At 43.8% G+C, this 115,343-nt stretch carries 89 protein-coding genes (1 of these 89 running past the window's edge); 48 read left to right on the forward strand and 41 right to left on the reverse strand.

Annotated features, from left to right (window positions below):
* Positions 1-128: 128 nt before the first annotated feature.
* The 3 genes from AAEY72_RS06005 to AAEY72_RS06015 all read right to left on the reverse strand — a co-directional run bounded on the left by AAEY72_RS06005 (position 129) and on the right by AAEY72_RS06015 (position 3,327).
* Complete coding sequence (locus AAEY72_RS06005) at positions 129-875, reverse strand: hypothetical protein (protein WP_352309839.1); 747 nt, start codon at positions 873-875, stop codon at positions 129-131.
* A gap of 599 nt (positions 876-1,474) precedes the next feature.
* Positions 1,475-2,230 carry a hypothetical protein gene (locus AAEY72_RS06010; RefSeq protein WP_352309840.1) on the reverse strand — a complete coding sequence of 252 codons (756 nt, stop codon included), beginning with the start codon at positions 2,228-2,230 and terminating at the stop codon, positions 1,475-1,477.
* 146 nt (positions 2,231-2,376) lie between these two features.
* Complete coding sequence (locus AAEY72_RS06015) at positions 2,377-3,327, reverse strand: dienelactone hydrolase family protein (protein WP_352309842.1); 951 nt, start codon at positions 3,325-3,327, stop codon at positions 2,377-2,379.
* A gap of 596 nt (positions 3,328-3,923) precedes the next feature.
* On the opposite strand from AAEY72_RS06015, the gene AAEY72_RS06020 reads away from it, so the two are divergent.
* The 9 genes from AAEY72_RS06020 to mmsB all read left to right on the forward strand — a co-directional run bounded on the left by AAEY72_RS06020 (position 3,924) and on the right by mmsB (position 17,487).
* Positions 3,924-5,078 (forward strand): MFS transporter, encoded by a 1,155-nt coding sequence (locus AAEY72_RS06020; protein WP_338103948.1) that lies wholly within the window; start codon positions 3,924-3,926, stop codon positions 5,076-5,078.
* Between the two features lie 199 nt (positions 5,079-5,277).
* The gene (locus AAEY72_RS06025) at positions 5,278-6,948 is read left to right on the forward strand and encodes a fatty acid--CoA ligase (RefSeq protein WP_352309843.1); all 1,671 of its coding nucleotides are present in this window, start codon (positions 5,278-5,280) and stop codon (positions 6,946-6,948) included.
* Between the two features lie 246 nt (positions 6,949-7,194).
* Positions 7,195-9,240 carry a propionate--CoA ligase gene (locus AAEY72_RS06030; RefSeq protein WP_352309844.1) on the forward strand — a complete coding sequence of 682 codons (2,046 nt, stop codon included), beginning with the start codon at positions 7,195-7,197 and terminating at the stop codon, positions 9,238-9,240.
* A gap of 161 nt (positions 9,241-9,401) precedes the next feature.
* On the forward strand, positions 9,402-10,790 hold the full coding sequence (locus AAEY72_RS06035; protein WP_210540665.1) for a GntP family permease: 1,389 nt from the start codon (positions 9,402-9,404) through the stop codon (positions 10,788-10,790).
* A gap of 625 nt (positions 10,791-11,415) precedes the next feature.
* Positions 11,416-12,900 carry a CoA-acylating methylmalonate-semialdehyde dehydrogenase gene (locus AAEY72_RS06040; RefSeq protein ID WP_189584786.1) on the forward strand — a complete coding sequence of 495 codons (1,485 nt, stop codon included), beginning with the start codon at positions 11,416-11,418 and terminating at the stop codon, positions 12,898-12,900.
* Between the two features lie 176 nt (positions 12,901-13,076).
* A complete protein-coding gene (locus AAEY72_RS06045) occupies positions 13,077-14,237 on the forward strand; it encodes an acyl-CoA dehydrogenase family protein (RefSeq protein ID WP_010201119.1) in 1,161 nt (386 codons plus the stop codon).
* Positions 14,238-14,342: 105 nt separating this feature from the next.
* A complete protein-coding gene (locus AAEY72_RS06050) occupies positions 14,343-15,125 on the forward strand; it encodes an enoyl-CoA hydratase (protein ID WP_352309845.1) in 783 nt (260 codons plus the stop codon).
* 57 nt (positions 15,126-15,182) lie between these two features.
* Positions 15,183-16,415 carry an enoyl-CoA hydratase/isomerase family protein gene (locus AAEY72_RS06055; RefSeq protein WP_352309846.1) on the forward strand — a complete coding sequence of 411 codons (1,233 nt, stop codon included), beginning with the start codon at positions 15,183-15,185 and terminating at the stop codon, positions 16,413-16,415.
* 136 nt (positions 16,416-16,551) lie between these two features.
* Complete coding sequence (mmsB, locus tag AAEY72_RS06060) at positions 16,552-17,487, forward strand: 3-hydroxyisobutyrate dehydrogenase (RefSeq protein WP_352309847.1); 936 nt, start codon at positions 16,552-16,554, stop codon at positions 17,485-17,487.
* A gap of 88 nt (positions 17,488-17,575) precedes the next feature.
* On the opposite strand, the gene AAEY72_RS06065 is transcribed toward mmsB, so the two are convergent.
* Complete coding sequence (locus AAEY72_RS06065; protein ID WP_240215939.1) at positions 17,576-18,334, reverse strand: IclR family transcriptional regulator; 759 nt, start codon at positions 18,332-18,334, stop codon at positions 17,576-17,578.
* A gap of 617 nt (positions 18,335-18,951) precedes the next feature.
* Between AAEY72_RS06065 and AAEY72_RS06070 the strand changes: the two genes are divergently transcribed.
* Positions 18,952-19,824 carry a hypothetical protein gene (locus AAEY72_RS06070; RefSeq protein ID WP_352309848.1) on the forward strand — a complete coding sequence of 291 codons (873 nt, stop codon included), beginning with the start codon at positions 18,952-18,954 and terminating at the stop codon, positions 19,822-19,824.
* A gap of 120 nt (positions 19,825-19,944) precedes the next feature.
* Here AAEY72_RS06070 and AAEY72_RS06075 read toward each other — a convergent pair whose 3' ends face one another.
* From AAEY72_RS06075 to AAEY72_RS06085, 3 genes are all read right to left on the reverse strand, one after another.
* Positions 19,945-20,739 (reverse strand): 4'-phosphopantetheinyl transferase family protein, encoded by a 795-nt coding sequence (locus tag AAEY72_RS06075; protein ID WP_352309849.1) that lies wholly within the window; start codon positions 20,737-20,739, stop codon positions 19,945-19,947.
* Positions 20,740-20,911: 172 nt separating this feature from the next.
* Positions 20,912-21,430, reverse strand: a complete 519-nt coding sequence (pal, locus tag AAEY72_RS06080; protein ID WP_194619911.1) for a peptidoglycan-associated lipoprotein Pal — start codon at positions 21,428-21,430, stop codon at positions 20,912-20,914.
* Positions 21,431-21,600: 170 nt separating this feature from the next.
* Entirely contained in the window at positions 21,601-22,230 is a 630-nt protein-coding gene (locus tag AAEY72_RS06085) for a DUF6231 family protein (protein WP_352309851.1), read from the reverse strand.
* Between the two features lie 481 nt (positions 22,231-22,711).
* On the opposite strand from AAEY72_RS06085, the gene pepN reads away from it, so the two are divergent.
* Entirely contained in the window at positions 22,712-25,312 is a 2,601-nt protein-coding gene (gene pepN, locus AAEY72_RS06090; RefSeq protein ID WP_352309990.1) for an aminopeptidase N, read from the forward strand.
* Between the two features lie 174 nt (positions 25,313-25,486).
* On the opposite strand, the gene AAEY72_RS06095 is transcribed toward pepN, so the two are convergent.
* Entirely contained in the window at positions 25,487-26,569 is a 1,083-nt protein-coding gene (locus AAEY72_RS06095; RefSeq protein WP_010201135.1) for a 3-deoxy-7-phosphoheptulonate synthase, read from the reverse strand.
* A 687-nt stretch (positions 26,570-27,256) separates the two neighbouring features.
* On the opposite strand from AAEY72_RS06095, the gene lpxB reads away from it, so the two are divergent.
* From lpxB to AAEY72_RS06110, 3 genes are all read left to right on the forward strand, one after another.
* Positions 27,257-28,576 (forward strand): lipid-A-disaccharide synthase, encoded by a 1,320-nt coding sequence (gene lpxB / locus AAEY72_RS06100; RefSeq protein ID WP_352309853.1) that lies wholly within the window; start codon positions 27,257-27,259, stop codon positions 28,574-28,576.
* A gap of 223 nt (positions 28,577-28,799) precedes the next feature.
* The gene (gene rnhB / locus AAEY72_RS06105) at positions 28,800-29,660 is read left to right on the forward strand and encodes a ribonuclease HII (RefSeq protein WP_352309854.1); all 861 of its coding nucleotides are present in this window, start codon (positions 28,800-28,802) and stop codon (positions 29,658-29,660) included.
* A 227-nt stretch (positions 29,661-29,887) separates the two neighbouring features.
* Positions 29,888-31,132, forward strand: coding sequence for a CAP domain-containing protein (locus AAEY72_RS06110; RefSeq protein WP_352309855.1), 1,245 nt, complete (start codon positions 29,888-29,890; stop codon positions 31,130-31,132).
* Positions 31,133-31,250: 118 nt separating this feature from the next.
* Here AAEY72_RS06110 and AAEY72_RS06115 read toward each other — a convergent pair whose 3' ends face one another.
* Positions 31,251-31,916, reverse strand: a complete 666-nt coding sequence (locus AAEY72_RS06115) for a DUF924 family protein (protein WP_352309856.1) — start codon at positions 31,914-31,916, stop codon at positions 31,251-31,253.
* A gap of 159 nt (positions 31,917-32,075) precedes the next feature.
* Between AAEY72_RS06115 and AAEY72_RS06120 the strand changes: the two genes are divergently transcribed.
* Both AAEY72_RS06120 and AAEY72_RS06125 read left to right on the forward strand, forming a co-directional pair.
* Entirely contained in the window at positions 32,076-33,314 is a 1,239-nt protein-coding gene (locus tag AAEY72_RS06120; protein WP_352309857.1) for a carboxynorspermidine decarboxylase, read from the forward strand.
* Between the two features lie 235 nt (positions 33,315-33,549).
* The gene (locus AAEY72_RS06125; RefSeq protein WP_352309858.1) at positions 33,550-34,824 is read left to right on the forward strand and encodes a saccharopine dehydrogenase family protein; all 1,275 of its coding nucleotides are present in this window, start codon (positions 33,550-33,552) and stop codon (positions 34,822-34,824) included.
* A 381-nt stretch (positions 34,825-35,205) separates the two neighbouring features.
* On the opposite strand, the gene rpoD is transcribed toward AAEY72_RS06125, so the two are convergent.
* Positions 35,206-37,125: an RNA polymerase sigma factor RpoD gene (gene rpoD, locus AAEY72_RS06130; protein ID WP_352309859.1), complete on the reverse strand. Its 1,920-nt coding sequence runs from the start codon at positions 37,123-37,125 to the stop codon at positions 35,206-35,208.
* Positions 37,126-37,599: 474 nt separating this feature from the next.
* Complete coding sequence (locus AAEY72_RS06135; RefSeq protein ID WP_352309860.1) at positions 37,600-39,789, reverse strand: DNA primase; 2,190 nt, start codon at positions 39,787-39,789, stop codon at positions 37,600-37,602.
* A gap of 423 nt (positions 39,790-40,212) precedes the next feature.
* Between AAEY72_RS06135 and AAEY72_RS06140 the strand changes: the two genes are divergently transcribed.
* On the forward strand, positions 40,213-41,841 hold the full coding sequence (locus AAEY72_RS06140) for an alkaline phosphatase (protein ID WP_352309861.1): 1,629 nt from the start codon (positions 40,213-40,215) through the stop codon (positions 41,839-41,841).
* A gap of 508 nt (positions 41,842-42,349) precedes the next feature.
* Here the strand turns inward: AAEY72_RS06140 and AAEY72_RS06145 are convergent.
* A complete protein-coding gene (locus tag AAEY72_RS06145) occupies positions 42,350-43,564 on the reverse strand; it encodes an outer membrane protein assembly factor BamD (protein ID WP_210540650.1) in 1,215 nt (404 codons plus the stop codon).
* A 1,048-nt stretch (positions 43,565-44,612) separates the two neighbouring features.
* Between AAEY72_RS06145 and AAEY72_RS06150 the strand changes: the two genes are divergently transcribed.
* The 6 genes from AAEY72_RS06150 (at position 44,613) to AAEY72_RS06175 (ending at position 52,432) form a co-directional block, all read left to right on the forward strand.
* On the forward strand, positions 44,613-45,692 hold the full coding sequence (locus AAEY72_RS06150) for an RluA family pseudouridine synthase (protein ID WP_026037330.1): 1,080 nt from the start codon (positions 44,613-44,615) through the stop codon (positions 45,690-45,692).
* 102 nt (positions 45,693-45,794) lie between these two features.
* On the forward strand, positions 45,795-46,787 hold the full coding sequence (locus tag AAEY72_RS06155) for a purine nucleoside phosphorylase YfiH/LACC1 family protein (protein ID WP_352309863.1): 993 nt from the start codon (positions 45,795-45,797) through the stop codon (positions 46,785-46,787).
* Between the two features lie 83 nt (positions 46,788-46,870).
* Complete coding sequence (locus AAEY72_RS06160) at positions 46,871-47,488, forward strand: flavodoxin family protein (RefSeq protein WP_352309865.1); 618 nt, start codon at positions 46,871-46,873, stop codon at positions 47,486-47,488.
* A gap of 959 nt (positions 47,489-48,447) precedes the next feature.
* Positions 48,448-49,902, forward strand: coding sequence for a c-type cytochrome (locus AAEY72_RS06165; RefSeq protein WP_352309866.1), 1,455 nt, complete (start codon positions 48,448-48,450; stop codon positions 49,900-49,902).
* A gap of 206 nt (positions 49,903-50,108) precedes the next feature.
* Positions 50,109-51,710 (forward strand): flavin monoamine oxidase family protein, encoded by a 1,602-nt coding sequence (locus AAEY72_RS06170; RefSeq protein ID WP_352309867.1) that lies wholly within the window; start codon positions 50,109-50,111, stop codon positions 51,708-51,710.
* Positions 51,711-51,799: 89 nt separating this feature from the next.
* Complete coding sequence (locus AAEY72_RS06175; RefSeq protein ID WP_352309991.1) at positions 51,800-52,432, forward strand: c-type cytochrome; 633 nt, start codon at positions 51,800-51,802, stop codon at positions 52,430-52,432.
* Positions 52,433-52,594: 162 nt separating this feature from the next.
* Here AAEY72_RS06175 and AAEY72_RS06180 read toward each other — a convergent pair whose 3' ends face one another.
* The 4 genes from AAEY72_RS06180 to tolQ all read right to left on the reverse strand — a co-directional run bounded on the left by AAEY72_RS06180 (position 52,595) and on the right by tolQ (position 56,312).
* Positions 52,595-53,887, reverse strand: coding sequence for a beta-propeller domain-containing protein (locus tag AAEY72_RS06180; RefSeq protein ID WP_352309868.1), 1,293 nt, complete (start codon positions 53,885-53,887; stop codon positions 52,595-52,597).
* 137 nt (positions 53,888-54,024) lie between these two features.
* Positions 54,025-55,053: a TonB C-terminal domain-containing protein gene (locus AAEY72_RS06185; protein ID WP_352309869.1), complete on the reverse strand. Its 1,029-nt coding sequence runs from the start codon at positions 55,051-55,053 to the stop codon at positions 54,025-54,027.
* A 75-nt stretch (positions 55,054-55,128) separates the two neighbouring features.
* Entirely contained in the window at positions 55,129-55,587 is a 459-nt protein-coding gene (gene tolR / locus AAEY72_RS06190) for a protein TolR (RefSeq protein WP_194619882.1), read from the reverse strand.
* A complete protein-coding gene (gene tolQ / locus AAEY72_RS06195) occupies positions 55,584-56,312 on the reverse strand; it encodes a protein TolQ (protein ID WP_189584860.1) in 729 nt (242 codons plus the stop codon). The genes tolR and tolQ overlap by 4 nt, the downstream gene beginning before the upstream one ends.
* Before the next feature lie 610 nt (positions 56,313-56,922).
* On the opposite strand from tolQ, the gene AAEY72_RS06200 reads away from it, so the two are divergent.
* From AAEY72_RS06200 to AAEY72_RS06210, 3 genes are all read left to right on the forward strand, one after another.
* Entirely contained in the window at positions 56,923-58,218 is a 1,296-nt protein-coding gene (locus AAEY72_RS06200) for an NCS2 family permease (RefSeq protein ID WP_010201193.1), read from the forward strand.
* A gap of 742 nt (positions 58,219-58,960) precedes the next feature.
* Positions 58,961-62,236: a bifunctional proline dehydrogenase/L-glutamate gamma-semialdehyde dehydrogenase PutA gene (gene putA, locus AAEY72_RS06205; RefSeq protein WP_352309992.1), complete on the forward strand. Its 3,276-nt coding sequence runs from the start codon at positions 58,961-58,963 to the stop codon at positions 62,234-62,236.
* Between the two features lie 11 nt (positions 62,237-62,247).
* The gene (locus tag AAEY72_RS06210) at positions 62,248-62,937 is read left to right on the forward strand and encodes a 1-pyrroline-5-carboxylate dehydrogenase (protein ID WP_201588386.1); all 690 of its coding nucleotides are present in this window, start codon (positions 62,248-62,250) and stop codon (positions 62,935-62,937) included.
* Positions 62,938-63,079: 142 nt separating this feature from the next.
* On the opposite strand, the gene AAEY72_RS06215 is transcribed toward AAEY72_RS06210, so the two are convergent.
* A complete protein-coding gene (locus tag AAEY72_RS06215; RefSeq protein WP_352309871.1) occupies positions 63,080-64,252 on the reverse strand; it encodes a JmjC domain-containing protein in 1,173 nt (390 codons plus the stop codon).
* Between the two features lie 152 nt (positions 64,253-64,404).
* On the opposite strand from AAEY72_RS06215, the gene AAEY72_RS06220 reads away from it, so the two are divergent.
* Complete coding sequence (locus AAEY72_RS06220) at positions 64,405-64,590, forward strand: NF038104 family lipoprotein (protein WP_010201200.1); 186 nt, start codon at positions 64,405-64,407, stop codon at positions 64,588-64,590.
* Positions 64,591-64,615: 25 nt separating this feature from the next.
* On the opposite strand, the gene AAEY72_RS06225 is transcribed toward AAEY72_RS06220, so the two are convergent.
* From AAEY72_RS06225 to mnmA, 3 genes are all read right to left on the reverse strand, one after another.
* Entirely contained in the window at positions 64,616-65,344 is a 729-nt protein-coding gene (locus AAEY72_RS06225; RefSeq protein ID WP_352309872.1) for a DUF2238 domain-containing protein, read from the reverse strand.
* Positions 65,295-66,686: an adenylosuccinate lyase gene (purB, locus tag AAEY72_RS06230; RefSeq protein ID WP_352309873.1), complete on the reverse strand. Its 1,392-nt coding sequence runs from the start codon at positions 66,684-66,686 to the stop codon at positions 65,295-65,297. Before purB ends, AAEY72_RS06225 begins: the two co-directional genes overlap by 50 nt.
* A 68-nt stretch (positions 66,687-66,754) precedes the next feature.
* Positions 66,755-67,972 carry a tRNA 2-thiouridine(34) synthase MnmA gene (gene mnmA, locus AAEY72_RS06235; protein WP_502945356.1) on the reverse strand — a complete coding sequence of 406 codons (1,218 nt, stop codon included), beginning with the start codon at positions 67,970-67,972 and terminating at the stop codon, positions 66,755-66,757.
* A 278-nt stretch (positions 67,973-68,250) separates the two neighbouring features.
* On the opposite strand from mnmA, the gene ispF reads away from it, so the two are divergent.
* The 6 genes from ispF (at position 68,251) to AAEY72_RS06265 (ending at position 74,500) form a co-directional block, all read left to right on the forward strand.
* The gene (gene ispF, locus AAEY72_RS06240) at positions 68,251-68,742 is read left to right on the forward strand and encodes a 2-C-methyl-D-erythritol 2,4-cyclodiphosphate synthase (protein WP_352309874.1); all 492 of its coding nucleotides are present in this window, start codon (positions 68,251-68,253) and stop codon (positions 68,740-68,742) included.
* A 168-nt stretch (positions 68,743-68,910) separates the two neighbouring features.
* Entirely contained in the window at positions 68,911-69,261 is a 351-nt protein-coding gene (gene grxD, locus AAEY72_RS06245; RefSeq protein ID WP_010201219.1) for a Grx4 family monothiol glutaredoxin, read from the forward strand.
* A 201-nt stretch (positions 69,262-69,462) separates the two neighbouring features.
* Complete coding sequence (locus AAEY72_RS06250; RefSeq protein ID WP_352309876.1) at positions 69,463-70,050, forward strand: hypothetical protein; 588 nt, start codon at positions 69,463-69,465, stop codon at positions 70,048-70,050.
* Positions 70,051-70,322: 272 nt separating this feature from the next.
* Positions 70,323-72,218 (forward strand): tRNA uridine-5-carboxymethylaminomethyl(34) synthesis enzyme MnmG, encoded by a 1,896-nt coding sequence (mnmG, locus tag AAEY72_RS06255; protein ID WP_352309878.1) that lies wholly within the window; start codon positions 70,323-70,325, stop codon positions 72,216-72,218.
* A 223-nt stretch (positions 72,219-72,441) separates the two neighbouring features.
* The gene (locus AAEY72_RS06260; protein ID WP_352309879.1) at positions 72,442-73,401 is read left to right on the forward strand and encodes an AEC family transporter; all 960 of its coding nucleotides are present in this window, start codon (positions 72,442-72,444) and stop codon (positions 73,399-73,401) included.
* Positions 73,402-73,468: 67 nt separating this feature from the next.
* Entirely contained in the window at positions 73,469-74,500 is a 1,032-nt protein-coding gene (locus AAEY72_RS06265) for an ornithine cyclodeaminase family protein (RefSeq protein WP_352309880.1), read from the forward strand.
* 99 nt (positions 74,501-74,599) lie between these two features.
* Here AAEY72_RS06265 and AAEY72_RS06270 read toward each other — a convergent pair whose 3' ends face one another.
* From AAEY72_RS06270 to katG, 4 genes are all read right to left on the reverse strand, one after another.
* Positions 74,600-74,746 (reverse strand): hypothetical protein, encoded by a 147-nt coding sequence (locus tag AAEY72_RS06270; RefSeq protein ID WP_189584903.1) that lies wholly within the window; start codon positions 74,744-74,746, stop codon positions 74,600-74,602.
* Positions 74,747-74,776: 30 nt separating this feature from the next.
* A complete protein-coding gene (locus AAEY72_RS06275) occupies positions 74,777-75,796 on the reverse strand; it encodes an LLM class flavin-dependent oxidoreductase (protein WP_189584906.1) in 1,020 nt (339 codons plus the stop codon).
* 246 nt (positions 75,797-76,042) lie between these two features.
* Entirely contained in the window at positions 76,043-76,969 is a 927-nt protein-coding gene (locus AAEY72_RS06280; protein WP_352309882.1) for a LysR substrate-binding domain-containing protein, read from the reverse strand.
* A gap of 369 nt (positions 76,970-77,338) precedes the next feature.
* The gene (gene katG, locus AAEY72_RS06285; RefSeq protein ID WP_352309994.1) at positions 77,339-79,522 is read right to left on the reverse strand and encodes a catalase/peroxidase HPI; all 2,184 of its coding nucleotides are present in this window, start codon (positions 79,520-79,522) and stop codon (positions 77,339-77,341) included.
* Positions 79,523-80,296: 774 nt separating this feature from the next.
* Between katG and AAEY72_RS06290 the strand changes: the two genes are divergently transcribed.
* The 5 genes from AAEY72_RS06290 (at position 80,297) to AAEY72_RS06310 (ending at position 86,748) form a co-directional block, all read left to right on the forward strand.
* Positions 80,297-82,213: an AmpG family muropeptide MFS transporter gene (locus AAEY72_RS06290; protein ID WP_352309884.1), complete on the forward strand. Its 1,917-nt coding sequence runs from the start codon at positions 80,297-80,299 to the stop codon at positions 82,211-82,213.
* A 50-nt stretch (positions 82,214-82,263) separates the two neighbouring features.
* The gene (gene prmC, locus AAEY72_RS06295; protein ID WP_352309885.1) at positions 82,264-83,136 is read left to right on the forward strand and encodes a peptide chain release factor N(5)-glutamine methyltransferase; all 873 of its coding nucleotides are present in this window, start codon (positions 82,264-82,266) and stop codon (positions 83,134-83,136) included.
* Positions 83,137-83,178: 42 nt separating this feature from the next.
* Entirely contained in the window at positions 83,179-83,973 is a 795-nt protein-coding gene (locus tag AAEY72_RS06300; RefSeq protein ID WP_502945355.1) for a HesA/MoeB/ThiF family protein, read from the forward strand.
* 71 nt (positions 83,974-84,044) lie between these two features.
* Entirely contained in the window at positions 84,045-85,397 is a 1,353-nt protein-coding gene (locus AAEY72_RS06305) for an ABC1 kinase family protein (protein WP_352309886.1), read from the forward strand.
* A 94-nt stretch (positions 85,398-85,491) separates the two neighbouring features.
* On the forward strand, positions 85,492-86,748 hold the full coding sequence (locus AAEY72_RS06310) for a YbfB/YjiJ family MFS transporter (protein WP_352309887.1): 1,257 nt from the start codon (positions 85,492-85,494) through the stop codon (positions 86,746-86,748).
* 5 nt (positions 86,749-86,753) lie between these two features.
* Here the strand turns inward: AAEY72_RS06310 and AAEY72_RS06315 are convergent, their stop codons facing one another.
* Positions 86,754-87,242, reverse strand: a complete 489-nt coding sequence (locus tag AAEY72_RS06315; RefSeq protein ID WP_189584927.1) for an Lrp/AsnC family transcriptional regulator — start codon at positions 87,240-87,242, stop codon at positions 86,754-86,756.
* Positions 87,243-87,459: 217 nt separating this feature from the next.
* On the opposite strand from AAEY72_RS06315, the gene leuA reads away from it, so the two are divergent.
* Positions 87,460-89,244 carry a 2-isopropylmalate synthase gene (leuA, locus tag AAEY72_RS06320; RefSeq protein ID WP_352309888.1) on the forward strand — a complete coding sequence of 595 codons (1,785 nt, stop codon included), beginning with the start codon at positions 87,460-87,462 and terminating at the stop codon, positions 89,242-89,244.
* Between the two features lie 266 nt (positions 89,245-89,510).
* Positions 89,511-90,131 (forward strand): hypothetical protein, encoded by a 621-nt coding sequence (locus AAEY72_RS06325; protein WP_352309889.1) that lies wholly within the window; start codon positions 89,511-89,513, stop codon positions 90,129-90,131.
* A 178-nt stretch (positions 90,132-90,309) separates the two neighbouring features.
* Here the strand turns inward: AAEY72_RS06325 and accC are convergent, their stop codons facing one another.
* From accC to AAEY72_RS06350, 5 genes are all read right to left on the reverse strand, one after another.
* Entirely contained in the window at positions 90,310-91,671 is a 1,362-nt protein-coding gene (accC, locus tag AAEY72_RS06330) for an acetyl-CoA carboxylase biotin carboxylase subunit (RefSeq protein ID WP_010201258.1), read from the reverse strand.
* Positions 91,672-91,810: 139 nt separating this feature from the next.
* Positions 91,811-92,239: an acetyl-CoA carboxylase biotin carboxyl carrier protein gene (gene accB / locus AAEY72_RS06335; protein ID WP_194619844.1), complete on the reverse strand. Its 429-nt coding sequence runs from the start codon at positions 92,237-92,239 to the stop codon at positions 91,811-91,813.
* A 356-nt stretch (positions 92,240-92,595) separates the two neighbouring features.
* Positions 92,596-93,963 (reverse strand): MATE family efflux transporter, encoded by a 1,368-nt coding sequence (locus AAEY72_RS06340; protein WP_352309890.1) that lies wholly within the window; start codon positions 93,961-93,963, stop codon positions 92,596-92,598.
* A 484-nt stretch (positions 93,964-94,447) separates the two neighbouring features.
* On the reverse strand, positions 94,448-95,488 hold the full coding sequence (locus tag AAEY72_RS06345; protein WP_352309891.1) for a hypothetical protein: 1,041 nt from the start codon (positions 95,486-95,488) through the stop codon (positions 94,448-94,450).
* A 156-nt stretch (positions 95,489-95,644) separates the two neighbouring features.
* Positions 95,645-96,142: an EVE domain-containing protein gene (locus tag AAEY72_RS06350; protein ID WP_352309892.1), complete on the reverse strand. Its 498-nt coding sequence runs from the start codon at positions 96,140-96,142 to the stop codon at positions 95,645-95,647.
* 383 nt (positions 96,143-96,525) lie between these two features.
* Between AAEY72_RS06350 and hemW the strand changes: the two genes are divergently transcribed.
* The gene (gene hemW, locus AAEY72_RS06355; RefSeq protein WP_352309893.1) at positions 96,526-97,752 is read left to right on the forward strand and encodes a radical SAM family heme chaperone HemW; all 1,227 of its coding nucleotides are present in this window, start codon (positions 96,526-96,528) and stop codon (positions 97,750-97,752) included.
* 128 nt (positions 97,753-97,880) lie between these two features.
* On the opposite strand, the gene AAEY72_RS06360 is transcribed toward hemW, so the two are convergent.
* A complete protein-coding gene (locus AAEY72_RS06360) occupies positions 97,881-98,021 on the reverse strand; it encodes an entericidin A/B family lipoprotein (protein WP_189584958.1) in 141 nt (46 codons plus the stop codon).
* A 362-nt stretch (positions 98,022-98,383) separates the two neighbouring features.
* Between AAEY72_RS06360 and AAEY72_RS06365 the strand changes: the two genes are divergently transcribed.
* Complete coding sequence (locus AAEY72_RS06365; RefSeq protein WP_352309894.1) at positions 98,384-98,953, forward strand: tRNA (cytidine(34)-2'-O)-methyltransferase; 570 nt, start codon at positions 98,384-98,386, stop codon at positions 98,951-98,953.
* A 75-nt stretch (positions 98,954-99,028) separates the two neighbouring features.
* On the opposite strand, the gene AAEY72_RS06370 is transcribed toward AAEY72_RS06365, so the two are convergent.
* The 4 genes from AAEY72_RS06370 to tusD all read right to left on the reverse strand — a co-directional run bounded on the left by AAEY72_RS06370 (position 99,029) and on the right by tusD (position 100,609).
* Entirely contained in the window at positions 99,029-99,376 is a 348-nt protein-coding gene (locus AAEY72_RS06370) for a TusE/DsrC/DsvC family sulfur relay protein (RefSeq protein ID WP_201588405.1), read from the reverse strand.
* Entirely contained in the window at positions 99,373-99,702 is a 330-nt protein-coding gene (locus AAEY72_RS06375; protein WP_189584967.1) for a hypothetical protein, read from the reverse strand. The genes AAEY72_RS06370 and AAEY72_RS06375 overlap by 4 nt, the downstream gene beginning before the upstream one ends.
* 54 nt (positions 99,703-99,756) lie before the next feature.
* Positions 99,757-100,080, reverse strand: coding sequence for a hypothetical protein (locus tag AAEY72_RS06380; RefSeq protein WP_352309896.1), 324 nt, complete (start codon positions 100,078-100,080; stop codon positions 99,757-99,759).
* Positions 100,081-100,147: 67 nt separating this feature from the next.
* The gene (gene tusD / locus AAEY72_RS06385) at positions 100,148-100,609 is read right to left on the reverse strand and encodes a sulfurtransferase complex subunit TusD (RefSeq protein ID WP_352309897.1); all 462 of its coding nucleotides are present in this window, start codon (positions 100,607-100,609) and stop codon (positions 100,148-100,150) included.
* Between the two features lie 580 nt (positions 100,610-101,189).
* Here tusD and glnE point away from each other — a divergent pair.
* The 5 genes from glnE (at position 101,190) to AAEY72_RS06410 (ending at position 108,645) form a co-directional block, all read left to right on the forward strand.
* Complete coding sequence (glnE, locus tag AAEY72_RS06390) at positions 101,190-104,057, forward strand: bifunctional [glutamate--ammonia ligase]-adenylyl-L-tyrosine phosphorylase/[glutamate--ammonia-ligase] adenylyltransferase (protein WP_352309898.1); 2,868 nt, start codon at positions 101,190-101,192, stop codon at positions 104,055-104,057.
* A 559-nt stretch (positions 104,058-104,616) separates the two neighbouring features.
* The gene (locus AAEY72_RS06395; RefSeq protein WP_352309899.1) at positions 104,617-105,546 is read left to right on the forward strand and encodes a branched-chain amino acid transaminase; all 930 of its coding nucleotides are present in this window, start codon (positions 104,617-104,619) and stop codon (positions 105,544-105,546) included.
* Between the two features lie 106 nt (positions 105,547-105,652).
* Positions 105,653-106,489, forward strand: a complete 837-nt coding sequence (locus tag AAEY72_RS06400) for a glycosyl transferase (RefSeq protein ID WP_352309900.1) — start codon at positions 105,653-105,655, stop codon at positions 106,487-106,489.
* 124 nt (positions 106,490-106,613) lie between these two features.
* On the forward strand, positions 106,614-107,480 hold the full coding sequence (locus AAEY72_RS06405) for a glycosyltransferase (RefSeq protein WP_352309901.1): 867 nt from the start codon (positions 106,614-106,616) through the stop codon (positions 107,478-107,480).
* A 64-nt stretch (positions 107,481-107,544) separates the two neighbouring features.
* The gene (locus AAEY72_RS06410) at positions 107,545-108,645 is read left to right on the forward strand and encodes a glycosyltransferase (protein ID WP_352309902.1); all 1,101 of its coding nucleotides are present in this window, start codon (positions 107,545-107,547) and stop codon (positions 108,643-108,645) included.
* Here AAEY72_RS06410 and AAEY72_RS06415 read toward each other — a convergent pair.
* The 4 genes from AAEY72_RS06415 to AAEY72_RS06430 all read right to left on the reverse strand — a co-directional run bounded on the left by AAEY72_RS06415 (position 108,642) and on the right by AAEY72_RS06430 (position 112,715).
* Positions 108,642-109,409 (reverse strand): hypothetical protein, encoded by a 768-nt coding sequence (locus AAEY72_RS06415; RefSeq protein WP_352309903.1) that lies wholly within the window; start codon positions 109,407-109,409, stop codon positions 108,642-108,644. The genes AAEY72_RS06410 and AAEY72_RS06415 overlap by 4 nt on opposite strands.
* A gap of 80 nt (positions 109,410-109,489) precedes the next feature.
* Positions 109,490-110,503, reverse strand: a complete 1,014-nt coding sequence (locus AAEY72_RS06420; RefSeq protein ID WP_352309904.1) for an NAD-dependent epimerase — start codon at positions 110,501-110,503, stop codon at positions 109,490-109,492.
* On the reverse strand, positions 110,503-111,669 hold the full coding sequence (locus tag AAEY72_RS06425) for a nucleotide sugar dehydrogenase (protein ID WP_352309906.1): 1,167 nt from the start codon (positions 111,667-111,669) through the stop codon (positions 110,503-110,505). The genes AAEY72_RS06420 and AAEY72_RS06425 overlap by 1 nt, the downstream gene beginning before the upstream one ends.
* A 44-nt stretch (positions 111,670-111,713) precedes the next feature.
* Entirely contained in the window at positions 111,714-112,715 is a 1,002-nt protein-coding gene (locus AAEY72_RS06430; RefSeq protein WP_352309908.1) for a stealth family protein, read from the reverse strand.
* Between the two features lie 334 nt (positions 112,716-113,049).
* Between AAEY72_RS06430 and AAEY72_RS06435 the strand changes: the two genes are divergently transcribed.
* On the forward strand, positions 113,050-114,162 hold the full coding sequence (locus AAEY72_RS06435) for a glycosyltransferase (RefSeq protein ID WP_352309909.1): 1,113 nt from the start codon (positions 113,050-113,052) through the stop codon (positions 114,160-114,162).
* A 3-nt stretch (positions 114,163-114,165) separates the two neighbouring features.
* Here AAEY72_RS06435 and AAEY72_RS06440 read toward each other — a convergent pair whose 3' ends face one another.
* Both AAEY72_RS06440 and AAEY72_RS06445 read right to left on the reverse strand, forming a co-directional pair.
* Positions 114,166-115,023: a WaaZ-like lipopolysaccharide core biosynthesis protein gene (locus tag AAEY72_RS06440; RefSeq protein ID WP_194619808.1), complete on the reverse strand. Its 858-nt coding sequence runs from the start codon at positions 115,021-115,023 to the stop codon at positions 114,166-114,168.
* Between the two features lie 119 nt (positions 115,024-115,142).
* On the reverse strand, positions 115,143-115,343 hold the final stretch of the coding sequence (locus tag AAEY72_RS06445; protein WP_194620402.1) for a glycosyltransferase. The gene runs 546 nt beyond the window's last position; only the last 201 of its 747 coding nucleotides appear in the window; its start codon lies beyond the right edge, outside the window — the gene reads right to left on this strand; its stop codon occupies positions 115,143-115,145.

The following is a 115,343-nucleotide window of genomic DNA, read 5'->3' on the forward strand; positions in this document are numbered from 1 at the left end:
ACCCTTAGTTTAAAGTCGATGTCATACTTCATAAAATAACCCCCATAAGTTGTGTCCAACTTATGGGGGTCAGTTCAAAATGGCAGCCCTTTTTTTTACAAAATACGTCGGTCAAAATATAGTACAAGCTATGATTTTTCTAGCTTTGGACGTGCTTTATCAATGGCTTTTAGCAGTGCTTTTTCAAACTCACCTTCTTTAAATCGAACCAGATAAGAATGCGCCGCGCAGAAATTGCGAACGTCGCGCCATTCGTGTGCCAAGTTGGTCGCCCAATCGCAATATTGTGCACCAGAATTTGGCTCGTTTGTGAGGGCTTTTTTGGTAGTAGGGTGCAATATCAGCTCAGGTAACACTGCCTCTAGTAATTTCATTGGGGGACTCATAAAAGTGTCATCAACGTGTAAGCTCTGGCTGGCAGGGTGATAAGCCAATAAAGAACCTGCATGGATCATCTCGTTAGGCGAGATATAGTGGACACCTTCAGATAACGAAAATTTTAATTCAGGGTAGCGCTGTGCCACCGCTTCGCTCTCAACCAAATCCTCTGCCCATTTGATCTCTGGCATTTTTTTATGATGACGGCTGCTGCCATACATAGTGGCTTGCGGAAAGTCTTTTGCCATTTGTGCACAGCTCACCGTGTGGAAAGGATGAACGTTAAGTACCGCTTCAACATCTTGACCATTATTGGTTAGTGCCATGACTTCATCTCGAACGTCACCCGTTAAGGCGTAACTGTCCAAAAATATAAAGCGTCCCGATGCCAGCTTGACCAGCGAGCACTGAGTGCCGATATTTAGCACGCCACCAATACGGAATGTTCCGCGTATGTTCCAAAATCCTGAGCCTAAATCTATAATTTTGTCTGTCATAAATATTGTTCCTTAATTGATCAATGATGAGGTGTAGCAATTTAATAGGGTAGTTATGGGTGACTATAAAAATAGTAAATCACTAGGGTCTGTTGAACATTCAAATGTGGTATTGGCAGTGGCTATTTTTTAGACAATACGCAGTGCAATTTTTGACGCCTAGTCATTCTAGGCTAGACAATTTCGCCATGTATTGGCAAAAAATAGCCCTGCCCTGAAAGGCTGATGCTAAAATCACCCCAAACGTTGTTGTAAACCTAGCTAAGGTCTCGACATTATCGTCGGTTTACGCCTAGTTTGATGCGATTTTAGCATCAGCAGTCCTAATATTTGAATGTTCAACAGACCCTAAATATAAGCAATTAAATATAAGTCACTAAGTTTAAGCCACTAAATATAAGCAACTATAAATACCAAGATATGGATAATGACGTATGACAGGCATAAAGTCTGTTATAAAAAGGATGTCAAAGACGGCAATATCCCATCGACATCATGAGTTCAATACAAATTGTGATGAACCACCCATATTTTTTCAGCGTTTTTTGATGTTGATAGCTTTTTTACGCTTGTGATTTATTATTGTTTCTTGGATTTGTTTAAGTCATGCAAGCTTTTTCAAGCTCAGGACGGGCGCTGTCAATAGTAGCCAATAGCGCCGCCTCAAATTCACCTTCTTCAAACACTACCAAACCTGAATGCGCACTACAAAAATTGCGCACGTCACACCAGTCATGCGCCAAGTTGATGGCCCAATCACAATAATCTTTGCCAGCATTTGGCTCATCTTTGAGTGCTTTTATGGTCGTAGCATGTAAGTTTATACCTGCTTGTACCGCATTAAATCGCTTCGAAGGTGGCGTCTCGATGGTATCGTCGACATATAGACTTTGGCTGGCAGGATGAAATACCAAGAGCGAGCTTGAGTGCACAGAGTCATCAGGGGCAATATAGTGAATGCCTTTTGGCAGTGAAAATTCAAGCTCAGGATAACGCTCGGCGACCGCTGCACTTTCAACGTAATCTGCGCTCCAATTCACTTCTGGCACTTCCTTATGGTGACGTGCACTGCCATAAAATAGAGCATGTGGAAAGTCTTTTGCTACTCGCGCACAGTGCACCGTATGAAAAGGATGCACATTGAGTACCGCTTCTATGTCCTGCCCATTATTGGTCAGCGCCATCACTTGCGCGCGGACCTCCCCAGTGAGCGTATAACTGTCCAGCAGCACAAACTTTCCAGAGGATAATTTTACCAATGCTGATTGATTGCCTATATCGATCATGCCTTGTCTCACGAACGAGCCGCGAATATTCCAAAAACCTGCACCCAAATCATGTATCTGGTCTTTCATTGTAGACAGTCTCCTTTAAGTCATAGCCAATTTAAAAGTCATCGCTAAATTTAAATTTTCTTAAGTCATATTAAGTTTTCTCAAGTCATAATAGTACGCAAATAAAGGAGTAATTAAAGCAAATGTCACCATTCCTATACACCGCTTTACGAACAGTCTTTATAATCATAAGCAGAGATACGTGGGCTTTTGCTGTAGTTTTCGTTGGCACATAAAAATTTATCGAAGCGTGTGTCATTATTGATATAGCGCTGCATCCACGCGATACCAGGCTTACTCAGCAGTATCTCGTTAAAGCGGTAGGTTGGACAAAAATGACTGCCATTGTCCACCTCAATTTTCATCTTGGGGCCGGTGGCATTATGATAAAAAACATTGGTATATTTCTCATTGGTGGCAATACGGTCACGCTCGCAGGCGATGACTAAAGTTGGTGTCTTTACCTCGCCATAGCTTTTGTCATGATAGGGTGCGAGTGGAATGATGGCTCGTACTGTGCTGCGCTCCTTTGCTAGCTTAAGCGCACCGCCACCGCCCATAGACCAGCCGATAGCGCCCAATCGCTTAGGATCTATCTTATTGCCAACGGTATCATCAGCGATTATGTGGTCTAGTGCGGCATTCAATTGAGTAGCTCTACTATCTGGATCGTCGTAGATAGAGTTGGTATCGATAGTGATAACGACGAATCCCCAAGAAGCCAAACGCGGTCCCCACCATTTGATAGCAGCCTCGTAAGACACGTAACCCGGAACCACAGCGATAGCACCTAACAAGCCGCAACCGATAGCATCGGTTGGGTAGTGAATCGTGCCACCACCGAAGCCTTTTGCTGATTGGCGCGCAACGTGTTTGGTACTGACAGAGAAGGGGCCGTTATCACGAGTATCAGAAAGCGCCGCTGCTGTGATCGCGCTGTTAGCAATACAGTCTGATGGCACTGTTGGTAATGTTGGTAATGTTGGCACTGATGGTAATGCTTCGTTTGCTGAAATAGTCGTGGTTTCTGATAAACTGACTTCAGCCAAAGTTGGCACAGAAAAAATCAGTGCGCCCATGGCGATAGTGGCTTTTTTAAGCCAAGCATTTTTTATCATGATAAATATTCTTTTAAGTGAAAGTCGTGTACTTGTGCTGAGCGGCTTATTTGTATTGTTTTATCTTATACTTAAGGCAAAACAATAGTAGACATTAATCTTGTCATTGTCAAAGCTGTGCGCTGTCTGCACGGTATCGAATGCGACTAGGTAGCAGTGCAAATTTAGAGGTAAAGCGAGGCTGCTTTAAAGAAGTGAATTTCTATAGGTGGTGTGGGCATCATAGACATAAAATCGTCGGTATCTATTGGTTAAATAACAAAGCTAATGTAGTGCCAATAACACATCTAGAACCGAGTATATGGCTTGATGTGATAACATAAACCGCTTGTCTTTACGATATGAATGTATCATTTAAAGAGACTGTCTTACCTTCTGGATTTACTTACCTTCTGGATTTATTGTGCAACTAGATTTATTGTGCAGCGTGTTTATAACATAGCTCTGTCACCCGTCTCTCATCCAAGCCAATAACAGGTGTGTATCACTGTCGTGGCATAACCAATAAAGTCAGCCTTCTTGTGAATCATTCTAACGACCAGACCCAAAATACCGTCCCACAGCCTTCTGTCTCACCAAATCATTCAACGTCATGGGTGTTAAAGCTCACCTTTGGCTTGATTGGCATGTTCGCTTTTTTACAAGTGTATTCTATTCAAGCGGTGCTACCCGTCCTAATGGTAGATTTTGCGGCGACTGAAGTGCAAGCCGGTATGATCGTTGGGGCAACCGTGTTAGCAATCGCCATCATGTCACCGTTTTTGGGCATGCTCTCTGATGCGGTCGGGCGTAAGTCATTTATCGTTGGTGCTTTGCTATTTTTAGCGATACCGACGGCGCTCATTGCGCAAAGCCCTAGCATTGGTTGGATGGGTATATGGCGCTTCATACAAGGACTCTCTGTGCCCGGTATTACCGTGGTGACCATTGCCTATATCGGAGAAGAGTTTGAGGGACGGGCTGTCACTGAGTTGATGTCATTTTATGTCTCAGGTTCGGTGTTTGGCGGCTTTATGGGGCGGTTTTTGCTCGGGCATTTACACGAGCTTATCGGCTGGCGTGCCGGCTATTATGTGATGGCAGCGATGACGCTGATAGGTGCGCTCTGGGTCGGTAAGATGCTACCCTCATCGCGTCACTTTGAGGCCAATCCGAACTTTCGCTCAGCGATACAGACGCTGGGTGAGCATTTGACCAATCGTTACGTTGTGACCGCCTGTTTGCTTGGTGCTTGTGTATTATTCTCATTAGTTGGCTGTTTTACCTTTATTAATTTGCACCTAACAGGCACGCCATATGAGCTCGGTACGGGTGCGCTGGCCAATATTTTTGCGGTGTACTTAATTGGGGTAGTCATTACGCCATTGTCCTCTACATTGCTACGTCGATTCGGTTCAGCACGAACCGTTCGGGTGGCCGTTATTGTGTCGATATTTGGGATGTTATTGACGCTGGTGACGCCACTTTGGGGTATTGTCGTAGGGCTCGCGATTATGTCCTCTGGCGTGTTTGTCACTCAGGCGGCAACGATTAGCTATATCGCGGTCAATGTCAAAAAAGGTCGCTCACTGGCTTCTGGTTTATACTATATGGGCTATTATGCAGGTGGCACTCTAGGGGCATGGCTGTGCGGGATAGCGTACGCGCGCGGTCAATGGTCACTTACCGTATGGTTGCTATTATTCGTGCAAGTATTGGCATTATCGGTCGCCAGTTTTGGCATGATAAAAACCAAACCCCGAACCACTTAACCTATATACAGCCCGTCAAATATGACATAAAAATCACAGCTACTATCCTAATACTTACGTAAGCAGCCTTTACATGGTTGAGGTTTTTTCTTACTATCATTACAAGGTTTGTCGAGCATATTTTTTATTAAAATAATAATTTCAGTTCGCCTCAAACCCTTTAATAACCATTAAAATTATCAACAAGGACGTCAGATTTATGTCAAATATCTATCACAGTGCGCCAGCTGCTTATGAGTTCCCATTACTGATTAAGCAATTGTTAAACCGTGCCAAAACCGTCTCACAAGATCAAGAAATCGTTTATGCGGATAAAAAGCGCTTCACTTATAAAGATCTGTTTAATCGTATCAATCGCTTGGCCAATGTTTTAGCCGACCTGAATCTTGATACTGGTGATGTGGTTGCCGTCATGGATTGGGATAGCCATCGCTATTTAGAATCCTACTTTGCGGTGCCGATGTCGCAGTATATTTTGCAGACCGTCAATATCCGTCTATCACCAGAAAAAGTGCTGTACACCATTAATCATGCAAAACCAAAAGTGTTGATGCTTAACTCTGAGTTTGCCGCACTGGTAAAGGATTATCAGTTTGAAAACTCCAGTATCGAGCATATTATTTGGCTAGATGATAACGGCATGACGGTAGAAGGCGTTTTTGGTGATAACCAAAGTCGCGTAACGGGTGAGTATGAGGCATTGCTAGAAGCCGCTGATGATACTTTTGAGTTTCCAGATTTTGATGAAAACACGATTGCGACGACTTTTTATACCTCAGGCACCACAGGCGATCCAAAAGGCGTGTTCTTTAGTCATCGTCAGTTGGTACTACATAGTATGGCAGAAGCCGCCACACTGGGTATGTTGCCGAACAAACAAGGCGTGAGTAACGGCGATGTTTATATGCCGATGACGCCGATGTTTCATGTGCATGCATGGGGTTTCCCGTTTACCGCGACCATGGTTGGTCTAAAGCAAGTCTATCCGGGACGTTATGCGCCTGATACTTTGCTCGATTTAATTATCAACGAAAAAGTCAGCATCACCCATTGTGTGCCGACGATTCTGCAAATGGTACTCAAGGAAGCGCAAGATCGAGGTGCCAGTTTTAATGGTCTAAAAATGATCATTGGTGGTTCAAGATTGACCGAAGGGTTGGCAAAGTCTGCATTGGCGCAAGATATCGAAGTCTATACGGGCTACGGTATGTCGGAAACAGCGCCGCTCATTAGCCTGACAGAATTTAGCCTCAACGAGCCAGAAATGACGGAAGAAGAAGACATCGCTCGCCGTTGTATGACTGGTAAGCCCGTGGTCATGGTGGACGCCCAGATATGGAGTACAAGTAATGAGTCAGTTGGCATGGGTGAAGAAAATACGGGCGAGCTGGTACTGCGCGCACCGTGGTTGACCCAAAGCTATCTAAAAAATGATGACGCTGGCAAAGAGCTGTGGGAAAACGGCTATATGCATACTCAGGATATTGCCTATGTACGCCCTGATGGCTACATTAGAATCACGGACCGTCTAAAAGATGTGATTAAATCAGGTGGCGAGTGGATTTCATCATTAGAGATTGAGACGATTTTGTCGCTACATCCATCAGTGGCTGATGTGTCGGTCATTGGCGTTCGTGATAAGCAGTGGGGCGAGCGTCCATTGGCATTAGTGGTGCTCAAGCCTAACGCTCAAGAGACCAAAGTCGAAGATATCAAAGCCATTGCTGAGAAAGCGGTAGAGCGCGGTATCATCCCTAAGTATGGTGTGCCCAGTCAGTTTAAGTTCGTTGATGAATTGCCCAAAACTTCTGTAGGCAAGCATGATAAAAAAGTCATGCGTGAGATGTATGCCGATCAGACCGAAGTATAACTTTACGTGTCTTATTATCTAAAGTCGTTAGCTGTTAAAGTATTTAAATGTTCATTATGATCGAACAGATTAAACGCTTAACAGTTGACCTTTATTGTTAGCTCTGCTACATTTTAAACCGATACATTATGTATCGGTTTTTTCAGTTCTGGCACGGATGACCAGTACCTCATTACGATATTGTTTATCACAACTATATTCAAAACTATATTGCATCATATCTTGTTTACGCTAAGGACAGCTATTATGAGCGACCCAATCAACAACCAAGTGGCAACCGAACTTTCTGAAAACGGCCAAACTCCAGCCACTCAGATCCCGAGCTTTGCTGATATTTACCACAGCTCTATCAACGATCGCGAGCAATTCTGGGCAGAGCAAGCGAAACGTATCTACTGGCATAAAGAGCCAGAACAAATCCTTGATGACAGTAATTTGCCGTTTGCTAAATGGTTCGTCGGCGGTGAGACCAATCTCTGCTATAACTGCGTCGATCGCCATCTGCCTGATCGTGCTGAGCAAGATGCTTTTATTTGGCTGTCCTCAGAGATCAATCAAGAGCTGATAGAAACCTTTCCCACCGTGGCTGATGCTTTTAGCGATTTGGGCAATAACGTTGAGTTCTATACAGACTATACCAAGCGTCGCCTAACCTATAATGACTTGTATAAAGAGGTCAACTATTTCGCAGATGTGCTGCAACGTCATGGTGTTGGAGAGGGCGATCGAGTCATTATTTATATGCCGATGATTTTGGAAGCTGCTTATGCCATGTTGGCTTGTGCGCGTATCGGTGCCATTCATTCAGTGGTATTTGGTGGGTTTGCCGCGCACAATTTAGCCATTCGTATGGATGATGCCGAGGCAAAAATGGTCATCACGGTCGATGCTGGTCTGCGCGGTGGTAAAGTTATTAATTACAAAAACCTTGTCAATCAAGGGGTAGAGCAAGCGACAGCCAAGCCTGAGCATGTATTGGTCGTTGATCGTGGTATTTTACCTTTTGCAGCGCAAGCGATAGATATCGATTATGCGACTGAGCGCCGCATCAGCTGCGAGGCCAATGCCATCGTTGAGCCAGTATGGTTAGAGTCCAACACCCCATCGTATCTACTTTATACCTCTGGTACGACCGGTACGCCAAAAGGGGTGCAGCGTGACACGGGCGGTCATGCCGTGGCGTTAACGACCTCGATGGATTATATTTATGATGGTAAAGCCGGTGAGACTTTTTGGGCGATATCCGATATTGGCTGGGCAGTGGGGCACTCTTATACTATTTATGCGCCATTGCTGGCAGGTATGACCAGCGTTATGTACGAAGGTCTACCGCACCGTCCCAATCCGGGCATCTGGTGGCGTATCGTTGAGGCCAACAAGGTGAATATTCTTTTCACCGCGCCTACAGGTGTGCGTATGCTCAAAAAGCAAGATGAAACTTGGATGACACGCTATGATGTCTCTAGTCTTAAATCTTTCTTTTTAGCCGGTGAGCCGCTTGATCAGTCCACAGCAGATTGGTTAAAGAAACATCTGGGTGTGCCTATTTTAGATCATTACTGGCAGACTGAGTCCGGCTGGCCCATCCTAAGCAATACCCCAAAATTTGATGATAAACCGCACAAGCAAGGCTCACCTGGTTATCCGATGTATGGCTATGATGCGCATGTGATCAATGAAAAAACAGGCGAGCGTTGTGCTGCGGGCGAAAAAGGCTTGCTGGCAATTACTGCGCCACTACCACCTGGTTGCCTGACAACCGTATGGCGTAACGATGAGCGCTTTATTAGCAGCTACTTTAGTTTAGCTGATGGCAATGAGTACTCTACATCAGACTATGCCGTAACTGATGAGGATGGTTGCTTTTATATCCTCGGCCGTACCGATGATGTCATCAATGTCGCTGGTCATCGGATTGGTACTCAAGAGATTGAGGAGGCGATTAGCACCCATCCTGAGATGGCTGAGTGTGCTGTTGTGGGCATTCATGATGAGCTCAAAGGCGAGTTACCCATCGCGTTTTGTGTGCTAAGAGACCACACCCAAGTGGCCACAACCGAAAACCGCTTTCGCCTTGAGCAACAAATCATTGGCGCAGTCGTCAAGTCGCTGGGTGGTATTGCGCGTCCAGCAGCGGTTTATTTTCCGCAATCAGTACCAAAGACGCGTTCTGGTAAAATACTACGCCGCGCCATACGTGCGCTGGCCGAAAACAAGCCCACAGGAGATATGTCAACACTCGACAATCCAGCAGCGATTGATGCGATTAAGCAGTCTATGAAAGATTATTAGAAAATAATCAGCCTAGGTTTTATTGGTTAGAGTGTGTTTGATCTTCAAAAATAGTCTCTGTCGGAGCTATGGTCGAATATCTGGCACACTTTAAGAAAATACCCAATTTTACCCAGTGCATTTCTACGACTTATTCGTTTGCGTTAAAGGAAGTTGCTGTTATGGATATTTTTGCCATTGTATTGTCTTTGGTATTGTTAATGTATTTTGCTTATCGAGGAGTGAGTGTTTTAATACTAGCCCCTGTTCTTGCCATTCTAGCTGTTGTTCTAAGCGGCGTTGGCAGTCAAAGCATGGGAATGTATACCCAGATATTTATGGAGGGGATGGGCAGCTTTGCGGTTAAGTATTTTCCCTTATTCTTACTCGGGGCTATTTTTGGCAAGCTGATGCAAGACTCAGGCTATGCTTATGCCATTGCCAAAACTTTAGTGACAAGATTAGGAGACAAGCATGCCATGCTATCGGTGGTATTGGCTTGCGCTATTCTTACTTATGGCGGGGTATCCGCTTTTGTGGTTACTTTTGCCATATACCCGATTGCCGCTGCTTTGTTCAGACACGTCAATATTCCCAAAAGACTGATACCGGGTGCAATTTGTATTGGTGCCTTAACACTGACCATGACCGCATTACCGGGTACCCCTTCAATTCATAACGCTATTCCCATGCCTTACTTTGAGACAGATGCATTTGCAGCGCCTGGATTAGGCATTATTGCCGCAATAATTATGCTGGGTGGCGGTATGTTATGGATGAGTCGCCAACTTCGTATTGCCCGTGTGAATAATGAAGGGTATGGCAATCATACCTTAAATGAACAAGACAGCCCTTCGAACAACGATATACCCAATTTCTGGCTAGCACTACTGCCCATTGTCATCGTCATATCAGGCAATTATGTCTTTTCAAAAATCATAATACCTTTGTGGAGCAACAGCTACTTAGCTGATGAAAAATTTGGAGGGGTAGAACTAAGCTCGGTCATTGGTATTTGGTCCATAATTTTATCGTTGGTTTTGGCTTGTATTTTTGTTATGGCATTTAATTTTAGAAGAATGGACAGTGTAAAAGAAAGTTTAAACAAAGGCGCTATGGGATCTTTACTGCCGATTTTTAATACGGCATCAGAGGTGGGCTATGGGTCTGTTATTGCGACGCTTGCAGGCTTTGCCATTATCAAACAGTACCTTATGGGGTTTGCGCCAGGCAATCCATTGATATCTGAAGCGATCATGATTAATGTTTTAGCGGGTATCACAGGATCAGCGTCTGGTGGGTTGGGTATTGCCCTAGAGATTATGGGCGCAAGTTATATGCAATTGGCAGAGCAGTATAATATTGACCCTGAACTGATGCATCGTATCGCTTCTTTAGCGGCAGGTGGGCTGGACTCATTACCACATAACGGGGCTATCATAACCATGCTCGCTATTTGTGGGCTCACCCATAGAGAGTCCTATAGAGATATCTTTGTGACGGCTGTCTTAGTCCCGTTGATAGCACTAATCACAGTGATTACCTTAGGAACAATGTTTGGGTCGTTTTAATCCTTTGTAGAATGATAGTTTGTTACCTAGAAACAAGGTAAACGCTTTAATTTATATATAAAATTTGTTTATATTGCTACTTATGTTGTTTTTTACTCATATTTCACCTTTGAGCTCATGGACTCTCATGGGCTTTTTTTGTTCCTAAATTTTACTCTTGGTGTTTCAGCTATAGTCAAAGAATTTTAGAATCGCTACAAGGCGACCGAGCGCAGCTAGTACACTGAGCGCATTTAGGACGGGTAACACCGTAGCGGTTTAACAGTGCCCTGACTATATCAATAGATAATGGCTGATATAAATTTATGATGTCTATGTTTAACGTTCAGGTTTAACGTTCAGGTCTAGCGTCCATATTTACCGTCAAAAATACCACTCGGAAGGCTAATAGGCTTTTACCAGCGCCCATACTAACAAGGATATTTTTCTTTAGAAGGAATTCCTTTACTAAAACTTCAACAAAGCCCTTGACCCTAAAATTGTTTTATTGTTATAGTCAATAACGATACGTAATAAATCATTTTATAATTAATATGATTTGTAGCAACCTATGAATTTTTACTCCTCCTCATAACTATAAAGATACCGTTACGCGGTAGTCTCGCAAACAAGATAAGGATATCTTATGCACCACGTTCAGCAGCTCATCAATGGCCAGTTTGTTGATTCTAATACCAGCGAGTGGATTGATATCACCGATCCTGCCACCCAAGAAGTCATTGCCAAAGTTCCACAGACCACAGATGATGAAATCAATCAAGCCGTTGCTGCTGCCCAAGCGGCTTTTCAGACTTGGCGCAAAACACCGATTACCACTCGTGCTCGTATCTTTTTAAGATACCAAGCGTTGATCCGTGAGCATATGGATGAACTGGCAGCAATCTTGACCGCTGAACAAGGCAAAACGATTGCAGATGCCCGTGGTGATGTATTCCGTGGCCTAGAAGTGGTTGAGCATGCCGCAGGTATTGCAAATTTACAGGTTGGCGATTTCGTTGAAAACGTGGCTTCAGATGTGGATACCTACAGTATTTGGCAGCCACTTGGCGTCTGTGCAGGCATTACACCCTTTAACTTCCCAGCGATGATTCCGCTTTGGATGTTCCCGATGGCGATTGCTACGGGCAATACTTTTATTTTAAAGCCTTCTGAGCAAGATCCAATGGTCACCATGCGTTTGGTGGAGCTGGCAGTCGAAGCGGGCGTACCCGAAGGCGTACTAAACGTGGTACATGGCGGCAAAGCGACCGTTGATGCGATTTGTGACCATCCCGATATCAAGGCGGTTTCTTTTGTTGGATCAACCAACGTTGGCAAACACGTCTACGAGCGTGCCAGCAAATCAGGCAAGCGTGCCCAGTGTATGATGGGTGCCAAAAACCATGGCGTTATCTTACCTGATGCCAATAAAGAGCAAACACTTAATCAACTAGCGGGTGCCGCCTTTGGTGCTGCTGGTCAACGTTGTATGGCGCTGTCAGTCGTGGTGTTGGTCGGTGCTGCTGGTGAGTGGATTGATGACATTAAAGCCAAAGCAGAAGGCTTAATCGTCTCAGCTGGTAAGCATGATAAAGACTTAGGCCCGCTGATTTCTCCTGCCGCCAAGGCTCGTGTTGAGCATTTGATTGGTACGGGCGTAGAAGAAGGCGCTAGTCTACTGCTTGATGGTCGCGGTATCACCGTCGAAGGCTATGAAAAAGGCAACTTCGTCGGGCCAACTATCTTTGATAATGTCACAAGCGATATGCAGATTTATAAAGAAGAAATTTTTGGTCCAGTGCTTTGCATCATGCGTGCCGCCAGCCTTGATGAAGCGATTGAGCTGCTGAATGCCAATCCACATGGTAACGGTACGGCTATCTTTACCCAGTCAGGTGCTGCAGCGCATAAATTCCAGCAAGACATTCAGGTCGGTCAAATCGGTATCAACTTGCCGATTCCTGTGCCGCTACCGATGTTCTCATTCTCAGGCTCACGTGCCAGCAAACTTGGTGATCTCGGTCCTTATGGTAAGCAAGCCGTTCAGTTCTATACTCAGACCAAGACGGTAACTGCGCGTTGGTTTGATGATGAGGCAAGCCGCGGCGTCAATACCACTATTTCAATTTAATCGTTAATCCGCTATACGTGTGGTATAGCGCCACTCATGTTTAATATGTTTTTTAATATCAAAGCATAATTTTGTGATGGTCGTTATGCCACTGCTATACTGTATAAACGATATTAAACGAATGACTCATCAAACCTGAGTCACCATATTTGCTTTGCAAGCACAAGGATGATCTTATGGATTTCTCATTGACAGACGACCAAATTGCCTTTCGCCAAACTGCCAGACAGTTTGCGCAAAAAGAGCTAAAGCCAAATGCCGCTGAGTGGGATCGCACCTCACATTTCCCAGTCGATGTTATCAAAAAATCAGGTGAGCTTGGGTTTTTGGGGCTGTATACCAATCCAGACTATGACGGTTTAGGATTACCGCGCTTAGATTCTGCTATGGTTTTTGAAGAGTTGGCATGGGGTGATACGTCTGTGGCGGCTTATATGAGTATTCATAATATGGCAGGCTGGATGATCGGTGAATATGGTAGCGATGTCCTATGCAAAAAATATTTGCCGAAGATGGTCAGCGGTGAATGGCTTGGCAGCTACTGCTTAACGGAAGCTAATGCTGGTTCTGATGCAGCCTCATTGCGTACCAAAGCTGATAAGCAAGGCGACCATTATGTGCTTAATGGGGAAAAAGCCTTTATCTCCGGTGCTGGTGAGACTGATGTCTTGGTAGTAATGGCACGGACAGGTGGCGCAGGGCCAAAAGGCATCTCAGCATTCGTTATCGATGCGCATAGCGCTGGTATTGAATATGGCAAAAATGAGCATAAGATGGGCTGGAAAGCGCAGCCAACGCGAACCATTAGCTTTAAAGACGTCAAAGTGCCAGCAGAAAACTTAATAGGCGAGGAAGGTCAAGGCTTTCGTATCGCTATGAAAGGCTTAGATGGTGGACGTATCAATATTGGTATCTGTGCAGTTGGTACGGCACAGTCAGCGCTAGAGACCGCAACCAATTATGTGCAGGAGCGTAGTCAATTTGGTAGCCAGATTGCCAGCTTGCAATCAGTACAGTTCAAGCTTGCTGACATGCTGACTCAAACCATTACTGCACGGCAAATGCTGTATTTGGCGGCTAGTAAAGTCGATAACAATGATGGACAAGCGTCTACCTACTGCGCCATGGCAAAGCGTCTCTCGACTGACCTTTGTTTTGATGTCGCCAATGAAGCACTACAGCTACACGGTGGTTATGGCTATCTAAATGAATATCCACTTGAGCGCCATGTACGAGATTTGCGTGTGCATCAGATTTTGGAAGGCACCAATGAGATTATGCGAGTGATTGTTTCGCGTCAGCTATTGCAAGATGATGCGTTGGATCAATTACGTTAACTGCATTAGTCAGCTAATCTGGCTTAGCTATGATTAGCTGCAGCTTTTGTACCTAGCGCCCAACCAATAAACCATACCAAATTCAGATAAAATAAAGGACTATTTATGACGGATTATACCAATCTCAAGTTATCGATCGACGGTCATACTGCTACTGTGACATTGAATAACCCGCCAGCCCATACATGGACAATGGATAGTCTACCTGCGCTAAAGCAGCTGGTGACTGATCTTAACGCCAATGAGGATGTTTATGCCTTAATCATTCATGGTGATGGTGAGAAGTTCTTTTCAGCGGGTGCGGATTTAAAGAATTTCTCAGATGGTGACAAGGGTCGAGCAATAAGCATGGCCATCGCTTTTGGCGACGCGTTTGAAGCATTGTCGGCTTATCGCGGTGTCAGTATTGCGGTTATCAACGGCTATGCCATGGGCGGCGGACTTGAGTGTGCGTTGGCATGCGATATCCGTATCGCAGAAGCACATGCACAGATGGCCTTACCAGAAGCTGGTGTTGGCTTATTGCCATGCGCGGGTGGCACACAGAATCTAACAGCTCTAGTAGGTGAAGGCTGGGCAAAGCGCATGATATTGTGCGGCGAGCGCGTTGATGCAGAGACAGCGTTACGTATCGGCTTGGTTGAAGAAGTCGCTGCTAAAGGGGAAGGGCTACAAGCAGCACAACAGCTTGCGCAAAAAGTCGCTAAGCAATCACCCGTTGCCGTCAGCTATTCTAAAACACTTATCCAAGCTGCTAGAAATACCCCGCCTGCGCAAAACCTTATCCATGAGCGCGAAGCTTTCGTGAAATTGTTTGACACCAATGATCAGCGCGAAGGCGTACAAGCGTTTTTAGAGAAGCGTAAACCTACGTGGCAAAATAAATAGTCTGTAGGCATGTCTTGATATTTACTTTACTCATTTTAATTTTGGTAGGTCTCTTTTATGACAGCAGCAACAGAAAACACAGAACAAGCAGCGCCTGTATTGTTTAATACTGAACCGACAGAATGTGGCCATCTTATTGGTATCATGACGTTAAATACTCCCAAATCGCTCAATGCCTTAAGTGTTGAGATGTGTCAATTGTTATCACAACAGTTAGAGCAATGGAAAAGTGATGAGCAAGTAGTGGCGATACTACTAAAAGGGGCAGGCGATAAGGCGTTTTGTGCTGGCGGAGATATCCGCAAGCTTTATGACAGTATGTCGGAAACTGCGCCAATGCCAAACCCTTATGCGACTGAGTTTTTCAGCCATGAGTATCGTCTATACCGCCAAATGCACTTTTATACTAAGCCATTAATACTATGGGGTGACGGTATTATTATGGGCGGTGGTATGGGATTGATGTCAGGTTGCAGCCATCGTCTGGTCACCGAGCGCACCCGCTTTGCGATGCCAGAAGTGACTATTGGACTGTTCCCTGATGCTTCTGGCAGTTGGTTTTTGCAACGTATGCCTGCCAAAGCAGGTTTGTTCTTGGGGCTAACGGGTGCGATGTGCAATGGCAACGACGCAATGTTGGCTAACCTTGCAGAGTATGCTGTCGCCAGTAGTGACTATGATGCCGTCATACAAAGTTTAAAACAGAGCGATTGGCAGGTTGCAGCTAGTAGTACGGATAAATGTGATAACAATAGTGCCTACAGTATCGTTAGCCGCGCACTGGCAGCACAGCCTGTTGCCGAGTTGCCTGCTAGTAAGCTAGCAACATATTGGCAACCTATCCAGCAGTTGATGAATAGCGGCGGTCTAGGCGATATTGATGCACTCCTACAAAGCGACGAGGCATTGGCAAATCTAGATGCAGATTTTGCTGATGATAGCTGGACGCAGCGAGCAGTGACCACTTATCGCCAAGGTTGCCCAGTGACCGTTGCTTTGACCTATGCGCTTTATCATAAAGTCACAGATTTATCGATAGAGCAGGTTCTATATTTAGAAACCAATGTGGCGGTACATTGTGCGGCCAATCCTGACTTTAAAGAAGGCGTACGTGCGCTATTGATTGATAAAGATCGCAATCCGCAATGGTCGCGTTCATTAGCCGACTGTCTCAGTACCGAAGGTCAGAATTACATTCATCATCACTTTGTGAACCCTTATTCTAAAGGCGAGCATCCCTTGGGTGATTGGTTGGGTGATGAGGCAGCAGGCAATCAGCTGGTGCGTTAAAGACTGGATGTGTCAATTCAATATAAATATTAAATATAAATTAAACTCAAATGAACAGCGTACAACTATATATGTAGCATTATATATAGCAATGCCTGCACGCATGATCAATACTTAACCATCAAGGAATGATGAGATGAATATAAAGGATGTAAATGCCACCGATAACGATACTACCAAGCCAAATATCGCTTTTATTGGGCTTGGTAATATGGGCGCACCGATGGCAGAAAACTTGTTAAAAGCAGGTTATACGTTATCTGTCTATGATTTGTCTGAGGACGCGACTCAGCGCTTACAGCAAGCGGGTGCAAGCGTGGCTGATAGCCCGAAAGATGCTGCAAGCAATGCGCAAGTCGTCATTAGCATGTTACCAGCTGGCAAGCACGTCCATTCTGTCTATCTTGGAGATAGTGGTCTGCTGGCGAATTTACCAAAAGGCACCTTGGTCATCGATAGCAGTACGATAGCCGCAGCTGATGCAAGGACAGTGGCAGAGGCGGCAAGTGAGCTTGGCATCGACTTCCTAGATGCGCCAGTCTCCGGTGGTACGGGCGGCGCTATTGCAGGCAGTTTGACTTTCATCGTAGGCGGCAGTGCTGATGCGTTTGCCAAAGCAGAGCCAATACTAGCCGTTATGGGAAAAAATATCTTTCATGCAGGTGACCACGGTGCCGGACAAGTCGCGAAAATCTGTAATAATATGCTGTTAGGTATTCTCATGGCAGGGACAGCAGAGGCGATCAATTTAGGTGTCAAAAACGGCTTAGATCCAAAAGTGCTGTCAGATATTATGCTACAAAGCTCAGGTCGTAACTGGACACTAGAAGTCTACAACCCTTATCCGCAAGTGATGGAAAATGTGCCATCCAGTAATGGTTATAAAGGCGGCTTTATGAGTAAGCTGATGCAAAAAGACCTGAATCTTGCGATGCAAACCGCTCAGGACACCAATGTTGAGACACCAATGGGTGCCAAGGCGACAGAGCTGTATGAAGCTCACACAGTAGAGAATGGTGATAGGGACTTTTCTAGCATCATGGGTCGTCATGATGCATCGTTGCTGTCTTAGAAATATCAAGACTTATAGATAAAAAAAGGTCTGCGCTATAATACTAGCGCAGACCTTTTTTTGAGTTTGGTTTTGATTGTCAATGTTGTTAACTTTGTAGGTCATATACTAGCGTCTGCACATCCTGCGCGGCTTTTCGCAGTCGTGGTACATGGGTCAACAGCTCGTCTAACGACACACGTATGGTTGGTGCGTGCAAATATAATGAAGCCAGATAGCGTGACTTCTTGTCCAATATAGGCACAGCCACTGCCACCATCTCAGAGATAAACTCCTCGTTGTCGATGCCGATACCAGTATCAGCGATACGATCAAGCTCGGCATTCAATGCATCAATATCGGTGATAGTGTTTTTGGTGAACTTATCTAGTGGCAAACCTTGCAATATTTTATGACGGCTAGTAGGAGACAATTGGCTCAAATATAGCTTACCTGTCGCCGTACACCACATGGGTGATTTTGCCCCTACAGGGAGGTAAATCTGCAATGGTAAGGTCGTTTGTGCACGGTTGGTATAAATCATATCCATATGATAAGGAATACCAATCCCGCAAGTTTCTTTAATTTCGTTAACCAGCTTTTGTAGGATCATCTGCCTTTCATTAAAGAATAGACGTTGTTGCCAGAGCTCAACGCTCAGATTGCGTACCCGTTTGCCAGGAATAATACCGCCACCAATATCAACGGTCAAAAAACCATCATCAACTAAGTTTTGAATCAATCGATGGATGGTCGGTTTAGGAATGTCTAACTCTTGTGACAGCTCAAGTGGAGAAAGCGGTTTTGAAGCATAGGACACCGCTTCTATGATTTCTAGTACACGGGTAATCGACGATACTTTAGGCATAAAAATGGCTCAATAGTAAGAAAAAATAAGGCGGAGAACAGAAAAACGTTCAGAACGATGAGTGAAGCATCGGCAACGCTAACGTATATACTATATGCCTATCTAATTTAGCATAATATTAGCCTCAGACAAGCACTACTCACGCTATAATTAATCACACCATAAATAAACATACGATTATCAGTTCAATCTTATTTAAAATGTTCATCACACCGCAAATAGCAAAATCAGTAATAAAAGATACGTCAACTCACAAATCACAACAAACGGTAGTAATAAGCTAACTAACTACTATTGAGTTGGTTTAGCGGCTCATTCATCATAATGACATATTTTGTAATACCATCACATGAATATTAAGCCAGCTGATATTCATGTCTGTGCTCTTTAGTTACTTTGAGAGCGTTGTGTAACAAGAACATGAAGTTTTGCGGGTTAGTGTAGTAATTATTACAATTTCTATGCAATCTTTACATAATGGCAAATAAAAAACGCGTCTATAGGGGTGACTTTTTGAGTCAAAATTGTTTTAATCTGCTCAACAAAATGGTGGTTTAAAAAAAAGCTAAATTATCATTTTTTACGGGCGAGTTATTTCACACTTTAGGAGAGTAATTATGAAACTTATTAAATTATCTGCAATCTCTGCTGCTATCTTAGCATCAACTGCGGCTTTAGCTGCTGAACCTGTTATCGTTGTTGATAGTGCTGATGCCGTCGTATACGAAGCTGAGCCTGTAGCTGTTGCTTACCAAGCTGAGCCTGCTTATGCATACAATGCTGATGCTGGCATAGTACGCAACACGACTGGTGCAGTTGTTGGTGGTACTAAAACTTTCTTTCAAACAGCTGTTAATCCAGCCGCTGTTAGTGCTGAAGTTGGTACACTAGGTTATGGCGCTAACGTTGCTTGGGCAATGAATGAAAAAACTGAACTACAAGCCGGTTGGGCAGGTGGTGATGTAGCTGACCTTTTCGGCGGTGATTTTGACGCTGACGACGTAAACTATGAAGTTGATGCAGATTTCAGCAACCCGTACCTAGGTGTTCAATACCGTCCTGTAGCTAACTGGTTCACTATGGGTGCTGGTATCATCGTTCCTGACAACGATATCGACGTAACTGCTAATGCTGATGGTGACTTCTTCGAGCTTGACGGTATTCAATACAATGCTGCTCAAACTGGTAACTTAGAAGGTAGCTTAGAGCATCGTAACAAGCTAGCACCTTATGGTACTATCGGCTTCCGTCCTAACATCGGCAACAACTGGGGTGTGTTCGGCGAAATCGGTGCAGCATATATGGGTAAAACAGATGCTAAGGTTCGTTCAACTAACCCAGATGCAGACGTAAATTACACAGATGAGCAAGGTGTTACTCAAACCATCAAAGGCAGCGAAGTTGCTAATATCGCTGAGCAAGAACTTGAAGATAAAGATTGGTTAGAGTGGTTCCCAATTGTTAAACTTGGTGCAACTTACCGTTTCTAATCTAATCACAGTCTAAGCACTGTATTTAGATTAAGCATAAAAAAAGGCGACCTTCGGGTCGTTTTTTTTCGTTTAAAATAAAGAGGAAGTATTATCTACGGAGATTGTTGCAAATATTATTTAAAAAACGATAACAGTTTGCTGAGAGGGCAAAACGACAATGCGATAGCTAGTCTTATTATCGCTGATGACAGATAAAGCAGCGTTTTCATTGACGATGTTGATCAGGTTAGGCATTAAGTAGGAATAATCCACTCCTAAGCCTTGTGCCAACTTATACTGATAAACCTTGATAAAACTTTCTTTTATTTGCCATAGCAGCTTAGTGATAGCACTACGTTCACTTGTGGGTAATGCTTGTAATGCAGCAGTCTCATGAGGATGGTAAAAACGCTGCGCCACATGCCATGCAACCTCATTGGTCTCTATATCGATCCCCACGGTATGGCGACGACTGATGGCTACTGCGATATGATTGCTTAGGGTTCTACTGTTGTTATGCTCAGAATCTTTACCGCTATCACTTCGATGACACAAATCTGTATGACTGAAACATACATAATGTTGACTCTCAATCAGTCGATAGGGGAAGCTTGATTCATCTAAGGTATCAGTGATTTTTAACTTATTGAGCAATGTTTTTAGCAGTAACCGAACGCCTTTACGCTGCCGTTGACGTTGGTTGTGAGCAACTTCTTTTACGGATAACTGGCTTTGCAAGGGATGGTAATACCAGTTAATACGAGGTATCTTATGAAAATCCGTATCTGAGATATGGGAAACTGATAAGCGTGCTGATTTACCCCATATTGCTTTAGTATCTACATACAGTGGTTCGCTCACCTGTGCGGTTGCGCACCATGTCATCGGATCGAGCTGGGTGTACTGAATATGAGTTAACGGTAAGGTTGGCATTGTTTATATTTAATAATTATTAATGGGTTAGCTATTTTTAGCATAAAAAGCTTGGAAATGAGTGATTCCATTATCTTAGCGCAATAAAAACTCAAAAGCCCAGCAATATTAATATTACTGGGCTTTTATAAAGCGAATGACGCTTTATCTATTACTATCAGTTGTACCGGTCTTAGTAAGACAATTCAGCACGACGGTTCTGTGCATAGGCGTCTTCAGTATTGCCGGCAGCAGCAGGACGCTCTTCACCATAACTGATGACACGGATATTGTTAACAGCAACACCTTGCGCAGCAAGGTAGTTACGTGCTGCTTGGGCACGACGTTCACCAAGGGCGATATTGTATTCACGGCTACCGCGCTCATCGGTATGACCAGCGATAACAACACCAGCGGCTGGGTTTGAGCTCAACAAGCCTGCGTGTTGGTTCAATACGCTGGCCGCTTGTGAGGTGATTTCACTGCTGTCAAAGCCAAAGTAAACAACCGCTTGTAGATTCTCAGCACCAGTAATAACTGCGCTTGAATTATCTACAATCACGGCACCGTTGTAGCCGACTTGACCACCCGGGATGCCTAATGGCGCAACCACGACTTCAGAAGTAGTACGTTTAGTCGCACAACCAGTGGTTATTGCAACGGCGCTTGATAGTACAGCGAGGACAGCGATCTTAGAAAAACTGATTGACATGATGAGCTCCTGAAATTTTAATAAAATTTGTTGTTCTGAACTGCTAATGATAAAAATTAGGCAATTATCATCTATCATATACTAAATGTTACTTTATGTAAGTAGTATTACTGTAAACATTTTATAAATTACATAACCGGCTTTACAGTATTCAAATAACCTTTCGACTTCTACCAGCGATGCTTGCCCCAGTTTTCAGGATTGGCCCAGTAGTCAGCGTTCAACCAGTTGGGTAATTGCTTATAATCGTACAAATTAAACTGCCACAGTGTTGGCAATGAGTCAGTTGACGAAGAGGCATGAATAGCACGGCTACCAGCGTCTTTCAAAGAAGGTTCGCTTAAAATATCAAATGGCGTAAAACCATAAGATTTTAAGTCTAGGGTGCTATCGAGTGCAATCAGTAGGTGCGCGGCATAAAGATCACGATAGCGCATAAGCAATGGGATATATTGGGGTAGCAGCTCTGCTGATAAGGTTGGTAGCCAAAAGCAAGCGAGCTCATAACGTTCAGGGAGTTGCTGCTGGGTGAGTTCTGACAACGTTGATAAATGTGTTTTTCCTTTTTTATTATCGAGATTTTTTAGGGATGTCTGTAGTGCCAAACGTTCAGCTTTATCTTGCACAACCCATAACAGCTCGGAGCTACCATCAGAGCTATCACTAGTCTGTCTAATAGCAGTTTGCTCAGGTGTTTCTGGTGTGGCTACCTGTATTGCTAACGATGGCAATAGTACATCAATGTAATCCATCAAAAGTGGTAAGGTAATGGTTGCGCGACTAGTAGGTTGCGTTGTCATAAAATAGGCCGTTTATCGATTGTTGGTGATCAGTGCCTCTATTAAATCATTTTCATTGATACTATCCAATTGATGATTGACGTTTTTGATCTTTGTTTTGGATGATAGGCGTAATAACCTGAAGGGTGGCTCTTGAAATTTGGTTGTTTAGGTCAATGTAGCTAGGGCGTGTCATTATTTAGATTGTGAGGCTTAAAATAAGGAAAATTGTAGCCAAACAAGAAAGGAATTGCCATAAATATGAACATATTGACAAGATTTCTGACGATGTTTGACAAAATTTATCTATTTTAAGACCACTAAATATATCAATGTGCTAATTGATGATAGGCCCTAAATGTCGCTATCATTCTAACAATCATAAAAATTTTGCTAATTGATTACCCGTTATAACGTAATTTATCATGCTTTTTTACCATAAATAATAATAGGAATCCCTATGTCTACTGCTGAAACCGATGCTCAAATTATCAATCCTGAAATGCCAGATGTGCCGCCGCATGCACCAAGTAAAATCAACTTAAAAGATTATAAAAAACCAAGCTTTGATGTGGAAACGGTTGATTTAGATATTAAGCTGTTCGAAGATCATGCGCAGGTAGACAGCACCCTGAAGATGGTACGTCAAACAGTAGGAGATCTCGTATTATTCGGTGAGGAGTTGGATCTGATCGCCATTACGATGAATGGTAAGCCATTGACGGTTGAGGATTATCAACAGCAAGCAGGCACGTTGACGATTGCGAATGTACCTGATGAAGTTGTTTTAGAGATTCAAGTACGGATCTGCCCGCAGACCAATACCGCCCTCGAAGGGCTTTATATGGCGGGTAGTGGCGACGACACCATGTTTGTGACTCAATGTGAGCCAGAAGGCTTTCGCAAGATTACTTTTTATCCAGATCGCCCTGATGTGCTCGCGATATTCACCACCCGTCTTGAGGCGGATAAGCGCTATCCGACACTATTGGCCAATGGTAATTTGGTTGAAGCAGGTGAGGTCGCAGATGCACCAGATCGTCATTATGCGATCTGGCACGATCCAACTAATAAACCAAGCTACCTGTTTGCCTGTGTCGTCGCTGATTTGGATGTATTGACGGATTCTTATACTACCAGCGAAGGTCGAGACGTTTTACTAGAAATATACGCTAAGTCTGCCGATATCGATAAGTGTGATGTCGGTATGCAAGCCCTAAAAGATTCTATGAAATGGGATGAGGTCAATTATGGTCGAGCCTATGATTTAGACCGCTATATGATAGTTGCCGTTAGCCAATTTAATATGGGCGCGATGGAAAACAAGGGTCTCAATATTTTTAACACTGCTTGTGTGTTGTCTAGCCCTGAGACCACGACGGACTCGCGTAGCTTTAGTGTGAAAGCTATCATCGCCCATGAGTACTTTCATAACTGGACGGGCAATCGCATCACGTGCCGTGATTGGTTCCAGCTGTGCTTGAAGGAGGGCTTTACCGTCTACCGTGATCAATCCTTTTCAGCCGATCAGCAGTCGAGTGCCGTACAGCGTATCGATGATGTCGCGACTTTGCGTGCCCATCAGTTTGCCGAGGACGCAGGGCCACTTGCACATCCTGTACGCCCTGAAAGTTTCGTCGAGATTAATAACTTTTATACGACGACCGTCTATGAAAAAGGCGCTGAAATTGTCCGTATGATTGCCAATACCTTGGGGGCTGATAACTTCCGTAAAGGCACGGATGAGTATTTCCGTCGTTACGATGGGCAAGCGGTTACCGTTGAGGACTTCTTGTCTGCGCTCAGTATTACTGATGATAAAATTGAAGACTTTATTGACTGGTATCGTCAGCCCGGTACGCCAGTGGTGTCTGGTCATCAAGATTACGATAGCGCCACGCAAACGTTAACCATTACTTTAAGTCAGCAAACCCGTCATGTTAGTGGTTTTGATGCGCCTAAACCTTTACCTATTCCCGTAGCGACCGCGCTATTTGACAAAGATTCTGGTGACATCGTTACCGAGCGTATGCTGCTGCTCGATCAAGCAACGCAAACCTTTGTCTTTGAAAATGTGGCTAGTGAGCCGGTCGTATCGCTGCTACGTGATTTCAGTGCGCCAGTCCAGCTCAATTACGATTATCAAGATGAAGATTTGGCATTTTTGCTTAAGCATGAAACCAATGGTTTTAACCGCTGGCAAGTGACACAAATGCTGGTAAATCGCATTTTACTACAGGGACGAGGCTCGAAAAGCAGTCCTGACGTCTATCTGCAAGCAGTCGCCAAGACATTACCTACATTGGCTACTGACGATGCAATGTTGGCAGCGCGTTTGCTCGATATCCCATCAGCGCAAGAGCTGGCATCTGCTATTCATACAGATTACGACCCAGAATTGGTTAAACAACAGCGCGAAGGCTTATATCAACAGCTGGCAGATGCTTTAAAAAATCAATGGGCAACACTTTATAAACAGCTGCCAATGCAGTCTTATGAAGATAGTGCCGAAGCTCGCGGTACTCGTGCCTTGCGCAATGTGGTATTAGACATGGCATTGACGGCTAACGTTGATGGTGCCAATGAATGGGCACAGCAGCAGTATGATAATGCCAGCTGTATGACAGAGCGTTTCGGCGCGTTAAAGGTGATGGTCAATCATCAATTGGCAGATGCAGATGCCTATTTGGCAGACTTTTATAATCGCTTCCAAGCAAATGACTTGGTCATCGATTTATGGTTTAGCGTGCAAGCATCAGCTGATACGGTCACTACTGAAGCTATCCAATCGCTGCTCACTCATACTGATTTTGATTGGAATACGCCCAATCGTGTGCGCTCAGTCATCAGTGCCTTTACCTCGCAGCCGACCGTCTTATGGACGGCAGAGGGTTTAGATATCTATATCGCTGTGATTAAAAAGTTGGATGATGCCAACCCGGTCTTAGCATCGCGTTTGTTGCAAGTGCTGGCACGCTGGAATACCTTGGCTGAGCCACGTCGTCAAATGGCGCATGATAAGCTGTTAGATTTACAGCAAGCCGTGTCTTCTAAACATGTGCTTGAAAGCTTAACGAGCGTACTAGGCGCAACAAGTGAGTAGGGTGGTTAGCTTAGGGCATGTCCTCAATTTATCTCATTTTTAAAGTGAGGACACGCCCTAAAAAAGCACATGATTTTATAAGTTAAAGCATAAAAAAAGCCCGTTTGACACTAATTATGTCAAACGGGCTTTTTGCTGAGTGGCTCGATAATGATTCATTATGGCCAATCGCCATTAACGGTTAGGCAATACATCTTTTACCATATCACGTAGACTGTATAACGCAGTGACTGTGCTATCCCAATCTAGGCAACCATCGGTGATAGATTTACCATACTCAAGCTGGCTCAAATCAGCAGTAAGCTTTTGGCTGCCGCCTTTTAGGTGACTCTCAATCATCATACCGATAATGGATTTGTTACCATTTTGAATTTGCTCAGCGACATTGTTAATAACCATCGGCTGCAAGTACGGGTCTTTACCTGAGTTGGCATGGCTTGAGTCAATCATAATCTTACTATTGGTCTTGCCTTTTGCCAGCTCGTTTTCCACTTGCGCAACGGCTGTCTCATCATAGTTAGGCTTGCCATTACCACCGCGAAGTACCACGTGGGCGTAAGGGTTGCCTTTAGATTTGATGATGGAGACTTTACCATCTGATGATAACCCTAAGAAGCTATGACCTTCTTTAACTGCTTGCATGGCGTTAACTGCGACTGTCATACCGCCATCCGTACCGTTTTTGAAGCCAACTGGGCATGATAAGCCAGAGCTCATTTCACGATGCGTTTGGCTTTCAGTGGTACGAGCGCCAATTGCTGACCAGCTGATCAAATCTTGCATGTACTGCGGGGTATTTGGATCCAATGCTTCAGTCGCGCAAGGTAAGCCTTTCTCATTCAAATCAAGCAGTAACTTACGAGCGGTACGCAGACCCTTTTCGATATCAAAGCTGTCATTCATGTCAGGGTCGTTGATCATACCCTTCCAGCCGACCGTGGTACGTGGTTTTTCAAAATACACGCGCATCACAACAAATATGCTGTCTTCGATCTCTTTTGCCAATATAGCTAAGCGATCGGCATATTCGTGGGCGGCTTTGATATCGTGGATAGAGCAGGGGCCAATGACCACAAACAGACGCTTGTCTTTACCGTCCAAAATATCTTGGATAGTGTTACGACCTTTTAAAACGGTTTTGTAAGCTTCTTCTGATAAAGGCAGCTCAGTTTTTAGCTCATCGGGAGTGATCAAGGGAATAAATTTTTCAATATTCACGTCGTCAATATCTGCATTATGGGTAGCTGTAGTTGTCATGATTATATATCGTCTAGCTGATTTATAGGAATAATCATTATGAGGACAAAAGTGCTGGTTGACAAGGGCAGTCGTGCAGTTAATTGACTGATAACTGGAATGTCCAAACCAAAACTTAGTTATACTTGTATACACTTAGCGTTATATTTGAATTTTCAAATGCACGTTTAGCCTTTCGTTTTTCCGTCTATTAGGGTCTATTGAACATTCAAATGTGGAACTGGCAGCGGCTATTTTTTAGACAATACGCAGTGAAATTTTTGACGCCTAGTCATTCTAGGGTAGACAATTTCGCCATGTATTGGCAAAAAATAGCCCTGCCCTGAAAGGCTGATGCTAAAATCACCGCAAACGTTGTTGTAAACCTAGCTAAGGTCTCGACATTATCGTCGGTTTACGCCTAGTTTGGTGCAATTTTAGCGATCAGCAGTCCTAATATTTGAATGTTCAATAGACCCTAATAACGTTCGGTTAGATTTTTGGAGGCCTAACGTTCAGCTTTTATGCGTGAATTTAGCTATTTGTATCATCGTCACGTATGATAGCAACATCAACGATAGAAGGTTAAAGCCATGCAGGATAATAATGTGTATCGATCAAAAGGCACTATCGCTGATTTGCTACGTTATATTTTATAATAACGGTTCATTTATTTTATTTGTATATTTCTAATATTGAGAGCTTGTCATGACAGATTCTGCTACGTCTCATCACCAGACTGACCTTATTCATCAAATAGAGACGGATTCTCAGGTACCTAATATAAATGCTGCACCGCTGGTGATAGCCATCGTTGCAGGTGAGGTATCTGGTGACAGTTTGGGTGCAGATTTTATGCAGCAGATGAACAACCTGCGTGATGATATCGTCTGGGTAGGTGTAGGTGGTACAAAAATGCAAGCGCAAGGATTGCAAAGTATTTTTCCATTAGAACGTCTAGCAGTGATGGGCTTGGTGGAAGTCATGGCCCAGCTGCCAGATTTGCTGAAAGCGCGGCGCGAGCTATTGAGCGCATTTAAGGCGGCCAATATTGACTGGTTTATCGGTATTGATGCGCCTGATTTTAATCTACGAGTCTCTAAAAAATTAAAACCAAAAGGCGTCTTCTGTGTACAGTATGTGAGCCCTTCTATTTGGGCATGGCGCGAGTCACGTATTCATAATATCAAAGCAGCGACCGACCTTGTGCTCTGCCTATTTCCGTTTGAGCTGCCAGTATATGAGCGCCATAATCATCCAGCGATATGTGTGGGTCATCCTTTATTACGCACCATTGATCAGGTATTGATAGAGACGCCCATCAATCAGAGGCGCAGTGAGTTGGTCTGGCACAACGATGGTTTGCAGCAGTTTTTTATCGAGCGGTTTGATGATGTCAGCCAGCTTATTTGTGTGATGCCAGGCTCTCGGCGCGGCGAGATAACGGCTATCTTACCTCTCATGCTGGATGGTATTCAAAAGCTCATATTGTTAGATCCAAAGCTGTGCTTTATCATTCCGACGGTCGATCAAAATCATCAATATATTGTCCAAGATGTCATTGACCAGCGCTCAGAGCAGCTGCGTGCCGCGATCGTTGTGGTCTATGATGACAGTCAACCAGCATTCAGTCAGCAGGCCATGGCTGCATCGGATATCGTGATGCTGGCGTCAGGTACGGCAACGTTAGAGGCGATGCTGCTTGAGCGTCCAATGGTGGTAGTGTATCAATTAAATCAGCTGACCTATCAGATCGCCAAGCGTCTGGTCAAAGTTCCTTATGTGGCGCTACCCAATATCTTAGCCGACACTGCCATCGTACCTGAGCTGATACAAGAGCAGGCGAGTGGCGATAATATCTGTCGTACCGTCATGCGTCTCTTGCAACCGCGTGCTTACGCAGAGCAATTGAAAGCGCTTGTCGCAACCAAACAGCTATTACAGCAGCAAAGCAATCATTACCCTGCTGATAGCGTAATTGAGCAATGGTTTGTGCGAGAAAAGACCAGCATAAATCATAAGGGATAATTGCTCATCATCTATCTTCACCACTCTAAGGCGGTGTTTTCAATTCACTCGATAGTCATCTAAATGGGCTAAAAATGGCTAAATCTTGCCAAACACCGTCAAATAACTGGTTAATATCCCGATATTATCTGCGCTATTTTTCTTGTTTGACGGCAATTTATCTCATTTTTATCACCATTTTTAAAATGAAGACACGCCCTAATCAATAAGACAGCAAAAAATCATGAGCATTCAGAACGAAGTTAAAGATCTTATTATTCCGATTGACAGAAAAATTCAACAGATTGATATAAAATCTCAGTACATTGATTTAGCTGCGCCCATCCACTTATCTGGCCAAGTCAATATTGCTAATCTGCTGACCAAATATGCAATAAATACCCAACAGCCCATAGAGCAATCAATGTTGCAAATTGGTGTTGATGAAGCAGGGCGTGGCCCACTGTTGGGTAGTGTCAATGTCGCGGCGGCAATACTGCCTGCGACCTGGGCAGGACTGATTGAGGCGCAACCATTAAAAGACACGCCTTTATCTATATTGACGGATTCTAAGCAGTTGAGCGAAAAAAAACGCGATATTCTTTATCCGTTGGTGCAACAGCATGCCATAGGTTTTATCATCGCTGACATTCCAGAAGCAGTCATCGATCAGGTCAATATTTTACAAGCAACGATGCTCGGTATGCGCTTATGTACGGAAGTGTTGTTGGAGACTATTGCCAAACATATGGCTACCTCTATGATGCAATTTGAGGTTTTGTTTGATGGTAATCGCTGCCCTGATATAGACTATGTGATGCTGGCCAAGTTAGGTATAGAAACCTCTGCAATTGACTGTCAAGCATGGGTAAAAGGAGACGCACGTCATACCAGCATTGCTGCAGCCAGTATATTGGCAAAAGTTAGCCGTGATGCTGCCATGTATATGCTTGATACTGAGTACCCAGAATATGGTATTGCCAAGCATAAAGGCTATCCGACCAAAGCGCATATAGAAGCGATTGAAAAATATGGTGTGTTGCCAGCGCATAGACGTAGCTTTGCACCAGTGCGAAAATCGATATTAATCAAGAATAGCAAGTGACTGAAATAGCCTAAGTATAAAAAAATAATAGAATCTAAAAGTAAAAACCGCTTACTGTGCTAATAAGTAGGAAATTTTTTGATAAAATAACGAGCGAAAGTTTATAAAATGTAATACAATATATCTTTGTTAAAATAAAATCCTTTTAAATCAATAACTAATATTTAATGCTGGGTTTTATTTTCGCTAGTAAGTTATATAAATATTACTATTTTATAGGATAAGAGATGACGGCTAATACTCCTCAAAAAAACCTTGCTGCAGTGCTTTTCTTGACGGTTTTTTTAACGGCCTGTGGTGGCGGTGGAGACTCTGATAGCAGTTCTACGTCCAATGATTCACCGACTGAATTACAAGAAGAAATCATTTCAGAACCAATAACTTCGATACCGGTAACGGCGACGCCTGATGATCAGGACAACGAACCAAACGATGATGTCCCCGTCAATACAAGCAACGAGCCTACTGAAAATAACGCGCAAGCAGCATTAAGTGCTAATAATCAATTTGGTCTCGCAAGAACCAGCTGTGGCTTAGGCGGTTTGTCTGCGGATACAGCGCTTGATGACATTGCTATCCGTCACGCAAACTATATCAAATATGTATTTGCTAATAGCACGCCAACCAGTTTTAATGCGCATATCGAAAATGAAATAAGCGATATTGCTAGCGTAACTGGTACCAATAACCCATTCTTTGGTGGCTTGGATTTCTCAGATCGCTTATCGAATGCAAACTATCGTAATGCACAATATGGTGCTACTGAAAATATTGCTCAGTCTGTCTATTACAGCTCAGCAGGTGATTTTTTGAGCGTAGATACGGTAGCTATCTCCATGGCCAAGTCATTATTAGCAGCACCTTATCATCTGCGTTCTTTGATGCTTCCAACTTCAAGTTTGGTAGGCACGGGGATGGTCACTTATAAGCCCAGTGATAAAAACACTACCAACAATCAAGGCTATGTTTTGGTGAGCAATGCGTCAGCGACAAAAGCATCAGCAGACAATACGTTCTCAGGAGTATTTACCTATCCATGTCAAGGTGTGACGGGAACAGTGACCGCACTATACAACGAGACACCAAATCCTGTTGAAGGTACTGGACGCAATTTGCGCACTGATCCTATTGGACAACCTGTTTATATTAGTATGCCTTCAGCTCAGAAAATTAAGGTCAGTAACATTAATTTTCGAGATACGCAGCGCAATGCAGATGTGCCAATTCAGTTAATTGATTTTGATAACGATCCGTATACCAATACCAATTACGCGCTACCAGCGAATGAAGCTTTTATCTTACCATTGACTGATGCACTAAAAAGCTGTGAAATCAAGCGCGCGGCAAATCAAAGCCAGCAATGTGGTCTTTATGGCAATACTAAGTATCAAGTGAGCTTTGATATTCTAGTCGATAATAAAACCTTACAAAATAAGTCATTTACTTTTACTACGGGTAAAGTGAATTACTAGTTAATCTGATTAACTGATATTGTAAAACAAGGGCTGAATCAGATAACTGGTTCAGCCCCTGTTATATAAAAAACCTGTAAGACTATTAAAAGGTACAAAAACCTAAAAATAATCTCTCTTAGAATGATGAGTTCGGCTGTTCTAAGAATGCTTTTTCGTCACTAGTTGTTTCTCTACCTAGCGTTTTATTACGATGCGGATAACGACCGAACTGATCGATAACGTCTTTATGACGATGTTCAAAGTCTAAAGTAGTCGCGTCATTTAGTTGCTCAAACAACGTCAAATAGCGCTCATGGATAACGGCTGATTCAGAATGCATAAACGGTATAATAGTAAATCGACGCCACTCCATCGGTAACGTGTCAAAATGCGGCTGTTGAATGGCTTCTTGTGCTAATACCACTGCCATACTGTCTTGGGCAAAAGCGCACGCTTGCCCGCGGTATAGATTGCGTGAAAACTGATCTAAGACGATAATTTCTGCCAGACGTCCTGCCAAATTAGTCATTGAGCTATTCACATCATTTTGATTTTCAGACCATCGCCAAGGCGCACATTCACCGTGTTTTGCTGCCTGCCAGATTTTGCCAAAATTATCCTGAATACGCTGATCAAAATCATCGTTTTTTGCAAACCAATGCTGCTCATTATTTTTATCAAACCAAAAATCCAACACTGCACGTGCATTAGGGTCGAGATGGGTCAAATCAATATTTCTGGATTCAAGTTTGGATAAGTTAGTTTGGCTGGCAGCGCTGGAATAATCGGTTGATAGTGACATAAGATATTCTAATTATGATGGATTTAGTCTACTATAGCGCACTTAATTAGCGATGTCACAATGCTAAAAAAGCACAGTAATAAAAAACGCTCATACTACAAACAAGCATTGTTATCACAAGCTTTACTACCGCATATACAAGCCATTAGGTTGTCTCTTATGAACTCAACAAAAAATACCAAACCAGTTTCGATACCAACTTCGATACCAACGCCTTATTATCTGCTCGATGAAGCAGCAATCGTTGCCAATATGCAGATAATTGCGCGACTTTGTGAGTTGTCTGGTGCAAAAGCGTTGTTGGCGCTCAAATGCTTTGCTACGTGGGGCGTGTTTGATGTCATGCAGCCTTACTTACATGGCACTACTTCGTCGTCACTCAATGAAGTGCGCTTGGGCTATGAGACCTTTGGCAATAATAGCGCTGATAAGAATGATGAAGGGAATGGTAAAGATAAAAAAGAAACGCATGCTTATAGCGTTGCCTATAGCGCTGATGAAATCGATGAAGTATTGAGCTATGCTGATAAGATTATCTTTAACTCTATCTCGCAGCTTAATGCGTTCAAAGGTCAAGCTGGCGCAAAAAATATTCCAGTTGGGCTACGTTTAAACCCAAAGACTAGCAACTCATCGTTTATCATCGCTGATCCTGCGCGTCCTTTTAGCCGTCTTGGTGAGCATGATAAAGATAAGATTGCAGCAGTGCTTTCTGACATCACTGGAGTCATGATTCATAACAATTGTGAAAATGACAGTTTTGAGGCCTTTAGTGACAGTTTGGCGGATATCGAAGACAGGTTTGGTGATGTTTTAGCACAGCTTGAGTGGGTCAGTTTGGGTGGTGGGATTCACTTTATCGCGCCTGATTATCCACTAGAAAAACTCGCCATGCGATTGAAAGCGTTTAGTGAAAAATACGATGTGCAAGTCTATCTAGAACCAGGTGAGGCGAGCATTCATGGTGCTGGATCATTGGTCACGACGGTCTTAGATACGATGCACAACGGAAAAAACCTAGCCGTTGTTGACGCTTCTATCGAAGCGCATATGCTGGATTTGTTGATTTACCGTGAGTCAGCACCCATTGCGGCTATTAACGAAGCGTTGATTAATATTGTACCTGCCGATATGGCTAAAACAGTGGACATTTCGGACAACACTATTATTTATGGTCGTTCTTGCTTGGCAGGTGATATCTTTGGCGAGTATGCCTTACCTAACCATTTGCAGGTAGGCGATAAGATTGCCTTTGGTAATGCGGCGGGCTATACCATGGTGAAGAAAAACTGGTTCAATGGCGTCAACATGCCAGCGATTGTTATTCGTCGTTTGGATGGCAGTATTGATGTGCAGCGTGAGTTTGATTATCAAGATTATAAGGCGAGTTTGTCTTAGTGTTCGCCGTTCGATAATGCTTGAGCACAACCAGATTGTATCTTAACCATTAATTATTGCCGAAAAGCCTGCAAAAATTGTTATAATCGCCACGGGCAAAACCAGCTATTTTTGCCCGACGGGTGCGTGGGTTTTCCTCGGTCTTCCTTTTTAATTCACGCATATCATTCACTCGTTTCTGTTTTGACTGGCCATTTCTTAGGCGATGACAGGGACACAAAGGAGGATTGTTGCATTGAATACCAACCAACAAGCTAAGCCCAACAAAAAAGATGTACTCATCATCGGAGCAGGCGGTGTCGCTCAAGTAGTCGCGCATAAATGTGCGATGCATAATGATGTGCTCGGCGAGATTCATATCGCCTCTCGTACTCAAGATAAGTGTGATGCTATTGCGCAAAGTGTCAAAGACAAAGGTAGTTTTAAACAAGCAGCTATTTTGCACACGCATCAAGTTGATGCCATGGACAGCCCAGCACTTATACAGTTGATACAAAATACTGGTGTGCAAATCATTATCAATGTCGGCTCGTCATTTATCAATATGACAGTGCTAGAAGCCTGTATTGAGACAGGTGTTGCTTATATTGATACCGCTATTCATGAAGACCCACGCAAGATTTGCGAGACACCGCCATGGTATAACAACTATGAATGGCAGCGTAAACAGCGCTGTGCGGACAACAATGTCACGGCGATTTTGGGTGCAGGATTTGATCCCGGCATGGTCAACGCTTACGCGCGTCTTGGCTATGATATGATGGATAAAGGCTCGGTGACTGATATTGACATTATTGATATCAATGCTGGCAGCCATGGTAAGTATTTCGCCACCAATTTCGACCCTGAGATTAATTTCCGCGAATTTACCGGCACGGTCTATTCTTGGCAGGACAGCAAGTGGCAATCTAATAAAATGTTTGAAGTAAAGCGTACTGATGATCTGCCCGTCGTTGGTGTGCAAAATAGCTATTTAAGTGGTCATGATGAAGTGCACTCGTTGTCTGCTAACTTGGATGTGCCCAACATCCGCTTTTGGATGGGCTTTGGTGAGCACTATATTAATGTGTTTACGGTATTACAAAGTTTAGGTCTACTCTCTGAACAGCCAGTAATGACCGCTGAAGGACAAGAAGTCATTCCGTTGAAAGTGGTCAAAGCAGTGCTACCAGATCCAAGCTCGCTTGCGCCAAATTATACGGGCAAGACTTGCATCGGTGACAAAGTCAAAGGCACTATTAATGGCGTCGATACTGAGGTGTTTATTTATAATATCTCAGATCATGAAGACGCTTATAATGAAGTTGGTAGCCAAGGTATTTCTTATACTGCAGGTGTACCACCCGTTGCTGCCGCTATGTTGATCGCAACTGGCGAATGGGATGCTGGCAAGATGGTTAATATCGAAGAGCTAGATGCTAAGCCGTTTATCAACCTACTCAATAAGATTGGTTTGCCAACACGTATCAAAGATAGCGAAGGCGATAGAGCACTAGCGTTCGATATTTAATACGTTATCTATATTCAAAAAAAGCCCGTTTAAACTCTCAGTCAGAGAGTTAGACGGGCTTTTTTGTGTGGTCTGTGTCGTTTAAATAGAGAGGTGTCTAAAATTGATATCAGCAATGAGTGATGTATCGATATGACTTTTTACTGACTATATTTAATGAACGTCTCATGATTGGGAAGATTATCATTATTGGTATGGTGATCTGCTTATTTGGTCGTTAAATCTGACCACCATTTGATTTGATGTGTTAATTGATAGCCATGCTTGATAATCATTATCACGGGGTATCTAATAGGCACAAAAAAGCTGAGACATGCTCAGCTTTTTTATTTTTCTAGATATTTAAGACCTATTGTCTAGGCTCAATGCTTTCTTGAGAATTTAATCGTTTTCAAGGAAAGAGCGCAAGTGCTCAGAGCGTGAAGGATGACGCAATTTACGTAGTGCTTTTGCCTCGATCTGACGAATACGCTCACGCGTCACATCAAACTGCTTACCAACTTCTTCCAGCGTATGATCCGTTGGCATATCGATACCGAAACGCATTTTTAGCACACGCGCTTCACGTTCAGTCAAGTTACCCAATACGTCACGGGTAGCTTCACGTAGACCAGCAGACGTCGCATCATCGACAGGACTTGAGATAGTGCCATCTTCGATGAAATCACCTAGATGTGAGTCTTCATCGTCACCGATTGGCGTCTCCATAGAGATAGGCTCTTTAGCGATTTTTAGTACTTTACGGACTTTGACTTCGTCCATCTCTAAGCGTTCGCCTAATTCCTCAGGCGTTGGCTCGCGTCCCATTTCTTGTAGTAGCTGACGTGAGACACGGTTGATTTTGTTAATGGTCTCAATCATATGCACAGGGATACGGATGGTACGCGCCTGATCTGCGATAGAGCGGGTAATCGCCTGACGAATCCACCAAGTGGCGTAGGTCGAGAACTTATAACCACGACGGTATTCAAATTTATCGACTGCTTTCATCAGACCAATATTACCTTCTTGGATAAGATCCAAGAACTGTAGACCACGGTTGGTGTATTTCTTAGCAATAGAAATAACCAGACGTAGATTGGCTTCGACCATTTCTTTCTTAGCACGGCGAGCTTTTGCTTCACCAACAGCCATACGGCGTGCCACATCTTTCATGTCGTGGATTTTCATGTCGAGCTGCTGCTCGTAATCCCGAATTTTACGCTGTAATAAAATCACGTCATCGGTGACTTTTTCTAGGGTGCCAGCAAATGCAGGCTTACCTTTGATACGCTCAATGAGCCAATCAACGTTGGTTTCATTACTAGGGAAGGTCTTGCGGAACTCGTCACGCGGCATACGACCACGGCGAATGACCAAACGCATGATTTGACGTTCTTGTTTACGCACATCGTCATACACGTCATGCATAATAGCCATGACTTGATCTGACAAGCGGTTGTTTAGCTTTAGCATCATAAAGCGCTCAGCAAGTAGAGCATACGCTGTGTCAGCCTGTACGCTACCACGGCCATAATCGAGCAAGGCTTGCTTGGCTTTGATAAATAGATTTTCGATCTCTTCTAGACGTAGGCGTACTTCTTCTGGATCGATGCCGCCAGTTTCTTCTTCCTCTTCCTCAGCGTCATCAATATCATCAGAGTCGTCGTCATCGAGATCGTCTTTAGCATTGGCTTTTGGCTTGACTGGTGGTGGGTTTTCTTTTTCTTCTTTGATGCGTTCTCTTTCTTCTTTTGCCGCCTCTTTGGCTTCTTGTGCGGCTATTTTGTCTTCTTCGGTTTCAGGATCCAAAAAGCCAGTAATGACATCAGAGAGCTTTTTGTCGCCATCTTGTACTTTTTGATATTCATCAAGGACGAATTGTACTGTACCAGGCCAATAAGACATGGCATGCTGCACGTCACGAATACCTTCTTCGATACGCTTGGCAATAACAATCTCGCCCTCACGGGTTAGCAAATCGACCGTGCCCATTTCACGCATATACATACGCACAGGGTCGGTGGTACGACCTGGATCGGTTTCAACTGCGGCTAATACGGCGGCGGCTTCGTCTGCTGCCGACTCATCATCACTCGAATCATCGTTCATCAAGATGTCATCGGCATCAGGTGCAGATTCAAAGATTTTAATACCAACGTCGGTCAGCATTTGCACAATATCTTCGATCTGATCGCTTTCGGTAATAGAGTCGGGCAGTTGGTCATTCACCTCAGCATAGGTTAAATACCCTTGCTCTTTACCCATTTGGATTAAGGTGGCCAGTTGAGATGTGGACTTAGAAACTGACTTATCGTTCATAAATACTCGCTTACTTGCATCGGACATTTTTATATTGTGACGCGCTATCGCTGGCTGGGTGCGTTGATCTTATCAATCGATTGATCAAAATATGGCGTAGAGGTTGTCAATAATATCAAAAATGAGTGGATATGAATAAAGGCTCAAAACACTACAATAACAGGGCTAAAAAACCACTAAAAAACTGTTAAAAATATATCAAAAATAATAATTGCTAAAAGTAATACTTAAAATTCGTGCTTAACGATGCATGCTTATCATCATTTCGTAAGCCATGCCATAAATAGTTAGCGACACAGTTTAACACAGACCAGTGTAATCAAGCACGAGGTAGTAAATGCTCTCTACCATTTTTTACTATCTGCTTAACGATAAAGAAACGGTCTGAGCGACTGGCCATAATCATTATTAGTGGGGTCAATCATCATACTTTTAAAGGGCTAGCATTTTATAAAACACAAATAACACCAAATATTACGACTGAACCGTGACCATCTGCGCTGATTGTTCGGCTTGCTGTGCACGTAGCCAATCATTTAATAACTGTGACTGCTTACGAACTATCGCCAGCTTAATGTGGTCAGGGTTTTTGATCAGCTCTTGCATCTTTTTTTGCAAATGTAGCTTAAGCAATTGCATGACTAAATTTTCGACCAATTCATCGAGGCTTAAAATATTTCTTGCCGTTAACGTTTTATAAAACCCACCCCAACTACGGCTGAGTGTCTCTTGAGTCATCGGCTGTACGTTAGACAATATAAAGTGCGCTGCTGCGTTAGCATCTGTTGGTAGGTGTTTTAGGCAACGCTTGATCGTACTGACAATATCCAACAGGTCGGTATCTTGCAGGTCTTCCCAAGCAAGTGGGCGAAGGGTATCGCTCGCAGCTTTCTGTTTGATATGCGCAGGCAGCTGTAAGTCACTGATACCTGCTTGTTGCCAAATCGATTCAATAGGGTCTTCGAGTAAGGCGCGCGGTTGGAATAAAAAGCACAGCTGCAACTGCTGGCTGATGGTCATGTCACCATCAAAATCTAGCAGGGCGTCTTTCGCTTCGATGTTTTGACTGCGTTTGCCACCAAGCTTTTGATAAATGTCATTATTCAGCAGGTAACGAAAGCTACTGCCTTTGGGAAGCGCCATGGTTAATGAGCGTACCTGTGACATCAGCTTGGCTTTGCCTTCTACCAAGGTCAAATCGTAACGTTCGCTTAAGTAGGCAAAAATATACTGTGACAGCGGCATAGCATTTTTGATTTGCTCCCGCATGGCGTCACCGCCCTGACTCTTGATAAAGGTGTCAGGGTCATGATTATTCGGTAAGGTCAAAAACCGTAGCTCTTTATCATCAGCCAGTACAGGCAAAGCAACTTCTAGCGTGCGCCAAGCGGCTTTTTGTCCAGCATTATCACCATCAAAACTCAGTGTGAGGGTTGGGTTGAGGGTTAATAGCCGTGATATTTGGCTCTCATTAATCGCTGTACCCATAGAAGCAATTGCGCCATAGATACCGGCTTGGTAAAGGGCAATCACATCCATATAACCTTCGACCACTAACCAGCTGTCTGCGCGCTGCTGGCGAGATTCATAATAGCCATACAGTACGTGCTGCTTATGAAAAACGGGCGAGTCGGAGGAGTTAATATATTTAGGCTTTACTTCATCATCTAATGCGCGACCGCCAAAGCCAATGGTGCGGCCTTGATTGTCTCGAATCGGAAAAATAACCCGATCACGTAGTAGATCATAATCGCGTCCGGATTCCGATTGGCGAACCAGACCTAGAGCTTTGAGTCCTTCAATGTCCTGCGGAAACTGATGCTCAAGATGCTGCCAACCAAATGGCGCATAGCCTAGACCGAAAGTCTCAAAGATGTCTTCCGTGATACCACGCGATAAAAAGTAATGTTTGGCATGCGGGTGGGTCGTCAGACTGTGCTGATAAAACTGCTGAATTTGCTCTAACAGATCGTATAGGTTGCCGTCTTTATCAGAGACACTATTATCACTAGGTAAGCCTGCACTAGCATTGGTATCGGTCAACCATGCAGGTGGAGCGCTATCATTAGCTGTATCTTGATAATCGGTGGGATAAGAATCCGTCGGGTAAGGCGCTGAATCGTAAGCGTCTAACGGTGGATAACCGTCGTAGCTGTCTTCATAGCTATTGTCATAACTGGTGTCATGGCTATTGCTGTCATTATAAGTATGCTGATCTGCATAATTTTTCTGCTGATAATCAGGCGCTATGCTTGATGGTAATTGCTCATCGGCAGTTGGCTGAAATTTAACGGTTTCAGCCGGCGCACGCGTGATAGGTTTTATAGCAGGTCGTTTCTTGGTGCGCTGATAACTGACGTTTTGCTGTTCTTCTTTTGGGACTTCAATACCGGTTTGTTTTGACAGTTCATTGACCGCTTCAATAAAGGTAAGGTTCTCATAATCACGTAAAAAACTGATGGCATTGCCGCCGACACTACAGCCAAAGCAGTGGTAGATGTTTTTTTGTGGATTGACATAAAAAGAAGGCGATTTTTCACCATGAAAAGGGCAGCAGCCCTTAAACTCACTTCCAGCACGCTTAAGCGTCGTGTGACGCCCAATAATACTGATTAAGTCAGCTTGGCTATTTAATTGTTCGAGAATATGGTTTGGAATGCTCATAAGGACGAATATTTTACCACAAGGTCTACATACAATTCATAAATGGGGACTACCGATACCTAAAATAGTTTCAGACTAGGTAAGAAACCGTTTAATTTGTCATGAAATTCGGTGCAAGATTGTAACAGAATTGTGTTAGTGTGTTCGTTTAAACGCTCTCTCACTGCAATGAGGATCCATTTTATAGGGAAGTTATTAAGAGAGCGGTATGAGTTCAATAAGCCATGGAGTGCGCGTACTTCACGAAGATTTGCGTAAAAAACCATGTCTACTGATTCTGCTGTAAGTAAAGAACAGTGAAATAATCGGCGCCGTTGGTGACCGAGATCTACCCCATGATAGGTAAACATCTGGACGATAGCTAAGGCAGCAGTAACCGCACCCAAATAGCCATAAAAACACCAACCGCAATGGGATTTGATTATGAACGTCCGTAAAGCCACAGCAGCAGGGTTGGTCACAACCTACCTCATGCTGACAGCGTGTACAACAATGCAGTCCGCGCCGCAAGCAGTACAATCCACGCCGGAAAAAGCCAAAAACGTCATTATGATCATTGGTGATGGTATGGGGCCACAACAAGTTGGTCTACTATTGGCATACGCCAAGCAAGCGCCAAATTCGGTAATCACCGACGGCACGACAGCCTTTGACCGGATCGCCGCCAACGGCCGTATGGGTATTTCCATGACCCACGCCGACAACAACCTAGTGGTCGATTCTGCCGCTTCCGCCACACAACTGGCAACCGGTCAGCTAGCTGGCGCTGAGATGGTTGGCACAGATAAAGACGGCAATAGCGCAGAAAGCATACTAGAAAAGGCCAAAAAACTAGGAAAATCTACTGGGCTGGTGTCGGATACCCGTATTACTCATGCAACCCCAGCAGGCTTTGCCGCACACCAGAGTCACCGCAGTCTGGAAAATGAAATTGCGGTTGATCTGCTGAACAATAACGTAGATGTCATGTTGTCCGGCGGTCTGCGTTACTGGATTCCTGAATCTGCTAATGACGAGCAATCATCTGTCCGCCAAGAATTGGAAGTGCTATCAGAAGGTAGCGTCGCTATTAAATCTAAGCGTAAAGACAACCGAAACTTGATCGCCGAAGCACAGCAGAAGAACTATGACCTAGCATTCAATCGCTCACAGATGGAAAAGGCCGACGGCAAGATACTCGGCTTGTTTGCTTACTCAGCGTTGCCAAACGGTATTACCGAGCACCAAACTAAGAATGACCCCGCACGCACTATACCAACGCTGAAAGAAATGTCAGAAAAAGCGATTAATTCGTTGTCCAAAAACGATAAAGGCTTTTTTCTGATGATCGAAGCTGGGCAAATCGATTGGGCAGGGCATTACAACGACACTGGCACTATGCTGCACGAAATGCTGCGGTTGAACGAAACACTTAATCACGTATTGGATTGGGCGGAAGGCCGTGACGATACTCTTGTTGTGGTAACCGCTGATCACGAAACAGGTGGCTTTGGCTTCAGCTATTCTGCTAACGACCTACCCCATGGACGTGACCTACCAGGCAATGTGTTCAAAGAGCAACAGTTTCAACCACTCTTCAACTTCGGTGACGTAGCGACCCTCGATAAACTATACGAGCAGAAGTCCTCCTATGGCGATATCTTCTATAGCCAGTTCGATGCATTAGAAGCAGACCAGCAAACACCTGCTAGCTTAGCCCGCATTGTAAACGCTGAAACTGGCTTCGATATCACCGAAGCTCAGGCCAAGCGAGTGCTCGCAACCGAAGACAATCCTTTTTACACCGAAGGCCACCCTTATCTGAGCACCAAAACTGTCCCGAAAATGAACGCTAACGGCGCCTTTTTCGCTTACCAAACTGACGACAATCGCCAGAACCTGCTGGCTCGCGAAGTGGCAGAACAGCAAAATGTGGTTTGGGCCACCGGCACCCACACCAATACACCGGTACTAGTATTTACTCAAGGCCCGGGAGACACTACCGCACCCTTTGGTAAGGTGCTGCATCACACAGAAGTAGGTCAACACGCTATTGAAGCATTAGAAGAGTAATGTACTAATAACCGCCTGAAGATCTTTTGAATACCTTACCGGCCCTCGATACTTATTGGGGGCTGGTCTACCTTTAGTATCTTTCTTATCTTCTGCGAACTAAAGATATAGACTCGCTGCGGTTCATGTTGCCCATGTCCTCGATTCCTATAATATTATGCCACTACAGCATTATTGACTTTAAGAAATAAAAAAGTCACGCGATTACATGATGAGGGTTGGAAACGTTGGGCATAAAACGAGGGGACAGGTGAAGAGTTTCTGGGCTGAGCTTGTACGTGTCGTTATCGGTGCAATGAGATGCGATCATCATGCGAGTGGAAATGCTGTGATCAATATTTTGAGTCCATTTAGGTATTTTCGTTCAGATTGAGGACACACCCTAGTATGAACTAAATAAGGCCAACATGAGCGTTGGCCTTATTTAGTTCATACTGTTTCTTGATATGTTAAAAAGAAAAAATGCTATCTTAATTAACGTAGATAAGCCATCTTAACTCTAGAGCATTTATTCATCATCCATATCGGTACTATCGACATCTGAATTTGATGGCGTAATACCAACACCTTGGTCAGATAGCGTTGTACGGCGTGTAGGGTTGATATTTTGTGGATCTACATTCGCTTCTCTAGCGGTAGAGCCAGTGCTCGATTGGCTAGTCACGCGCTCAGTGGACGCCTCAGGCAGACCCAAGCCTACATTGATGCCATTACCACGTGTAGGAGAAGTATTGGCTATCGGTGCGTTGGCAGACGTAGTGTTTTCGCTAGGCAGTCTCAATTGACTGGCATTACGAATAACTTGAGTTTTGGTCGCGCCAGTATAATTACCTTCAGAGACCGAGCTGTCTTTAATACCTGAACGGCCAAGCTTGCCAAAGGTTAGCTTGTTAAACCAAGTACGGTCACGTTTGGTGTTGAGCTTAACGCGTCCATCACTGGTCAGCCAATTTGGATAGTTGATCTGTAATAGGGTTTTGTATTCTTTTGCCAAGTCCGTTAGCCCCAGTTTTTCATGGCTATAGGCCAAAATGGCGATGGCTTCGGGTACAGATTCACTCAGTGGATAGTATTGAAACACCCATTTGGCACGGTTGACAGCGGCGACATAAGCCTCACGCTCAATATACCAACTGGCGGCACTGAGCTCACTTTCGGCAAACTGGTTGTAAATAAAGGTCATACGCTGTGCAGCATCTGGCGTATAAGGGCTATTTGGGTATTTATTAATGAGCTCTTGGAAGTTAGCAAAAGCGATACGCAGATAGGCAGTATCACGTTCAGCTTGGTTCAGTTTGAACAGTTTGAGGCCTTCAGATGAGCCTTGCATATTGGCGACACCGCGCACGTAATAGGCGTAACTTACTTGCGGGTTAGAAGGGTAGAGACCGATAAACTGATCCGCACTAGCCGCTGCCAATTCGAACTTACCGCTTTCATACTGGGCATACATCATATCGAGCAGGGCTTGCTCAGCATATTGTCCGGTAGGATAAAAGGTACGCAGATTGGTCAAGTCTTCAATCGCTTGAATATAACGAGATTTATCAATCTGAGCGATGGCATCGTTATAGTAGCCTTGCTCTGACTTTTCCGCAGTTTCGACTGCATCGACGTCTTTGTTGGTCAGGTTCTTAAAAGTTTGACAACCCACCAAGTTGACACTTATTGCAAGCAGGGTGATTGAGGACAGTTTGATAAACGTATTGCCAACAGCGTGCATACTTCTTCTCCGACACAAGGCGCATAATAGCAGCGACGCTATCATACTATATATAAGGTTAATAATAAAAACGATGCTTATCGCACCAGTTAACTGTCTATTATTGAGAGTGCTAGTGGTTAAGACGACTCGTAATTGACATGATTTTTATCAAAGGCAGTTTTTGCTATGACCTATTAAGAGGGACGTTTTTAAAAATACCGTGCCATAGCATACAGTAAAATAACGCTTACTTTATAGAATAACCACCGTTTCGTCTATTTTTTCGTCATCTATTTTGCAGTTCATTTATCTAAGCTGCTTTGAATTTTAGCAAGCCTGCAATATTTATCTTAGTGTATGACAGTTTGACCCGCGGATATATCCTAAACGTCTTTGTCTATTATGTTTCATCTATCACGTTTCAGCTTTGCAGTTTAGCATGAGCCGCCGCAACGAGCGATATCGAATGTCACTGACACCAACAAATATACAGTAAATTACAGCAATGTCATATTTTAGAGAGTTAATCGTCAATGATTTAGGTATCAAATGATATGCATAAAGTGACAGATAACAGTCAGCTTCTATAGGGCTTGAGCGCTTGGCATGCTACACTATGGCAGTATTGCCTCTGCTTTTTTGACCATGATAGATTTTAATCATCAAGGCACGGCATTGTTTTTCTTATACAGCACTATATTTTCTCATTATGTTTTCCTATTATATTCTCTTATAAAGTGCCTTACAAAAACCTGTCAGGGACTTTGCTATATATAAATATAAATCTGTTATGAATAATAATACTATGACCACCCATTTATCACCGAATCAATCGCTAGATACTGATTTATCAGCGCCACATTTATCAGCGCAAGAGCCTTCCATGCCAAATAAAGTTTTAAAAAGTAATGAGTCATCTGATGCTAAGCAGCTAGAAACTGAAGACCGCATCAACGCAAAAACTGTGTCCAATGAAGCCCTCTCAGACGATGCTATGTCACAAGCGTCAGAAAGTATTGTTTCAGAAGGTGCTGTCTCAAAAAATGCTGCCTCAAAAGATAGTGATATGCTCGATGACGAGATGATTGAGGACTATGAAGCCGATGAGGCTGATGAAGGGATTGATGACAGTGACGACGATGACGCTGATTATGAAGCGCCAACTATAGGCCAAGCGGTGCCAGTCATTATCGATGCCACCTACACGGTCACCGAAGAAGAAGCTGGTCTACGTATCGATAAGCTAGCATCACTGGTGTTTACCGACTTTTCGCGTGCGCAGTTGCAAGGCTGGATCAGCGATGGTAGCTTGCTGTATAACGATAGCGTGCAAAAACCAAAAATTCGAGTCAAAGTAGGTGATGTCATACATCTATCAACGACGCTGCAGCAGCATAGTGAAGATCAGCCAGAAGACATTGATATCGATGTGGTGTATGAAGACGATGATGTATTGGTGATTAATAAGCCAGTTGGCATGGTTGTTCATCCTGGCGCTGGCAATCAGACGGGCACCTTGGTTAATGCGTTGCTGTATCACTATCCACAGCAGCATCATTTGCCGCGTGCCGGTCTGGTGCATCGCATTGACAAAGACACTTCGGGATTGCTGCTTATTGGCAAGACTAAACCTGCACAAATGGCATTGATGGATCAGCTAAAAGACAAGTCAGTCTATCGTCATTATCAGTGTGTGGTGGCAGGGGATGCGGCAAGTTTATTGCGTCATCGCCGTATCGATGCACCGATCGGTCGTCACCGTAGTCAGCGTACCAAAATGACGGTCATGACGGCAGGTCGTGAAGCAGTCACGCATTTATTAAATGTGACCGCGCTCAATGGTAATTACTGTCTGTTAGACGTGGGTCTTGAGACGGGTCGTACGCACCAGATTCGTGTGCATTTAAGTCATATCACCTATCCGATTGTAGGCGATCGCGTCTATGGTGGTCGCCGTCAACTGCGGGCAGGTCTGACAGAAGCACAGCGTCAGGCGATCAGCAACTTCCCGCGCCAAGCACTGCATGCCTATACGTTGGGTTTTGTTCATCCGACGACAGGTGAGGATGTCGAAGTCACAACGCCAATCCCTGAAGATATGCAGCAGCTAATGACAGTGTTAAGTGATGGCTACGATGAAGAGTAACCGTTCTGTGTAAGCAGCGTAAATACGCTTATAATAGACAGATAACAGCAGTAAATAGCTATCAGTGACGTAAAGACGACTCATTAAGACGGTAAATCAGCCATGACTCATAAGCTTCCTATGACATTACTAGCGCAGCTAGAGGATGTGGCGGTTTTTCAGACAGCCGCATTCACCAATAAGGATGAATGCGAGGCTGATATAACCAGCCAGCTGAGACAAGCGGATTATGGCACGCTCAATTTAGGCTTGCACGTCAGTGATAACGCTGCCGAGGTCTTAGATAATCGCATGCAGATCTTGACGGCGATGAATGAGCAGTTTACTAGCTTGCCATCAATCAGCGCGCGATATACCCCTATTAAAAGACTGCATTGGGTCAATCAAGTTCATGGCAATCGCATTCATGATACTGACGCCACGGCGCTAAGTATGCGACCGATGGCAGCTGATGCTCTGTTGAGCCAGCAAGCAGGAGTGGGTCTAGCGATAATGACTGCTGATTGTGTACCTATCGTTCTATACCAACCAGCCAGTGGTAAAATTGCCGCTATTCACGCGGGTTGGCAAGGGTTGGCATGTGGCGTCATCAAAGCAACGACTGAGTGTTTTACTGATTCAGGGCAAATCATGGCATGGATTGGTGTCTGTATCAGCCAACAAAATTATGAAGTGGGCAGTCAAGTTCGCGATAAGCTACTGGCAGGTTGTATAGACAGTCAGTCATTGACGTCAGCCAGTATTGAAAAATTTGATGAGCGCTACGTGATGGCTTCTAAGAATCAGATCGCTGATGACAGTCGTACTGATATGAGTAAAGAGTTGAATATTGATCCTCGATACTTACATAAGTCAGTTGATAAACTATCAAATTACGCTAAAGTAAACGCGGGTAAAATTAAGCTGAACTTACCAAGGGTTGCTGCTGATCAGTTAAGCACTGCTGGTGTAATATTGTGCAACGAGTCACCTATAGACTGTAGCTATGCCGATGCTCGTTATTACTCTTATCGACGTCAGACGCATTTACGGCAGCCAGCGACAGGACGGATGGCACTGGTGATTGTACGCCGTTCTGCTACCCAGTCAGAATAAACCTACCGGACGCTGGTAGATACTAAGCGCCCTGAATCCATTTTATTTCTATTCAATTATTTATAGCTATTATTAGAGTTTGTATGAATACATCTGCCACAGCATCTTTGACATCTACACTGACTGACAGCACGCAAAGTGTATCGATTGCCGTCATCTATCATAGCAACTATGGTCATACCAAGCGTGTGGCTGAAGCAATCGTCATGGGGGCGCACCAGCAACTTCCAGAAGCACAGGCAAAAGCCGTCGATGTTCATGATGTCGACTGGGATTTTTTAGATCAGGCAGATCTGCTGGTTTTTGGTAGTGCCGTCTATATGGGCAGCGTGACTGCTGAATTTAAGACTTTTATGGATGAGACCTCAAAGCGCTGGTATCACAGAAAATGGGAAGGCAAGTGGGCAGCCGCTTTTGCTAACTCAGGTGGACTGAGTGGTGATAAACTTGCTGTGCTACAGCAGATTTCTCTATATGCCATGCAGCATGGGATGAATTGGATCGGCTTACCGTTAATGCCGACAGGTCATGAGGCTCATGACTTGAACCGTCTATCTAGCTTTTTAGGACTAATGACGCAATCCCTTGATGGTCCACCTGAAGAGACCCCAGGGAAAGGCGATATCGATACAGCTATTTGGTTCGGTGATCATTTGGCTAAGACTATCATAAAGCATCAACCAGCTAAAGTACGATTATGATATAGTCAATCCCATATAAATCAGGCTCGCTTAGTCTACTATTTGTAGTACTTTCACTCGCCTTCCTTGTATCCAAATGATATTGAACCGACTATAAATCGTGCTGATAATATAATCGGGCATCAGCGTTTATTAAGTAAACCAAAAAAGCAGATATCAATTTGATATCTGCTTTTTTTATTGTCATGAGTAAAGCTATTTATCAATGACCTTGGTTGACAACGCCGTAACAGGAATAGGACTGTCGAAAAATTGAAAAGATTGGCATGCGGTTAATAGCATCGTCGCCGAAAGTATATAAGTCATAATGAAGGGTTTCATAGGGATATCTCAGGACACAGTTGGCATTGTTAAAACAGCGTTCATCATAAACAAATTACCGTGTTATACAACGGCTAATGCCATACATATAGTAAATATTGGAGCAAGTATAGACAGTATGCTGATTCTGCACTGTGTATGTATTATGTACAGTGGAAATTAAAAATAACAGCTAAATTATGCGTCCATTAAGTTTTTTTTAACTGGTTCGTCACTAGAAAAAAATGAATTGAGAGATTCATAATGATGAGTAGTTGTTTTTCATCAGAATTTTAAAACATCAGTAATAATAATATAAAAAACATATTAATTAATTAAAAACTCAGTGCTGATTATAGGAACTTTTATTTTTGTAAAAAAATAGGAGGATTAAGTTACTAATCGAACAATTTTAGCAAAATAGTTTTACCTTAGTAAGGAGGACAGACATTCTACGGTAACTAAGCTTGATAATTGCCTTATAAATAATAAAGAAAAATTCGTTATCGACTCTTAATATTTAGTGCGAAGAACACACAGCGAAAGTATAGATAAATAGTGGAAGACTTGGATTTTTTGAATGTAGATACCGTTGAATAATAACTGTCATGAGTTAAAAATACTTAAAACACCCTAGGTGCCAGCTATATGAGGATATTATGAAGCCACTTTCTATGATGTTATCGATGCTCGTCATTGGTATGACCTCCAACGCTGCGATGGCTGAAGGTGCAAGCAGCGTTAATACAAGCCTAGCCAATACCAGTTTACCTAATGTCAGCCCTGCCAATAGCAAGCTTGTCAATCGCGGTGCCTACATCGCCCGTGCGGCCGATTGCATGGCATGTCATGGTGAGGACTATACCGGTGGAACACCAATCGAGACCCCAATGGGGGAGATTTACTCGACCAACATCACCCCATCCAAACGTTACGGTATCGGCGACTATACCGAAGCGGATTTAAAGAATGCGCTGCAAAAAGGTCGTGCGCCTAATCATATGCTTTATCCTGCCATGCCATATCCTTCCTATAGTGGTATGAAAGAAGAAGATATCAGTGCGTTGTTTGCTTATTTACAGACAGTACCAGCGGTTGACGAAGCTCCTAAAGAAAAAACAGACTTACCATTTCCTTTTAATATTCGCAGCTTAATGTTGGGTTGGAATTTGCTCAACGTACCGTCTACTGAAAAGCGCGACGGACTGAACGAGACCCAAAAACGCGGTGAATATCTGGTCAATAATCTGGAGCACTGCGGTACTTGTCATACCCCGCGTAATAGTACGATGGGTTTTGATAAGAGTATGTACTTATCTGGTGCCCAGCTCGGTCATTGGCATGCACCAAATATCACGCCTGATGAGTCGAGCGGTATCGGTAGCTGGAGTGAGCAGGATATCGTCACTTATCTGCGTACGGGTGAACTTGACCAGCGTGCTTACGCTGGTGGTCCCATGGGCGAGGCAGTTGCACATAGTACGCGCTACTTAAAAAACGAAGACTTGAGTGCCATTGCTTCTTATCTGAAGGCAGTACCTGCTGTCCAGACCGACGATAAAGTGTCTGCGGTAGATGTGTCGCGCCTACCAACGCCAATCAACGAATCTATCACTCATGATCTACTGGCGCAAAAAGAATATTTGAAACAGGCAAAAGCCGCAGTAGGTAATGGCAGTAATTCTCCCGAATCATTATATTTAGCCACCTGTGGTAGTTGTCATGGGGTTGACGGTTATGGTCAGCCTGATGCACGTTATGCTCCTATCGTCGGCCTGAGTAGTATCCGCCGCGAAAGACCTGATGCACTGGTCAATATGATCCTTCATGGGGTAGAAGGGGCAACCAATACATCGCCCATCATGCCAGGGTTTTCAGATGAGTTAAATAGCGAGCAAATCGCTGGTATTACCAATTACGTACGGGTGAATTTTGGTGGTCTTACCAGCAGTGATGTGAGTGCCAGTGATGTCGATCGTATCGCAAATACTGGCGTTGATAAGCCTTTCTTGATTAAGTACGCAGGCTTACTGGCGATAATCGGTATTATCGTCGCGATTGCTATTATTGTGTTTATCATCCGCGCCATCTTACGCTCTAGACGCCGCGCTTAGTTTGACTCTATTTAGATAAATGGTCGAACAAAGAACTTATAAAGGCGTTTTAGACGCTGATTACAGTACGAGAATTAAGGTTAAAAAGGTAATGGATTAAGGCTTGGCAAGATAAAGGTTCGATATAAACTGAGCCGATAATAAAAGCAAAATGCCAAAGACGATTGCCTACCGTTATACATGACGTCTACTTTAAGGACATTATTATGAAAGACATGCTTCAATCACCAACGCGGCGCCAACTGCTCTCGATGATTGGTAAAACCGCAGGCGCGACAGCGATGTATCAGGCAATGACGACGTTAGGATTTGCGTCAGAGTCGAGTTTTAAAGAGACCATGGATCTCAAAGGTGCACCTCCGGGTGCTAGTATCGTCATTCTTGGTGCCGGTCTTGGCGGACTGACCGCGGCTTATGAGTTACGTAAAGCGGGTTACGATGTCAAAGTACTCGAATATCAAAATCGTGGCGGCGGTCGTAGCTGGACATTGAACAGCGGTGATAAATATACCGAGCTTGGCGGTGAAGAAGTCACCTGTGATTTTGAAGAGGGCAATTATTTTAATGGTGGGCCGTGGCGTCTACCAAGCCATCATTATGCCATCTTCCATTATTGCAAACAGTTTGGCGTTGAGATGCAGCCCTTTATTCAAACCAATGATCGCGCTTATTTGCATCGTACTGATCATTTCAATGGCGTACCGCAGCGTTTGGGTGATGTGAAAAACGATATCCAAGGTCATGTCGCGGAGCTGCTATCAAAATCAGTCAACGTCGGTGGTCTTGATCGCTCGGTCAATACTGAGGATAAAGAGAAGCTGCTTGAAGGATTAAAAGGTTGGGGTGTGCTCGATAAAGATTATCGCTATCGCGCCAGTAATGAGACCAGTAAACATCGTGGCTTTAGTGTCTTTCCCGGCGGTGGCTTGATGCCCGATGCGACACCATCAAAACCTTTGCCAATCAGTGAGATATTGGATTCGGGTATGTGGGCAGATATTTATGGCAACCATATGACTTATGGTCATCAACCGACGATGTTTCAGCCAGTAGGTGGTATGGGTAAAATCGGTGATGCGTTCACTCGCGAATGTCGCGATATGATTGAGTTTAATGCAAAGGTCACTAAAATTCATCAAGATGACAGTGGCGTCACCGTCGATTATGTCGACAGCAACAGTCCAGATGGTGCCACCAAGACCATTCGTGCAGATTGGTGCGTGTGCAATATTCCGCTAACGGTGCTGACGCAGATTGATATCAATGTCTCAAAACCGATGAAGCAGGCGATGGCCGCTGTGCCTTACGAAACCTCTTATAAAGTTGGTCTAGAGTTCAACCGTCGCTTTTGGGAAGAAGATGAGTGGATATTTGGTGGTCTGACTTATACCGATATGCCCATTGCGCAAATTGCCTATCCGTCACAAAATATGTTCAAAGACGGTACGGGTGTGTTACTCGGCGCGTATGGTTATGGTCCTACGTCTTATAAGTTTAATACATTAACGCCGCAAGAACGTATTAATGTCGCGCTTGCTTATGGTAAATACATCCATCCTCAGTATCCGAAAGAATTCCGTGCAGGGACGTCAGTTGTCTGGCACCGTATCCCATGGACGCTCGGCTGTTATGGTATTTGGAATGAGTCGACCCGTCGTCAACATTACGATACCTTGTGCAGTATTGATAATCGTATTGTGCTGGCGGGCGAGCATTGCTCACATATTCCGGCATGGCAAGAAGGCGCTATTTTATCTGGTATGGATGCCGCGAAGCGCCTACATAAAAAAGCAAAAATGCTTGTTTAATAACGCTTGGTTAATATGAATAACTACAAAATTCAGAGGCTATCATGGACAATGCAATCGTGAAAAAGGCAATCTTGAAGAAAAAAGTCATGAAAGACATGACACTCAAACTGCTGACGGTGATGCTGCTGAGTGGGATAAGCAGTGCAGCACTGTTGGGCTGTAGTCAACAGTCAGATGATGAAGTAACGGTTTCCAGTGTGCAAGATCAGGATTCCCTAACAACCAATGACTATCAAGAAAGCCGAAATACGGGTGCGTGGGGCGGTGTTTATATGAGCCGTGAGGAGCTTAATGCACCTCCTATCAATATTGTCGACGACAGCTCATTGCCCAATATGGAAGATGACCCAAATATTACTAAGTGGAACGCAAAGTTTGAAGGTACAAATGGGTTTGTGACGACAGATGGCAAAAAGCTGTATCACGACTCTTGCGCGGCGTGTCATATGCATAAAGGCGAGGGTGCTGATGGCGCAGGCTATTATCCACCACTGGCGAATAACAGTAAGATGCAATCAAAGTATTACATCATTGATATCTTGATTAATGGCTTTCGAGGTATGCCGTCATTTCATGGGATGATGAACGATGTGCAGATGGCTGCGGTTACTCAATATGTGGTCAGTGACCTAAATGGTTTTACCGATACCGTTACCGCTGAAGATGTGGCAAAACTGCGGCATCCCAATCCATCAGCGGGTGATCCAAGTGATGAATAACACTATTATTTAAATTCTTAGCTAATAGTTTTTTAAGCGAAAATGGTTCGTACAAAAATGACTTAGCCATTCTCTGCAACATAAAAAAGCGCCTAATTATTTATTAGGCGCTTTTTTATAGGCAAGGCTTAATGGATTAAGAAAGATAATGAGAGAGAGGGTTTATTTAGGGCTGGATGACCAGACTGGTGAGCGAATAGTGCCTTGACCAGACTTACCGAATGACTCACCACCGTTCAGTGATTTGATGGTTAATATGCCTTTGCCGCCTTGGGTAGAAGCATAGACCACACGCTTACCGTTAGGCGAAAAGCTCGGTGCTTCATCGATACCCGTATTGCCCAAATTCGTAGTGATAGCACCGCCGCTATTCATGATCGCCGCTGAGCGACCACTTAAAAAGGCAATTTGTGAGCCATCGCTACTAAACTGCGGACTAGTGGCATAACCGCTATTTGATACTTTGGTCGTATTTCCTGATCCAAACTCATAACGGTAAATCTGTGGTTTATTAAATCCTGATCGATCACTGACGAATACAAAAGATTTGCCATCGGGTGCATAGCTTGGCTGTACCTCGCTGCTTGGCCAATTGGTGATTCGTCTAGGTTTACCGCCGCTGGCACTCATCTCATAAATATCAGCACTGCCTTCAAAGCTGCTAGAAAACAGTATCTTGCTGCCATCTGGTGAGAATGATGGGCTTAAATTGCTACCAGAAAATGGCGTCAAAGCACTTGCACTGCCGCCGCTCACGTTTTGTACATAAATAACAGGGTATGATTTATCGCGCTGTACAGAATAGGCGATGCGATTACCATCTGGTGACCACGATGGGGAGAATATAGAACCAGCAACTTCAGTAATGGTCTTAGCGTTTTCGCCATCAGCATCCATGACTTTTAAGCGCGATACTTTTTCTTTACCAGTGCCAACTTCTTCGATGTAAGCAATACGTCCGGAGAAATCACCTGGAATGCCAGTAATCAGCTCGTAAACTTTGTCAGCGATGACGTGACCGGCATAGCGCATGCTTTCTTTATTATTGTCAGCCGTTAAGCTTTGCTTGCCTTCAATCACTCGGCCAGATTTGATATCAATCACTTCGTAATCGGTGACTACTTTACCGCGGTTGCTGCGAGTACTACCGACCACTAGGTAAGGAATTCCCATACTTTGCCAAACCGGTAATGTGCCTGACAGCTCACTAATACTGTGCGGCTGTTGTGGCAAATCTTTACTGGTCACCTTTAATTCAGTTTTGCTCAAATCATTGAGAATAATCGGCGATAGCACAGAATCACCTGCAAACGGCACAAAAGCCACTTGGTTTTGTTGGACTGGAATATCGTAATCCAATTCTAAGACGACAGGCGCCGCCAACAGGTTGGAAGAAATAAGCAAGGTTGAGGTGCTGGCAAGTAAAGAAAGGCATAACTTCTGATGAGTACGCATGACCGAATTGAACTCCTGAAATAGTCTAATCGTTATTTTTTATAGGGGCTAAGTTTACCGTTACGGTATGGCAATATTACACACAGTGCAAGCAGTTTAAGGTAACGTTATCAATAATATAGGGACTGGGTAACTGATTAATTGCTACCTTTAAACTGTATGGTAAAAGTAGGGTACTTAGGATCATCAGCATCAATCGGTAAGCTGCCAGTATTCAAAACTGCTTGTTTGGCTGCTTCATTGACCGCGCTATCAGGTCCTGAAGCGGAGACGTTGACCACATTGCCGCTCGCATTGACAGTGATGGTTAAGGTGGCGCGCTGAGTCGAGCCTTTGGCAGCGGTTGGCGGGCTATAATTGCGTTTGATTAAATTGATAATTTCACCATTGCTGGCACCGCGACTGCCACTTGAGGCAGAGCGACTACTACCTTTTGCCGTACTAGAGGTAGAAGAATCACCAGATACAGTCGACTCACCATCTTCTGATAAGCTAAAGCTTTTACTGGCACTGCCAGAGCTGCCAGTATCAATTTTTAAATTTTTATCAGTAGCAGTAGGGCGTGTAATTCTAGGCGGGTTGTTTTGTTTATTACGGTAATCCCTAAGCTGTTTTTGTTCTTCGATGAGCTGTTGTCTTTTATCTTGTTCAACTTGATTGTGTTCTTCTACTACCGACTCATCTAGCTGTGCTGCCCATTCAGCCATATTGCGCTCATATTCTTGATTTTGCTCAAGTAGTCGCTGATGCTGTTCTTCACTCATTAGCATCGGGCGACTGGCAGGATCGTCAGAGCGTGTAAAAACAGGCACGCGCTGAGAGTTTGGTTGGTTGGGGTTTTGAATGCTAGCGCTACCGTCAACCGTGTTCTCTGGCATATCACTGAATGAGCCGCTCGTACCACTATCAGCTTGCATAGCACTGGCAGCCGCGGCACGATTGGCAAGGATTTGCCCTTGCATCTCAGCCAGCTGTTCAGGGGATACCATGACGGTCTCTAAGCTACCTACCGTTTCAACTTCTGTATTTTGATAGGTATAAATAAGTATGCCAATCACCAGACCATGTGCAAGCAAGCTGAGGAGCGTAGGCAGTGTCAGCCCATTGCCTTCAGGTTGGGTCGGCACATAAACAGCAGGCGCATTATTCATGGCAGTGATACTCATGGACATGATATTGGAGGATGAGGTTCATCAGATTATCTACTTTATTATAACAAGCGGTGCTAACAATAGGATTCATTATGATGAGGGTGTGGGCAAGGGTGCGCCCGTTAATAATCCCACCTTTTGGATACCTGCTTGCTGCAAGCTTGCCATCAAGGTCATGATAGCGCCATATTGATTGTTTTGATCGGCATTGATCATAACCTGTAAAGGCTGCGCGCCCGCATCGCTGCTTTGCGCCTGCAGATTAGATAAGGTGTTAATCAGCTCTGGCTCACTAATCGGTAAGTCGATATTGCTCTCATAACTGATAAAAATCTCGCCACTATCGGTTAAGGAGACAATCACGGGTAGCTGGCTTTGACTCATGGTATTGGTTTGCTCTTTTGGTAGCTCGACGTCGACGCCGGTGATCAGCATCGGCGCAGTTACCATAAATATCACCAGTAGCACCAGCATCACGTCGATATAAGGAACGACGTTCATCTCCGCATTCAGCGCTTTTTTCTCACGGCGATAGGGGTTTGGTTTCATAGCCCTGTCACCTGACCTGCATGGCCATTAAGTGCGCTGTCTCTATCTACCACGCTTTGGACGCTTGTCTCACGTTGGAGCATACCGGTCATCTCATCGCAGAATAGTGCGCGTGAATCATACAAACGGCTTGATTTGGCCGTAAAGTGGTTGTACGCGAGTACAGCAGGAATAGCCGCAAACAAACCCATGGCCGTGGCAATGAGTGCTTCAGCGATGCCAGGCGCGACAGAGGCTAGGGTCGCCTGTTCAGTTTGGGATAGTCCCAAAAAGGCATTCATAATGCCCCATACGGTGCCAAATAAGCCGACATAAGGTGCAACTGAGCCGATGCTGGCTAGGGTAGTGAGCCCAGATTCTAGTAACTGCTGCTGACGTCCTAAGCCGACCCGAAGCTTACGCTCAACCCCATCGATAATGTCATCTTTTGGCTGACGTTTTTTGTGCATCCTGAGATATTCAGAAAAGCCCACATAAAATATCTGCTCAAGTCCTTGGCGCTCAGGGGAGCCTTGCACCCCTTGGTACAACTTTGCCAAATCTTCACCCGACCAAAACCAAGTCTCGAACTGTTGATCAAAGTTCTTAGCCGTACCGAGCCGTGCACTCATACGAAAAATAATGACCCAGCTGAGCAAAGACGCTAGCAATAAGAGCGCCATCACAATCTGTACCAATAGACTGGCTTGGGTGATAAGGTCGATAATATTTAATGATTCAGGCATGTATTGGACTCACGGGTAATTAACAATAACTGGTATACGCGCCATACGTAGACCGGATAAGACCTCTAACAACTATAGAATATAGGGCATCGAAACTAAGCTGGTAATAGCTGGTAACACAAGCTGGTAATAATAGAAGGTATTCAACAAAATGCACTTATATTATGCACGAATAATATTTTTCATATAGTACAGCGTGCAGAATCGATAAAACGATCATACTATGAAGCGTCAATGCATTATGCACACTTATATCAACCGACTAGTGTACTGCTAAATGAAGAAAAGGTCATTTTTTTAAAAGGTTAAAGCGAAAAAAACTGCATTTTATTGATAGAGATGTAATTTTCGTCGATATAAGGTGGGTTTAAAGGCAGGGTTGGGCAGTAATACAACTATTATCCAGTATTTAAACGCCAAGACAGCCTTATTTCTGTTTTAAACCAGCAAGGCACGGGTAATGATTGAATTTGTATCTCATTTTCTCTAAAATGTTGCTCTTTGTTACCGCTGCCTTTTGATTATGACGTCGCAACCTGCTTGTTGACGTCATCTTTATTTTAGGCACCAATAAATTTGTTCTTTCACTAGCAAGCTGGGCGCGACACTTATGAATGCAATTGAACGCTATTTTGGGATCAACGGTGAAAACACCACGGTCAAAACGGAAATTCTTGCCGGTATTACTACCTTTTTGACGATGGCTTACATCATCTTTGTGAACCCCAATGTATTAGCAGAAGCGGGTATGGACAAAGGAGCGGTGTTCGTTGCTACTTGTTTGGCAGCAGCAATAGGCTGCTTTATTATGGGTATTTATGCCAGATTGCCAGTGGCATTAGCGCCAGGTATGGGCTTAAACGCCTTCTTTACCTACGGTGTGGTGCTGGGTATGGGCTATGCATGGCAGACAGCGTTAGGAGCAGTATTTCTATCTGGTTGTTTGTTTATCCTTTTAAGCTTATTCAAGATTCGCGAATGGATTATTAATGCCATTCCAACGAGCCTTAAGCAAGGTATCGTTGCTGGTATCGGTGCGTTTTTGGCATTTATTGCCCTGCAAAGCTCTGGCATCATCGTAGGTCGTGATGCGACCTTGGTCATGCTTGGTGATATGACTGCATTTGCCCCTATGATGGCTGCTCTCGGTTTCTTTATTATCATCGGTTTGGTGTATAAAAAAGTCCCAGGTGCGGTAACCATTGGTATTTTGCTGATTACCTTGATCAGTTTGGTTACTGGTAACACGCAGTTTACGGGTATTATGTCGGCACCGCCATCGATTGCGCCAACACTCATGCAGCTTGATATCGCAGGCGCGTTTGATATTGGCATGATTAGCGTTATTTTTGCTTTCTTATTCGTTGATCTGTTTGATACAGCAGGCAGCTTGGTTGGTATTGCCAATAAAGCAGGCCTCATTGATAAAGATGGCAATATTCCTAATATGGACAAAGCGCTATTGGCTGATTCAACGGCTACGGTTGCCGGTGCCATGCTAGGTACTTCGTCAACGACCAGTTATATTGAAAGTGCGTCAGGAGTTGCGTCAGGTGGTCGAACCGGTCTGATGGCTGTGACGGTTGGTGTGCTATTCTTGCTTAGTATTTTCTTTGCGCCATTAGCCGGTATGATTCCCGCTTATGCGACCGCAGGGGCGATATTCTATGTGTCGGTATTGATGCTGTTCACCCTCAAAGATATTAATTGGGAAGACTTGACGGAAGCGGCACCAGTAGCAGTGGTATTATTACTAACACCGCTTACGTATTCTATTGCTGATGGTATTGCGCTTGGATTTATTACCTTTACAGCGGTGAAGTTGATGACAGGCAAGTTCTCTGAAATTACGATTCCAGTGTGGATTTTGACAGCCATTTTATTGGCAAAGCTGGTACTTCTATAAGTCGCTAACGTGATGTGGATAGTCTATATCATGTAGCTAACCATACTAGCATTAGGCATATTCTGACCCTCTTTATTATGGATTAATAAGGAGGGTTTTTTTTGTGTTTCAAATAAAGTGCCTTGGGATAACCAACCGAAATTCTCTGCTCTACAAAACAATTAATGACCAATAGTAAACAAAAAATTATAACTAAAGCGTCATTGCCGTTATGATGGTTATAACTAATTGTTTTTAAAGTAGATATTTATTGTCTTAAATTCCAAATATCGTTAGTTTGAAATTTTTTTTCATGATACCATAGCCAGGTTAAGCGCATCACCTCAATCAACGCCGTAGAGGTTTTTCTTACAGTGAATTAGCGTCATATAAGATGGTAGATTTTGGTTTATTAGCATGATAATCGATAGATTATTGTCCTAATGATATTCAGCCTTGAACCATTAATCGAACTCCTTTCACTACTAACAAGAAGAAGGCACTAATGCCGCTTAACTGTTCGTTGTTGCCTTTATATTGTTAACGTAGCCCGTTTAACACTCGAACGACCTACTTAAACGTTTCCAGCTTATGCTGGATTTGCTCGTTTTACGATGGCGCCGTTTGGTCTTTTGATTATTGCTGTGAGTCACAGTCAATAATTCCTATTAAATATGGTAGGGTTATAGACAGTGAACCAGAGCGCTCAGTTTTCCTCATGGACCATTTATCATGGTTTTTAGACGATAGTGATGGAGTTGGTATGAACCCAGTAGAGCAGTTTACCCCGAAAGAGCCGATTTTATTTAATCCTGTCGATATGCTATCGCCAGACTATATTGACCTGTCTGCAGATGAGCTGTATGCACGCATCTCACCGTTATATAGTGTTGATGAGCAGCGCTGGTTGTCTGACTTATTGCCACTTGCCAAACCGAGTGACGAAGAGCGTGAAGCTGCGAGTGACCAGACGCGCCAGCTGGTTGAGTATGTGCGTAATGATGGCAAAGCGATCAAAATGGTCGATTCATTATTACTTGAATACAGCCTTGATACGCAAGAAGGTATTTTGCTGATGAGTCTGGCTGAAGCCTTGATTCGGGTGCCAGACAATTATACGGCTGATGCGCTGATTCGTGACAAAATGAGTGTGGCGGATTGGAAAAAGCATTTAAAAGATGACAATGGTTTTATGGTCAATGCCTCGACGTGGGGCATGATGATGACCGGCCGTGTCGTCAGTATCGACAACGGCACGACTGCCTCAGGGTTTTTGGATCGAATGACCAAAAGAATGGGCGAGCCAATGATTCGGGCGGCGATGCAAAAAGCCATGCGTATTATGGGGCATCAGTTTGTCCTTGGTGAGACGATTGAAGACGCCAACAAAAACAGTCAGCCGTATCGTAATAAAGGCTATACCTATTCGTTCGATATGCTGGGTGAAGCGGCGATTACCCATAGAGACGCTGAAAAATACTTTAATGACTATTTGCATGCGATTAAAGCGACTGCCAATGTCAAAGTTCAAGAGGGTATGCCAAAGCCGTCTGTTTCTATCAAGCTGTCTGCACTGCATCCACGCTATGAGGCCACGCAAGAAGCTCAGGTGTTGGGATTATTGCGTCAGCGTTGCTTATTGCTGATCGAAGCGGCACGCGAAGTGGATGTGGATTTGAGCATCGATGCCGAAGAAGCCGATCGCCTAGAGATATCTCTAAAGCTGTTTGAGTCGCTCTATCGTGATTCGCTAACCGCTGGTTGGGATGGATTGGGCATAGTGGTGCAAGGTTACTCTAAGCGCGCCATTGCTATTTTTGCTTGGCTTGCACGCTTGGCAAAAGAAGTTGGCGATCGTATCCCGTTACGCTTGGTTAAGGGCGCTTATTGGGATACAGAGATTAAACTTGCCCAACAAAAAGGCTTGTCAGGATATCCCGTTTGGACACGTAAAGAAGGCACGGACACCGCTTATTTAGCCTGTGCTCGCTTCTTGTTGTCTGAGCATCTGCGCGGACTTATTTGGCCCCAGTTTGCGACCCATAATGCTCATACCTTGGCATCAGTGATGACCATGAGTGCGCATAGAGATTTTGAATTTCAGCGTTTGCATGGCATGGGTGATGCGCTTTATGATCATATCTTACAAACATACAAGATCCCTGTTCGTATTTATGCCCCAGTTGGTGCGCACAAAGACTTACTGCCATATCTAGTACGTCGTTTACTCGAAAATGGTGCGAATAGCTCATTTGTGCATCAGTTGTTAGATAAGTCTTATCCGATTGATAAGCTGACGGTACATCCGTATGACAAGCTAGTAGCGAATGATACGTTAAACAATCCAGAGATTCCGTTGCCTTTAGAGATTTATGGTGATCGCCGTGCCAGCTTTGGTCCTAATATATTTGTAGAGTCGCAGTGGCTATTATTCAAAGCCGCGATTGACAGTCATTTAACAAAGACATGGTCCGCGTCTCCTATCATCAATGGGCAAGCAATTCATGATTCTTCAGTGGATGGTAAAGCTCAGAAGCTTGATAGTCATACAGTGCGTGCGCCATGGAATCATGAAGTTATCGCAGGCGACGTACAATACGCCAATGCAGAATTGGCGCGTCAAGCCATTGATGCCGCAGTAGCCGGACAAAGCGCGTGGCAAGCAGTGCCAGCGGCAAAACGTGCGGCAATATTGCGCAAAATCGCTGACCTCTACGAAGAAAACTATGCTGAACTAATGGCCTTGTGCCAAGTTGAAGCTGGCAAGACCATGCAAGACAGTATTGATGAGATCAAAGAAGCCGTTGATTTCTGCCGTTTTTATGCGGATGAAGCGGAACGCTTAGACGCAAAAGCGCATGAGTTTACTGATTTATCTGGCAAGCAGTCGCGTCAGGTGTATAAAGCGCGCGGCACCTTTGTATGCATTAGCCCTTGGAACTTTCCATTGGCTATTTATACTGGTCAGATTGTGGCAGCACTCGCCGCCGGTAATACCGTTGTCGCAAAACCTGCTGAGCAAACCAGTTTAATCGCGCATTTCGGTGCACAGCTGATGTATCAAGCTGGGGTGCCAGTCGAGGCGCTACAGTTTGTCACTGGAGCAGGTGAAGTGGGTGGGGCATTAACCGCCGCTGACAATTTATCTGGTGTCATCTTTACCGGTTCGACCCAAACCGCGCAACGTATCAATCAAAGTCTAAATGATCATGCGCAAGCCAGCGGGGAGCTGCCCGTGTTTATCGCTGAGACGGGTGGTCAGAACGCCATGATTGTCGATTCAACAGCCTTGCCTGAACAAGTGGTCAGAGATGCTGTACTGTCTGCCTTTGGCTCGGCAGGTCAGCGTTGTTCAGCTTGTCGCATACTATGTGTACAAGAAGAAGTGGCTGATGAGTTGATTGAGCTACTGCAAGGCAATATGGCTGAGCTAGTCGTGGGTAACCCGCTGTATGCAGCTACCGATGTCGGCCCAGTCATTGATAATGATGCCAAGCAAGGTCTTGAGGCGCATATCGAACGTATGGTCGCTGAGCCAACGGCGAATATCTTGGCGCAGACACCTATGAGTGCCAGCTCGGTTGTCAGTCAAGAGCAGTCTACCTTTGTGTTACCAACCGCGATTGAAGTCAAAAGTATCGACGTGATTGGTGGTGAGCACTTTGGCCCTATATTACATGTGCTACGTTATCAAGCCCGTGATTTGAACAAGCTTATCGATGCTATCAATGCTACTGGCTTTGGCTTAACGCTAGGTATTCACAGCCGTATTGAAAATATTGTTGAGCATATTGAACGTCGTGCCTTTGTCGGTAATACCTATGTTAACCGTAACCAAATCGGTGCAGTCGTAAACGTACAGCCGTTCGGTGGCTGTGGTCTATCGGGTACGGGTCCAAAAGCGGGTGGTCCACATTACGTCGCTCGTCTCATGCAGCTAAGCTCTGAGTCAGTTGCTACTGAGCAAACAAGTGCTACTGAGCAAAACACTGCTACCAATACTAAAACTGAATCACTTACTCAACCAGAAATCGCATAAGGAGCAGCAACATGGCGACTGAATTTAAAAAAAATCATGCCCAGGTTTGTGAAGCTTGGCGATTACTTGGCGCAGTCAATCGTGCAACGTATCTACAAGCAGCCATCCCAAAATTGGCGCTGCTGACTGGTGATGTCAATAAGGCAAAGCGTCTATTCCATCATTTATTGAGCGCCGCGCCCAGTCTGGATGAAGTACAGCGTATGACGGGTGCAACGGGTGAGTCCAACGACTTATATGTCACTGGTCGTGGTAAGACGATGGTTATCGGCGGTGAGTCTGCGCGTGCAATGGCAGTACTTGGACAGCTAATCGCTGCATTATTGACGGGCAATGAAGTGATATTGCATTGTCCTAGTCAGGCTGAGATGTGTGATGAAGCAGCAAAAGTCCTTTATGATACTGGCATTAGCGATGATGTATTGAGTGTGGCTAATGATTCGCAAACGATCACGCTGTTATACATTGACCGTCTCGCGCAAGTTGCTGTTGCAGGTAATAACAGCGAAATACAGACAATCAGTCAAGAGCTTGCCAATACGGATGGTATTTTGACGCAAGTAATTGCTGTGACCGATATGGAAGGCATGTCAGAGATGCTAACGCCTGATTACCTTCATCGCTTTGTCACTGAGCGAGTAAGAACGATTAATACCACTGCTATTGGTGGTAATGCGAGCTTGCTTGAGCTTGGTACTTAGCCAAGGATTTAAGTAATGTCTGATGTCACAATAAAGACTCTAACTTAAAAAGTAATATGTATAAAAAAACCGATATCTGAATCAATCAGGTATCGGTTTTTTTATGTCTAGATAAGCCAATTAAGTGCAACTTTATGCAAAGTTATTCAGCCGCGTCGATCCACACCCAGCCGTTCTCTAGCCATTCGCTCAAATCATCTGCATCAATATCCGTCACATCTTGGCTATTTAGGTGTTCGCCATTCGCCAAACGCACCAATACAGCGCCTGCTGCCTCTTCAAGCCCGTCAATGCGCTGACCATTGGCATATAGCGTAATGCCCTCACTAGTCCGGCTATAGAGCAAACGATTGCTATAGTCCGCTTGCAACGTGGCACCTTCTGCTAGAGCTTGTATCAGCTCATCGGTGTCTAACGTCTCTTCTGGCATCAGTGCGTCATACTGGCGCTTGCTCACGACTTCAGACACTGCTTGGCGAATGATATCATCACCACGCTCAGACTGTAGCATTTGTAATAGCTGATCTTTGATGGCATTAATGCTGCTCGCTTGCAATTCACCTGATGCTTGCAGCGCTTGTGGCAACAGCATTGGGACAAATAAGTCGCTATCGTTGGTGGCGATATCAGCCAAGCTATCGATGATTTGCATCAAGTTTGGACGACGACAGCCAAAAGAGAAAGTCAGGCAATCATCTTGTGCGACACCAAAATGCGATAACTTAGGCGGCACATAAAGCACGTCACCGGCTTCTAGTATTTCATCAAATATAATCTCGCCCATATCATCAAACAATCGAATCGGCTCATCAGCGACGAACTCAGTATTTTTATCACAGAATTTACCCAGCTGCCAACGTCTAGACCCAAATCCTTGCGCTAAAAACACATCATAATCGTCATAATGTTTGCCGACTGAACCACCTTTTGGCGCATAGGAAACCATGATGTCGTCACGTTGCCACTGAGGGATAAAGTCAAAGGCTTGCCACAATTGACCAAGTTCTGGTGACCACTGTTCCATATTCTGCACCAGCACGGTCCATTGATCTGGTAATTTATTAAAATCAGCTTCAGTCAGTGGGCTTTTTTTGAGTTGCCATTGCGCCTGACCTTCTTTTTTACTGGCTGCTTGGGTCAGCAGACGCGCGCTGGCGTCTTCTTCAAGGGCCAGACCAAGCATGTCGTCAGGTTCAAACATGCCAATAAGTTGTGGTAAACCTTGCTTGATAAGCAAGGGTTTTTTTTGCCAATACTCCCTCAAAAATTGCTCAGGAGTAATGGAGTCGGGCAAACAAAGGGGAATTGAGGTCATTGATAAGTCCATATCTGAAAATGGGTATAAGATTAATCGTGAGGAGTGCTTTATAGGAAGGTTTTAATAGTTTATGATTATCGCTTATCTGATAACCAGTCTTATAATATTAATGGCCAATATCAGAGCATCCCATCAATCGTAGGAAGTTTATGAAAAAATTACATTTTATCGTCATTATCGCTAGTATTTTTTTACTACAAGCCTGTGTACACAAGATAGTAACCGTACCAGCTAAAATCGCTTATAAAACCACTAAAGGTGTGGTTAAAGGTACCGTCGCTGTGGGTAAAGCCATCATACCGGGCGATAGTGATGACGACAAAAAAGATGATTAGTTTATTATTCGGCTGTTGTTTCCGGCTACTTGATCACGACATTATCGTGGCGAGTTTGAAATAGAGTAATCACCGCAGCAATCAGCCCACCGAGTAGTGCTAACGCCATGTCTTTGTGGGCATCCCAACTATCACCTTGCTGACCATTGTAAGCCTCTGCCGCTTCTGGCGATAAAGTCGCTGCAATTCCCCATTCTAATAGCTCGTAAAGCAGGCTTGATGACATATTAATCATGAGTGCAATGGCTATCAAAAGTTTGATGGATGATATCTTAAAAATAAATTTTGAGCTCTCAACCATCGCACTGAATAGCAAAAGCCCATAGCTAAAATGTACGAGCCTGTCATACATATTACGCTGCCAACCAAACAAATCGTTTAAGCTGACACCAAATATGAGCTGTGTCCAATCATCATAGGGCACATATGAATATAGATAACGTGCGCCTATAATATGAACGAATAGGAACATCGAAGCGAGGACATAGGAGCGTGAGCTAATATGCCAGTGGCGATATGAGAACAGCATCAACCCTAAAAAAATCAAGGTACCCAACTGATGTAGTAGGTAGCTTGACCATTCTAGAGGCTCAATACTTGCCAGTACCATAACGATGAATACCGCCATAGTACTAACAGCTACTGATTTAAAGTTTCGCTGCATGTTGCCCGCTTGTTTTTTGCTAGCTGTTAATAGCAGCCAACTAAAGCTTGGCAATCCAATCTTTAATCGTGCGGGCTTGCTCAGTGGCATTACCAATATAAGTCGCTGGTGTCATGTCACGTAGGCGCGCTTTGTCAGCGTCGCTAACGGCGGACAATTCATCACTTTCAACAAACGTTAGCATGGCTTCGCGAGTCATGGCGTTACCGCGGGTCAATGCTTTAAGCTTCTCATATGGGTTTTCCACGCGGTAGCGACGCATTACGGTTTGAATCGGCTCAGCCAATACTTCTTGTGCATTGTTTAAGTCATCATTCAAACGCTGCGCATTCAATTCAAGTTTACCAACGCCTTTTAAGCAAGCGTCAAAAGCGATCATGCTTTGTGCCAGACCGACACCGATGTTACGCAATACGGTAGAGTCTGATAAGTCACGTTGCATACGTGAGATAGGCAGTTTTTCGCCCAAATGTGCCAACATTGCATTGGCAACGCCCAAGTTGCCTTCTGAGTTTTCAAAATCAATCGGGTTGACTTTATGCGGCATGGTAGAAGAACCCACTTCGCCATCTTTTAGACGCTGTTTAAAATAGCCTAAGCTGATATATTGCCAAATATCACGGTTAAAATCGATCAGAATGGTATTGAAGCGTCTTACTACATCAAACAACTCAGCGATGTAATCATGCGGCTCAATTTGCGTGGTGTAAGGATTAAAGGCTAGCTCTAAACGCTCATTAATAAATTGCTCAGCATGCGTTTGCCAATCAACATCAGGATAAGCTGAGAAGTGCGCATTGTAGTTACCAACCGCGCCATTGATTTTACCCAATAGCTCTACTTGGTTGATTTGTTTGATTTGACGGGCTAGGCGATAGGCCACGTTTGCCATTTCTTTACCAAGGGTTGTTGGGCTAGCGGTCTGACCATGGGTACGTGACAGCATAGGCTGGTCTGCATGAGTAATAGCCAAATCAACGATGCTATCGGTCACTTGTTGCATCTTAGCAACCACAATCTCGCGGCTGTCTTTGAGCATCAACGCATACGATAAGTTATTGATATCTTCACTGGTACAAGCAAAATGAATGAATTCTAGCGAATCAACCAAGGCCTCCTGACCACGGAATTTGTCTTTGATGAAGTACTCAACGGCTTTTACATCATGATTGGTCGTGGCTTCAATGTCTTTAATGGCTTGCGCATCTGCTTCACTAAAATCATCAACGATTGCATTCAAAAAAGCATTGGTCTGGTCATCAAATGCTGCTAATTCACCAATTGCGCTGTTGTCAGCCAATGACTGCAACCAACGAATCTCAACGGTGACGCGAGCTTTGATTAGACCGAATTCAGACAAATAAGGGCGTAAACTGTCAGCTTTTGATGCGTAACGGCCATCAATCGGGGAGAGTGCGGTAAGTGGAGTCATGGTCATGCCTCATTGGTTATGAAAGTGAACGAAGTTAAAAAATATTAAAATACAAGAAAAAAGTATGCTTAAAATCCGCAAGGCGCATCAATTGACGCAATCATGCCACCGCCCAAACAAACCTCATCAATATAAAAGACTGCTGATTGACCGGGAGTGACTGCGCGTTGTGGCTCGTCAAATACCACGCGGACATCGCTTCCGTCAGCACTTGTCGCAAATACACGACACGCTTGGTCTGGCTGGCGATAGCGAGCTTTTGCCATACAGCGTAAACCTTCATCGCTGAATACATCTGCAGGTGGCAGGCCGTCGACCCAATCCATTTTATAAGCGGTCAGCTCATTACTGAGCATCATTGGATGCTCATGCCCTTGACCAACGATCAAACGGTTTTTGTCTAGGTCTTTTGCCAATACAAACCAAGGTTCTTCTGGGCGATCTTTGACACCGCCAATACCGATACCGCCACGTTGACCCAAGGTATAATACATCAAGCCATCATGAGTGCCGATGGTATGCCCATCGTCAGTCACGATATCGCCTTTTTGGGCAGGCAAGTACTGTTGTAAAAAGTCCTTAAAACGACGCTCACCGATGAAGCAGATACCTGTAGAGTCTTTCTTTTTGGCCGTCGCCAAATCATGCTCTTCTGCAATCTGACGTACGACAGGTTTTTCGAGCTCGCCAACTGGAAATAGCGTCTTGGCAATTTTATCGCCACCAACCGCATGTAAGAAGTAGCTTTGATCTTTATTATTATCCAAGCCGCGTAATAGCTGAGCGACCTCATCACCATTGGCGTTGGTGTAATTCATACTGCGGCGCGTATAGTGACCAGTGGCAATGTAATCGGCACCAAGGGTCAAGGCATAGTCTAAGAACGCCTTAAACTTAATCTCTTTATTACATAAAATATCTGGATTGGGTGTACGTCCAGCTTTATATTCCGCTAAAAAGTGCTCAAAAACCCGATCCCAATATTCCATGGCAAAATTGGCAGTGTGCAGCTTCATGCCGATTTTATCGCACACCGCTTGTGCGTCGGCCAAATCGTCCATTGCTGTACAGTATTCGGTACCGTCATCTTCTTCCCAGTTTTTCATAAACAGACCCTCGACCTTAAAGCCTGCTTGCTGAAGCAAGACGGCCGATACGGAAGAGTCGACCCCGCCTGACATACCGACAATCACATGCTTGCTGCTAGGATTATCGATATCGGCAAGCGTTAAAGGACGCTGGGCGTTAAAAGAATCAGAAACGGATATGCTTGAAGTATTTGGCATGACTGACATAGAGCGGCTCAACTTTTTATACCTTATCCAAATTTGAACGACTACTGAAATTAATGTAACCCCTAGGGTTAACAGGCTTAGCGATTTGATAATCTCAGCTTATCTTTTGGACTTATCTCTTAGACTGGGTATTATGATAAAATAAGCGTCATATTATACCAGTTAATTAAAACTGGTGGCGAGCTAAGCGGTCTTACCGTCAGAAAATAGCTTTAAAAATTCAGATAGTGGTTTTCAATTATTTTAATCACGCTCAATTTGGAATAATAATGATAAAAATTGGTCAAGGTATCGACGTTCATGCTTTTCATAATAATGGTCAGCAGCAGCAATATGTCATCTTAGCAGGCGTGCCTATTGAGCATACCCACAGTTTGCTTGCGCATTCCGATGGAGATGTAGTGTTACACGCCCTCGCGGATGCGCTGCTTGGTGCACTGGCACTTGGTGATATCGGTCAACATTTTCCTGATACCGATGCGGCGCATGCAGGCTTGGATTCACGAGTCTTGCTACGTTATGTCTATGGTAAAGTACAAGAAGCAGGGTATCGGCTAGGCAATGCTGATATCACCGTCATGTGTGAGCGCCCCAAGCTTGCACCGCACAGTCAAGCCATGCGTGATAATATCGCCAGTGATTTGCAAACGCTAGTCAGTAATATCAGTGTTAAGGCGACCACCACTGAAAAACTAGGCTTTACCGGTCGGCAAGAAGGCATCATGGCTAATGCCGTGGTATTATTAGTTCCTGTCATCTAACCTAACGTCATCGAACCTAGCTAGAGAGCGATTGACTAAAAGAATGATTGGCTGAACCGATATGTAGATTTTGCTTGTAATACTATGACGATTGCCCCATATCTTCATATAATTGTTTTATTATATAAATAACCATTTTAATGAACCGCTTTATCAATAGGAGCTTTTATGAGTGAACAAACCCCAAATACTGCTGCAAACGATGTTGAACAATTGATCCGTGATCAAATCAAAGATAATAAAGTTATCTTATACATGAAAGGCACGCCGCAATTTCCACAATGTGGCTTTTCTGCTAAATCGATTGAGGTTCTTACTCAGATCGGTCGTCCGTTTGCCTTTGTAAATATTTTAGAAAACCCAGAAATCCGTGCAACGTTGCCAAAAGTTGCCAATTGGCCAACGTTCCCGCAGTTATGGATTGATGGCGAGCTGATGGGCGGATCAGATATCATTTTGCAGATGTATCAATCAGGTGAGCTTAAGCCGTTGGTTGAAGCAAACAGCCCTGCTGCCTAATATTTAAGCGCTTTTATTGGACTGTGTTAATGTCTAAATAATCGTCGCATAATAATGAAGCACAGCGAATCCGAGTAGCCTCTCTTAACCGATTGGACTGGCTGCTCGGGTTTTTTATTGTCTATGCAATTGATTGTTTTTATAGGTTTTAACCCCATATAGTGTTCAAGATAAACCCAGTTTACATAATAAGAGAGACTTATGAATACTAAATTAAATAATAATGAACCCACTGAACCACAAGCGGCTGATCAAGAAAATGACCAAAAAAATAAGCAGCAAGAAGCCGCCGAGCAAGCTGCGATTGAAAAGCGCCGTGACTACTTAAAAAGTGAATCGACGCGCATTACAGAAATTGCAGGTAACGAGCCAAACTCAGCACTCAAATGTATTCATCAGCTCAGTGTGGCGGGTGGTGCGACTGAAGGCACTTATATTGCTATCGAACAACGTGTCGTTGCGGATCAAGATACGGCAGGTGCTTACCATTTAGCTTTGCTGGCACAAAACACGCCAGATCTACCGATTGATGCCCGTCAGCTTATTGAGCTGGTTGTCAATAAAGGTGATAACGATCAGCGCTTGGCACTACTTAAGAACTTGCCATTGCCGCCAGTAGATATGATTAAAGAACAGATTTTAGCCAGTGATGATGGTGATGCGATTGGTCAGATGAATGCTTATTTACAGATTAATCCAGAGGGTTATGGTAGTCATCATATGCTGGGTAGTGGTCAGGCAGATCGTATTGTACCGCTGAGTCCTGGTAACAGCTTAGACCTGAAGTAATCATGATAATTTAGCATTTGCGAGAAAGTGCTCATGGGTTAAAGGGTACTGCGAAAGCTTAATTTCAATAGTTTTTGCAGTAACGTTTTTTAAGCATCAAAAAATTGTTATAATGACCAGTTATCTATTAAGCTCCTTTTGTTTCTAAAGGGTTTTGGCGATTTACCTTATCCGTTCTTAAAATACGATTGACGCCTATTTATCACGCGACAAGTTATGGTCAATAATCCATAACTTGTCGCCAGAAATATCGTCATTCAAGCGAGGCATGCATGCAATATCCAAAACATTACGACGTGGTAGTTATCGGTGGCGGTCATGCCGGTACGGAAGCTGCCTTGGCAGCCGCACGTATGGGCGCGCAGACCTTGCTGTTGACGCATAATATTGAGACGTTGGGGCAGATGAGCTGTAATCCAGCGATTGGCGGAATTGGTAAATCACACTTGGTACGTGAGATTGATGCGTTAGGCGGTGCCATGGCGCTAGCAACCGATAAAGCGGGTATTCAGTTTCGCGTATTGAACAGCCGTAAAGGTGCTGCCGTACGCGCGACACGTGCGCAAGCGGATCGTATTCTTTATAAGGCTTCTATTCGCCATACATTAGAGAACCAGCCCAACCTAGATTTATTTCAGCAAAGCGCTGATGATATTTTGGTAGAAAATGGTCGCGCAACGGCGGTTGTCAGCTCGACAGGCATTATCTTTAAGACTGAAACAGTGGTTTTGACTTCAGGCACTTTCTTGGGCGGTGTGATTCATATCGGTTTAGAAAACTCAAAAGGTGGACGCGCAGGAGATCAACCATCTATCAAGCTGGCTGACCGTTTACGTGAATTGAAATTACCCGTTGGTCGCTTAAAGACTGGTACACCAGCGCGTATCGATGCGCGTAGCGTTGACTTTAGTGTGATGACCGTACAGCCGGGTGATACGCCGTTGCCAGTGATGAGCTACATGGGTGATGTATCGATGCATCCAGAGCAGGTCAACTGCTATATCACGCATACCAATGCGCGCACCCATGACATCATCCGTGAGAATTTAGACCGCTCACCGATGTTCTCTGGCAAAATCGAAGGCGTGGGTCCACGTTATTGTCCATCGATTGAAGACAAAATCCATCGTTTTGCGGATAAAGACAGCCATCAAATCTTTATTGAGCCAGAAGGTCTGACCACGCACGAGCTATATCCAAACGGTATCTCAACCAGTTTGCCGTTTGATGTGCAGTTAGACTTTATTCATAGTATGAAAGGGTTAGAAAACGCGCATATTACTCGCCCAGGTTATGCGATTGAATATGATTACTTTGATCCACAGAATCTGAAGCCAACGCTTGAGACTAAGTCTATTGATCGTTTGTACTTTGCTGGTCAAATTAACGGAACGACTGGCTACGAAGAAGCGGGCGTGCAGGGTCTACTAGCAGGTACTAATGCGGCACTCGTCACCACTAATAATAGTGAGTTTGAGACGTGGACACCGCGCCGCGATGAAGCGTATCTTGGTGTGCTTGTTGATGATTTGATTACCCATGGCACGACTGAGCCATATCGCATGTTCACGAGCCGCGCAGAATATCGTCTACTGCTACGTGAAGACAACGCGGATCAACGCTTAACTGAGACGGGTCGTAAGCTTGGCTTGGTAGATGATGTGCGCTGGCAGGCTTATCAAGAAAAAATGGAAGCGATTACGACAGAGACTTCACGCCTAAAAGATATGTGGGCAACACCTGCCAATGCGCTAGGCAAACAAGTCACTGAGCAAACTGGTGAAGTGCTCTCTAAAGAATCGACAGCCTTTGATTTGCTTAAGCGTCCGCAGATTCACTTTGCTGATATTGCTGCTATTACAGATTCAAAAGTTGACACACAAGTGGGTGAGCAGATAGAGATTTCTGTCAAATACGCAGGTTATATCGATCGTCAGCAAGAAGACATCGATCAAATGAAGCGTCTAGAGAATACTGCACTGCCACTAGACTTTGATTACAGTGTGGTATCAGGATTATCAAATGAGATTGTGCAAAAGCTCACGCAAGTTCGTCCTGCTACGCTGGCTCAAGCTGGACGTGTGAGCGGCGTTACGCCTGCTGCCATACAGCTCTTGGCAATGACGGTCAAAAAGCACAAAAAAGCGAAAGCGGCTTTGGGCTCTTAAACTTAGCACAATCACGCATATAGAGTACAAAAAAACCCGTGATAATACGTTATCACGGGTTTTTATTTGTCAAAAATAAAGTTGCCATCAAAAGAAAACGACACGACCTTGTTTTACAGGCTACTTTGTCTCTATACTGGGTCAGAGAGTTTCATTATTACTTGTTAATTTATCTCGTTGATGTCCATATTATGATGGGCTTGTCATCGAATTGAGCCTATTTATGATTGATGCTATTGTCTTTGCCATTACTATTGTCCTGCCCAACCTTGCCTTGATGTGGTTGGGTTTTTTTATGCAAAGACGTGGTGAGGCAAGCCAAACGTTTATTGACCAAGCATCGAGCTTTGTCTTTAATTACTGTTTGCCGTGTTTGCTTTTTTTTAGCGTTGTCGATAGTGATGTCGATTACAGCAAACAAATCACGCTGATAGCGGCTGGTATTTTGGTGACATTTATTTTGTTTATTGGTGCAGAGATTTACGCCAAATATTTTGTGAGCAAACCGGCTGATCAAGGGGTGTTTGTACAAGGCATATTTCGGAGCAATATGGCCATTATTGGACTGGCAACGGTGGCTAATGCCTATGGGGAGCGGGGCTTAAGCATCGGTGCAGTCTATATGGGTGTGGTGACGATATTGTTTAATATCTTAGCGGTTATAACCCTCAGTCGCGTGTCTAAAAGCATGGACGATACGTGGGTTAGTCGCAGTACCATGATTGTCAGAAAGCTGTTTACCAACCCATTGATCATCGCATTGGTAGCGGCATTTGCTTATAAGGCGTTACCGCTACCACCTATTACAGGTGTGATTCATACGACTGGTGATTTACTCGCCGCGGTGGCATTGCCGTTAGCCTTGATTTGCGCCGGTGCCAGTATTGATTTGAAGTCAATGTTGCACCCTTCTGGGTTGTCCATGCAGGCCAGTATCGGTCGTATTGTCATTGCGCCATTGATTGCCATCGCTATTGGATTGGGTTTTGGTCTATCAGGTGTGCATATGGGTGTATTGTTTTTGATGGCAGCAGCACCCACAGCTGCCGCCAGCTACGTAATGGCAAAAGCCATGGGTGGTAATGATGTGTTAGCCGCGAATATCTTAGCTTTTACCACCGTCGTAGGCATGTTTGGAATGGCGATTGGCGCGGCAACGTTGCGTGCATTGGGGCTGATGTAGCACCCTTTTTAACATGATAAGATAAGAGACGAGTTCAATAATAAAAATCCAAAGAGGAGCCATGTCAATGCAATTATTAAACCAAGCGGTAGTGACCGAACATCTCAATATGCAAGCTGCGATTGAGGCGATTGAAAGCTTATTAACTCAGCAAGCAGTACATCCTAATTGGGTTAAAGCACCTGAGCGCTTGGTTATTGAGACCTTTAGTGAAGATAAGAATCACAGCTCAGGCTCGCATTTATCAATGCCAGCGACTATTTATGATGGTGACCAAGAGTACACCACGGTGAAGCTAGTCACCATTTGCCCTGATAATCCCAGTCGTAATATGCCAACGACCACCGCTATCATCACTGTCTCCAACAATGATACAGGTGAGATATTAGCGATTATGGATGGCATTTATATTACGCAAGTGCGTACGGCCGCCTTATCAGGTATCGCAACCAAATACATGGCAAAGTCTGATTGCCAAAGTGTGGCAGTTGTCGGTTGTGGCGGTATGGCTTATGAGCAGCTGCATGCTGTAATGACAGTGCGCCCTGATATTAAAAAAGTGTATTTATGGAACAGAAACAATGAAGGTGCTGAGCAATTTAAGACTAAATTTGCTCGTGATTATGCGCAGTGGGACGTTGAGATTCAGGTTTGCAAAGAGATCGGTGACGCTATCCGTGATACCGATATTATCAACGTAGCGACTCGCGCAACCGAAGGCTTATTTGGCATCGAACAAATTAAATCTGATGCACATATCAATGCCGTTGGTGCTTATCAGCCCTCGATGAAAGAGATTAGTAATGATGTGGTGGCAGGTAGTAATATGGTTGTCGTGGATGATTTGGCTGGCAGTCGCCACGAGGCTGGCGATTTGATACAAGCGCATAATGCTGATGACTGCGCATGGACATGGGATGATCTTAGTGGCGACTTACAAGCGCTGGTAACAGGCGAGCTAAAAGAAGATAAGACTAAGTCTAAAAAAGGCATCACCCTATTTAAATCAGTAGGTGCCGCCAGTTTCGATGCGGCAGTCGCTCTGTATATTGCCAAACAGGCTGTGCAAAAAAATATCGGCTCATCAGTTGATAGGTAATACTGTTTATCACAGAACAATTGGCAAAAGTGCTACACCTTAATCAGCAATAAATAAACCCCCTTTTCAAATAAGAAAAGGGGGCTTTTGACATTAGCTTTAGTTATCTCTATCGCGCTTATCTTCACGGCGCTGCTTGCGTTTTGGACTGGTACGATACGTTAAATACCCACCAACGACCATAACAGCGATGAACGCTATAATGTACAAAAATATTGACGAACCAATAAAGGCAGACGGTTCCATAACCATAATCTCATTAAAAGTTATGAATGATTATGCAAGTGCGGCTGCCGATTGTAAAGTAAACAAGTTTAGCTCAGGTGTAAGTTCAAGTGAACGCAAACGTGCTGCTTGATCATAGACGTTTGCAGTGACAATCAACTCATCTGGCTGATATTGGGCAAGGAACTTAGCCAATTTGGGCTTGACCGTTTCAACAGAGCCAATGAACGAGATCGATAGCGCATTGTCCACCATCATTTTCTCTGCTTGACTCCAGATGCTATCCATATCGTAAGTTGGTTTTGGCATTTGACCCGTTTCACCACGGCGCAAACGTACGAAGCTCTGCTGCGCTGAGGTAAAGTGATAATGGGCAGTCGCATCGTCATCAGCCAATAGTAAGTTCGCTGCTACCATCACATATGGCTTGTCTAAATAGGCTGAAGGCTTGAACTGTTCACGATAAGTAGAGATTGCCTGACTAAGCATTTGCGGTGCAAAGTGGGAAGCGAACACGTAAGGCAGTCCTAAATGTGCGGCCAAGGTCGCCCCAAAAAGCGATGAGCCTAATATCCAGATAGGGATATTTGATTTAGCGCCAGGGAATGCTTGGACAGGACTGTTGTCAGTCGTATTGCCTAAAAAGTACATTAATTCCTGTACATCTTGTGGAAAACGATCAGCATCTTGCATTTGACGGCGTAGTGCCTGAAAAGTTGCACCATCTGTACCAGGAGCACGGCCTAAACCTAAGTCGACACGGTCGCCATAGAGCGCTTGCAACGTTCCGAATTGCTCAGCAATCACCAGTGGGGCATGGTTAGGAAGCATCACGCCGCCTGCGCCAATACGTATTCGCTTGGTTTGACTACCAATATGCGCTAGTAGTACTGAGGTCGCCGCACTCGCAATGCCAGGCATGTTGTGATGTTCTGCCATCCAATAACGGTTTAAGCCGACTTTTTCTGCAAGCTGTGCGGTCTCAACCGTCTGGGCGATACCTTCAGCAATGGTATGACCTTCAGGAACGGGGGCTAAATCTAAAAAGGATAAGGGAATGGTATTACTCATAGATCACCTGTTTTATAAAGTTAAAAGCATTCATGGTCGTTCTGACAGTCTTATATAGGCTGTTTATAGCAACCATTGAACGCTTGTCACTTCATATAATGGGGTAGTTATTATGGATATAAAGGCAGATGTAAATAAGGATAACAAAAAAGGGCATCGCTATTTGATGATAGCGATGCCTTTTCTTCTTTAAGTAAATATCATTTTAGCTGAGCTTATGGAACTGAATTTACTGTGCTGAGCCTACTAGCTAAACTGCTTTTGGCATAATTCCATAAAAGCACGACCGTATTGGCGAATTTCGGCATCGTCCCTTACCGCCATCCAACTGGTAAAGCGGCCAAAATGATCCACTGGAATAGCTGTTAAGTTCTGATAGTGACTTGGCTCAAAAGCCATTTCTGCGATAATACCAATCCCTAAACCAAGACCAACATAAGTGCTGATCACATCGGCATCGAGTGCTGCTAAAACAATATCTGGCTCAAGACCTGCATCTGTAAAGGTTTTATCAATCGCACCGCGTCCGGTAAAACCACCATGATAGGTAACAATTGGATAGCTGGCAAGGGTCGGCAAATCAATAGATTCGTGACTGGCAAGCTCATGATCGCTTGGCACGATAACGCGATGCGTCCAGTCATAATAGCGATAACAGCGCAGATAGTTATTATGGAGCAACGACTCGGTTGCGATACCGATGTCAGCTTGCCCGCGTATCACCATCTGGGCGATGGTCTCAGGATCCGCCTGTTGCAAGATTAAATTCACTTTAGGAAAGCGTTCTTTAAACTCTTTGACCACTTGCGGCAACACGTAACGCGCCTGCGTATGGGTGGTAGCAATGGTTAAGGTACCGACATTGGGATTGTTAAAATCGAGGCTCAAGTTCTCAATCGTACGGATTTCAGCAAAGATGGACTCGATATGCGGCATGAGCGCTGTACCCATGGTCGTCAGACCGGTCAAGCGCTTGCCCTGACGCACGAACACCTCAGTTTTTAGTTGGTTTTCAAGCGCTGCAATATGCTTGGATAAGCTTGATTGACTGGTGTGCAGTACCGTTGCCGCTTGACTTAAGTTATAGCCATTGATCACCGTATGCCACACCGTCTCCAACTGCTTGAGTTGAATTTGCAAGTGCCGCTGATTGACCACTACGTCGATTGCCATAACTGAATCCTATTGTATAAATATACAAATCCTGTCTGTATATAGAAATAAAAACGGACAAATATGCCGTAAGCGACCAGTGTAAATCAAATCTATTATTCTTGTATATAATAAATAGCTATGAATTAATAATAATTAGGAATATAGAGGTTATAACCTAATTGCTACAGTCAGTGAAAAGAAATATCGATATATCAGCAGTATCGTAGCGTTTTTGGGGTATTGTGACTATAACTAGTTTTGAAACTGCAATAAAAGCGCATTATTCAACAAAAAAACAGCCACCTTTTAAAAGATAGCTGTTTGTAGAGTTTGGATTTAATCCGTACCGTCAACCTTAATAAATAGCGTCAGACTAAGTACAAAAGGCTAGTCAGCGATATCAAAACGATCGGCATTCATGACCTTGTTCCAAGCACGAACGAAATCACGAACGAACTTCTCTAAATTATCGTCTTGCGCGTATAGCTCAGCATAAGCGCGTAGTATAGAGTTTGAACCAAACACTAAGTCCACACGGCTCGCTTGCCATTTTATCTTGCCAGTACTGCGTTCGCGTACTTCATAGTTACCGGCAGTATCATCACCTGTTTTTACAGGGTGCCACGTGTGGTTCATGTCTGTTAAGTTGACAAAGAAGTCGTTGGTAAGTACGCCAGCACGGTCAGTAAAGACGCCATGTTGGCTTTGACCATGATTGGTATCGAGAACTCGCATACCACCAACCAATACCACCATTTCAGGCGCGGTCAAGCCCATTAGTTGAGTGCGATCAAGCAGCATCTCTTCAGGCGATACCGCATAGTCTCGCTTGACCCAATTACGATAACCATCGTGTAAAGGCTCCAAATCTGCAAAAGATTCAGCGTCGGTCATGTCACCATCAGCATCACCACGGCCTGCTTTGAACGGTACAGTAACGTCTACGCCTGCCTCGTTCGCTGCTTGTTCGATAGCGGCATTACCAGCCAACACAATAAGATCAGCCAAACTGACGTCTTTGTCAAAACCAGACTGAATGCGTGTCAATGTCTCAAGCACACGTTGTAATTGCTCAGGCTCATTGCCTGTCCAGTCTTTTTGCGGGGCTAAGCGGATACGTGCGCCATTGGCACCGCCGCGATAGTCTGACGCGCGGAACGTACGTGCGCTGTCCCATGCTGTAATGATTAACTCACGACGACTAAGGTCACTGTCTAATATTTGCGATTTTAGCGTCACAATATCATCAGCGGTCAATTCCGTATTGCCTGTAGGAATAGGATCTTGCCATACAAAATCTTCGCTTGGCACGTCTGCACCTAAGTAGCGAGTTTTAGGACCTAAATCACGGTGAGTCAGCTTGAACCATGCTTTGGCAAATACTTCGTCAAAGTACGCAGGCTCTTGATGGAACTTTTCTGAAATCTCACGGTAGATAGGGTCTTTGATCAAAGCCATATCTGCATCAGTCATGATTGGGTTGCGGCGGACACTTGAGTCATGCGCGTCTAATGGTCGATCTTCTTCTTTGATATCAGTCGGCTCCCACTGCCATGCACCTGCTGGGCTTTTGGTCAACGCCCAGTTTTGGTTTAATAGCAACTCAAAGTAGCCATGATCCCACTGGGTAGGATTGGTCGTCCATGCACCTTCGATACCACTTGAGACGGTATCACCTGCATTGCCATTGCCTTTAGGATTGCGCCAGCCTAGACCTTGTTCAGCAACATCGGCGGCTTCTGGCTCATCTTCTAATATCGTCGCATCGCCATTACCATGACATTTACCAACAGTATGTCCGCCAGCCGTCAATGCGACGGTTTCTTCATCATTCATCGACATACGAGCAAAGGTGGTACGCATATCTTGCGCTGTTTTGAGCGGATCAGGGTTGCCATCGACCCCTTCAGGGTTGACATAAATCAAGCCCATTTGTACTGCTGCTAGTGGGTTTTCGAGTGATGCACGGTCTTCGTCGCTGTCATAACGGTTTTTGGTAGCCGCTAGCCATTCACGCTCAGAGCCCCAGTAGATGTCTTTTTCTGGATGCCAGATATCAGCACGACCACCAGCGAAACCTAGCGTTTTAAAGCCCATAGATTCATAAGCCATATTGCCTGCCAAAATCATCAAGTCAGCCCAAGACAGTTTATTGCCATATTTTTTCTTGATCGGCCATAATAGACGACGGGCTTTATCGAGGTTAACGTTGTCCGGCCAGCTGTTCAATGGTGCAAAGCGTTGATTGCCAGTATTCGAGCCGCCGCGTCCGTCAGCACCGCGATAGGTACCAGCTGAATGCCATGCCATACGAATCATGAGACCACCATAATGACCCCAATCTGCTGGCCACCATTCTTGTGACTCGGTCATTAGATTTTTCAAATCGGTTTTGACCGCTTCTAGGTCAAGCTGTTTGAAAGCTTCGGCGTAATCAAAGTCTTCACCCATTGGGTCTGTTTTTTTGTCCTGCTGATGCAATATGTCTAAGTTCAGACTATTAGGCCACCAATCGGTTGCGGCGGATGCAGTCGTCGTGTGAGCTTGGTGCATGACTGGGCAGCCACCCATGCTAGGTCGCTGCGGTGCATGTGTTTCATCCACGTTTTCACTATGAATCGTTGGGCCTTTATCATCACCTTGGTCATAAGTTGTATTGGTTGGTGCATCGTTGTTGTCATTGCTGTCATGATCAACGGGGCAACGTCCAGCATCTGGTGTTGCGTTCTTATCAGCTGTGGTGGGGGTCGAGTTGGACATTGTATAGCTCCTAGGCTTTGTTGATAGATGTGTTGATAAAGAGGACAAACAGTTAATCGTGTTGACCGTTGCCTATACACAAAGCATAACCAAGTACTATGTATTTATAAAACTAATATATAAGAATCATAAGTTTTAAATAACCAATCATCAAAGTCTTGAAGTTGTTTATAGTCCGATGCACGGTTAACGCCATGACTGGGTATCAAGAATCCAACCCATGCTGATTTTATCTTGGTCTGTATAGCAAAAAAAGAATGGTTAGGTACTCTTAAAAACAAAGAGAATGTATGGAAAGATCAGGAAATTTTTACCCTTAATTACAGATTATCATATCCCCTGTTACGACTGTGAAATAGATGTCCTAGTGGAGTGCTGTCCGTGATAAGTTAATGCAGAAATATCTAGTCAAGGTAGGCGTTCTCAAGTACCATAATTGAATTTTGTGGTAATGCTCGTTTTGTGCAACGCTGAGCAATTTTTATCAATCCTTTTTGGCGACAGCTAATAGCGGATTTTTGTTATAAATGATTGATAAAAATTGTGCGCAGTTGTGTTTTTTGTCTCAAGTTTCGGTGAGTTATTATGTCTGCTGTTAAATCTGTGCCACCCAATCAGCCACTTGTCAAGAAATCCTGGGGAGAGGCTGCTAAAGCTTATCTAGATCCCCGTGTCATTATTATGTTGTTTTTGGGTTTTTCAGCGGGTATTCCGATATTGCTTATTTTTTCAAGCTTATCATTATGGCTTCGAGAAGCAGGCATCGACCGAAATGTTGTGACCATGTTTAGTTGGGCAGCATTGGGTTATTCGTTCAAGTTTATTTGGGCGCCATTGATTGATGCGCTTCCTGTGCCGTTTTTGACCAAATGGCTTGGGCGTCGCCGCAGTTGGATGGTCGTGTCGCAGCTACTCATTGTACTGGCGATCATTTTGATGGCAAAAGTGAACCCTGTCAGTGAGGATGTACTGGTCTATATGGCAGGCGCTGCCGTGCTGCTTGGCTTCTCTTCTGCCACACAAGATATTGTGATTGACGCTTATCGTATCGAGTTGGCACCGCCATCTATGCAGTCTATTTTGTCTTCTATCTATGTGTCAGGCTATCGTATCGGCATGATTGTGGCAGGGGCGGGCGCATTGTATTTGGCGGATTACTTTGGCTCGAATGAGACTTTTTATAGCTATGAGGCATGGCGTAATACTTACTACATCATGGCAGGAGTCATGACCTTAGGGGTGCTGACGACGTTTGCCAGCTATGAGCCAACCGCTGAGACGGTACAAACCCAAAAGCAAAAAAGCAATCTAAAAATATTCCTTGTGTACTCTGGTTTACTGCTCGTACCGGGTTTACTGTTTGGTATTATCTACCTAATTAATATTTTGATTAATACAGTGTTTGATAGCACAGTGGCATTGATACCACTAATGCTGATGCCAGCTATTAAGTTTTACTTTTTGGCATTGGTCGCGTGCGCACCGTTGTTGCTACTTTACTTCATTATTAACCAGCCCAAAATCATTAATAAAGCACCATTGGTCGCTGAGACTCGTGAAGACTACGTCAGATTAGTAGCATTGTTTGTATTTTCAGTGATTGCTTTTATTGCCGCTTATATAGTGATGGGACAAGTCCTGCCAGAGTTTGAAGGGGCGTTTGTCAGCTTCTTTGTAGAAACCTTGCATCTGTTAGTGAGCTTAGGTGCGGCAATGGCGGCAGGCTATGTATTGGTCCAAGTGGGTCTGGTCAAAAAAGAAGTGGCCATGGCAACTTGGATTGAGCCAATTTTAGATTTCTTTCGACGCTATGGCAAAAAAGCGCTATTACTATTGTTGTTGATTGGTCTATATCGTATCTCAGATATCGTGGCAGGCGTTATCTCAAACGTCTTTTATCAGGATATGGGCTTTAGTAAAACAGATATCGCCAATGCCGTAAAACTGGTCGGTGTGATCATGGCGATTGCAGGTGGTTTCTTAGGCGGGCTACTGGCTCAGCGTTTCCGTATTATGCAAGCTATGATGATTGGTGCTATTTTAGCCTGTGCGACCAATTTACTGTTTGTGTTATTGACGTACAATCCAGGCAGTTTGCCATTCATGTATTTGGCAGTGATTTTTGATAACTTGGCCGCAGGCCTTGCGAGTGCCGTATTTATTGCCTTCTTATCGGCACTGACTTCCATTCGCTTTACCGCCGTACAATATGCGATTTTTTCCTCACTGATGACCCTGATACCCAAAGTGATGGGTGGTTATTCTGGTGCCATCGTCGATAATATGGGCTACCCATTTTTCTTTATCTTTACCTTTGCTATTGGTATTCCAATTTTGGCACTGATTTACTTTGTCGATAAACATATTGTCATTGGTGATAACGATGATATTTATGGCGATGACAATAATGATGGCAGCGGCGGTAATGGTATAGGTGACAAGCTAAGCAAAACCAATCCTAACCTGACGGATACCAAAGAACCACCGCGCGCATCAGAGTAGGCTAAGCAGTATTTTACCTTTATTCATTCACCGTATTTTAAGAGCTATCTATGACCGTATCGACCATTCGTCAAATAAAGCAACAAATTAGGCAACTGACGAATGGCGATACAGATAATCAGCTACCCCCGTTTTGGTTCACGGACTGGTTGCTGTATGTCATTGATAAGCCTGCGATAGCACTGATGACGGATGAAGATTATCAGCTAACTGATAGCGAGACGGCACAGTTCAAAGCTGGTGTAATGAAAATGCAGCAAGGCATACCGCTTGCGTATCTAACCGGACAGCAGGAGTTTTGGTCGCTTAACTTTAAGGTGAACGAGCATACTTTGATTCCTAGGCCCGATACCGAGGTGCTGGTCGAGCAGGTATTGAACTGGATAAACGCTCAGCTAGCGCAACTCAGTAATAAACGATTGCTAGACTTGGGGACAGGGTCAGGTTGTATCGCTATCAGTCTTGCTCATGAGTTAAAGCACGCTAATTGGCAAGTCGTAGCAGTCGATTTATCGTCCGAGGCGCTTAAAGTGGCTCAGCATAATGCGGTGAGTAATAATGTTGCCAATGTTGAATTTATCCAAAGCAGTTGGTATCAAGCGCTGCCTATTTGCGATGAGCCGCAGTTTGATATCATCGTTTCTAACCCTCCTTATATTGACGAGACAGATGAGCATTTAGCCCATCTAACAGCTGAACCGATCAGCGCATTAAGTGCGCCCAATCATGGTCTGGCTGATATCGAGCATATTGTCTCCCATGCCACGACATACCTATGCGCAGGTGGATTATTGGCTATCGAGCATGGCCATGATCAAGGTGATGCTGTTCGACAGCTGTTTCTAGACAATGGGTTTGAGTCAGTACATACCGTAAAAGACTACGGTGGTAATGATCGCGTTACGCTAGGACAAGCTCAGTAGACAAGTTTTTTATTAGTAAACTTATTTGATTATAGGCTTTGAATGATTATGGTAGAAGCGCTGGTACAGCTATCAGACGACGAGCTGCTCCGTTATGCACGGCAAGTATTATTAGACGGTTGGGATATGGACGCTCAGCTGCGATTGAAGACAGCACGCGTGGTCATAATAGGGGCAGGCGGTCTAGGCTGCCCTGCTTCTGAAACATTGGTACGTGCTGGAGTAGGCCATGTCCATCTGATCGATGATGATGAGATTGAGGCAAGCAACTTACAACGCCAGACGCTGTTTTTACCGGACGATATCGGTAAGCCCAAAGCATTGACCGCAGCAGTCATGTTAGAGCGCATCAATCCTTTGATAAAGACTCGCGGCACAGTTGCGCGGTTAGATGAAGACAATGCCTATGAATTGCTCGATATGGCAACAGGTAAGCCTGACTTGCTACTGGACTGCACGGATAATTTTGCCACGCGCGACATCATCAATCGTATTAGTGTGCGCTATCAGATTCCCCTATTATCTGCCTCAGCAATTGCGATGCAAGGTCAGCTCGCACTGTTTGAGCCTCATTTGAACACTGGTTGTTATCACTGCGTGTTTGGTTCAGTTGTGCTTGATGAAGCCGCTGATGAGCGTACTTGCGCCAATTCAGGAGTGCTAGCCAGTACCACTGCTGTTATGGGCAATTTGCAAGCCAATGCTGCGTTGCAATATTTGGGATTAACTAAAAATCCACTGACAAATAAGCTGTTAATATGGGATGGTAGTCAGATGCAGCAACGGCTCATGGGCTATCGTCAAGATCCACAATGTCCCGTGTGCACCAGTCATTAGCAATGGCTCGATATTTAGCGTTTGTAATCATCTATCCCCAAATATTCCTTTTATTACCATAGTTGTTTCTTATGAAAATTCATCGTCCGCATTTATTAAAGCATACTTTTAATGTTGTTAATCGTGTTCGCCAAACAGCTAGCGTGGCAGGTTTATCTGCGCTGAGAGTGGCAAAAGGTGAAAAACCTGACGCGATGCTACTCAAAGAAACCTTTGAGCAGTTAGGTACGACTTATATCAAAATTGGCCAGTTTATTGCCAGTACGCCGTCATTGTTTCCACGCGATTATGTGAAGGCATTCCAGAGTTGTTTGGATCAGACGACGCCATTGTCTTTTGCGTATATTGAACAGGTGCTCACAGAAGAGCTGGCGATTGATGGCATGACGCTTGATGACAAGTTTGCCCATATCGACCCAAAGCCACTAGCGTCAGCCTCTATTGCCCAAGTCCATGCAGCGCGTTTGCACAATGGTGATGAGGTGGTGCTAAAGGTGCAAAAGCCGGGCGTTGAGACCATCATGCAGACGGATTTGGGCGTATTGCATGGCGTCACTAAGTTAGTTGAGCTACTCATGCCATCGATGAAGTTTGCGAGCATTGCACCTATTATCGATGAGATTCGTTTGCGAATGCTTGCTGAGACGGACTTTATCGCTGAGGCGCAAAACATCCGTGATTTTCAGCAGTTCTTAGCAGTATCAGGTAACACTCGTGTGGTCGCGCCCAAAGTATATGAAGCGCTGACCACCAAGCGCGTACTAACCATGAGCCGCTTATACGGCGTCTCTATGGTCGATGAGTCGCTCATGCGCAATTACTGTGCTGATCCTGCGCAAGTCATGGCAGATACGTTAAATACATGGTTTGCTAGTCTTATGCTGTGCAATAGTTTCCATGCTGATCTGCATGCGGGTAATTTGATGCTATTGACCGATGGCCGTATTGGCTTTTTAGATTTTGGTATCGTCGGTAAACTAAAAGCCGAAAGCTGGCGGGCTTGTATGGGCATGATGCAAGCCATGCAGGACAGTGACTATCAATCAATGGCACGCCATATGATTGATATGGAAATGACGCATGGTGGTAATAAAGTCGATGTGGTGGCATTGGGCAATGATTTGCAGCGTATGATGAAAACCATCATGGCGGAGGATAAAGCCTTTACCAGCGGTGTGCCTTTCAACAGCAAAGAGCAAGCCGATGAGATGAATAAAATGATGCTAGAAATCGTAGAAGTCGGTAAGCGTCATGGTATCCATTTTCCACGTGATTTTGCCTTATTGACCAAGCAGATGCTCTATTTTGACCGTTTTATGCGTACGCTTGCGCCTGATATGGATATGTTTAGTGATCAACGTGTGCAAATGCTGGGACATACAGAGATAGATGCAACCATGCCACCAGCACTAAATGTATCGTAAGTTTTTATTGTATGTTTCATTATTAACTTGTCACTGCTTTTGAATGCTTTAACACAAAGGATTGTGTGCTAATGGTCGCAAAAATGGCTTTGTCATGATGACGGCTCTTAAAAGCCGTATGATCCCGACGATTACCAACGAAGCTGCCATTGCCTGTATCGGTCTCTACTGCATGGCAGTGGTTATGGGCTATGGACGTTTTCTCTTTACCGCCACCTTACCTGATATTATGGTGCAGTTATCGTTATCGACGACGATTGCAGGCTGGTTGGCTTCAATCAATTATATTGGATACTTTATCGGCGCGCTCATTGCCATGTTCGTACCTCAGCGCGCGACATGGCAGGTCATGACGCTTTGGGTCATGGTAAGTATCGTCACAACGATGCTGCTGGTTGTGCCATCTATATCGTTAAATTTATGGTATGTCATTCGCTTGCTGGCAGGCATTGCGAGCGGTGTGGCAATGATCTTGAGCTCTTCGTTTGTGATTCAAAATCTCAGTCCTGAGCGTCGCTCTGTACTTTCGGCAGTACATTATGCAGGTATTGGTGTTGGCATTAGCGCCTCCGCCATACTGACGTGGTGGCTGTTAATATTGGGTTATCATTTTGATGTCATTTGGCTAGTAGCAGGTCTTACTAGTCTGCCGCTTTTGTGGCTGCTCTATGCTATAAAACCAAGACAGTCACAACATACTGAATCTCAGAACATTCGTTCTAAACAGCACATATCAGTGCATCAAACCTATTTAAATTTTAAGCATTCCTTATACGAAGCCGTGGCTGGTCACCATAAAGCCCTTGCGCTACTTTCTGTGAGCTATGTACTTGCTGGGTTTGGTTATATCAGTTCTGCGACTTTTTTGCCAGTGATGGCAGCGCAGCGGTTAACAGCGCAAACTTATGCTGGACTATTGATTTGGCTGGTTGTTGGTATTTTTGCTATGTTATCAAACCCCTTGTGGGGGGCACTTGCCAAGCGAATTGGGGAAACCAAAACCTTGATGGGTTTGACGGTATTGCAAGCATTTGGTATGTGCTTACCCATATGGTTCGATGGTGCGCTTGGCTTGTATGGTAATGCCGCTATCTTAGGGCTAACTTTCGTTGGTATGGTATCGATGACACTCACTTTGTTTAAAAATATCAATCCTGCCTATTCTAATTTGCTAATCGCATTGGCAACACTGGCTTATGCATTGGGGCAGTTTTTAGGGCCATTGGTGACTGTGGCCTTGGCAGGGCAGGACGACAATTTCAATGCAGGGTTGCTCGTTGCTGCTATTGGATTGATGATTGGATTGGTACTATTAATATTGTTCCATCGGCAGTCACCCACAAGTGCTTAAACCCTTTACACCACGCTGCGGCTAAACACTTCTCGTAGCTCAAAACTGGTATGCACTTGCGCCACGCCTTCGATACGATTGAGCCGGTGTAATAAAAACTCCTCGTAATGCGCCATATCGCGCACTCTCACTTTAATAAGATAGTCTTCCGTGCGTCCTGTGACGATGCTACAGCTAATAACTTCCTCGAAACTCTGGACCTTGCGCTCAAACTGCTCGAAACGCTCAGCCGTATGACGATCCATACTGACTGCGATAAATACGGCGAGCGGGTAGCCAAGTTTTTGCGCATCTGTTTTGGTATGATAGCCAGTGATGACGCCGGTATCTTCTAAGCGTTTGATGCGGCGGGCACAAGGGGTCGCAGATAAATTGACACGTTCGGCAAGCTCGGTGATACTCATCCGGGCTTCAGTCTGTAATAAACACAATAAACGTCTATCAGTCTCGTCAATATCAGTCAATATGGGACTATCAGAATGACTACTAGGCATGGAATAGTTACTCGCTAGTGAAATAATCTAATTATATCTACAAAAACGCTTTATTTCACTAAATAAACTCTAATTATAGTGTAATAAAGCGGGTTTCTCTCTCATAAACTTTGCTATTATTAGAATATAAGTTTTAGTTATCTCGTATGCTCAATACTGATCTAATCAGCAGCCTTATTCGCTAAAATATAAATTTCATATTATCTAAGGATTGATTATGTCTGACCAAGCCACACGCACTTTAGCCACGCCGACTGCCAAAAAGACACCAAAAAGTGCCGCTTTTGACTATCAAAAATATCGTCCATTTGCGTTTGCGCCCTCATTACCAGATCGCACATGGCCAAGCAAAACGATTGAGAAATCACCAATATGGGCAAGTGTCGATCTGCGTGATGGTAATCAGGCTTTGATCGATCCGATGACTATTGAACAAAAAATGCGCTTTTTTGAGACTTTAGTCGACGTGGGTTTTAAAGAAATCGAGATTGGTTTCCCATCAGCGGCGCAAGTTGAGTTTGATTTTGCCCGCAAACTCATTGAAGAAAACCATGTGCCTAATGATGTGACGTTGCAGGTTTTGGTACAAGCACGTGAACATTTAATTGCCCGTACGTTTGAATCATTAAAAGGCGCAAAACGTGCTGTCGTCCATGTCTATAATTCAACCAGCCGTGTCCAACGTGAAAAAGTCTATGGCAAAGACAAAGCTGAGATTAAAGAAATTGCTATCGTAGGTGCCAAGCTATTGAAAGAATATGCGGCAAAATACCCTGAGACAGAATGGGTGTTTCAATATTCGCCAGAAAGCTTTAGCCAGACAGAGACTGAGTATGCGGTAGAAGTCTGCGATGCGGTTTGTGAAGTTTGGCAGCCGCAGAACGGTCAGGAAGTTATTTTTAATTTACCGGCGACCGTTGAAGCATCTATGCCCAATGTCTTTGCCGATCAAGTTGAGTATTTCTGTCGCCACCTTGCTATGCGCGAGCATGTGATCGTCAGTTTGCATACGCACAATGATCGTGGCTGTGCGGTAGCAGCAGCTGAGTTGGGTGTGCTTGCGGGTGCAGATCGTATTGAAGGGACGTTGCTTGGTAATGGCGAGCGTACCGGTAATATGGATATTATGGTCATGGCGATGAACTTATTTAGCCAAGGTATTGATCCTGAGCTTGATTTTAGCAATATGAGTGAAATCGTCCAAGTGGTCAGTGAATGCAATAACTTGCCGCTGCATCCACGTCATCCTTATGTTGGTGAATTGGTCTTTACTGCCTTTAGTGGCTCACATCAAGATGCCATCAAAAAATCTCTCGATTATAATGAGCAACATACCGACCAAACCGATAACGTTTGGGATGTGGCATATCTACCTATTGATCCAGCGCACATTGGTCGCAGTTACCAAGATGTGGTACGTATCAACAGCCAGTCTGGCAAAGGTGGGGTCGCTTATATCTTGCAACGCAATTATGGCTTTAACTTGCCACGTTGGATGCAAATTGACTTTAGCCGTGTGGTTCAGCAGCAGGCCGAAACAGTGGCGCGCGAATTACAAAATGATGAAATCTTACAGACCTTTGAAGACACCTATTTGCGTCAAGGTAGCTTTGAGCTACTAGACTACAGCGTGAACAATAAAGGTGGGCAGGTTTATTTTAACGGTCAAGTACAGATGAACGGCGATATCATTACTATCGATGGCACGGGTAATGGTCCATTGTCCTCGTTTATCAATGGTCTTGCGCAGCATACGGGCAAGTCGCTACATATCATCAATTATGCTGAGCACGCGATCAATCCGCAGCACAATAGCGGTAATGGTATCGATGATGATAACAATCGTGATAACAAAACCAATGCCAATGCTGCCGCTTACATTCAATTGAATGTTGATGGCGAAGTTTACTCTGGTATTGGCACCTGTAGCAGCACAGTATCAGCGATGTTGAAAGGGGCACTATCCGCCTTTGCTCAAGCATTAAATACTACGGCTGCTTAATAGCTTAACAGTAGTACATAGCGCGCTAGTAGCGTTGATACTGCCCACGCATAACGTCATGGTTCTTTACGATTCGTCAGTGAGAGCCATGGCGTTATTGTTTGAGTGGTTAAAACAGACACGGGTGATAAAATAATTAATAGCTTATTGGATTCTGTGTGTCATAAATTCATAAACCCAATAGCATAATGTTACTTGTGTTTTTGGTGTCTAAGACTTACGCTAATGTACGTATTGCTCAATCATTATAAATAAAAAGGTTAATTATGGAACCGATATCATTTGCTTCATTTACATTGGCCTCTATTCTGGCTTCCTTGCCAGTAAATGGCGAAGTAGTTAGTAAGCCGACGATTACGACGCATATTAGTCCTGCCATTGCTGGACAATGGGAAATAGACTTAGACAGTAGTATGACCATGACTAAAGAGGCTGAGGCTAGGCAAGCGGCATTGGTAGACACGCCAGCAAGCAAAGGTGATGAGCCAAAAATAAATGCTGGTACAGACGGTGGGATTCTTACACAAAGCGAAGAGCGTGTTCTCAATATTCAGCCGAAAACTCGCAATAATTTAATGGCGTCAGTGTTGGCTTCCAATCAATGCCGTGAGTTATATAACTTTGGTGCTGACAATGAAATGTGGGCTGTCAGTGGTGAAGAATGGACGTACGGTCGCTATCTGGTCACTCATCGCGAAGAAGGCTTACCTGTGATTGCCATTCGAACGGTATATGACAATAATGAAGTAGACTGCTCTGGTAATAAGATTGATCAAACTGATGAAGCGCTGATAGCGTTTTTGAACCATGATGGCAACCAAATGCAGTGGTGCGCTGACCCTGATGGCAGAGAATGCTTTATGAACTTCAACAGAGTATTGCCATAATGTTTGATATATTCTATTGATGTTATTGTCTATAAAGAAAATTCAATTTTATGTGAGCCCATTAAAAAACCCGCTATCTTAATAGATAGCGGGTTTTTTAATTCTATTTATCAGGTCTGTTTATCAACGCTAAATGATGATTTTACTCATTATCGTTATATAAAAATAAAGTGGCAAACTAAGACGCTGATTTGGCTTTATGTGCTGTTAATAATTCTCTTTCTAGATAGTGAATGTTTTGTGCTTCTTGTACAAAACTATCATCCGCTAATATCACGTCACGATGTAAAGGAATATTGGTTTTGATGCCCTCAATCACCAATTCATCAAGCGCATGTAGTGTCTTAGAGATGGCTTGCTGGCGAGTTTGACCATGACAGATAAGCTTGCCTATCAACGAATCATAATACGTCGGTATCTCATACCCAGGATACAAATGCGAATCGAATCGAACGCCAGCACCACTTGGGGCAAACAACTGGTTGACGGTACCAGGACATGGCATAAAGGTCGCTGGATCTTCAGCATTGATACGGCATTCAATCGCATGACCTTGAATTTCAATCTCACTTTGACGGTAAGACAAGCCGTAACCTGCGGCAATTTTTAGCTGCTCAACGACGACGTCGATACCCGTAATCATCTCAGTAACGGGATGCTCTACCTGTACCCGAGTATTCATTTCAATAAAGAAAAACTCGTTGTTTTCGAATAAAAACTCAAACGTACCGGCACCGCGATACTTGACCAACTCGCAAGCTTTGACACATGCCCTTAAGATAGGCTCGCGCACATCATCAGGGATATCAGGCGCAGGGGCTTCTTCTAGGACTTTTTGATGACGACGTTGTAATGAGCAATCACGGTCATATAGATGAATCGCATTACCATTGCCATCGCCCAGTACTTGTACTTCGACATGACGTGGGTTTTGTAGATAGCGTTCCATATAGACGGTATCATCACCAAACCATAGCTCAGCTTCTTGTTTTGCTGCTTGTACTTGTCCGATGACCTCTTCGAAGCGCTCAACCACACGCATCCCACGACCACCACCACCAGACGCCGCCTTGATCAATAGGGGAAAACCAATGTTGCGTGCTTGTTCTTCCGCATTGTGCAAGGTCACCGCTCCAACAGAGCCGGGTACGGTAGGTACGCCTGCTTTTTTCATGGCATTAATAGCGGAGACTTTATTACCCATGAGTCGGATATGATCGGCATTAGGGCCAACGAAGGTTAGTCCTGCTTCTTCAACACGCTCAGCGAATTCGGCGTTTTCGGACAAAAAACCATAACCGGGATGGATAGCATCAGCACCAGAGATTTCTGCTGCGGTTAAAATAGTATTGATATCAAGATAGCTTTGATTGGCATTTGGCTTGCCGATACAAATGGCCTCATCAACAAAACGCAGGTGCATCAAATTGGCGTCAGCCGTTGAGTAGACGCCTACGGTTTCGATTCCTAGCGCTTTACACGCACGAACGATGCGTAGTGCGATTTCACCTCTATTGGCGATGAGCAGTTTTTTTATCATGGGGTCATCCTTGTCGAAGCGGTAGTTAACGATTCACTCGCTATGCCAGTCATCGATTGCCATCATCAAATGCAATGGTGGGGCGCGATGAGCAATAACGAGATATCAATCATAACGAAGTAAAGGTTGGCGAATATTATTACGCTTTGTAGCGAATCATAGGCTGGCCAAACTGTACGACTTCAGAGTTATCTACCAAAATTTCGTCAACGACACCACTTTGAGTCGCTTCAAGAGGGTTCATGATTTTCATGGCTTCGATAATGCCAAGCGTATCACCCGCTTGCACCTTTTGTCCGACTTTCACAAATGGTGGATCATTCGGGCTAGGCGCTGAATAATACACGCCAACCATTGGTGAGGTTTCAACGCTACCAGCTTTTATGGCTGGTTTTGTGTCAGCAGCAGCAGGCGCTACTCCAGCAGCAGGCGCAGCCATCATTGTTGGTGCTGGCGTATCATAATGCCTTGTCAGACTAATATGCTCATCATCCGAACTGATTTCTAAATTGACCAGTTCACTTTCTTCCATGAGGGCGATTAGGGTACGTATTTTTTCAATATCCATAGTTTTTATAATGCCTTGTACTAAATTCAAGAAATAGTGTAACGAAATATTGTCTAAGTAATTGCTAATGATACCTAGATTCATGACAATGAGCAATCAATGTACAGTTGTTAACTGAGAAATTTTACATATTTTGACGTAAGCTTTTCTTATGAGTAAGAAATCATCAGTGATTTATCATAGTCTATGTGGCCAAGTAGTGCCAGCATTGGTTACTAGACACTACGATTAGAGAAGAATGATATAGTCAATCCTATATTAGTTGGATACAGTGTCAGCCTTGCTTAGTCTACTAGTTGTAGTACTTTCGCTCGCCTTCCTTGTATCCAAATTATATTGAACCGACTATAGCAACTTTAAGCCCAAAGTATCCTGAGGCGCTTTTGTTGATAGCGTAGACGCAAGGTGAGAAGAATAGAGGATAAAAACAAACCCGTGATCAATGCCATCCAAAACCCTTGCGCGCCCACATCCGTGAAACGCACCAAATAGATGCCAAGTGGCAAGGCAACCAACCAATAGCAAAATAGCGTCACCCACATCGGTATCGTGGTGTCTTGCATACCGCGTAGTATCCCCGCAATGTTGACCTGCCAGCCATCAAATAGTTGGTAAGCAAGGGCAAAGATGAGAAGGTGCATGGCTTGCGCTCTGACTTCTACATTGTCCGTGAACGCGGCTGCCAGTTGTGGGCGGAACAGCCAGATTCCAAGCATACAAACAATGGCAATGAGCACGGTCCAGATAAGTCCAGTCGCTTGTACATGGCGCAGCGCCAGCAGGTTCTTTTCACCAAAGCGATTGGACACCATAATGGTTAGAGCCATGGCAACCGAGATGGGTATCATAAACAGCTGCGATGTCACCGCCAGCGCCACTTGATGCGAGGCAGTTGCCAGCTCACCCAATGGACTGATGACCAGTGCACCCAAGCTAAATAGACTGGCCTCAAAGAAGATTGAGATGCCAATCGGGATACCAAGCTTGAGCAGTTTTTTTATCTGTGTGCGATTGGGTCTGGCAAAACTATAAAAGAAGCGCGTACTGGCAAATTGCTGGCGCTTAGTAAAGCTGGTATAAGCGACGAGCAATAAGACGTTTATCCATAATACTAATGCCGTTGCGACCCCGCAGCCAGCGCCGCCCATTTCTGGCATGCCAAACAGACCATGGATAAAGATATAGTTGAGCGGGATATCTGCGATCAGGCCAATGATACTAATCACTGTCACCGGCTCAGGGCGCCCAAGCGCCTCGCAATAACTGCGTAGGACGGCATAGACTGCCAGTGCAGGAAAACCAAACGACACCCCATGTAAATACTGCGACGCTATCGGTTGGATATTTTCGGGGACGCCCATGATACCAAGGACATTGGGTGCAAGATTGACAATAATAAACCCAAGAATCCCAATCACACCTGCTGTCCACAAGGATTGCTGAGTGATATGTGGTACTTGGTTGAGTTTATTCTGCCCTATAGCTTCCCCAATGAGAGGGGTGGTGGCGATTAAAATACCCGTGGCTAATAAGAACAGTGGCAGCCAAATACCAGAGCCAACAGCGACCGCTGCCAAGTCGAGGGCAGAAACTTGACCTGCCATGATAGCATCGACGACACCCAGTGCTGCTTGGCAAAACTGAGTAATCAAGATGGGTAAGGCGAGCACGCCCAAACGTAAACTGTAGCTTTTAAAATCGGTAAAGGATATTGGCAAAGCCATAATTAGCAACTTTTCATAATTCGCGGTGGTTAGTGTTGATAGACAAATACTGTCATCGACCACTCAATAGCGAGACAGCAACAGTGGCGTTGTACTGACAATAAATAAGACAAGCAATTCGATAAGTAAAGACACTTAAATAAAAATAACCCGTCAATCCAAGTGATAGATTAACAGGTCATAAGTACATAAGATGGTAAAGAAGCCAGACTGGGATGTCAACGTTTTAGAAAGGTTTTATGGTGCTTAGTAACATCCATCACGTTGGTTAAACCTAGGGCGTGTCTTCAATTCACTCGATAGTCATCTGAACGGGCTAAAAATGGCTAAATCTTGCCAAACATCGTCAAATAGCTGGTTAATATCCCGATATTATCTGCACTATTTTTCTTGTTTGACGGCAATTTATCTCATTTTTATCACCATTCTTGAAATGAAGACATGCCCTAGGCTTCTACAAGAAAGCCTATTATATGGCCAAAATTTATCGGGATTCTGGCAAATCTTGTACCACTGCTTGATAGCCGATCAAGTTGTTATTAGCATCGAACGCTTGCACTACGATAGCGTAGTTGGTCGAGCTGTTTGGAATCACCGGTGTAAACTGTGTCTCAAGGTTGCTCAACACGAGGTTTTGGACGTAACCGTTAGCACCAGACTCGGCTTTATTAACATCAATTTGACTGACCAATACATGCTGAGTATTGATTGGATTCTGCCAAGTAACGGTTTTTTGGCTACCATTGCCCGTCACATCGAGGTTCATCTTGCCAAGGTCGTAATCGAGCGCGTAAGTGGTAAAGTTAGAGCGATCGCTTAGGGTATAGGTCACCTTGCAATTGTCTTCACCGCTGGACAGTTTTTGCCCGCCTAAGCCGTCTAGGTATTCAAAACTGCCTTTCCACGGTGAGCCAGCTTGTTTTTCCTCAAAGCTCCCTGCAAAAGTGGTGAGCAAGTTTGGCGTCTCTAATCCTAAGTCACTGACATACTTGACATCCAAAAACTCTAAGGTATCGAGGCTACCCGTGACTTTGCCAGCGATATAGTTATCGATTTTGAGCGCTGAGTTTATGCCCAAAGCATTACTTTCTTGGCAAGCTTGCTGCTGATAACTAAAGCTACCATCGACGCTACCCGCACCTTGATTACTGATGTCGAAGTAGACCGCACCGATATCGATGTCATTACTATCACCGTCGTTTAGCTCGACGAAGTGTCCGACATATAGACCGCCGCGTCCGCCTTCTGGAGTGAGCTTGTCTAAGAAGTTATCAAATGACTCTTCTGGTAAAAATACAGATTCTAAAATCTCTGCCATACTCTTTTCGTCATCGGTCAGCTTATCTTCGGCCTCTTTATACTTTTCTTTAACCTTGTCTTCTATACGATCGTATTCATCTTTAACCTGATCTTCTACACGGTCATACTCTTCTTTGATCTTATCGCTATCACTGCCGCAAGCACTTAGCGTTAGGCCGAGCATACTAACGGTTAATAAAGACAATACTAGTTTGGGTGCGCTCATAAACGAGTCCTGATGATTAAAATATGACGGTTATAAAAAGGTAGAATATTGCTGTTGGGTATATAGTTTTTTATTTGGGCTGATAAATATAGCAAAATTTAAAAGGCAAACGCATGGATAAGTGTTAATTGATGTCATAGAAAACATACGCAATGGTTACAGTGCAAGATTGTTATTGGCGGATATCAAATTAAGCGTTTCTGCCATATCGATGATAGCCTGCCAGTGTTTGGGTTCTAGAGGAATAACGGTTAACTGCTGACAGCCTTTCCTAAGCAGCAATGAGTCCTCAAGTGCGGGCAAAAACTTGAGCTCTAATAATGGTAAGACCTCTATAAATGCCTGCTCAAAGGTGACATCTACCATGTACCATCGTGGCTCATCTTCGGTGGCGATAGGGTCGTAGTGACGATGTTCGGGATGAAACTGGGTGGGGTCGGTATAGCCTGCTTGACTGATCGTCATAATGCCAGCAACGCCAGAGGGTTTGGCGCTAGAGTGATAAAAGAACACCTTGTCACCGACTTGCATGTCATCGCGCATAAAATTACGGGCACGATAGTTGCGCACGCCATCCCAACCTTCTGTGCCTAAACGCTGCAAATCCTGAATACTAAAAAACTTTGGGTTTGATTTCATCAGCCAATAGGCCATATCTGGTATTCCTTTATTGGTATAGTCAGTTCAGAATAAAATCGATATATTGCCAGTTAGGTGTGACTGGTATAAATTTTACTTGCTTGCTGTTATTACAGAGGCGACGAAAAATTCATCCCAGTCACACTGCCTCTTTTTTAAAGTGAATCTACTATAGCGGTGGTTTATTAGCGACAGATTTTTATAATTAATGGCTATATTGCCTGTCAGATGCCAGTATTAACATAGATTTTGTGAGTGGTTTTGTGAGTTATTTTGTTGTCACGATGCTTTTCATTGAGGCCTCTAACCGTTATCCTAGCGATACTTTTTATAGCTATAGTCAATCCTACATACCAAATAAGACTAATGCCTTCGATTTTACCAATAGCGATGCTCATATGACTGATATAAACGTGATGGATATTCCGCTAGCACTTTACATTCACATTCCATGGTGTGTAAAGAAGTGCCCTTATTGCGACTTTAATTCGCATGAGCTGCCAGTAGACAGTCAGCTATCGATGTATGACGAATACGTCGATGCTTTGTTATTGGATGCTCAAATGCAGCAGTCATTGACTCAAGGACGTGAAATTGGCTCGATATTTATTGGTGGTGGGACGCCATCACTACTGCCGATTGCGCAGTATCAGCGTTTATTTGCTGGCTTGCGTGCGTGTTTTATATTCGCAGATGATATTGAAGTTACGATGGAGGCCAATCCGGGTACGCTTGAACACGCGCCATTTGCTCAATATCTGGATGTCGGTATCAATCGCTTGTCAATTGGTGTGCAAAGCTTCGCTGCGGATAAGCTCAAAACCCTCGGGCGCATACACGATCCCAAGCAAGCATTATCAGCGATTAAGGCGGCACGGAGTGCTGGGTTTGAGCGCGTCAATGTCGACTTGATGCATGGCTTGCCGCAGCAAAGCTTGACTGAAGCACTGAACGATATTCAAACCGCGCATAATGCTGGCGCGACCCATATCTCTTGGTATCAGCTAACGATTGAGCCAAACACGGTGTTTTATCGCAGTCAGCCCATTTTGCCAGATGAGGATAGCCTCGCTGATATTGAGCAAGCCGGTCAGGCATTGCTACAGCAATTGGGCTATGACAATTATGAAGTGTCGGCATGGTCTGGTGCTTCCGATAAGCCATGCCGCCACAATGTCAATTACTGGCAGTTTGGTGATTATTTGGCGATTGGGGCGGGTGCTCATGGCAAGGTGACTGTAAAAAAACATGAAGGTCAAGGTAGTGAGTTAGTAGCAAAATCAGGTATTTATCGTTTTAGTAAGTCACGTTTACCCAAGGATTATGTCGACTATCAAGATATAATTGAGACATCTCATGACAGCCAACATTTCCCAAAAATGATTGGTTGGCAACAGATTGCTAGTGACGAATTGGTGAGTGAGTTTATGCTAAATGTACTACGTCTGCACGATGGTGTGTCGTGGGCACTGTTTGAGGATCGAACAGGACTTTGCTATGACAGTGTCGCTGGGCAAGTAGATAAGCTAGTCAAGCAGGGGTTACTCGTAGATGATCGTCAGCAGCTGAAGCCAACCGCGTTAGGCAGCAGATACTTGAATCAAATACTAAGAGCGTTTTTGTAGTATAACAGTGCCAATTGTAGAGAGCTTCTAGAATGCTCCTTATGTTTTAGAAGTAGGGTCAAGACAAACAAAAAAGGCTTACCAAATAAATGGTAAGCCTTTTAAAAACAAGTCTAATAAATTAATAATTAGATTTTGTTTTGAACTTCTTGAGCACTGCCAGTTACAGCATCACCGGCGCCAGATACGTCTTGACCTAGACCTTTAAAAGTGTTGCAACCAGTCAATACAAACATAGCCGTCAAAGATGCAATGATTAATTTTTTCATAATAATTCCTCAAAATAAATGGGTAGTTATAAGTAACAGCAGCGACGCTAAGCAGATTGCTTAAGCCTCACTGAAGGATTACAGGATACGATAACAATGTGTATATATTATCTCGCAATCCAGTAGAGCCATCATAAAGAAAGTTAAAATATATGCCCAGTATCAAAATGTAATTTTTGCCAGTAAACTGTAACTTTTAATTACGCTTGATATATATATTCTATTCAAGATAATTTTCATATAAAGACAATGAGCGAAGCTACTAACAATAGTAGACTAAGCCAGCCTGACACCAAGTTCTATTTATATAAAATTTGCTAGAGAATTAAAATAATGATATTCAGACAATTGATGGAGTGATAATGACTATTCATATCGTGCTGGTAGCACCAAAAATGCCCAGTAATACTGGCAATATTATTCGTTTATGTGCCAATAGTGGGGCGCAGTTGCATTTGGTGAAGCCTTTAGGATTTGAGCTTGACGACAAGAAGCTACGCCGTGCAGGATTGGATTACCATGAGTATGCCCACCTGCAGGTACATGACGACTGGGCAGCTGCTAGGCAAGCGCTCATAGCATCGGACTGTCATGTCATCACAGCATTGACTACCAAGCTGAGCAAGCCATTTTATGATTATAATTTTAGTGGGCAGGTCACTGGTGATGATGGTGAAAAAAATGCGCTGACATCGCCACCCAACATCGCTTTAGTATTCGGCTCTGAGACAGCAGGGCTGGCAGATGACATTCGTGAAAGTATTGGTTCCGATCATTGGTTACGCTTGCCCATGCTGGCAGATTCACGCAGTTTGAATCTGTCCAATAGTGTGGCGATATGCTTATATGAGATATGGCGTCAGCAGGGTTTTATAGGTGATGAAGGGCGCAGTGTTGGTTATGACACTCTGACAGTATATGACCCTAAATAGCGGTTGATATACTTATTGATTTTGATTGGAAGCCATGTTTTAAACCTCCAAATTCGGATAGCAATCAGTGTGACTCTATAAACAATTAGGCGGTTTGGGCAATCCAGCGAGACGATTGACGTGACGGGCAACCAATCCAGTATTAAACAGTTGCTGCAACTTTTGATTGCTTATATCCTGCTCAGGCAGGGTTTTCTGTAACCATTTAATAAGTGGACGCGTGGCAGGTGCGTGATTGAATTTGACAAAAAAGGCGCGCACCTGTTGTAGAATCTCTAGATGTTCAGCAATCAAGTTGATATCCAACGTATTTGCCAGCTGCTGCGCAATCGCAGGCGACCAAATAGTGTGATCACATAAATGACCGTCTTGATCTAAGGCGATATCGGTTGTCGCCATCGTAGTAGGTATAGGCATAGTCATAAGGCAGTGGTCACCACTTTATCAAATTGGCTGTCTTGAGTCAGCTCGACCCATTCTTCATCCGTTAAAATACGGGTCAATTTGCTCTCTAAATTTAGCTTGCCAGTCGTGTTTTCTGTTAACTGCGCTATGTCATCTGCTAAGGCATAAATACCCGCAATGCCATCTATCTCACTGTCATTCAAATAAGCATTGAGCCAGTCAATAAAAGCGACAGTTGTGCCTAGTAGTAGAATACTGTCACCTGTGTGCCAAGTGCGTGATATCTCTTCTGTGCTGCGTCTGAGCTTGTCCATGCTGCTATGTAATTGATATAAAGTTGCCATAAAAGTATCCGATTACGTGCTTTGTTATTTTATAAGTCTAAATTCTGTAGCGATTTAAAAGGTCAGGATTTGCTCAAAGTCTTGTGAGTTGATGACCTCTGGCACTAGTGTAAGCTGTGATGCCAAATCTGTCGGCAACATACCAGTGACCCAGCCACTAAAGACATCCTCAGGTAGCCAAGCGGCTGGCATGTCATAAAGCTCAAGTGATTGAACCATGCCATGCAGCCGCGAGTCAGATTGCATCAATAAGCCAAAAACAGGGGCATCTAAGTACAGCTGGACGTCGTGTCCAAACGTTGCCAAGGTTAAAGCGAGGGCACAACCTTCATAACTTGCCATTTCTGTTGGTGTACGCAGCTGAATCAATAATTTCATGGTTTATTCCAAAAGTTGTTTGTCACAAGCAGTCGTCGTCAAAGCAGTCGCTGTTAATAATGCGCTGCTAGAATTGTATGAGGCGACAATTGCTTTGCATCATCATTGCCAGCTCACTGAGTCCCACTAACGTAAACCCTTTCGCAAGATTGTCACCGTCAAGCCGATGGCGAGTACCGTTTTCGCTATCACTAATTCCACGACTGAGCGCAGTACTGACGCAGACGGGTAATGGCAATTGATATTGCTTAGCCAGATTTTTCCATTCTTGGGTCAGGTCAATTTGCTCAGCTGACTGCCAGCGCAATCGATTGGCTATATGAGCTGAGTCCCCATAAAAAAAGACATTGAGCAGTGGTTGTTCAGTGGTAGCATTATCGCTGCTGCCTGTACTATTAATATCATTGTCATCAATATCATGACTATTCGCTGCGCTCTTTAGGTAAGCGCGTGCGTAACGTAATGCCAAGTGTGCCAATGAATGACTAGGGTCAGCAGTAATCAGTAATAATGGAGTAGTGGTCGTCATAAGGCGCAGTATCACATATTATAAATAAGAGTTTAAAAAGTAGGGCCAAGTTGCTATAAATGCTTTTTATAAATTAATTTGAACGATATTACCATAGCGTCTGCGTGCAAATTTGCGTGACAGAAAACAGAGTTTATACTGATAATGCGACATACAGCGGATCATACTGTCACATCTAGGGCTTGTCATCCTTTAGATTGTGCGGCTTAAAATGAGGAAAATTGCAGCCAAACAAGGAAGAAATTGCCGTAAATATGAACATATTGACAAGATTTCTGACGATGTTTGGCTAAATTTAGCCATTTTAAGATCACTAAATGTATCCATGTGCTAATTGATGACATGCCCTAATATCGTTATATCATAAAAGAGAGGTGAGTCGTCTCTATCAAAGATGTTTATGCTAACATAAAGCGCCGCAAACCAAATAGAGTCACTGTTATTTAACGTGGTTTTATCTCAAGTGTAGGCACACTGAGTATTATTATTTGATGCTGTGACTGCCTCGTAAGAAAAAACAATAAACTTATGAGCTAGGTTCACGTAGTCTTACCATTCTATGTAAGGAGTTTTCGTCACTATGTTACCTGCTATGCCCTCACGTGTGAACAATGGTACAGATTATCAGCCTACCGTAGAACAACTGCAAGTCCTGCAGACAGCGAGCGAATTTGCTTATCAGATTTGGGAAAGTCGGACCGTTTCATGTCAGACGTTTTTACGCAGTTATCCTCTTGATCATACCTTAACACGCCAGCAAATTGATGATCTGATCCAAGATTACACGCTAGATGAAAATTACCAACTTGCTGATGAAGCCAAGGTCATGAGCGGCCTCCGAAACTTACGGATGCTGTTGATGATGCGCTGGATTTGGCAAGATGCCCTAGGCATGATTGCCCTCGAGCAATTAACCGATGAGTTATCTGAGTTTGCGGATGGTTGTATTTCATTTGCCAAGGAGTATACCTATCAGCACTTAGTTGCTAAATATGGTGAACCAACCTTTGTCAATGAGCTAGGCAATGTGCAGATCGATGATATGGCAATCATGGCCATGGGTAAGCTTGGTGCTCATGAGTTAAATCTATCGAGCGATATTGACTTGATATTTGTGCATCAAGCGCGCGGTGAGACCAACGGTGACAAAGCGAAGGGCACTCGTAGTATAGACAACAAGCGTTTTATGACTCGGCTTGGTCAAGGGATTATTAAACTACTGGATAATAAAACGGCAGATGGTTTTGTATTTCGGGTAGACATGCGCTTGCGCCCATGGGGTGATGGAAGTGATTTGGCCATCCATCTCTCAGCCTTACAGAAGTATTTTGCCTTGCATGGACGTGCTTGGGAGCGTTTTGCTTGGCTAAAAGCACGTGTGGTTGGACAGATAGAGAAGCCATTTTATGATGAGATTCAGGCACTGATTAAACCCTTTGTCTTTCGTTATTATGTTGATTACAGTGCTTTTTCGGCACTCAGAGAAATGAAATCTCTGATTCAAAATCAAGTTGCACAGCGTGAAGACTTAGATAATATTAAGCTTGGCGCTGGTGGTATCAGAGACATTGAGTTTATTGTACAAGCTTTTCAGCTGATTTATGGTGGTCGGCATCCGCAACTACAGATCAAGCCTTGTCTACAAGCAATGCAAGTGTTGTGCGAACTTGGATATCTAGAGCAGTCAACTTACGCGCAGCTGCAAATGGCTTATCGGTTTTTGCGTCGGCTTGAGCATGCTATTCAGGCGATCAATGATCAGCAGACTCAGCGTCTACCACATGACCCTTATTGGCAGCACAACCTAGCAGTCACGTTAGCGTTTGACGACTGGGAAGCATTACTCACCCAGCTCAATCATCATCGAGACAATGTCAATGTGCCATTTGAACGTATGGTCACTGAGCGCCAAGTACCTGATAATGAAGATACCGACCTAGAGCCAGAACATTTAGAAGAGCAGATTGCGCGCTTAGACGAAGTATTAACAAAAGGCAATCGTGAGTTATTACAGAAATTTTGGCAGTCAAAAATGGTCGCTAACTTGAGTGATGAGGCCAGAGAGCGCTTGGATGATGCTTATCCTGTGATTGTCCACGCGTTACTCGCTCATCAAGAACAGCAGCAGCTGGCCAATACTGCTTTGCCACGCTTGATTGCATTGCTAGAGGCTATTTGCCGCCGGTCTATATATTTGGTGATGATTGCAGAAAACCCCAATGCAACGATCGAGCTGATACCGATGCTATCAGCCAGCCCTTGGATCGCAAAAGAGCTGGCGCAGTATCCTGTGTTGTTGGATACCTTTTTACAGCAGCGCTATCGCCATTTGCCAGATAAGCGTGAGCTGCGCGATATCCTGCGCCAACAGTTACTGCGCGTCGAGCCTAACGATGAAGAAGAGCTACTAAGCGTTTTGCGACTGTTCAAAAAGAACCAAGTATTGGCTGTCGCGGCTAGCGATGTACTGGCTGAACGTCCGATAATGAAAGTATCGGATTCATTAACTTATATCGCTGAAGTAGTACTAGAAGCAGCGCTAGAGCGCGCTTTTGCAGAGATCGTCAACCGTTATGGTTATCCTATTGGCCAAGATGGTGATCCCGTCACTGAAGCGGACTGCGGCTTTGCGATTATCGGTTATGGCAAGCTTGGCGGATTAGAATTGTCGTATTCCTCAGATTTGGACTTGGTCTTCTTACATAAGATAAAAGAGCAGGGCATGACCACTGGTGAGAAATCAGTCAGTGGTATGAAATTTGCCGCTCGTCTGGTACAGAAGCTAATGAATTATCTCAATACTCAAACCCGTGATGGCCGCGCTTATGAGATTGATATGCGCCTGCGACCTTCAGGCAACGCTGGCATGATGGTGGTATCTTGTCATGCGTTTGAAACCTATCAAATCGATAAAGCGTGGTCATGGGAGCATCAGGCGCTGGTACGTGCTCGCGCGATTTGTGGAGACAGACGAGTCACTGCACGCTTTTGTGATATTCGCCGAGATGTGTTGTCACTGCCACGGACACTGGATCAAGTACGTAATGAAGTCACCAGTATGCGTATCAAAATGCAAAAGCATCTAGGTACCAGTCAATGGCAACAGCAAGCAGGCAAGTTCCATCTCAAGCAGGATGCAGGCGGTATTGTCGATATCGAGTTTTTAGCACAGTTTGCTGTACTGGCTTATTCGCATGAATATCCAAGCTTGACCAAATGGAGTGACAATGTGCGTATTTTTGCAGAAGTTGCTTTGCTTGGCATTTGGCAAGAGCAAGTCTGTCAGGAGTTGACCGATGCCTATCTGAGAATACGCGCTGCCACCCATCAGTTAGCATTATCAGAGCAGTCATTACTCGTTGATGAGTCGCTATGGCAAGAGACGCGAGCGTTAGTACAAGCGCAGTGGCAACACCTTATGGGTGTAGAATCAGCAGAGCAAAAATAATAGTAACTTCTTTATTTATCGTCTGCTCATATAAGGCAATGTACTCAAACTCAATATTTTAATATCAACAAGAGCCATCTAAGCACAAACTAAAACATTGCATTTGCCAGCATGGCCAATGATATAATCGGTCGCACATTATCATAACACTGTCAGTCGTTCGTCATAATAATGCTGTGTTTTAAGCAATAAAAATTGACGCTGTAGTGTTATCATACGATGTTGATCGATACTGTTAGGGTCTGTTGAACATTCAAATATTAGGACTGCTGATCGCTAAAATCGTCCCAAACTAGGCGTAAACCGACGATAATGTCGAGACCTTAGCTAGGTTTACAACAACGTTTGGGGTGATTTTAGCATCAGCCTTTCAGGGCAAGGCTATTTTTTGCCAATACATGGCGAAATCGTCTAACCTAGAATGACTAGGCATCAAAAATTTCACTGCGTATTGTCTAAAAAGTAGCCACTGCCAGTTCCACATTTGAATGTTCAATAGACCCTAAATAAAACCTACCTAAAAAAAGTTAGACGTCAGTGCTAGCATAAGGACTATAAAATGAATATGGCAACACAAGATGGTAAGCTTTGGATGAATGGCACGATGATTGACCAGCCAGATGCTAAAGTTCATGTGCTTACGCATAGCTTGCATTATGGCATGGCGGTGTTTGAAGGCGTACGCGCTTACCAAACGGCTGACAATCGCACGGCTATTTTTCGCCTAAAAGAACACACCGAGCGTCTACTGGGCTCAGCGAAAATCTTTCAAATGGATGTGCCGTTTGATGCTGCAACCCTAGAGCAAGCGCACAAAGACGTGGTCAAGCAAAACAACTTAGCAGAAGCTTATATTCGTCCGCTTATCTGGGTAGGTGCAGAAAAACTTGGCTTGTCATCACGCGATAACAGCATCAACGCGATGGTTGCTGCATGGCACTGGGGCGCTTATCTGGGCGAAGAAGGTATCAAAAACGGTATCCGTGTAAAAACCTCTTCATTTACCCATCACATGACCAACGTGACCATGTGTAAGGCCAAAGCCTCTAGTAACTATCCTGTGTCTATCATGGCCAATCAAGAAGTGACTCGTAATGGCTACGACGAAGCTATTTTGATGGATCCGCAAGGTTATGTTTGCCAAGGTGCTGGCGAAAACTTGTTCTTAGTAAAAGACGGTGTGCTGCATACCCCAGATTTAGCGGGCGGGGCACTTGATGGTATTACTCGTCGTACTATCATTCAGTTCGCTGATGATCTAGGTATCAAAGTCGTTGAGCGCCGTATCACTCGTGACGAGTTTTACTTGGCGGATGAAATATTCATGACCGGTACTGCTGCCGAAGTCACGCCTATTCGTGAATACGATGATCGCACAGTCGGAAATGGTGGCCGTGGACCTTTGACTGAAAAGCTGCAAACACTGTATTTTGACGTCGTACATGGTCGCAATGAGCAATATATGGATTGGTTAAGTTTTATTGACTGATAAAGCGGTTACTTTGAAGACCAAAAAGGCTGAACATAATTGTTCAGTCTTTTTTTTATGCTAATATAGCCATCATATTTATTCATAATATTAAAGTGAGCAGTCAATGCCAATAGATTCTAGTACAGCAGATACTCAAAATATCAAACAAATCATCTGTATTAAATGGGGCACAAAATATGGTGCTGATTATGCCAACAAACTATATGGCATGGTATCTCGCAACATTACACCACCATTTAGATTTGTCTGCTTCACTGATGATACAACAGATGTCCGTCCAGAAATCGAATGCCAAGCGTTACCACCATTAGATGTCACTATGCCAACCAATACACTCGGTAAGTGGCCAAAGTCTCGCTTGTGGGGTGAAAAGCTAGGTGATTTGACAGGAACAGTACTGTTTGTAGATTTGGATGTGATTATAGTAGACAGCCTCGATCCTTTCTTTGAGTATGGCGAGCCGGATGATATTATTTTATCTTATAACCCAAGTAATCCATTAGAGCGCTTGGGACAGACGTCTTGCTTTAGATTTCAGATTGGAGCGCTTGTCTCACTGCAAGAAAAGTTTAAAGCAGATCCACAAGGTATCGCTGATGAGTATCGTTTTGAGCAGCGTTTTGTCACTCGTAATGCACCAGGTGGTGTGAAGCTATTTCCAAAGGCATGGGTCGCACATTTTAGACGCAAATGTCGTCAACCGTTTCCGTTCAACTACTTTAAAGAGCCGAAGATTCCTAAAGGCGCTCGCTTGGTTATCTTTCCTGGTGACTTGTATCCAACGCATGCGATCGAAGGTAGATACAACAAGAACGCTGCTAATAATGCTAAAGATCATTTGAAGCAACTGGCTGAGCCCAAAAATATGAAGAGACCGCTGCGTCATCTTCGTCACTTTATCTTGCCAGTAGAATGGATTGAAAAGTACTGGAAAGAATAGGCTTAATTTTATGTTGGAGTATTCAAGCATTTAAGTGTTATTACATTAGTAGCAGTGAGTGTTGATGCTTTCTATGCTCATAAATATGGACGTAGAAAGCATTATTTAGTGAATGGATAAAATTATGAAAAAAAACGATGCTATCAGAGTCTTTGTGGGCTGCGACCCAAATAACTGTGATCTAGAGCAGATGATGGTATTAGATTATAGTATTCACAAACACACCAGTGTACCCGTTGAAATAGTATGGATGCAGCTATCGCGCGATCCTAATAGCTATTGGTATTCTAATCCCGAGGCTGGCGAGGGCTGGGATACTATTAAATGGTCGACACCTTTCTCAGGATTCCGTTGGGCAATTCCAGAATACTGCAATTATTCTGGACGAGCCATTTATATGGATGCTGATGTCATTATTTTAGATGATCTAGCAAAGCTATGGCAGCATCCTATCGAAAGACAGTCCGTAGTAGCCGCTAAAACGAATGCTGATATGACTCGTCTATGTACTTGTATATGGGATTGCGATGCTGCAAAAAACGTTGTTTTGCCTATCGAAAAACTTAGAAAAGATCCCAAAAGTCATAAAGAAATGATGGCTTTATTCAAGAAAAACACGCAATTGATTGAGTCTTATCAAGACAGTTATAACTGTATCGATGGTGAAAACTTAGTAATAGAAGAAATCAAAATTTTGCATTACTCAGATATGGGAACGCAATTCAGTCATAAGTACTCGTTACCTAGAGTGAATGGGGAAGGAATCGAGCATTGGTTTGACGGAGAAGTATTGCCACATCCAAGACAAGATTTGGTCGATCTTTTTGATGACTATTATAATGAAGCGCTTACTGCTGGATATCATCTAGAGAGCTATCGAATTGAGCCTTTTGGTGCTTTTCCAAAGAAATCCCAGCAAGGCTATATTGGCAATAAGGTGACTCGTCCCAAAGCCTCCAAATCTCTATTTGCAAAATTATTCAAGCGTTGATTCATTTAACATAATAATATTTCACACACTAAATGAATAGAAATTCATCCATAGGTTATCGTTTATGAAGCAGCATAAAAAAATAGCGTTGCTCGCTATTAATTGTCTACAAGGTGGAGGGGCAGAGCGAGTTGTTCTTACTTTAGGACAGGGATTTTATGAATTGGGATACGAAGTACATATTTTAAGGTTTAAGCCAAGGGTCGAATACGATCTTAATCCAAACCTTATTTATCATATGCTCAAATTCAAACCCTATAAGATGATACCAGGAGCACAGCGTCGCGATAAGTTTTTTGCTTATGCGGTAGATCGTTATGTCAAAAAAAATATTGGACAACCTGATATCATTTTGTCGAACCTTGATCGTTCAGATAGTATCTTTAGCTACAGTAGTCTGCCAAACATCATTTACGTGATTCATAATACTTTGTCACTACTTTATAAGTTTGGAAAAACAGATGTTGGTCATCAGAGAAAAGAAAACTTTACGAGAATTTATTCCAAAAATCCTTGTGCCTGTGTCAGTAATGGCGTAGAAAAGGATTTTGTAGAAAACTTTGGTCATGTTACTTCAACAACGGCAATACATAATCCAATTGATAGAGACGGTATTCAAAAATTAGCTGATGCTTTTATTCCAGAATATCAAAATTACATTATTCACGTTGGCAGTTTTAAAGAAGCAAAACGTCACGATGTGCTGTTGAGAGCTTATGCAAAGACAGATCAGTCTTTACCGTTGCTTCTGTTGGGCAAAGGCAAGCTTCAAAGTAAGATAGAGGCGTTGGTCGTAGAGCTCAAGCTAGAAGACAAGGTGGTTTTTTTAGGCTTCCATGAGAACCCTTTTCCCTATATAAAGCATGCGCAATTTAAAGTACTAACTTCTGACTGGGAAGGTTTTGCTTTGGTGATTGCAGAGTCTTTAGTTTTAGGAACACCAGTCATCAGTACTGACTGCCAGTCTGGACCCAGTGAGTTATTGCCTCAGAAAAACCTAATGCCTATGAGAGACATAGATGCTATTGCAGCTAAACTAAGCTTAGCAATGAAGAATCCAGAGCAATTTCAGTCTGAATTTAGTGAAACGCTCCTTCCTGTCACAATAGCAAAGAAATATATTGAATTCGCATCGAATTTTGAGAATACAGATAAGAGATCTTAATCTAACCACCATTTGGACCAATCATCTCTATGCAATTGCCGTAGCGAGGCAAAAGCACTCTGGTTATTCTGTAGTTTTTCGAATACAGCAAGCAGTATAGTAGTAGCTAATTTGTCGACTTTGTGGAATTTGTGATAGCGCTTGCGCATATTTCTCAGACTATCATCGGTGCCGATACGAAAATACGTGAGACCATCATATAGAGACAAATCGCCGGCATACAATATGTCGGTTTTTTCATCTAATAATGGTATGGGTTCAGCATCAGGAGGGGCTTGTAAAAAGTTTTTGGTCTCATAAGTTCGGACAGTATTCATTAGTGTAATGACATTCATCAAAATAGCGGCTCTATTGACGTTATCTGAGTGATCGATGAAAGTATCGCAGGCTGAAACTATCCAGCGTAGTGACAGGTTTTCTAATAAATAATGGTTCTCTGCCACCCATAGCCTTTCGAATTCTGCAAATATTTTGTCCATTTTGTATTTACGGCGCATCAATATAATGAGCGTATTGTGATAAAAGCAGAGTTCAGACTCACCCAAGGATTGATGCTTTAAGTTATTTAAATGACATTCTAACGCCTTGCTCTTACGTTCGTCTGTCAAGGTCTCAATATCGCACATTGACTCTGTAATCGTTGTTACTTTCATGTCGTCAAAGCTTTTGCCATCATAGTTTTTGATAACCTTGCCCGCATTCAATCTTTTTTCACTTCGAAACATGAGTAGCAATTTTCTTTGCCAATTAGAAGGTGTAGTCATGTCATCAAAATCCTTTGAGAAAATACAACGATATTAAAGCTTTAACATCTATAACACGGGTTTTAGAGATAATTACTTATTCAAACTGAATAATATTGTTTATACCAAGCGACAAATTTTTCAATACCATCTTCTATATTGGTTTCAGGCTTAAATCCAATATCATCCACCAATTCGTCTATATCTGCATAAGTAATGGGCACATCGCCTGCCTGCATGGGTAGCAGGTTTTCATTGGCCTTTATACCACAAGCATCCTCGATGGCGGTGATGAAACGACGCAGCGTAATAGGTTGGTTATTACCGATATTATAAATTTTATAAGGGGCTGCTGCTGTCGTAATACCAGAGTGTTGGTTAGCCGGTACTTTTTTCATTACTCCTATGATGCCTTTAATAATATCATCAATGTAGGTAAAGTCACGCTGCATATCACCGTTATTGTAGATATCAATGGGTTCGCCAGCCAGAATTTTTTTGGTAAAAGAAAAATAAGCCATATCAGGTCTACCATAGGGACCATAAACCGTAAAGAACCTTAATCCTGTCGTAGGGATGTTGTATAAATGACTGTAGCTATGCGCCATGAGCTCATTGGACTTTTTGGTAGCGGCATATAGGCTGATAGGAAAGTCAACACAATCAGCAGTCGTAAATGGTTGTTTGATATTCATACCATAGACAGAGCTAGAGCTGGCATAGATTAAGTGCTTGATATTGTGGTGACGGCAGCCCTCAAGTATATTAACAAAGCCAACCACGTTTGAATCAATATAGGCGTTTGGGTTTTCGATAGAGTAGCGTACGCCCGCTTGGGCACCCAAATTAATAACAGTATCAAACTGATAACCAGAGAAAAGGTTTGACATAGCATCGCGATCAGCAAGGTCTAACTTAATGAACGTAAAGTTTTCTGGTGTTGATATTTCACTTAATATCTTCAAGCGCTCTTCTTTCAAACCCACATTGTAATAGTCGTTGATATTATCAATACCAACGATAAAGTGGTCTTTACCAGATAAGTCTGTTTCCAGTAGCGCTTTGATCAAATGAAAACCAATAAAGCCTGCAGCACCCGTGACTAAAACTTTCATCAGTCGCTCCCGAATAGGTCTCTTGTAAATACTTTATCAGAGACATCTTGTATGTCAGTAGATAGGCGGTTTGCCACGATGATATCACTCATCGATTTGAATGCTTCTAAATCTTGAATAACTCGGGAATTAAAAAATTCACTTTCTTGTAGTGCAGGCTCATAAACAACGACTTCGATACCTTTTGCCTTGATGCGCTTCATAATACCTTGTATGGCAGAAGCTCTAAAATTGTCTGATCCACTTTTCATGACCAGTCGATGTATGCCCACGATTTTTGGCCGTTTTTCTATGATTTTATCTGCAATAAAGTCTTTACGGGTTCTATTGGAATCAACAATAGCCCTAATAAGATTGCTTGGTACCTCGTCATAATTTGCGAGTAGCTGCTTGGTATCTTTGGGCAAGCAGTAACCACCATAGCCAAATGACGGATTGTTATAATGATTACCTATACGTGGGTCTAAGCCAATACCTTCTATGATTTGTTTGGTTTCAAGCCCAAAGGTTTGTGCGTAAGTATCGAGCTCATTAAAATAGGCCACGCGCATCGCTAGGTAGGTATTAGAAAACAGTTTAATGGCTTCAGCTTCAGTTGATTCTACAAATAGTAGCGGTACTTCTTTTTTGATAGCGCCTTCAAGCAATAACTTAGCAAACTGCTGTGCCTGTTCAGACTGTGCGCCCACAATAATTCGAGAAGGGTAAAGATTGTCGTGTAGTGCTTTACCTTCTCGCAAAAACTCAGGCGAAAAAATAATGCGATCCGTTTCATGTCGCTCTCTAATACTAGCGGTATAGCCAACGGGCACTGTGGATTTTATAATAATAGTCGCTTGCTGATTGACTAGAAGTACTTGCTCAATCACTGCTTCTACTGTTGATGTATTGAAATAATTGGTTTTGGTATCATAATCGGTCGGCGTTGCGACGATGATAAAATCAGCCCCTTCATAGGCTGTCGCAGCATCAAGTGTTGCAGAAAAGTTGAGATTTTTATGTGATAAGAAATCTTCGATATCTTTGTCTTCGATCGGCGACTGCTTCGCATTCAGCAGGTCAATCTTTTCAGCGATGACATCGACAGCGACGACTTCATTGTGCTGTGCCAATAGCATTGCATTTGATAAGCCTACATAGCCTGTACCTACTACTGCTATTTTCATAATATATCCAAAGTTGTCTTTTGTTTATTATTTTAAGTTTATTGCTATTTATTGCCATTTAACAATAATGACGAGGGTAAATAAGCTGAGAATTTTTGCACCATAGCAGTGGTAATTTTTTGATAGGAGTTCGCTTCAAGTAAATCCAGACTTTGTATGCACCCATATTTAATAGATTTTTTGTGCAAATCGGTTATAAAGTCCTCGACACCCTTCTCATTTTTTAGATAGTTGATAGACGTATCGGGTTTCAACTCGGCTTGGCCTTTTTGGATTTTTAAATGATTCATCAGTGTTATGGGGTTTACTTGCGCAACATTTCTGAATTTGTACTTTATTTGCTCTGTCAATAATTGAGGATTATCCAACAAATGGGCTTTTAAAATATTTTTATCGACAATATGAGGATAGTGATGAATCTCAAAAAATTTATCCATATCAAGTATTTTAGCACTTAACATTTGCGCTATCGTGTGCCTCGGTTGTATCGGTGTTCCAAACAGTTTGAAGCGAGATTTTCGAAAATTAAGCTTGGCATTTAACGCAGCACTTTTACGCCATTGCCCATGAATGATAATTTTTTCACCGTCCAAAAAGTCATTGATCCTCACGGGCTGATTAAAAAAGAAATCGTCATTCATATAGATGAAATAGTCAGACAGTCCCTTAATATTCCATATCATCGTCTCAATCGATCGGGTATTGAAAGTGGGTAAAAACTGCTCGTAACCAACGAACATCTCTTTATGATCCACAATACGTATTTTATCTGCTGAACAGATATTTTGCTTGGCAAAATCATCGATGAATGCTGGTCGTTGTTGGTCGGTGACAATATATATATGACGACAAAAAGGCACGTATTTAATGATAGACGCTATATTATAGTATATCTCGTCGTCACTAGCGAAACGCGTGGCCGTGATTGCATCTGAAGCGACTGCTTTGCCTGATTTATAACCTTCTCTTTTTTGTTTGAGCATGGGATCTGCACCATCCACCCAGGCGATGACAACATCTAATGTTTTCTCGTCAGGTTGCTTCATGACTGATCCTGTTTTTTGTAAACATGTTCTATCAACACGCTGATGTTTGTATTAGCTACATCAATCCAGCGATGATATTTGTTGATATGAGTATTGACAAGGTTTAGTGGGTTTATACAATAAAAATTGATGATTATTTTGCTATGCTATGGTTTGTTATGCTATGGGAAGTCAGGCAAGCCATGACTATCCTTCAATCAATAAAAATAAAGATCTAAAGGTAGATGAGACTAGCATATAAAGTCAGAACGCTGCAATAATTATGACTATTGATACACTCATTTGGCTGATCCTTCCTACTTATACCTCAATAAAATTGTGAGCTGAGACACTGATGTCACCTACTATTCTATTAATACTAAAGGCGCTGGAAGGTCGCGGTGCTGAGCGCATGGTCACGACTTTGGCACGTGCTTATGCTGATTTAAATTATAATGTTCATGTGCTTTGTCTCGAATATACTCAAGATATGCCATTAGATTCACGTGTTCAATATCATGTAGTGCCATATGACGAGGTGTTTTCTGAGCAAAATATAGAGCCAAAATCTAACCAAGCACAGGCCTATGAAGCAGTCGCTAGGCGTATCGATGATTATGTACTGAGTCAAATAGGAACACCAGATCTGATATTGGCCAACATCTATAAAATAAACTGGATTATGGCATATAGTCGATTACCAAATATCGTAAATGTACTACACACGGCGCTATCTAAGCAGTTTCAGAATCCATTATTAGATGCGCCGGTACAGACTATAAATCATCTAAAAATGGTCTATGGCGCCCATCCGTGTAGCTGTGTCAGCGATGGGGCGCGTCAGGATTTATTGGCACTGATAGGCGATGTGAATAAAACGACGACCATTTATAATCCTTGCGCTGTCGATAATATACAAAAAGCCGCCAAGCAATCGTTAACTCTCAGCCAATTCGGTATAACGTATAAAGACTATATGATTCACGTTGCCTCATTCGATAGCATGAAAGGTCATCACGACTTACTGCATGCCTATGCCAAAACAGCACGGCGCTATCCTTTGGTGTTGGTGGGTAAGGGAAGGCTGGAGAGTGAGATTAAACAGTTAGCTACGGCGCTTGGCATTGACGATTGTGTGAAGTTTCTTGGGTTTCAAGCCAATCCTTATCCATTAATTGCCTCAGCAGCCTTGCTGATAATGGCCTCTAAGTTTGAGGGTTTTGGGTATACCATCGTTGAGGCGCAAGCGTTAGACGTACCTGTAATAAGTACTGATTGCCCGTTTGGTCCAAGGGAGCTGTTACCCGCTAAGAGCTTAGTACCAGTAGGTGACATCGATGGGTTGGCTATACTCATCGATCAGGCAATAGACGATCCAACACACTATATAGTACCGCTAAATCAGCAACTACTGCCGAATCACATCGCCCAGCAATACTTAGCGTTTGGTTCGGTGTTGAATTCATGAGTATTAGAAATCATCGAATAGTGTTTTGGAGACAGGGGAGTGATTAATGACAGAGACACCATGCGACTTATAAGTTCTACTTAGCAAGTTAAACGAAGGTACAATGCGCTCGCTCATGACCTTACTAAGCATACTTGGGGCGCTGTTGTTCTTGTTTTCGTAGAAGCGTGGCTGCTCACTGTTGAGCAAATCGATGCCGTATAAGTGGATAGTAGCCGCATGACGTGAGAAAGCCAACTGCGTGGCCACATAAGCGACAGTTCCTGCCTCTACAAAGCCATGCGTAATATTTAGAGATACGCCGATATTAACTGCTCTATAGCTGTCATCAATAATAAAATCTGGATGGTTGATAAAGTATGATAACGGCATTTTCTTATTTAGTAGCTTTTTCTTAAAAATCAGCTTACTAAATGACAGCTTATTTGATTTGACGCCCCAGGGTCTGTCTACTGGATACAATACACGCATGACATGATGGTAAGTCCGCATGATATTGGGGAGGGCTGTTGCCATCGCTTCAAACACAGCTAGCGTTGCATACAGAGGTTGACCAGTATAATACTGCTGTAAAATCTCAGGTTGATGATGAATGAAGCGTGCATCGCTAATGACATAGCCGACGATATCGGTGAAGCAATGTTTCTCAGTTAGACTGATGCTACCATTGACAAAGATAGTAGGCGTGTCCAACAGCTCTGATAATGGTAGTTGTTGTATAGAGGGGCCTGAGGCGATAATGTTAACGTTTTTCTTGTGCAGGCTTTGCTCTGGCTCATTGGCATTAAAAGCATCGATAACGATAAGCTCATTATCAATATTAAACCTAGCCGTAGCAGGTAACCTCAAGTATAGCGCCATACTATTTCCTAGTAGTTGACTTCTTCCCAGTAGTTGATTTCAAATATCGTCGTGATGCATTGCCTTTAAATGATTTGGACTGTCTTTGAACCATTCAAATATTGTTATTATTTAAACGATCATTGCCAGTGATTTTTTAACCATGGGCTTGGTTTTACATGTCGATACCATTTACCGCCGCCGCCAGCAATGGCGTCTGGTGGATTGATCTCACCATGAAAAATAACGATTTTTGCATCATCAGGCAAAGTAGGTTTACGCACTAGGTTAAAGGGAATGGGCGCGATACATTGGTATTTGAAGCTAACGCACCATGTCTT

The sequence above is a fragment of the Psychrobacter sp. W2-37-MNA-CIBAN-0211 genome, from assembly GCF_040309405.1.
Classification (GTDB): Bacteria; Pseudomonadota; Gammaproteobacteria; order Pseudomonadales; family Moraxellaceae; genus Psychrobacter; species Psychrobacter glaciei.

Bases quoted from the DNA above. Each gene is read 5' to 3' on its own strand.
- AAEY72_RS06010 (WP_352309840.1), bottom strand. From the start codon at position 2,230: ATGAAAGACCAGATACATGATTTGGGTGCAGGTTTTTGGAATATTCGC.
- AAEY72_RS06280 (WP_352309882.1), bottom strand. From the start codon at position 76,969: ATGGCAATCGACGTAGTGGTCAATCAGCGGCACTTGCAAATTCAACTC.
- AAEY72_RS06160 (WP_352309865.1), top strand. From the start codon at position 46,871: ATGAATACATCTGCCACAGCATCTTTGACATCTACACTGACTGACAGC.
- AAEY72_RS06135 (WP_352309860.1), bottom strand. From the start codon at position 39,789: ATGAGCATTCCAAACCATATTCTCGAACAATTAAATAGCCAAGCTGAC.
- AAEY72_RS06045 (WP_010201119.1), top strand. From the start codon at position 13,077: ATGGATTTCTCATTGACAGACGACCAAATTGCCTTTCGCCAAACTGCC.
- AAEY72_RS06110 (WP_352309855.1), top strand. From the start codon at position 29,888: ATGACGGCTAATACTCCTCAAAAAAACCTTGCTGCAGTGCTTTTCTTG.
- AAEY72_RS06115 (WP_352309856.1), bottom strand. From the start codon at position 31,916: ATGTCACTATCAACCGATTATTCCAGCGCTGCCAGCCAAACTAACTTA.
- glnE (WP_352309898.1), top strand. From the start codon at position 101,190: ATGTTACCTGCTATGCCCTCACGTGTGAACAATGGTACAGATTATCAG.
- mnmG (WP_352309878.1), top strand. From the start codon at position 70,323: ATGCAATATCCAAAACATTACGACGTGGTAGTTATCGGTGGCGGTCAT.
- AAEY72_RS06325 (WP_352309889.1), top strand. From the start codon at position 89,511: ATGGAACCGATATCATTTGCTTCATTTACATTGGCCTCTATTCTGGCT.
- AAEY72_RS06065 (WP_240215939.1), bottom strand. From the start codon at position 18,334: ATGCCTAAAGTATCGTCGATTACCCGTGTACTAGAAATCATAGAAGCG.
- rnhB (WP_352309854.1), top strand. From the start codon at position 28,800: ATGAGCATTCAGAACGAAGTTAAAGATCTTATTATTCCGATTGACAGA.
- AAEY72_RS06185 (WP_352309869.1), bottom strand. From the start codon at position 55,053: ATGAGTATCACTGCCATGAATAATGCGCCTGCTGTTTATGTGCCGACC.
- accB (WP_194619844.1), bottom strand. From the start codon at position 92,239: ATGGATATTGAAAAAATACGTACCCTAATCGCCCTCATGGAAGAAAGT.
- AAEY72_RS06380 (WP_352309896.1), bottom strand. From the start codon at position 100,080: ATGAAATTATTGATTCAGCTGCGTACACCAACAGAAATGGCAAGTTAT.
- AAEY72_RS06265 (WP_352309880.1), top strand. From the start codon at position 73,469: ATGCAATTATTAAACCAAGCGGTAGTGACCGAACATCTCAATATGCAA.
- AAEY72_RS06305 (WP_352309886.1), top strand. From the start codon at position 84,045: ATGAAAATTCATCGTCCGCATTTATTAAAGCATACTTTTAATGTTGTT.
- katG (WP_352309994.1), bottom strand. From the start codon at position 79,522: ATGGGTGGCTGCCCAGTCATGCACCAAGCTCACACGACGACTGCATCC.
- AAEY72_RS06030 (WP_352309844.1), top strand. From the start codon at position 7,195: ATGAGCGACCCAATCAACAACCAAGTGGCAACCGAACTTTCTGAAAAC.
- AAEY72_RS06345 (WP_352309891.1), bottom strand. From the start codon at position 95,488: ATGAGCGCACCCAAACTAGTATTGTCTTTATTAACCGTTAGTATGCTC.
- AAEY72_RS06260 (WP_352309879.1), top strand. From the start codon at position 72,442: ATGATTGATGCTATTGTCTTTGCCATTACTATTGTCCTGCCCAACCTT.
- AAEY72_RS06095 (WP_010201135.1), bottom strand. From the start codon at position 26,569: ATGACAACTACAGCTACCCATAATGCAGATATTGACGACGTGAATATT.
- AAEY72_RS06275 (WP_189584906.1), bottom strand. From the start codon at position 75,796: ATGAGTAATACCATTCCCTTATCCTTTTTAGATTTAGCCCCCGTTCCT.
- AAEY72_RS06405 (WP_352309901.1), top strand. From the start codon at position 106,614: ATGAAAAAAAACGATGCTATCAGAGTCTTTGTGGGCTGCGACCCAAAT.
- AAEY72_RS06225 (WP_352309872.1), bottom strand. From the start codon at position 65,344: ATGCCACTGAGCAAGCCCGCACGATTAAAGATTGGATTGCCAAGCTTT.
- prmC (WP_352309885.1), top strand. From the start codon at position 82,264: ATGACCGTATCGACCATTCGTCAAATAAAGCAACAAATTAGGCAACTG.
- AAEY72_RS06035 (WP_210540665.1), top strand. From the start codon at position 9,402: ATGGATATTTTTGCCATTGTATTGTCTTTGGTATTGTTAATGTATTTT.
- AAEY72_RS06435 (WP_352309909.1), top strand. From the start codon at position 113,050: ATGTCACCTACTATTCTATTAATACTAAAGGCGCTGGAAGGTCGCGGT.
- AAEY72_RS06025 (WP_352309843.1), top strand. From the start codon at position 5,278: ATGTCAAATATCTATCACAGTGCGCCAGCTGCTTATGAGTTCCCATTA.
- AAEY72_RS06270 (WP_189584903.1), bottom strand. From the start codon at position 74,746: ATGGAACCGTCTGCCTTTATTGGTTCGTCAATATTTTTGTACATTATA.
- AAEY72_RS06070 (WP_352309848.1), top strand. From the start codon at position 18,952: ATGAAACTTATTAAATTATCTGCAATCTCTGCTGCTATCTTAGCATCA.
- AAEY72_RS06430 (WP_352309908.1), bottom strand. From the start codon at position 112,715: ATGAAGCAACCTGACGAGAAAACATTAGATGTTGTCATCGCCTGGGTG.
- accC (WP_010201258.1), bottom strand. From the start codon at position 91,671: ATGATAAAAAAACTGCTCATCGCCAATAGAGGTGAAATCGCACTACGC.
- purB (WP_352309873.1), bottom strand. From the start codon at position 66,686: ATGACTCCACTTACCGCACTCTCCCCGATTGATGGCCGTTACGCATCA.
- AAEY72_RS06440 (WP_194619808.1), bottom strand. From the start codon at position 115,023: ATGGCGCTATACTTGAGGTTACCTGCTACGGCTAGGTTTAATATTGAT.
- ispF (WP_352309874.1), top strand. From the start codon at position 68,251: ATGATAAAAATTGGTCAAGGTATCGACGTTCATGCTTTTCATAATAAT.
- AAEY72_RS06050 (WP_352309845.1), top strand. From the start codon at position 14,343: ATGACGGATTATACCAATCTCAAGTTATCGATCGACGGTCATACTGCT.
- AAEY72_RS06165 (WP_352309866.1), top strand. From the start codon at position 48,448: ATGAAGCCACTTTCTATGATGTTATCGATGCTCGTCATTGGTATGACC.
- leuA (WP_352309888.1), top strand. From the start codon at position 87,460: ATGTCTGACCAAGCCACACGCACTTTAGCCACGCCGACTGCCAAAAAG.
- AAEY72_RS06015 (WP_352309842.1), bottom strand. From the start codon at position 3,327: ATGATAAAAAATGCTTGGCTTAAAAAAGCCACTATCGCCATGGGCGCA.
- AAEY72_RS06180 (WP_352309868.1), bottom strand. From the start codon at position 53,887: ATGCGTACTCATCAGAAGTTATGCCTTTCTTTACTTGCCAGCACCTCA.
- mmsB (WP_352309847.1), top strand. From the start codon at position 16,552: ATGAATATAAAGGATGTAAATGCCACCGATAACGATACTACCAAGCCA.
- lpxB (WP_352309853.1), top strand. From the start codon at position 27,257: ATGACAGATTCTGCTACGTCTCATCACCAGACTGACCTTATTCATCAA.
- AAEY72_RS06155 (WP_352309863.1), top strand. From the start codon at position 45,795: ATGACTCATAAGCTTCCTATGACATTACTAGCGCAGCTAGAGGATGTG.
- AAEY72_RS06005 (WP_352309839.1), bottom strand. From the start codon at position 875: ATGACAGACAAAATTATAGATTTAGGCTCAGGATTTTGGAACATACGC.
- AAEY72_RS06150 (WP_026037330.1), top strand. From the start codon at position 44,613: ATGCTCGATGACGAGATGATTGAGGACTATGAAGCCGATGAGGCTGAT.
- AAEY72_RS06170 (WP_352309867.1), top strand. From the start codon at position 50,109: ATGAAAGACATGCTTCAATCACCAACGCGGCGCCAACTGCTCTCGATG.
- AAEY72_RS06360 (WP_189584958.1), bottom strand. From the start codon at position 98,021: ATGAAAAAATTAATCATTGCATCTTTGACGGCTATGTTTGTATTGACT.
- AAEY72_RS06040 (WP_189584786.1), top strand. From the start codon at position 11,416: ATGCACCACGTTCAGCAGCTCATCAATGGCCAGTTTGTTGATTCTAAT.
- AAEY72_RS06400 (WP_352309900.1), top strand. From the start codon at position 105,653: ATGCCAATAGATTCTAGTACAGCAGATACTCAAAATATCAAACAAATC.
- AAEY72_RS06215 (WP_352309871.1), bottom strand. From the start codon at position 64,252: ATGACCTCAATTCCCCTTTGTTTGCCCGACTCCATTACTCCTGAGCAA.
- AAEY72_RS06350 (WP_352309892.1), bottom strand. From the start codon at position 96,142: ATGGCCTATTGGCTGATGAAATCAAACCCAAAGTTTTTTAGTATTCAG.
- hemW (WP_352309893.1), top strand. From the start codon at position 96,526: ATGACTGATATAAACGTGATGGATATTCCGCTAGCACTTTACATTCAC.
- AAEY72_RS06200 (WP_010201193.1), top strand. From the start codon at position 56,923: ATGAATGCAATTGAACGCTATTTTGGGATCAACGGTGAAAACACCACG.
- AAEY72_RS06210 (WP_201588386.1), top strand. From the start codon at position 62,248: ATGGCGACTGAATTTAAAAAAAATCATGCCCAGGTTTGTGAAGCTTGG.
- AAEY72_RS06250 (WP_352309876.1), top strand. From the start codon at position 69,463: ATGAATACTAAATTAAATAATAATGAACCCACTGAACCACAAGCGGCT.
- AAEY72_RS06085 (WP_352309851.1), bottom strand. From the start codon at position 22,230: ATGACAACGCAACCTACTAGTCGCGCAACCATTACCTTACCACTTTTG.
- AAEY72_RS06290 (WP_352309884.1), top strand. From the start codon at position 80,297: ATGTCTGCTGTTAAATCTGTGCCACCCAATCAGCCACTTGTCAAGAAA.
- AAEY72_RS06055 (WP_352309846.1), top strand. From the start codon at position 15,183: ATGACAGCAGCAACAGAAAACACAGAACAAGCAGCGCCTGTATTGTTT.
- AAEY72_RS06365 (WP_352309894.1), top strand. From the start codon at position 98,384: ATGACTATTCATATCGTGCTGGTAGCACCAAAAATGCCCAGTAATACT.
- AAEY72_RS06140 (WP_352309861.1), top strand. From the start codon at position 40,213: ATGAACGTCCGTAAAGCCACAGCAGCAGGGTTGGTCACAACCTACCTC.
- AAEY72_RS06375 (WP_189584967.1), bottom strand. From the start codon at position 99,702: ATGGCAACTTTATATCAATTACATAGCAGCATGGACAAGCTCAGACGC.
- AAEY72_RS06340 (WP_352309890.1), bottom strand. From the start codon at position 93,963: ATGGCTTTGCCAATATCCTTTACCGATTTTAAAAGCTACAGTTTACGT.
- putA (WP_352309992.1), top strand. From the start codon at position 58,961: ATGAACCCAGTAGAGCAGTTTACCCCGAAAGAGCCGATTTTATTTAAT.
- rpoD (WP_352309859.1), bottom strand. From the start codon at position 37,125: ATGAACGATAAGTCAGTTTCTAAGTCCACATCTCAACTGGCCACCTTA.
- pepN (WP_352309990.1), top strand. From the start codon at position 22,712: ATGCCAGATGTGCCGCCGCATGCACCAAGTAAAATCAACTTAAAAGAT.
- AAEY72_RS06075 (WP_352309849.1), bottom strand. From the start codon at position 20,739: ATGCCAACCTTACCGTTAACTCATATTCAGTACACCCAGCTCGATCCG.
- AAEY72_RS06395 (WP_352309899.1), top strand. From the start codon at position 104,617: ATGAATATGGCAACACAAGATGGTAAGCTTTGGATGAATGGCACGATG.
- AAEY72_RS06410 (WP_352309902.1), top strand. From the start codon at position 107,545: ATGAAGCAGCATAAAAAAATAGCGTTGCTCGCTATTAATTGTCTACAA.
- grxD (WP_010201219.1), top strand. From the start codon at position 68,911: ATGAGTGAACAAACCCCAAATACTGCTGCAAACGATGTTGAACAATTG.
- AAEY72_RS06145 (WP_210540650.1), bottom strand. From the start codon at position 43,564: ATGCACGCTGTTGGCAATACGTTTATCAAACTGTCCTCAATCACCCTG.
- AAEY72_RS06425 (WP_352309906.1), bottom strand. From the start codon at position 111,669: ATGAAAATAGCAGTAGTAGGTACAGGCTATGTAGGCTTATCAAATGCA.
- AAEY72_RS06310 (WP_352309887.1), top strand. From the start codon at position 85,492: ATGATGACGGCTCTTAAAAGCCGTATGATCCCGACGATTACCAACGAA.
- tusD (WP_352309897.1), bottom strand. From the start codon at position 100,609: ATGACGACCACTACTCCATTATTACTGATTACTGCTGACCCTAGTCAT.
- AAEY72_RS06370 (WP_201588405.1), bottom strand. From the start codon at position 99,376: ATGACTATGCCTATACCTACTACGATGGCGACAACCGATATCGCCTTA.
- mnmA (WP_502945356.1), bottom strand. From the start codon at position 67,972: ATGCCAAATACTTCAAGCATATCCGTTTCTGATTCTTTTAACGCCCAG.
- AAEY72_RS06300 (WP_502945355.1), top strand. From the start codon at position 83,179: ATGATTATGGTAGAAGCGCTGGTACAGCTATCAGACGACGAGCTGCTC.
- AAEY72_RS06315 (WP_189584927.1), bottom strand. From the start codon at position 87,242: ATGCCTAGTAGTCATTCTGATAGTCCCATATTGACTGATATTGACGAG.
- pal (WP_194619911.1), bottom strand. From the start codon at position 21,430: ATGTCAATCAGTTTTTCTAAGATCGCTGTCCTCGCTGTACTATCAAGC.
- tolR (WP_194619882.1), bottom strand. From the start codon at position 55,587: ATGAAACCAAACCCCTATCGCCGTGAGAAAAAAGCGCTGAATGCGGAG.
- tolQ (WP_189584860.1), bottom strand. From the start codon at position 56,312: ATGCCTGAATCATTAAATATTATCGACCTTATCACCCAAGCCAGTCTA.
- AAEY72_RS06220 (WP_010201200.1), top strand. From the start codon at position 64,405: ATGAAAAAATTACATTTTATCGTCATTATCGCTAGTATTTTTTTACTA.
- AAEY72_RS06175 (WP_352309991.1), top strand. From the start codon at position 51,800: ATGAAAGACATGACACTCAAACTGCTGACGGTGATGCTGCTGAGTGGG.
- AAEY72_RS06120 (WP_352309857.1), top strand. From the start codon at position 32,076: ATGAACTCAACAAAAAATACCAAACCAGTTTCGATACCAACTTCGATA.
- AAEY72_RS06415 (WP_352309903.1), bottom strand. From the start codon at position 109,409: ATGACTACACCTTCTAATTGGCAAAGAAAATTGCTACTCATGTTTCGA.
- AAEY72_RS06420 (WP_352309904.1), bottom strand. From the start codon at position 110,503: ATGAAAGTTTTAGTCACGGGTGCTGCAGGCTTTATTGGTTTTCATTTG.